Origin of the sequence: Candidatus Defluviilinea gracilis (assembly GCA_016716235.1) — a bacterium.
Lineage (GTDB): Bacteria > Chloroflexota > Anaerolineae > Anaerolineales > Villigracilaceae > Defluviilinea > Defluviilinea gracilis.
The window spans coordinates 1-115,343 of the sequence record JADJWS010000001.1 but is presented as its reverse complement, the minus strand read 5'-3'; the positions used below and the strand labels follow the sequence as shown (position 1 = coordinate 115,343).

The 115,343-nt window shown below is 53.8% G+C and carries 105 protein-coding genes, 3 tRNA genes and 2 pseudogenes (1 of these 110 running past the window's edge); 42 read left to right on the top strand and 68 right to left on the bottom strand.

The genetic code is table 11. From position 1 onward, the window contains the following. The 5 genes in view from IPM31_00550 to IPM31_00530 are tightly spaced (at most 13 nt apart) and all read left to right on the top strand, a layout consistent with a single transcriptional unit that may run on beyond the window. Nucleotides 1-604, top strand: partial view of a thiamine diphosphokinase gene (locus tag IPM31_00550; GenBank protein ID MBK9005462.1) — the 3' portion only. Its footprint begins 68 nt before the window's first position; 604 of the gene's 672 nt are visible here — the last part of the coding sequence; the start codon falls outside the window, past its left edge; the stop codon is at nucleotides 602-604. Nucleotides 605-607: 3 nt separating this feature from the next. Next, the gene (locus IPM31_00545; protein ID MBK9005461.1) at nucleotides 608-1,642 is read left to right on the top strand and encodes a thiamine ABC transporter substrate-binding protein; all 1,035 of its coding nucleotides are present in this window, start codon (nucleotides 608-610) and stop codon (nucleotides 1,640-1,642) included. A 1-nt stretch (nucleotide 1,643) separates the two neighbouring features. Then, complete coding sequence (locus IPM31_00540) at nucleotides 1,644-3,368, top strand: iron ABC transporter permease (protein MBK9005460.1); 1,725 nt, start codon at nucleotides 1,644-1,646, stop codon at nucleotides 3,366-3,368. 13 nt (nucleotides 3,369-3,381) lie between these two features. Beyond that, on the top strand, nucleotides 3,382-4,377 hold the full coding sequence (locus IPM31_00535) for an ABC transporter ATP-binding protein (GenBank protein ID MBK9005459.1): 996 nt from the start codon (nucleotides 3,382-3,384) through the stop codon (nucleotides 4,375-4,377). Beyond that, complete coding sequence (locus IPM31_00530) at nucleotides 4,374-4,850, top strand: DUF402 domain-containing protein (GenBank protein ID MBK9005458.1); 477 nt, start codon at nucleotides 4,374-4,376, stop codon at nucleotides 4,848-4,850. The genes IPM31_00535 and IPM31_00530 overlap by 4 nt, the downstream gene beginning before the upstream one ends. 30 nt (nucleotides 4,851-4,880) lie before the next feature. On the opposite strand, the gene IPM31_00525 is transcribed toward IPM31_00530, so the two are convergent. From IPM31_00525 to IPM31_00515, 3 genes are all read right to left on the bottom strand, one after another. Beyond that, the gene (locus IPM31_00525; protein MBK9005457.1) at nucleotides 4,881-5,021 is read right to left on the bottom strand and encodes a hypothetical protein; all 141 of its coding nucleotides are present in this window, start codon (nucleotides 5,019-5,021) and stop codon (nucleotides 4,881-4,883) included. 38 nt (nucleotides 5,022-5,059) lie between these two features. Beyond that, nucleotides 5,060-5,626 (bottom strand): DUF4126 domain-containing protein, encoded by a 567-nt coding sequence (locus IPM31_00520; protein ID MBK9005456.1) that lies wholly within the window; start codon nucleotides 5,624-5,626, stop codon nucleotides 5,060-5,062. A 68-nt stretch (nucleotides 5,627-5,694) separates the two neighbouring features. After that, on the bottom strand, nucleotides 5,695-6,531 hold the full coding sequence (locus IPM31_00515; GenBank protein MBK9005455.1) for a DUF2085 domain-containing protein: 837 nt from the start codon (nucleotides 6,529-6,531) through the stop codon (nucleotides 5,695-5,697). 306 nt (nucleotides 6,532-6,837) lie between these two features. Here IPM31_00515 and IPM31_00510 point away from each other — a divergent pair, with 306 nt between their 5' ends. The 3 genes from IPM31_00510 to IPM31_00500 all read left to right on the top strand — a co-directional run bounded on the left by IPM31_00510 (nucleotide 6,838) and on the right by IPM31_00500 (nucleotide 11,481). Then, nucleotides 6,838-7,920 (top strand): ATP-dependent 6-phosphofructokinase, encoded by a 1,083-nt coding sequence (locus IPM31_00510; GenBank protein ID MBK9005454.1) that lies wholly within the window; start codon nucleotides 6,838-6,840, stop codon nucleotides 7,918-7,920. A gap of 513 nt (nucleotides 7,921-8,433) precedes the next feature. Beyond that, nucleotides 8,434-10,056: a DUF4173 domain-containing protein gene (locus IPM31_00505; GenBank protein ID MBK9005453.1), complete on the top strand. Its 1,623-nt coding sequence runs from the start codon at nucleotides 8,434-8,436 to the stop codon at nucleotides 10,054-10,056. 291 nt (nucleotides 10,057-10,347) lie between these two features. After that, nucleotides 10,348-11,481, top strand: coding sequence for an alpha/beta hydrolase fold domain-containing protein (locus IPM31_00500; protein ID MBK9005452.1), 1,134 nt, complete (start codon nucleotides 10,348-10,350; stop codon nucleotides 11,479-11,481). Here the strand turns inward: IPM31_00500 and IPM31_00495 are convergent. From IPM31_00495 to IPM31_00465, 7 genes are read right to left on the bottom strand one after another with little or no spacing between them, the layout of a single operon-like run. Then, entirely contained in the window at nucleotides 11,474-12,802 is a 1,329-nt protein-coding gene (locus IPM31_00495) for a DUF2029 domain-containing protein (GenBank protein ID MBK9005451.1), read from the bottom strand. The two genes, IPM31_00500 and IPM31_00495, sit on opposite strands and share 8 nt — an antisense overlap. 7 nt (nucleotides 12,803-12,809) lie before the next feature. Next, nucleotides 12,810-13,184, bottom strand: coding sequence for a response regulator (locus IPM31_00490; protein ID MBK9005450.1), 375 nt, complete (start codon nucleotides 13,182-13,184; stop codon nucleotides 12,810-12,812). Further along, nucleotides 13,181-14,878, bottom strand: coding sequence for a PAS domain-containing protein (locus tag IPM31_00485; protein ID MBK9005449.1), 1,698 nt, complete (start codon nucleotides 14,876-14,878; stop codon nucleotides 13,181-13,183). The genes IPM31_00490 and IPM31_00485 overlap by 4 nt, the downstream gene beginning before the upstream one ends. Before the next feature lie 4 nt (nucleotides 14,879-14,882). Further along, nucleotides 14,883-16,352 carry a cyclase gene (locus IPM31_00480; GenBank protein ID MBK9005448.1) on the bottom strand — a complete coding sequence of 490 codons (1,470 nt, stop codon included), beginning with the start codon at nucleotides 16,350-16,352 and terminating at the stop codon, nucleotides 14,883-14,885. Between the two features lie 11 nt (nucleotides 16,353-16,363). Next, entirely contained in the window at nucleotides 16,364-17,257 is an 894-nt protein-coding gene (locus IPM31_00475) for a diterpene synthase (GenBank protein ID MBK9005447.1), read from the bottom strand. Beyond that, a complete protein-coding gene (locus IPM31_00470; GenBank protein MBK9005446.1) occupies nucleotides 17,257-17,841 on the bottom strand; it encodes an isoprenylcysteine carboxylmethyltransferase family protein in 585 nt (194 codons plus the stop codon). Before IPM31_00470 ends, IPM31_00475 begins: the two co-directional genes overlap by 1 nt. A 5-nt stretch (nucleotides 17,842-17,846) precedes the next feature. Then, nucleotides 17,847-18,866 carry a GNAT family N-acetyltransferase gene (locus tag IPM31_00465; GenBank protein ID MBK9005445.1) on the bottom strand — a complete coding sequence of 340 codons (1,020 nt, stop codon included), beginning with the start codon at nucleotides 18,864-18,866 and terminating at the stop codon, nucleotides 17,847-17,849. 115 nt (nucleotides 18,867-18,981) lie between these two features. Between IPM31_00465 and IPM31_00460 the strand changes: the two genes are divergently transcribed. Next, on the top strand, nucleotides 18,982-19,428 hold the full coding sequence (locus IPM31_00460) for a DNA-binding protein (GenBank protein MBK9005444.1): 447 nt from the start codon (nucleotides 18,982-18,984) through the stop codon (nucleotides 19,426-19,428). 254 nt (nucleotides 19,429-19,682) lie between these two features. On the opposite strand, the gene IPM31_00455 is transcribed toward IPM31_00460, so the two are convergent. The 12 genes from IPM31_00455 to IPM31_00400 all read right to left on the bottom strand — a co-directional run bounded on the left by IPM31_00455 (nucleotide 19,683) and on the right by IPM31_00400 (nucleotide 29,943). Then, nucleotides 19,683-20,450 carry an ABC transporter ATP-binding protein gene (locus IPM31_00455; protein ID MBK9005443.1) on the bottom strand — a complete coding sequence of 256 codons (768 nt, stop codon included), beginning with the start codon at nucleotides 20,448-20,450 and terminating at the stop codon, nucleotides 19,683-19,685. Between the two features lie 51 nt (nucleotides 20,451-20,501). After that, nucleotides 20,502-21,344: an ABC transporter ATP-binding protein gene (locus IPM31_00450; GenBank protein MBK9005442.1), complete on the bottom strand. Its 843-nt coding sequence runs from the start codon at nucleotides 21,342-21,344 to the stop codon at nucleotides 20,502-20,504. Then, nucleotides 21,332-22,099 carry an energy-coupling factor transporter transmembrane protein EcfT gene (locus IPM31_00445; protein ID MBK9005441.1) on the bottom strand — a complete coding sequence of 256 codons (768 nt, stop codon included), beginning with the start codon at nucleotides 22,097-22,099 and terminating at the stop codon, nucleotides 21,332-21,334. The genes IPM31_00450 and IPM31_00445 overlap by 13 nt, the downstream gene beginning before the upstream one ends. A gap of 28 nt (nucleotides 22,100-22,127) precedes the next feature. Further along, nucleotides 22,128-22,907, bottom strand: coding sequence for an ECF transporter S component (locus IPM31_00440; GenBank protein ID MBK9005440.1), 780 nt, complete (start codon nucleotides 22,905-22,907; stop codon nucleotides 22,128-22,130). A 62-nt stretch (nucleotides 22,908-22,969) separates the two neighbouring features. Beyond that, nucleotides 22,970-23,494, bottom strand: coding sequence for an ECF transporter S component (locus IPM31_00435; GenBank protein MBK9005439.1), 525 nt, complete (start codon nucleotides 23,492-23,494; stop codon nucleotides 22,970-22,972). After that, the gene (locus IPM31_00430) at nucleotides 23,487-24,449 is read right to left on the bottom strand and encodes a nucleoside hydrolase (GenBank protein ID MBK9005438.1); all 963 of its coding nucleotides are present in this window, start codon (nucleotides 24,447-24,449) and stop codon (nucleotides 23,487-23,489) included. Before IPM31_00430 ends, IPM31_00435 begins: the two co-directional genes overlap by 8 nt. A 93-nt stretch (nucleotides 24,450-24,542) precedes the next feature. After that, on the bottom strand, nucleotides 24,543-25,487 hold the full coding sequence (locus IPM31_00425; protein ID MBK9005437.1) for a nucleoside hydrolase: 945 nt from the start codon (nucleotides 25,485-25,487) through the stop codon (nucleotides 24,543-24,545). Nucleotides 25,488-25,570: 83 nt separating this feature from the next. Further along, on the bottom strand, nucleotides 25,571-26,506 hold the full coding sequence (rbsK, locus tag IPM31_00420; GenBank protein ID MBK9005436.1) for a ribokinase: 936 nt from the start codon (nucleotides 26,504-26,506) through the stop codon (nucleotides 25,571-25,573). 86 nt (nucleotides 26,507-26,592) lie between these two features. Then, a tRNA-Glu gene (locus IPM31_00415) sits at nucleotides 26,593-26,665 on the bottom strand. Between the two features lie 40 nt (nucleotides 26,666-26,705). After that, the gene (locus IPM31_00410; protein ID MBK9005435.1) at nucleotides 26,706-28,730 is read right to left on the bottom strand and encodes an LUD domain-containing protein; all 2,025 of its coding nucleotides are present in this window, start codon (nucleotides 28,728-28,730) and stop codon (nucleotides 26,706-26,708) included. Further along, nucleotides 28,667-29,221, bottom strand: a complete 555-nt coding sequence (locus tag IPM31_00405; GenBank protein ID MBK9005434.1) for a tyrosine-protein phosphatase — start codon at nucleotides 29,219-29,221, stop codon at nucleotides 28,667-28,669. Before IPM31_00405 ends, IPM31_00410 begins: the two co-directional genes overlap by 64 nt. Continuing rightward, nucleotides 29,218-29,943 carry a (Fe-S)-binding protein gene (locus IPM31_00400; protein MBK9005433.1) on the bottom strand — a complete coding sequence of 242 codons (726 nt, stop codon included), beginning with the start codon at nucleotides 29,941-29,943 and terminating at the stop codon, nucleotides 29,218-29,220. The genes IPM31_00405 and IPM31_00400 overlap by 4 nt, the downstream gene beginning before the upstream one ends. Before the next feature lie 151 nt (nucleotides 29,944-30,094). Between IPM31_00400 and glgP the strand changes: the two genes are divergently transcribed. Together glgP and IPM31_00390 are read left to right on the top strand one after the other, a co-directional pair. Continuing rightward, nucleotides 30,095-32,236 carry an alpha-glucan family phosphorylase gene (gene glgP / locus IPM31_00395; protein MBK9005432.1) on the top strand — a complete coding sequence of 714 codons (2,142 nt, stop codon included), beginning with the start codon at nucleotides 30,095-30,097 and terminating at the stop codon, nucleotides 32,234-32,236. Between the two features lie 186 nt (nucleotides 32,237-32,422). Then, nucleotides 32,423-32,767, top strand: coding sequence for a hypothetical protein (locus tag IPM31_00390; GenBank protein ID MBK9005431.1), 345 nt, complete (start codon nucleotides 32,423-32,425; stop codon nucleotides 32,765-32,767). A 73-nt stretch (nucleotides 32,768-32,840) separates the two neighbouring features. On the opposite strand, the gene IPM31_00385 is transcribed toward IPM31_00390, so the two are convergent. After that, nucleotides 32,841-33,965, bottom strand: a complete 1,125-nt coding sequence (locus tag IPM31_00385; GenBank protein ID MBK9005430.1) for an aminopeptidase — start codon at nucleotides 33,963-33,965, stop codon at nucleotides 32,841-32,843. Nucleotides 33,966-34,165: 200 nt separating this feature from the next. Between IPM31_00385 and IPM31_00380 the strand changes: the two genes are divergently transcribed. The 6 genes from IPM31_00380 (at nucleotide 34,166) to IPM31_00355 (ending at nucleotide 39,672) form a co-directional block, all read left to right on the top strand. Beyond that, complete coding sequence (locus IPM31_00380; protein ID MBK9005429.1) at nucleotides 34,166-36,307, top strand: bi-domain-containing oxidoreductase; 2,142 nt, start codon at nucleotides 34,166-34,168, stop codon at nucleotides 36,305-36,307. Nucleotides 36,308-36,413: 106 nt separating this feature from the next. After that, a complete protein-coding gene (locus tag IPM31_00375; GenBank protein ID MBK9005428.1) occupies nucleotides 36,414-36,950 on the top strand; it encodes an NUDIX hydrolase in 537 nt (178 codons plus the stop codon). Between the two features lie 369 nt (nucleotides 36,951-37,319). Next, nucleotides 37,320-37,622: a hypothetical protein gene (locus IPM31_00370; protein ID MBK9005427.1), complete on the top strand. Its 303-nt coding sequence runs from the start codon at nucleotides 37,320-37,322 to the stop codon at nucleotides 37,620-37,622. Beyond that, entirely contained in the window at nucleotides 37,619-38,032 is a 414-nt protein-coding gene (locus tag IPM31_00365) for a type II toxin-antitoxin system VapC family toxin (protein ID MBK9005426.1), read from the top strand. Before IPM31_00370 ends, IPM31_00365 begins: the two co-directional genes overlap by 4 nt. 5 nt (nucleotides 38,033-38,037) lie before the next feature. Then, the gene (locus IPM31_00360; protein MBK9005425.1) at nucleotides 38,038-38,493 is read left to right on the top strand and encodes an NUDIX domain-containing protein; all 456 of its coding nucleotides are present in this window, start codon (nucleotides 38,038-38,040) and stop codon (nucleotides 38,491-38,493) included. A gap of 171 nt (nucleotides 38,494-38,664) precedes the next feature. Continuing rightward, a complete protein-coding gene (locus IPM31_00355) occupies nucleotides 38,665-39,672 on the top strand; it encodes a DUF4349 domain-containing protein (protein ID MBK9005424.1) in 1,008 nt (335 codons plus the stop codon). A gap of 111 nt (nucleotides 39,673-39,783) precedes the next feature. Here the strand turns inward: IPM31_00355 and IPM31_00350 are convergent, their stop codons facing one another. From IPM31_00350 to speE, 12 genes are all read right to left on the bottom strand, one after another. After that, a complete protein-coding gene (locus IPM31_00350) occupies nucleotides 39,784-41,205 on the bottom strand; it encodes a PD40 domain-containing protein (protein ID MBK9005423.1) in 1,422 nt (473 codons plus the stop codon). Between the two features lie 26 nt (nucleotides 41,206-41,231). Further along, complete coding sequence (locus tag IPM31_00345; protein MBK9005422.1) at nucleotides 41,232-42,035, bottom strand: DUF92 domain-containing protein; 804 nt, start codon at nucleotides 42,033-42,035, stop codon at nucleotides 41,232-41,234. A 76-nt stretch (nucleotides 42,036-42,111) separates the two neighbouring features. Then, complete coding sequence (locus IPM31_00340) at nucleotides 42,112-43,029, bottom strand: hypothetical protein (GenBank protein MBK9005421.1); 918 nt, start codon at nucleotides 43,027-43,029, stop codon at nucleotides 42,112-42,114. Between the two features lie 114 nt (nucleotides 43,030-43,143). Further along, nucleotides 43,144-44,322 carry a hypothetical protein gene (locus IPM31_00335; protein MBK9005420.1) on the bottom strand — a complete coding sequence of 393 codons (1,179 nt, stop codon included), beginning with the start codon at nucleotides 44,320-44,322 and terminating at the stop codon, nucleotides 43,144-43,146. A gap of 30 nt (nucleotides 44,323-44,352) precedes the next feature. Further along, the gene (locus IPM31_00330; protein ID MBK9005419.1) at nucleotides 44,353-44,799 is read right to left on the bottom strand and encodes an IS110 family transposase; all 447 of its coding nucleotides are present in this window, start codon (nucleotides 44,797-44,799) and stop codon (nucleotides 44,353-44,355) included. Then, entirely contained in the window at nucleotides 44,796-45,377 is a 582-nt protein-coding gene (locus IPM31_00325; protein MBK9005418.1) for a transposase, read from the bottom strand. Before IPM31_00325 ends, IPM31_00330 begins: the two co-directional genes overlap by 4 nt. Nucleotides 45,378-45,790: 413 nt before the next feature. After that, entirely contained in the window at nucleotides 45,791-46,306 is a 516-nt protein-coding gene (locus IPM31_00320) for a polymer-forming cytoskeletal protein (protein ID MBK9005417.1), read from the bottom strand. Between the two features lie 150 nt (nucleotides 46,307-46,456). Further along, the gene (locus IPM31_00315; protein ID MBK9005416.1) at nucleotides 46,457-47,263 is read right to left on the bottom strand and encodes an enoyl-ACP reductase; all 807 of its coding nucleotides are present in this window, start codon (nucleotides 47,261-47,263) and stop codon (nucleotides 46,457-46,459) included. A gap of 35 nt (nucleotides 47,264-47,298) precedes the next feature. Then, on the bottom strand, nucleotides 47,299-47,883 hold the full coding sequence (locus IPM31_00310) for a DNA-3-methyladenine glycosylase (protein ID MBK9005415.1): 585 nt from the start codon (nucleotides 47,881-47,883) through the stop codon (nucleotides 47,299-47,301). Between the two features lie 101 nt (nucleotides 47,884-47,984). Further along, a complete protein-coding gene (locus IPM31_00305; protein MBK9005414.1) occupies nucleotides 47,985-48,908 on the bottom strand; it encodes an NAD-dependent epimerase/dehydratase family protein in 924 nt (307 codons plus the stop codon). A 94-nt stretch (nucleotides 48,909-49,002) separates the two neighbouring features. Next, entirely contained in the window at nucleotides 49,003-52,317 is a 3,315-nt protein-coding gene (locus IPM31_00300; GenBank protein MBK9005413.1) for a PD40 domain-containing protein, read from the bottom strand. A gap of 440 nt (nucleotides 52,318-52,757) precedes the next feature. Continuing rightward, complete coding sequence (speE, locus tag IPM31_00295) at nucleotides 52,758-53,588, bottom strand: polyamine aminopropyltransferase (protein MBK9005412.1); 831 nt, start codon at nucleotides 53,586-53,588, stop codon at nucleotides 52,758-52,760. A 121-nt stretch (nucleotides 53,589-53,709) separates the two neighbouring features. Between speE and IPM31_00290 the strand changes: the two genes are divergently transcribed. Further along, a complete protein-coding gene (locus tag IPM31_00290; GenBank protein MBK9005411.1) occupies nucleotides 53,710-54,861 on the top strand; it encodes an MFS transporter in 1,152 nt (383 codons plus the stop codon). A 10-nt stretch (nucleotides 54,862-54,871) separates the two neighbouring features. On the opposite strand, the gene IPM31_00285 is transcribed toward IPM31_00290, so the two are convergent. Continuing rightward, entirely contained in the window at nucleotides 54,872-56,845 is a 1,974-nt protein-coding gene (locus tag IPM31_00285) for a hypothetical protein (protein MBK9005410.1), read from the bottom strand. A 102-nt stretch (nucleotides 56,846-56,947) separates the two neighbouring features. Here IPM31_00285 and IPM31_00280 point away from each other — a divergent pair, with 102 nt between their 5' ends. From IPM31_00280 to IPM31_00250, 7 genes are all read left to right on the top strand, one after another. Next, a complete protein-coding gene (locus IPM31_00280) occupies nucleotides 56,948-57,400 on the top strand; it encodes a GNAT family N-acetyltransferase (protein ID MBK9005409.1) in 453 nt (150 codons plus the stop codon). Next, nucleotides 57,397-57,630: a TfoX/Sxy family protein gene (locus IPM31_00275; GenBank protein ID MBK9005408.1), complete on the top strand. Its 234-nt coding sequence runs from the start codon at nucleotides 57,397-57,399 to the stop codon at nucleotides 57,628-57,630. Before IPM31_00280 ends, IPM31_00275 begins: the two co-directional genes overlap by 4 nt. A gap of 93 nt (nucleotides 57,631-57,723) precedes the next feature. Then, complete coding sequence (locus tag IPM31_00270) at nucleotides 57,724-57,924, top strand: hypothetical protein (protein ID MBK9005407.1); 201 nt, start codon at nucleotides 57,724-57,726, stop codon at nucleotides 57,922-57,924. Between the two features lie 13 nt (nucleotides 57,925-57,937). Then, nucleotides 57,938-58,489, top strand: a complete 552-nt coding sequence (locus tag IPM31_00265) for a DNA-3-methyladenine glycosylase I (protein ID MBK9005406.1) — start codon at nucleotides 57,938-57,940, stop codon at nucleotides 58,487-58,489. Between the two features lie 140 nt (nucleotides 58,490-58,629). Continuing rightward, nucleotides 58,630-59,409 carry an alpha/beta fold hydrolase gene (locus IPM31_00260; GenBank protein MBK9005405.1) on the top strand — a complete coding sequence of 260 codons (780 nt, stop codon included), beginning with the start codon at nucleotides 58,630-58,632 and terminating at the stop codon, nucleotides 59,407-59,409. Next, nucleotides 59,406-60,527 (top strand): MFS transporter, encoded by a 1,122-nt coding sequence (locus tag IPM31_00255; GenBank protein MBK9005404.1) that lies wholly within the window; start codon nucleotides 59,406-59,408, stop codon nucleotides 60,525-60,527. Before IPM31_00260 ends, IPM31_00255 begins: the two co-directional genes overlap by 4 nt. Continuing rightward, nucleotides 60,520-61,200 (top strand): MBL fold metallo-hydrolase, encoded by a 681-nt coding sequence (locus IPM31_00250; protein ID MBK9005403.1) that lies wholly within the window; start codon nucleotides 60,520-60,522, stop codon nucleotides 61,198-61,200. Before IPM31_00255 ends, IPM31_00250 begins: the two co-directional genes overlap by 8 nt. Before the next feature lie 144 nt (nucleotides 61,201-61,344). Here the strand turns inward: IPM31_00250 and IPM31_00245 are convergent, their stop codons facing one another. From IPM31_00245 to IPM31_00175, 15 genes are all read right to left on the bottom strand, one after another. Beyond that, nucleotides 61,345-62,520, bottom strand: coding sequence for a threonine synthase (locus IPM31_00245; GenBank protein MBK9005402.1), 1,176 nt, complete (start codon nucleotides 62,518-62,520; stop codon nucleotides 61,345-61,347). A 4-nt stretch (nucleotides 62,521-62,524) separates the two neighbouring features. Further along, nucleotides 62,525-62,908 (bottom strand): response regulator, encoded by a 384-nt coding sequence (locus IPM31_00240; protein MBK9005401.1) that lies wholly within the window; start codon nucleotides 62,906-62,908, stop codon nucleotides 62,525-62,527. After that, nucleotides 62,905-63,303 carry a response regulator gene (locus tag IPM31_00235; protein ID MBK9005400.1) on the bottom strand — a complete coding sequence of 133 codons (399 nt, stop codon included), beginning with the start codon at nucleotides 63,301-63,303 and terminating at the stop codon, nucleotides 62,905-62,907. The genes IPM31_00240 and IPM31_00235 overlap by 4 nt, the downstream gene beginning before the upstream one ends. Then, on the bottom strand, nucleotides 63,300-64,958 hold the full coding sequence (locus IPM31_00230; GenBank protein MBK9005399.1) for a pyridoxal-phosphate dependent enzyme: 1,659 nt from the start codon (nucleotides 64,956-64,958) through the stop codon (nucleotides 63,300-63,302). The genes IPM31_00235 and IPM31_00230 overlap by 4 nt, the downstream gene beginning before the upstream one ends. A gap of 1 nt (nucleotide 64,959) precedes the next feature. Beyond that, nucleotides 64,960-66,855, bottom strand: a complete 1,896-nt coding sequence (locus IPM31_00225) for a hypothetical protein (protein MBK9005398.1) — start codon at nucleotides 66,853-66,855, stop codon at nucleotides 64,960-64,962. A 28-nt stretch (nucleotides 66,856-66,883) separates the two neighbouring features. Continuing rightward, nucleotides 66,884-70,660: a GAF domain-containing protein gene (locus IPM31_00220; protein ID MBK9005397.1), complete on the bottom strand. Its 3,777-nt coding sequence runs from the start codon at nucleotides 70,658-70,660 to the stop codon at nucleotides 66,884-66,886. A 20-nt stretch (nucleotides 70,661-70,680) separates the two neighbouring features. Beyond that, on the bottom strand, nucleotides 70,681-73,116 hold the full coding sequence (locus IPM31_00215; protein MBK9005396.1) for a GAF domain-containing protein: 2,436 nt from the start codon (nucleotides 73,114-73,116) through the stop codon (nucleotides 70,681-70,683). A 58-nt stretch (nucleotides 73,117-73,174) separates the two neighbouring features. Then, nucleotides 73,175-75,322, bottom strand: coding sequence for a GAF domain-containing protein (locus tag IPM31_00210; protein MBK9005395.1), 2,148 nt, complete (start codon nucleotides 75,320-75,322; stop codon nucleotides 73,175-73,177). A 260-nt stretch (nucleotides 75,323-75,582) separates the two neighbouring features. Next, nucleotides 75,583-76,554, bottom strand: a complete 972-nt coding sequence (locus IPM31_00205) for an ABC transporter substrate-binding protein (GenBank protein ID MBK9005394.1) — start codon at nucleotides 76,552-76,554, stop codon at nucleotides 75,583-75,585. A gap of 101 nt (nucleotides 76,555-76,655) precedes the next feature. Then, entirely contained in the window at nucleotides 76,656-78,980 is a 2,325-nt protein-coding gene (locus IPM31_00200) for a response regulator (protein MBK9005393.1), read from the bottom strand. Between the two features lie 144 nt (nucleotides 78,981-79,124). Further along, nucleotides 79,125-79,931, bottom strand: coding sequence for a response regulator transcription factor (locus IPM31_00195; GenBank protein MBK9005392.1), 807 nt, complete (start codon nucleotides 79,929-79,931; stop codon nucleotides 79,125-79,127). After that, nucleotides 79,928-82,219 (bottom strand): GAF domain-containing protein, encoded by a 2,292-nt coding sequence (locus IPM31_00190; protein ID MBK9005391.1) that lies wholly within the window; start codon nucleotides 82,217-82,219, stop codon nucleotides 79,928-79,930. Before IPM31_00190 ends, IPM31_00195 begins: the two co-directional genes overlap by 4 nt. A 70-nt stretch (nucleotides 82,220-82,289) precedes the next feature. Continuing rightward, nucleotides 82,290-83,816, bottom strand: a complete 1,527-nt coding sequence (gene rny / locus IPM31_00185) for a ribonuclease Y (GenBank protein MBK9005390.1) — start codon at nucleotides 83,814-83,816, stop codon at nucleotides 82,290-82,292. After that, nucleotides 83,813-84,469: a RecX family transcriptional regulator gene (locus tag IPM31_00180; protein MBK9005389.1), complete on the bottom strand. Its 657-nt coding sequence runs from the start codon at nucleotides 84,467-84,469 to the stop codon at nucleotides 83,813-83,815. The genes rny and IPM31_00180 overlap by 4 nt, the downstream gene beginning before the upstream one ends. Before the next feature lie 360 nt (nucleotides 84,470-84,829). Then, complete coding sequence (locus tag IPM31_00175) at nucleotides 84,830-85,111, bottom strand: hypothetical protein (GenBank protein MBK9005388.1); 282 nt, start codon at nucleotides 85,109-85,111, stop codon at nucleotides 84,830-84,832. A gap of 273 nt (nucleotides 85,112-85,384) precedes the next feature. On the opposite strand from IPM31_00175, the gene IPM31_00170 reads away from it, so the two are divergent. From IPM31_00170 to IPM31_00135, 8 genes are read left to right on the top strand one after another with little or no spacing between them, the layout of a single operon-like run. Further along, nucleotides 85,385-85,984: a cytochrome c3 family protein gene (locus IPM31_00170; protein ID MBK9005387.1), complete on the top strand. Its 600-nt coding sequence runs from the start codon at nucleotides 85,385-85,387 to the stop codon at nucleotides 85,982-85,984. A gap of 22 nt (nucleotides 85,985-86,006) precedes the next feature. Next, the gene (locus IPM31_00165; GenBank protein MBK9005386.1) at nucleotides 86,007-86,321 is read left to right on the top strand and encodes a twin-arginine translocation signal domain-containing protein; all 315 of its coding nucleotides are present in this window, start codon (nucleotides 86,007-86,009) and stop codon (nucleotides 86,319-86,321) included. Next, nucleotides 86,305-88,263, top strand: coding sequence for a molybdopterin-dependent oxidoreductase (locus IPM31_00160; protein MBK9005385.1), 1,959 nt, complete (start codon nucleotides 86,305-86,307; stop codon nucleotides 88,261-88,263). The genes IPM31_00165 and IPM31_00160 overlap by 17 nt, the downstream gene beginning before the upstream one ends. A gap of 2 nt (nucleotides 88,264-88,265) precedes the next feature. Further along, on the top strand, nucleotides 88,266-89,042 hold the full coding sequence (locus tag IPM31_00155; protein MBK9005384.1) for a 4Fe-4S dicluster domain-containing protein: 777 nt from the start codon (nucleotides 88,266-88,268) through the stop codon (nucleotides 89,040-89,042). 3 nt (nucleotides 89,043-89,045) lie between these two features. Then, on the top strand, nucleotides 89,046-90,488 hold the full coding sequence (gene nrfD / locus IPM31_00150; protein MBK9005383.1) for a polysulfide reductase NrfD: 1,443 nt from the start codon (nucleotides 89,046-89,048) through the stop codon (nucleotides 90,486-90,488). A gap of 12 nt (nucleotides 90,489-90,500) precedes the next feature. Next, nucleotides 90,501-91,022, top strand: a complete 522-nt coding sequence (locus IPM31_00145; protein ID MBK9005382.1) for a DUF3341 domain-containing protein — start codon at nucleotides 90,501-90,503, stop codon at nucleotides 91,020-91,022. Next, entirely contained in the window at nucleotides 91,019-91,531 is a 513-nt protein-coding gene (locus IPM31_00140) for a cytochrome c (GenBank protein ID MBK9005381.1), read from the top strand. Before IPM31_00145 ends, IPM31_00140 begins: the two co-directional genes overlap by 4 nt. Before the next feature lie 11 nt (nucleotides 91,532-91,542). Next, nucleotides 91,543-92,196 (top strand): hypothetical protein, encoded by a 654-nt coding sequence (locus IPM31_00135; GenBank protein MBK9005380.1) that lies wholly within the window; start codon nucleotides 91,543-91,545, stop codon nucleotides 92,194-92,196. 55 nt (nucleotides 92,197-92,251) lie between these two features. Here IPM31_00135 and IPM31_00130 read toward each other — a convergent pair. The 4 genes from IPM31_00130 to IPM31_00115 form a co-directional block, all read right to left on the bottom strand. After that, nucleotides 92,252-92,338: transfer RNA gene (locus tag IPM31_00130), tRNA-Ser, on the bottom strand. Between the two features lie 36 nt (nucleotides 92,339-92,374). Further along, entirely contained in the window at nucleotides 92,375-92,869 is a 495-nt protein-coding gene (locus IPM31_00125) for a hypothetical protein (GenBank protein MBK9005379.1), read from the bottom strand. Nucleotides 92,870-92,876: 7 nt separating this feature from the next. Next, complete coding sequence (locus tag IPM31_00120) at nucleotides 92,877-93,314, bottom strand: hypothetical protein (GenBank protein ID MBK9005378.1); 438 nt, start codon at nucleotides 93,312-93,314, stop codon at nucleotides 92,877-92,879. Between the two features lie 149 nt (nucleotides 93,315-93,463). Further along, the gene (locus IPM31_00115) at nucleotides 93,464-94,552 is read right to left on the bottom strand and encodes a hypothetical protein (GenBank protein ID MBK9005377.1); all 1,089 of its coding nucleotides are present in this window, start codon (nucleotides 94,550-94,552) and stop codon (nucleotides 93,464-93,466) included. A 166-nt stretch (nucleotides 94,553-94,718) separates the two neighbouring features. Here IPM31_00115 and IPM31_00110 point away from each other — a divergent pair, with 166 nt between their 5' ends. Continuing rightward, nucleotides 94,719-95,726 carry a rod shape-determining protein gene (locus tag IPM31_00110; protein ID MBK9005376.1) on the top strand — a complete coding sequence of 336 codons (1,008 nt, stop codon included), beginning with the start codon at nucleotides 94,719-94,721 and terminating at the stop codon, nucleotides 95,724-95,726. Nucleotides 95,727-95,984: 258 nt separating this feature from the next. Here IPM31_00110 and IPM31_00105 read toward each other — a convergent pair whose 3' ends face one another. The 10 genes from IPM31_00105 to IPM31_00060 form a co-directional block, all read right to left on the bottom strand. Further along, nucleotides 95,985-96,608, bottom strand: coding sequence for a hypothetical protein (locus tag IPM31_00105; GenBank protein ID MBK9005375.1), 624 nt, complete (start codon nucleotides 96,606-96,608; stop codon nucleotides 95,985-95,987). Nucleotides 96,609-96,739: 131 nt separating this feature from the next. After that, nucleotides 96,740-97,558, bottom strand: coding sequence for a CPBP family intramembrane metalloprotease (locus IPM31_00100; protein ID MBK9005374.1), 819 nt, complete (start codon nucleotides 97,556-97,558; stop codon nucleotides 96,740-96,742). 47 nt (nucleotides 97,559-97,605) lie between these two features. After that, complete coding sequence (locus tag IPM31_00095) at nucleotides 97,606-98,223, bottom strand: redox-sensing transcriptional repressor Rex (protein MBK9005373.1); 618 nt, start codon at nucleotides 98,221-98,223, stop codon at nucleotides 97,606-97,608. A 198-nt stretch (nucleotides 98,224-98,421) separates the two neighbouring features. Further along, on the bottom strand, nucleotides 98,422-99,588 hold the full coding sequence (locus tag IPM31_00090) for an SH3 domain-containing protein (GenBank protein MBK9005372.1): 1,167 nt from the start codon (nucleotides 99,586-99,588) through the stop codon (nucleotides 98,422-98,424). Between the two features lie 240 nt (nucleotides 99,589-99,828). Then, the gene (locus IPM31_00085; protein MBK9005371.1) at nucleotides 99,829-100,290 is read right to left on the bottom strand and encodes a hypothetical protein; all 462 of its coding nucleotides are present in this window, start codon (nucleotides 100,288-100,290) and stop codon (nucleotides 99,829-99,831) included. A gap of 82 nt (nucleotides 100,291-100,372) precedes the next feature. Continuing rightward, nucleotides 100,373-100,444, bottom strand: a tRNA-Arg gene (locus IPM31_00080). Between the two features lie 69 nt (nucleotides 100,445-100,513). Continuing rightward, nucleotides 100,514-101,500 carry a PrsW family intramembrane metalloprotease gene (locus IPM31_00075; GenBank protein ID MBK9005370.1) on the bottom strand — a complete coding sequence of 329 codons (987 nt, stop codon included), beginning with the start codon at nucleotides 101,498-101,500 and terminating at the stop codon, nucleotides 100,514-100,516. Between the two features lie 80 nt (nucleotides 101,501-101,580). Further along, nucleotides 101,581-102,207 (bottom strand): DUF2344 domain-containing protein, encoded by a 627-nt coding sequence (locus IPM31_00070; GenBank protein ID MBK9005369.1) that lies wholly within the window; start codon nucleotides 102,205-102,207, stop codon nucleotides 101,581-101,583. A gap of 18 nt (nucleotides 102,208-102,225) precedes the next feature. Beyond that, nucleotides 102,226-102,747 carry a ClbS/DfsB family four-helix bundle protein gene (locus tag IPM31_00065; protein MBK9005368.1) on the bottom strand — a complete coding sequence of 174 codons (522 nt, stop codon included), beginning with the start codon at nucleotides 102,745-102,747 and terminating at the stop codon, nucleotides 102,226-102,228. A gap of 16 nt (nucleotides 102,748-102,763) precedes the next feature. Further along, nucleotides 102,764-104,755, bottom strand: a complete 1,992-nt coding sequence (locus IPM31_00060) for a TIGR03960 family B12-binding radical SAM protein (protein MBK9005367.1) — start codon at nucleotides 104,753-104,755, stop codon at nucleotides 102,764-102,766. 132 nt (nucleotides 104,756-104,887) lie between these two features. Between IPM31_00060 and IPM31_00055 the strand changes: the two genes are divergently transcribed. Beyond that, nucleotides 104,888-105,538 (top strand): hypothetical protein, encoded by a 651-nt coding sequence (locus IPM31_00055; protein MBK9005366.1) that lies wholly within the window; start codon nucleotides 104,888-104,890, stop codon nucleotides 105,536-105,538. A 93-nt stretch (nucleotides 105,539-105,631) separates the two neighbouring features. On the opposite strand, the pseudogene IPM31_00050 reads toward IPM31_00055, so the two are convergent. The 3 genes and pseudogenes from IPM31_00050 to IPM31_00040 form a co-directional block, all read right to left on the bottom strand. Then, nucleotides 105,632-105,934 (bottom strand): annotated as a pseudogene (locus IPM31_00050) (YjbQ family protein). A gap of 127 nt (nucleotides 105,935-106,061) precedes the next feature. Further along, nucleotides 106,062-106,481, bottom strand: coding sequence for a YjbQ family protein (locus IPM31_00045; protein MBK9005365.1), 420 nt, complete (start codon nucleotides 106,479-106,481; stop codon nucleotides 106,062-106,064). A 615-nt stretch (nucleotides 106,482-107,096) separates the two neighbouring features. After that, nucleotides 107,097-108,238: pseudogene (locus IPM31_00040) on the bottom strand (ISAs1 family transposase). A gap of 163 nt (nucleotides 108,239-108,401) precedes the next feature. Between IPM31_00040 and IPM31_00035 the strand changes: the two are divergent. The 7 genes from IPM31_00035 (at nucleotide 108,402) to IPM31_00005 (ending at nucleotide 115,193) form a co-directional block, all read left to right on the top strand. Next, the gene (locus IPM31_00035; protein MBK9005364.1) at nucleotides 108,402-109,349 is read left to right on the top strand and encodes a DMT family transporter; all 948 of its coding nucleotides are present in this window, start codon (nucleotides 108,402-108,404) and stop codon (nucleotides 109,347-109,349) included. 113 nt (nucleotides 109,350-109,462) lie between these two features. Beyond that, nucleotides 109,463-110,362, top strand: coding sequence for a diacylglycerol kinase family lipid kinase (locus IPM31_00030; protein MBK9005363.1), 900 nt, complete (start codon nucleotides 109,463-109,465; stop codon nucleotides 110,360-110,362). 76 nt (nucleotides 110,363-110,438) lie between these two features. Beyond that, the gene (locus IPM31_00025) at nucleotides 110,439-111,002 is read left to right on the top strand and encodes a GNAT family N-acetyltransferase (GenBank protein ID MBK9005362.1); all 564 of its coding nucleotides are present in this window, start codon (nucleotides 110,439-110,441) and stop codon (nucleotides 111,000-111,002) included. Between the two features lie 277 nt (nucleotides 111,003-111,279). Then, complete coding sequence (locus tag IPM31_00020) at nucleotides 111,280-112,545, top strand: hypothetical protein (GenBank protein ID MBK9005361.1); 1,266 nt, start codon at nucleotides 111,280-111,282, stop codon at nucleotides 112,543-112,545. Beyond that, on the top strand, nucleotides 112,542-113,717 hold the full coding sequence (locus IPM31_00015; GenBank protein ID MBK9005360.1) for a hypothetical protein: 1,176 nt from the start codon (nucleotides 112,542-112,544) through the stop codon (nucleotides 113,715-113,717). Before IPM31_00020 ends, IPM31_00015 begins: the two co-directional genes overlap by 4 nt. Before the next feature lie 20 nt (nucleotides 113,718-113,737). Further along, nucleotides 113,738-114,103 (top strand): hypothetical protein, encoded by a 366-nt coding sequence (locus IPM31_00010; GenBank protein ID MBK9005359.1) that lies wholly within the window; start codon nucleotides 113,738-113,740, stop codon nucleotides 114,101-114,103. Then, nucleotides 114,066-115,193 carry a hypothetical protein gene (locus IPM31_00005; protein ID MBK9005358.1) on the top strand — a complete coding sequence of 376 codons (1,128 nt, stop codon included), beginning with the start codon at nucleotides 114,066-114,068 and terminating at the stop codon, nucleotides 115,191-115,193. The genes IPM31_00010 and IPM31_00005 overlap by 38 nt, the downstream gene beginning before the upstream one ends. Nucleotides 115,194-115,343: the final 150 nt, after the last annotated feature.

The window sequence follows — 115,343 nt, the reverse complement described above, 5'->3', positions numbered from 1 at the left end:
CCCCGACGACTTCATCCTCTGCGCAGACGGCGGCACGCGTCACGCGCTTGCGCTGAACCTCGAGCCTAACCTTATCATCGGCGATATGGATTCCATTGACCGCGCCGAATGGAAAACACTTGAAGAAAAAAATATCCCCATCGAACTCTTCCCGCGCGACAAAAACGAAACCGACCTCGAACTCGCCCTCCACAAAGCCATCGAACTGAATCCCGAAGAGATCATCATCGTTACCGCATTAGGCGGTCGCATGGATCACACCCTAGCCAACATCGTTCTCGTCTCCGACCTTCGACTTTCGACCTTCAACCTTCAACTGGATGACGGCACCGAACACCTCCAATTTTGCCGCACCCAAGCCGAAGTCCGCGGAAGAAGCGGAGACATCGTCTCGTTGATTCCGTGGGGCAGTCCCGTTCACGGAGTCCAAACCGAAAACCTGAAATGGCAACTCAAGGACGAAACTTTATTTCCCGAAAAAACACGCGGCATCAGCAACGAAATGACCGCCGACACCGCCTCCATCAAAATCGAATCAGGCTTGCTCCTCATCATCCACCATCGCCAATCTCTAGTTTCCAATCCTCCAATTCTCAAAGGTTAACCTATGAAACATCTCCACTTTCTACTTTCCTCTTTCCTCTTTCTCCTCGCGTCATGCACTCCTCCATCCCCCGCCACCCTCACCATCATGACCCACGACTCCTTCGCCGTGAGCGAAGATGTAGTCAAAGCATTTGAAGACGCCAACAATGTGAAAATTATTTTCCTCCCCAGCGGCGACGCAGGCTCGATGCTCAACAAAGCCATCCTCACCAAAGACGCGCCGCTTGCCGACGTGATGTTTGGTGTGGACAACACCTTCCTCTCGCGCGCGCTCGATGAAGATATTTTTGAACCGTACGTCTCGCCTGAATTGCAAAACGTCACCGACGAATTCAAACTCGACTCCTCGAACCGCGCCACTCCTGTGGATTATGGCGATGTCTGCATAAATTACGACAAAAAATATTTTGCCGAAAATAATTTGGCAGTGCCGCAAAGCCTCGAAGAGTTGACTAAGCCCGAATACAACGGTTTGCTCGTTGTTGAAAATCCCGCCACCTCGTCAACGGGACTCGCCTTCCTGCTTGCCACCGTTGCCCACTACGGCGACTCGTTCACCGACTATTGGCAGGCGCTGAAAGATAACGGCGTGGTTGTCGTGGACGGTTGGGAGACCGCCTACTACACCAACTTCAGCGGCTCCTCTGGCAAGGGACCGCAACCGATGGTCGTTTCGTACGCCTCCTCGCCCGCCGCGGAAGTGGTCTATGCCGAGACTCCACTGGACGATGCCCCCACCGCCTCCGTGGTCGGACCAGACACCTGCTTCCGCCAGATCGAATTTGTCGGCATCCTCACAGGGACGAAGAACCGCGATCTCGCCGAAAAATTTGTAGACTTCATGTTGAGCCAACAATTTCAAGAAGACATGCCGCTTCAAATGTTCGTCTATCCCGTGAATCCAAATGCAGTTCTTCCCGAAGCGTTCCTCAAGTATGCGCAACAACCGACACAACCCGCCACGCTATCTCCCGCCGGTATCGCCGCCAACCGCGACGCATGGATTCAAGCGTGGACGAATGTGGTGTTGAAATAATATGTACGCACGTAGACAAGTAGACACGTACACAAGTAAACAGGGCTTCCTTGTTTACCTGTATACGTGTTTCCGTGTATACCTGTCTACCTTACCCCTCTGGCTCCTCCCGCTCACTTTCCTCGCCCTCGCCTTCTTCTTTCCTCTCTCCAAAATCCTCGCACTCACATTCTCCCCTTCAACATTCACCCCCGAAAACCTACGCAACACGCAACACGTAGTACTCTTCACCTTCTACCAAGCAAGCCTCTCCACCCTCCTCACGCTCCTCCTTGGCGTCCCCTCCGCCATCCTCTTTGCCCGCTTCAACTTCCGCGGCAAGACTCTCCTTCGCGCTCTCACCGCCGTTCCCTTTCTCCTCCCAACTGTCGTAGTCGCCGCCTCCTTCAACTCCCTCCTCGGTTCGCGCGGACTACTCAACACAATTCTCCAATCCTCTAATTCTCTCTTTCATCCTTCATCCTTCCTCCTTCATCCTTTCATAGCCATCCTCCTCGCCCACCTCTTTTACAACACCACCATCGTCATCCGCATTGTCGGCGCCGCGCTCTCCAACCTCAACCCCAAACTTGACCAAGCCGCCCGCACCCTCGGCGCCGACTCGCTCCGCGTGTGGCTCAACGTGACTCTTCCCCTTCTTCGTCCCTCCATCCTCGCCGCCTCGCTCCTCGTCTTTCTCTTTGACTTCACATCCTTCGGCGTGATTCTCCTCCTGGGCAACTCGCGACTCTCCACCCTCGAAACGGAGATCTACTTCCAAGCCGTCAGACAATTCAACCTGCCCCTCGCCGCGCTCCTCTCCATCATCCAACTCCTCTGCACCCTCACCGTCTCCATCCTCTACTCCAAATACGCAATACGCAATACGCAATACAACCCACACCCCACACCTCCCCTCAAACCAAAATCCCTCAAACAAAAACTCTACGTCGTCCCCCTCTGCTCACTGCTCACTGTTTACTTTGCACTCCCTCTCGCCTCCCTCCCATTCCGTTCCCTCACCCGCCTCGAAGCGGACCGTGGTCAACGCGGCGAAGTCCAATACGGATTCACCACCGACTATTACAAAGAACTTTTCATCAACCGTCGCGGCTCCGTATTTTATGTTCCCCCGTTTCAAGCGATCCTCAATTCCCTCACGTATGCCCTTGCGACAACAATTCTCTCAATTCTCCTAGGTTTTCCCGCCGCATTCGCGCTCGCGCATCCCACGCGCCTCGAAAAGATCCTCGATCCCCTCATCATGCTCCCTCTTGGATCATCCGCCGTGATGCTCGGGCTGGGATTCATCATCACGTACGGCAGATGGCTTGCCTCGCCGTGGCTTGTCCCGTTCGCGCACACACTTGTCGCGTTGCCGTTTGTCATCCGCACACTGCAACCCGCGATCGCCTCCATCCCGCAGAGATTACGTCAAGCCGCCTCAACTCTAGGCGCGTCGCCCCTCGACGTGTGGAAAAATATTGACCTCCCGATTCTCCGCCGCGCAACCCTCGCCGCCGCCACGTTCGCGTTCACCATTTCCCTCGGCGAGTTCGGCGCGACCCTTCTAATCACGCGCCCCGAGTACCCAACCATCCCCGTCGCCATCGAACGTTTCCTCTCGCAACCTGGCGGTCTGAATTACGGTCAAGCCATGGCGATGGCGACCATCCTCATGGCGCTCACCACCGTCAGCATTCTGATCATCGAAAAATTCCGCCTCCCATACACAAGTGATTTCTAAATACGAAGTACCCATGCTCACCCTCACCTCCATCACCAAATCCTACAACAACAAACCCCTCCTCCAAAACATCACCTTCACCGTCGCGGAGGGGGAGACGGTCTGCCTCCTCGGCGCGTCGGGGAGCGGCAAGTCCACACTCTTGCGGATGATCGCTGGACTCGAATCGCCCGACTCGGGATTCATCTCCTTCGGCGGACTCGACCTCGCCTCGACTCCGCCTCATCTCCGCGACTTCGGCTTGGTCTTCCAAGATTACGCCTTGTTCCCACACCTCAACGTCAACGACAATGTCGCCTTCGGGTTGAAAATGCGCCGCATGGGACAGGATGAAATCACCCAACGCGTAGCCAATTCGTTGGAGTTGGTCAATCTCAAAGGTTTCGGGGGACGAAGCGTAAACGATCTCTCTGGCGGAGAACAACAACGCGTCGCCCTCGCGCGCGCGCTGGCGATTCGTCCGCGCTTGTTGATGTTCGATGAACCCCTCGGCGCATTGGACAGGACTCTGCGTAAAGGATTGTTGAACGAGTTGCAGACGATTTTACAAAAAACAAAAGTCCCCGCGATCTACGTCACGCACGATCAAGAGGAAGCCTTTGCCATCGCCGACCGCGTCTTGATTTTGCATGAAGGCAACATCATCCGCGCAGGGACTCCCGCCGACGTGTGGGCGAATCCGCAGTCCGCGTATGTGGCAGAATTTTTGGGGTTGGGGAATGTGATTGAGGGAAAAGAAAGTGGAAAATGGAAAGTGGAAAGTGGGGTGGGCGAGTTTGTTGTTGAGTGCAAGCACAAACATTCAAAGGGAGAAAAAGTTTCGTTATTGGCGAGACCGTTCGAGGTCAGGAGTGAAGCGAATGTTTTGACAGGCATTGTCGCGGATGTCGTCTTCCAACAAGATAAATACAAAGTCACGCTCGATAACGGACTGTACGTCTACATGCAAGATGCGCCGAAAGTCGGGAAGAAAGTCTCGGTGAGAGTTAAGGTAGAATGTCTCGGATGAGAACAAGCGAAGCAGTCCTGCGGATCAAAGTACAGAAAAAGAATCCAGCAGGCGAGGTGGTGTATGAATACGAAGGTGACGAATTGCGCCGCGACGACACATCCATTGTGCTTGAGGCGTTATTCGACCGCGCCGATATGCCGTTCCAAGATGTGATCTTCAAACAAGGCGACCGCTTCGTGGAATATTATTACACCGACCGTTGGTACAACATCTTCGCCATCTACGGCGGGGATGATGGGCAGATCAAAGGCTGGTATTGCAACATCGGCAAACCCGCTGTGATCGAAGATGGAGTTGTCTCGTACGTTGATCTGGCGTTGGACCTGTGGGTTTCTGCGAACGGGAGGCAAACCGTTTTGGATGAAGATGAATTTGACGCGCTTGCCTTGACCGATGATCTAAGAAAGAACGCGCTGATCGGATTGGGCGAGTTGAAGCAAGTGTTCTTAAACGACAAACCTCCGCTGTGATGCGGAGGTTTGTCATTTGGTGGAAGCAGTCTAGAATGTGCCGAAGATTTGGTCGCCGTATTGGTATAGTAAACCAACGGTGATACAACAACAGCACAAAAGCACAACGACAACTGCGGCGATGATGATTGTGGTGTTATTTTTCTTCGGCTCGACGGGCATTTGGTCCATGATGGCGTCTCCTGATTGGGAAGATTTCCTGCATTATATCAGGTCGTGACGCGGTTCGCGCGGCGGTATAGCCAATAGATGATGAACGCGCCGACCACGATGATCAGCGTGCCGATGAGGATCGGCAGGATGATGGCGACAATGGACAGCACGGTGGAGATGATATCCTCCGCAATAGACACAGGGACGTTCCCCGCGCCGCCGGTGGTTGCTGTCACTGCTGGGCGGAGCGCGCCTGCCTTGGCGACGTGCACCGTCCCTGCCACGAGCAGACCCGCCGCCAATGCCAGCACGGGACTGACATCCGTCACCACGTTTGCGCTCGCGGCGAAGGCGATCGCCCCCGCAGTAGGGCGGATGAAGGTTTGAATCACGTCGTTGATGTGGTTGACCGCCGGCACTTTATCTGCCAGCATTTCGATGATGACCAAGACGCAAAGCATGAGGATGATCCATGGATTGGACAGCGTGTCCCATGGTTGACTCAGGTTGAGCAGATTCGTATAACGCGCCACCAGCCCGACGATGAGCAGGGGAATGTAGGCGTTCAATCCTGCGCTTGCCGAAAGCCCAAAAGCAGTGAAGATTCCAGTTAGTAGTTCCATAAATTTCTCCTATTCCATGTGCGTAGCAGAGCGCTCTCCAGCGCTCGTTGGTCAGCCAAAAGCGTAGATCAACCCAAAGGGATGCCTCCCCAGGTCCCCGTCAGGTTGAAGCGGAGCAGGTCAATTGCCGAGATCATCAAAAGGGCGAGAGTCAGCCCGGCGAGGAAGGGCATCCACATTTCGTTGAGTCGGTGGAACGCGTTTTCCTGCCGCATGATCATCAGCCATGTCATGGTGAAGACGATGGTGAGCAGGGTGAGGACGCCGAGCGCGCTGAGGATGGCGACAGGATAAAGAACGAGCGGGCTGTCGGTGAGGATGAGCAGATCGACCAACAAGATAATGCCGACCAGCATGGCGAGTTTTTTCCAATCGAGCGCGCGTTCGGGGCTTGTGGTTTTCCAAACGGTTTGATTGAAGGCGGGGAAGAGGATCGAAGCGAGCGCGATGCCCATGCCGCTGCCGGTGAGGAGCCGCAGTGTGGCGTTCGGGATATACAGGTTGGGAATATTTTTGAAGGCGTCGGGGGAGGTCTGTTTGAGCAAATACAGATAGGAGTTCGATCCGTCCAGCCCAAAGGCGAGGAAGAAAAGGATGAGCGGCGCGCCAAGCCTCCAACCGGGAAATCCGCTTTTCTTCCCGCTGGCAAACGCGAAGAAGATGAGCGAGATCGCCGCGGCGTTGAATTCACCGGTGCAGCGCGCGCACAATGGAAGTTGACGGTCGCCGATGTGGAAGGAGCGCTCGCTGATGCGATGACAGACCGCGTACCCGATGCCGTCCGCCTTGCCGAGCAGACCGGGAGGCGCGATAAAGAACCACGCCGCGAAGGCAAACATTGCCGCGATGGGAAGCATCCAGCGCAGAAGATTTTGAAATTTGGGTTGAGTCGTTACCTGTTCCATGGCGTTCATTATATGGGGATATACGTCTGCTTGCAAGAAGGGTTGCCCGGTTTTGCATGGCTTGCGCAAAGTTGGAATATTCTTAACGCGAATGCCGCAAATGAGCGAATTGCGCGAATTGTATTCGGAGTCACGTAAAGCGGTTTGCCGTAGTAACGACTTCAGTCGTTTTTTGCGGGAGAAGGGACTGAAGTTGCCGGTAGGATGCCGGCAATCATGGTCACCCGGAACAATAACCTTTTTACGCAATTCGCGTTCAGTTCGTATTGAACTCTGGAGTATCATTGGCGTTATAGGAGACAATCAATGAAGCGAATCGGAATCCTCACAGGCGGCGGCGACGCGCCAGGGCTTAACGCGGTCATCCGCGCGGCGGTGAAGACCGCTATTTATGAATACGACAGCGAAGTGTTGGGAATTCGCAACGGCTACGATGGGTTTATCGAAGCGGACGGGATCGTCCCGCTCAGTATCGATTCGGTGCGCGGACTGCTCCCGCGCGGCGGCACGATCCTCGGCGCGGCGAATCGCGGCAACCCGTACGCGCGCAAGGTGATCCGCGATGGCAAAGAGGTGATGATCGACGTTTCAGACGAGATTATCAAGGGAATCAAACGCCTCGAAATGGACGCCCTGCTTGTCCTCGGCGGCGATGGGACTTTGCACATCGCGCATGAACTCTGCAAGAAAGGCGCGCCGGTTATCGGTGTTCCCAAAACCATAGACAACGACATCAGCGGCACAGAGTTGACCTTTGGTTTCGACACGGCGGTGAACACCGCCACCGAAGCCATTGATAAACTGCACACCACCGCCGAAGCGCATCACCGCGTGATGGTGCTTGAACTGATGGGGCGCGACGCGGGTTTCATCGCTTTACACGCGGGCGTGGCGGGCGGCGCGGACGTGATTCTGATTCCAGAGATTCCCTTCACATTTGAATCCATTCTCGCCCAGGTGCGTCAGCGCGTGCAGGATGGATACTTGTTCAGCATCATCGTTGTTTCAGAGGGAGCGAAACCGCAAGGCGGGGAACAGGTCTTTTCGCGCGGCGGCGATGAAATTTACGTTCCGCGCCTCGGCGGGATTGGTCTGCGCGTGGGCGATTACATCGAAAAGCACGGATACGAATCGCGCGTCACTGTGCTTGGTCATTTACAACGCGGCGGCTCGCCGACTCCGTTCGACCGCTGGCTTGCCACCCGCTTCGGCGCGGCGGCAGTCCGTTTGGCGGCGCAGGGAAAATTCGACCGCATGGTCGCGTTACGCGCCGGGAAGATCATAGATGTTTCGTTGGAGGAAGTCAACGCAACCGCAAAACGAGTGGACGTCAACGACGACGCCATCCTTACGGCGCGCGGCATGGGCGTTTCATTTGGCGACGAATAGCCCCTCCCGCCGCTACGCGGCACCCTCCCCAAATACGACATGAAATAATTTGTATGCAAACAAAATTATATTGTCGTATTTGGGGAGGGCTAGGGAGGGGTACCACAACGCCGCCCTTTCGGACGGCGTTGGTGGGGCGCTGTGGCTCCTTGACTTACTTGAGGAGGGATGCCACAGCGCTGGGTTTGTTACTACTATCCATGTTAGACATCACCTCCTCCTTTCTATAGGATGGCGATTAATTTGTGTGTTCCCCTGAATGAATGTCAGCAGTATGTCACACTTCAAAAGTAATGTCAATGGGCGAAAACTGCCTCTTACCAAGTTGTAATTTTCCAAACCGATGTCATTCTGAGCCGCGCTCTTGTTCTTTGCGGCGAAGAATCTCTCTCATGGAAAGCGAGACCCTTCGCTAACGCTCAGGGTGACATGTTTGCCAAATTCTGATAGTAATTGAGAGCCTCCGCAAGCGCGGCAAGGCTATGCTTGGCAAAATTTTTCTGGAGGCTGCGCATGAAAACAAATCCAAATCGATTCTGGTTACTCGTCATCCTGCTTGGCTGGGCGTTCGATTTTCTTTTTTGGGAAAAGCCCGCGGGTATCAACTTCATCTTGTGGGTGACTCTTTGTCTTGCGACGGGAATCTACCTTTTGCAGACGGACGGGCTTCGCCTCTCTCGCAGGGGAGGTCTGCTTCTGCTCCCCGTCCTTTTTCTTTCACTGACAGTTTTTCTCCGCCGCGAACCGCTGACGGTCTTCCTCTCCGTTGCAATGACTCTCTTCCTCATGGGCGTTTTCGCGCTCACCTACCTCGGCGGCAACTGGACGCGCTACCGCATCTTCGATTACCTCTTCGGGTATTTGACTCTTCTCGCGAGCATGATCGCCCGTCCGCTTGGGTTCAATGCCGAAGTAAAGCGCGACCAGCCGTCCCTGAGTGAGAAGCGGACTTCTCCGCTTTGGTCCATCCTGCGCGGAGTGGTCATCGCGTTGCCCGTCATTGCCATCTTCGGCGCGTTGTTGTCCTCGGCTGACCTTGTCTTTGCAAAACGATTTGAAGAATTCATTGACCTGTTCAACATCGAGAACCTGCCTGAATATATTTTTCGGCTGGTGTACATTTTGATTTTCGCGTATACCATCGCGGGCGCATTCTTGCACGCCGCGCAAAAATCGGACGACAAGGTGGAGGAGAAGAATCTCGTCCCGCCGTTTCTCGGTTTCACCGAGTCTGCCATCGTGCTGGGAAGTTTGACCATCCTGTTTGCCGCCTTTGTCGCGATCCAGTTTCAATATTTTTTTGGCGGGCAGGCGAATATCAACATCGAGGGTTATACCTATTCGGAATACGCGCGGCGCGGATTTGGCGAACTCGTGGCGGTGGCGTTCTTCAGTCTGTTGATGTTGCTCGGCTTGGGAAGTATCACCAAACGCGAATCGGAAACCCGGCGGCGAGTCTTTTCGACGTTCGGCATTGTGCTGGTCGGCTTGGTGATCGTGATGCAGGTGTCGGCGTTCCAACGGCTTGTGTTGTATGAAAACGCCTATGGCTTCTCGCGCCTGCGGACGTACACGCACGTGTTCATGCTCTGGCTGGCGGCGTTGTTGATCGTGGTCGCCGCGCTGGAACTGCTGAAAAAGGAACGCGCCATCGGGTTTGCCATGGTCATGGCGTCGCTGGGATTTATCGTCTCGTTGAGTCTGCTCAACGTGGATGCGTTTATTGTCAAGCACAATATCCAACGCGAGATCAACGGATATGCTGAAACGCCTGGCGAGGGAAGCGAAGTGGAAAACACGCGCGGGGGTCGTGTCGAATTAGATACGCAATACTTTCTTGAGTTGTCCGATGATGCGGTTCCTGCGCTGGCGGGTGGTTTTCAAAATAAGGCGTTGCCTCTCATGACACGCGAAGAGATCGGCGCGGCGCTGGCTTGCCAGAGGTATGATCGTAATCAAGATGCGGAGACGACCCCGTGGCAGGGAATTAATCTCTCGACCATTAATGCCGACCGCGCCTTTGAAACGATCGAAGCCGATTTATCTACCTACAAGGTCATAGACTCTGATTCGCCGCCAATGGTGAAAACCCCCAGCGGCGAGGAAATATCCTGCTGGGGATACTACAGCGATTAACCTGTGAAGTTTTTTCTTCAAGGTCAAACAGTCCCTGCATACGCAATATGTGGGGACTGTTTGTTTACAAGAATTTTACCTCCGCATGAAATTCCTACAACGTGCCTATCTTAGAATAAACGAAATTCATCCAAAGAAAGGATTGTTATTATGTTTACGATGATACGACGTCTGTTGATTGGTATTTTTGCGCTTATCTTTGTTGTAAGTAGTTTTGGGTGTTCTTCTCCCTCGGCTACGGAAAGCCCCTCGGCTATAACGCCGCCTGCGAACACCGCAGTTGCCGCGACAATGGCTCCTCCGATCTCAACGCCAAATACGAGCGGCGAAACCTATTCGTACATTGTCAATGGGAACAACAAGCTTCCTAAACTAAAACGTCTCTTCGGTGAAAATACGATATTGACTCTGGTCGTGTACGATCTTATGGGAAATGAACTTTTCCGCATCGAAGATGTTTATCATACTTCGACGAATCTCAACGAACTTCTTGCTCCGGGCGAGTACAAGTTAGACTTTTATGATGAACACGGAACGCTTCTTGTGCCGAGTCAAGAAGTGGATGATGTGGTGACCATCAAGGCAGGTAAAGAGACCGATTCGAGTTCGCCGTCCAGCCAAAATGGTTCGCAATCCGCTGGCGGTTACACGTCAACAATAGTTACCTATGCCAATGAAAGTTCTACTGAGCTAAAGTTCAATCTTATCAAGCCAGAGACCGGTGAGAATTTCCCGGTGATTGTATGGATACATGGCGGCGGGTTTGGTCCCGGGGGGTTGAACTCTGCCGAAGGGTTTGAAGACGATTTCACTTCCGAGGGCTACGCAATTGCGGCGGTCGAATACCGAAGTATGTTGGATGGGTATTTCCCCGCTCAAGTTGAGGACTTGAAAGGCGCAATCCGTTACCTGCGCGCGAATGCTTCGCAATTGAATATTGACCCCGATAGGATTTTTATCTTGGGCACATCCTCCGGCGGATTGCTTGCATCGTTGGTGGGCGTTACGACAGACCTTCCCGAATTCGAGGGAACAACTGGAGGCAACACAAATGTTTCAAGCCAGGTTGCAGGAGTGATCGATCTCTTCGGCTCCGTCACAACCGCGCAGATTGACAGTCTCTCCCCCGACATACTCCCCCTCACCTATGAATTATTCGGTTGCTCGCCTTACAGCGATTGCCCAGATCGCGCCAAATTACCGGTTGATAATTACATCACCGCTAACGACCCGCCGTTTCTAATCATCCATGGCACCGACGATCAAACCGTTCCGTATCAAGAATCTGTTGAGTTATCGAATCTTCTTGCCGCTGCTGGCGTCCCAACGACATTCGTAACCGCGGAAGGATTTGGCCACGACAAGGATGGCATTATCACAGCGTATTTCGACGCCATCATTTCGTTTCTTGAAGGGATTAATTAGGCTTCGCTAAGCGCTGTTGCAAGTCGTTTGCGAGGTATCGAATCAGCAACCCATAAAACACGATGATGAGAACCAAGATCCATGGAACATACAGGATCGGGTCGGTGAGGATGTACACGCGTTCGTAGATCACGCCGTATCCCAACACCAGTACGCTCGCCAGTCTCCAGACGTCCAATATGGCGTAGGGAAGAAAGAGCGCCCATAGAGCGGCGCGGACCCATGATTGTTTGACGACTGTGAGAAGGTAAACGAAAATTGGCAACGCCAGTGAAATCTCCCATACCATATTCAGCCAGATGAAGGCGCCGAGGTAGAGCGCGAATCCGAGCGCGAGCGCGGTTTCGGGCGTTTCGCGTCCGCTTTTTTGGATGGGGTTCCTAAGAAATTTCAACGCGACCAACCCAAGCGGGATAAGTAAGATGGCTTTTACAACCAAAGCGAGCTTCATGTTGAAGGAGTTCACGCCGAGATAATACAGGATCGTCTGCAACACCGAGTGATTGTAGCCGAAGAATGGTTTGTCTGGTCCCCACCATGGAAAATCTGGAGTAAGTCGGGAGAGGAAAGCGATGTAATCCTGATATTGCCGCGCCACGTACTCCGCGCCACCTCCCAGGATGGTGATTCCCGTCACGGCGAGATAGGCGAGGAGGGTACCCAGCATCAATCGAAGGAAGAAGCGATATTGTCCAAGTAGGAGGGGAATTCCGAGCGCGAATCCCCAGTGCGGCTTGATGGGGATGATCACTGCGCCGATCCAAAAAGAAGCCCATGGCAGGTTTTCTTCCAGCACCGCCTCAAGCCCAAAGGTGGCGAACAACGCGATGATCAGATAGATGTTGAGGATGGCGAGATCGTCCCAGAAAACGGTGAACAGGAGGAATAGCGGGAGGAGTTGCGCCCAAAGTTTTTCAGCGCCCTGTAGGTTGTATCGTTGGTACAGGCGCGCCCAGCGGTTGTAAAGCAATCCATAGGCGACCAGGTGGATGACGGTGAGCAGGGGTATCTGAATATTGAGCGGCGCGAGGAGGATAGGACTCCAAAAAAAAGCGAATACGGGCGTGTAGAGATAGTGAGTTTCGAGAACCTCGAGCGAGCCTTTGAGGTAGAGGTCTTCCCGGTCTCTGAAATGTTCTGCGGCGGGGATGTAGGCAAATTGCAGATCTGCCGCGGCGAAGGTGTCTTGCGCCAAAGCCTGCGGTGTAAGCGCCTGCGCAAAAAAGTATGCCTGCGCGCCGAAGCGAACAATGGCGTAAACGACGGCAAAGATCAATGCGGCGCGATACCGCTTTGACTCAGCCCAGCATTGGTTGATCATGGGCGTGTTAGATTTCGTCTTTAGGTTTTAACCGCGCGGCGAGGTCGCGCAATTGCCCGAATAGAATCGGTTTGATCATGGCAAAATCCACCTGGTCGCGGAGTTCCTCGGCGAGGCGGGCATCAGCAGTCGTGATCATGATCCAACTGGTGTTAAAGCGCTCGTCTTTTTTCATCACATTCAACAGTAAATCCTTGCCCGAGATATGCGGCAGGTGCATATCCAGCAGGATGAGGAAGGGCGTTGCTCCATGGATTAATCGTTCCCGCGCGGCTTTGCCGTCGAGGGCGTTTTCCACTTCGAACCCGATCCCGCGCAGCGCCTCGGCAAAGATGCTCGCCAGGTCTCTGTCGTCTTCAATGATCAATGCCAGTTTACTCATGAACTTCTCCATGCTGTTGGGTATTCCTTTGGGGCGAGGAGCGGAAAGCGGATGAGAAACACGCTTCCCTCGCCCAGTTGGCTGGTTACACTGATCTCGCCGTTCATTAACCCGACGAGTTGTTTGACGATGGATAATCCCAGCCCGAAACCGCCATGTTCGCGGGTGGCGGCTCCGTCCACTTGACGGAACGTTTCGAAAATATGCGGGATCTCGAACTCCGGGATGCCCTGCCCAGAGTCTGTCACTTCAATGCCCCAGCGTTCATCCTGGCGGAGCAATTTGACATGGACAAACCCGCGATGCGTGAATTTGACAGAGTTCCCCACCAGGTTCACAAGGATTTGTTGCAGTCGCGCCGGGTCGCCGACCAGCCTTTCGGGAAAATCGTCTTCGATCTCGCTGGTGAGTTTCAAGTTTTTATCCGCGGCGGGTTTGTCCATCAGGCTGTGCATGGTTTCGAGCAACTCGGCGGGTCTGATCGTTTGGTTGCTGATGGTGAGCTTGCCCGCTTCGATTTGCGCCTGATCGAGCAGGTCATTGATCAACGCCAGCAGGCGTTGCGTGTTCTTCATGATTCGGTCTGCCATGTTCACTTGTTTTTCATTGACGGGACCGTACACCGCCTCCTTGAACATTTCGGCATAGCCGAGGATCGCATTCAGGGGCGTGCGTAATTCATGCGACACGATCCCAACGAACGTGCTTTTGAGCCGCTCCACTTCCGCCTCGCGCGTAAAATCGCGGAAGACGATGACGGTGCCGGTATCTTCCCGCCGTTGGTCGTAGATCTGAGCCGCGCTGACCGAGAGGGTCTTATCGCCCCATTCGACGCGAAACCCGATGGGCTGGGTGCCATGTTCGATCATGGAGCCGAGGAGCGCGCGGCTGTTAGGAGCGAGGCGGGGATGTTCCACCAGTTCACGGAAGTTTTTGTTGATGATCAACTGCAAAGGAATATCGAGCATACTTTTGATGGCGGGATTCGCCATGGTGGCGTTCCACCTTTTGTCGAAAACGATCACGCCGTCCGCAATCGAGTTCAAGATCGCCTGGTTGCGTCCCGCCTCGATCTTTTCTCTGGCAAGCGATTCCGCGAGAGCCTCTGTCCGCTCTGCCACCACGCGGTCCAGGTTCAAATTGATGGAGCGCAGTTCGCTCAACGCCTGTTCGAGACTGCGAGCCGATAACCATGAGACGAAAGCGATCAGGAAAAACCCGAAGACCCCGGGAATATTGGGAGTAATTTCCAACGATACAGCCAGATACAAAACCACTGCGCCGCTTATTCCCGCAAAAATGAAACTGGAAGCCGGTGTGAGGAGAATGCTCGCCATGAAGATCGGGATGGTGAACGCGAAAAGCGTTCGTCCGCCCACGATCTGGTCGGGAGTATCGCTAAAGAGAAAAATGACGTATAAAAAAATTAGGAATAAAACAGCCGCGGCTCTACCCGATCCAAAATAGTTCACCGCGTACACGATTATCACCAGGATGAACGTGAGCGCGCTGCCCCATAAGAGAAGATAAAATTCGGCGGGGTCTACTGTGGCGGCGAAATAGATGAACGATAACATGCCGAGCAACGCTACTCCCGCCGTGCCTGCCAGCAATATGCCAAGGATCCGCCTTTTACGGGTGTCTTCAGGGTCCGATGTGGAAAAGGTAAATAAGCGTTCGATGAAGTTTTTCATAGCATCAACCAGCCAAAGCCAATGCGCTGATCACCGCGGATCGAATTACCAGGTTGGGGCTATATAAGCACTTACCGATCCATAGCGGCGGATAAGGCTTATCCATATTTTCCGACAGCCAGCGCGCGGCTCGCGTCATGGCGGTTTTAGGCACTCTCGCCGCTTTTTGGTTCCACACCCAAAGCGCCTGCGCGGCATAAGCGGTTTCTTCCGCGGTTTTTAGGTAGGCTCCCCAGGATCCATCCTTATTTTGGGCGCTCAGGATCCAATCCACCGATTCAGCGACCAGGTCATTGGCAATACCGGCGCACGCGATAATGGCATGTGATGTGGCGTAATAAGGCGATGCGTGCCACTTGTCTGCCCAGAACGGATTCGTCCCTCGCGCTTTGTGAAGAAAACGCGCAACTTTTTGCACCGACGAGTTTTTCATATCCAGCCCTGCCTGCCCGAGGGCGCCCAGCACGTGAATATTTGCGCTAATCGAAGGGTTGGCTTCCAAATCGAAACAGCGGAAGTGATCCTTCTCTTCATACGAGAGCACACTGCCCAAGTCCTTTTCGATCCCATACCTAAGCAAGGTATCGAATACCAAACTTGTATCATCGCTGTCTTTGACCGTGTACCCTGCGGCAAATCCCACGCCGCGTTTTGGAACCCAGGCATTGGCAAGAAAGTCTAAATGCGGCTTGAGTTTGGCGTGTTGCTTCAGGCCGGGGATCAGGCTCAGATTCCACAACGACCACCCGATCTCGAAGACATCGAATGGGGCAACGTTTGGAAAACTGCCATCTGGTTTCATGATGTCGCGCAAATAGGCAAGCGCGGCTTTGTCGCCTTTTTTGATGTAGGTTGCAAAATAGGCGGTGGCAGACGGGCTGACTCCCACAGAGCCGTTGCTCTCTTGCAAGTTGTCCACATCGAGCATGTGTTTGCCGTCCACGCCCGCCATCTCAGCCGAAAACGCCATGGTGACATGACGGCTGATCATGTTGTCTTTCAGGTAGGCGAGTTTCACCGCGCGTTGTTTGGATATTCTGCCCAGGATGCGGTTCGCCTGATTTTTGATTAAACCCAGTTTTTCGGCTTCTGCCACCAGGGTGGGAGCGATCATTTCGAAGCCGACAGTTGCCCCGTTTGGGTCGGAGGATAGCCCCCCCGTCGCTTCGCTCACGATTCGTTCAAGGGCGAGTTTGCCTTTGACGATCTGTGCCTTGTCCGCTTCGCGGTGGCCGCGCCGTTCCAGCGCGATCATGGCGGCGAGCGTGCAAACCACGCGGTCGTGGTAGTACATTGGCGCTGGCGCGCCCCAGGTGCCGTCGGGTAATTGATTTTTTGTCAGCCAGGTTAGGGCGTGGGCGCTGATGGATGGATCGATCTCGTCCAGACGGGCCGCCCATGCTGTGTCATAGGCCGTGCTTGCCATATGACCGGGTCCGATTTCGTTGATGAGTGTCGTGATGATGTCTGTCATGAGGTTGGTATCTATTCTGGAAACCATATGCCGAATTTCAGTTTTCCGACGCCGAACACAGAATCTTTATAGCGGCGGTAGTATTCGCGAAGTTCGTTGAGCGCGTCAGGCGTAAGTTTGGCGTAGTCGGGTTCGGGCGCGCGGCGGGTATACAGGTGATCGTACAAAATAGATCGAAGTTGATGAGCCGTCATATATGGTGATGGACTGCGCGAGAAATACAAGTCTTCTTCGCCGGTGGCAAGCAGGGGCATGTCGAACGCGCTGAATTTGTCGAAGCCGATGAATAGGCTCACCGGGGGAAGTTCTTCTCCGTAATATTTTTTTACCAGCGCGGTCTTGTCGGGTATCGCGCCTTCCGCGCGGTAATGCTCAATGGCAAGGCGGGCTATGGTTGCTGAAGCCTCGTCGGCGAAAACGCCGAAGTAGAGACGAAATGCCGAGTTGGATTTTGTCGCTTCGACCACATCCTCCATGGATTGAAGCGCGCCCGCATGGGGTGTCGCTGTCAACGCCGCGCGAAAATCTCCGTAAAACCGAACCTTCACGTTGTAGCGTTCGAAGAATTTGCGATAATTTGCGTCGGTGGCGGTGCGGATGAGTCCATCGATGCCGACGCGCTGGGTGTATTCGTCGCCGCGGCTCAAGAGTTCGCGCCCAAAGACCGGAGCCAGAATGGTTTCGATCCCATGATCGAACAGCAGCGCGCAGAGTTCGATATGATTTTGGATCGACAAATCCATGTATGTTTGAAAAAAATCGTTTTGAATCTTGCCGGCATGTTCAAGCATGAACCAACGCCGCGTGCCGTTGATGGGGAATACGCAGACTTTTGCGCCGCTCGCTTTGACGAGGACGGCAACCTCTTCGGTGGGGAGTTGGAGGAATTCCTCGAACGTGGGCATCAAAGCATCCACAGCCGGGGCAGGAATCGGGGGGTGCGACGCGCGTAGTCGCCGTAGCCGGGGAGCGTCTGCGTGAGCAGTTCCTCTTCCTGTTTGGCGGCGCGCGTGAAATCCCAGATGGCGTAGATCAGGGCGGCGAGCGTGGCGAACGAGGGGTTAACAAAAAACAGCCCCGCCGCAATTCCAAAAAAGGATGTGATGACCGGGTGTCGCATGAGTTTGTAGGGACCGGTGTCGATCACTTTGTGATCGGGTTGAACTTCGACGCGCTCGGCATAGAATTTTCCGAGATGGGCGCGCGACCAGGCGTGTAGCGCGAGCGCCTTCAGGATCAATAGGATGCCGAGGAGTTGCGCGAAGAATCCCCAGGCGGCAGTGGTGCGAAAACTCAATTGCGGGAGCAACACCGGTTGCAGGATCAGAACAGCGACGAGGGTAAAGATGAACAAGGTAAAATCCCAGGCGCGGCCTGTGCCGCTGGCGGCGCGTTGTTTGTCGTAGCGGCGGATGAGGAGGAAATCCATAGCGTAAAAAAGAAGGATGGCGAGGAACGTGAGCGCCGCTTGAATCGTTGCCGGGAACATGGGGTTCAACTTTTTGCCGCGCGCGCGAGGAACCCCGCCATGGTCACCATGGCGTGATTGGTATCTTCCAAATGGAAACCGAGCCTGCGTTTTACATCGTACGCGCCGGCGCCGAAGCGCACGAGGCGAACTTTGTGTTCGAACGCTTCCCGCAAAGCGGCGTGGAGCAGGTAGAAATATCCGCCTGGCACATCGTCTTCCAACCCAAGCGCGGTGGCGAGTTGGAAGTTGTTGTCGCGCACCACAGCGCCGCATCCGACGAGTTTGCCGTCTTTGCGCAGTTCGAGCCAGTCGCCGTCGATCATCGAGAAGTTTTCGAGTAAGCCGCGCATCCATGGGTTGGGCGCGGAGCCGTGCCAGATGGACACATGCTTGATGAGGGTGAGCGCGGTTTCCACGTCTGAAACCGACCGGTGTTTGGAGAGGACGAGTCCCGCTTCCTCCGCTTCTTTCACGCTTTTCTTGTATTGTTGGCGGTCTTTTTTGTTGCCCGATTCGAGATAGGCTTCGAAGTTGTCCCACTCCATCGGCATGAAGGTGCCGGGTTCTGAAACGGTGACGGGTTCGTAGCCATGGGGCCACGCATAGCGCAGTTGTTCGGTCAGCAGGTAATCGAAGACCAGGAATGAGCAACGTTGTTTTTTGAATTCCTCCTGCGCCGCTTGCGCGAGGGCGGCAAGCGCTTCATCGTGGAGTTCTCCGCCGGGAAGCAATAGCGCGGATGTGTCGGCGAGCGGGGAACGGCATACCAATAGCGGGCGGTGCTTTAAAATAGACGCCATGAAGTTGCGGGCAATGCTTGGGAGGGGAAGCGGTTCGTTTGTGACGCGGAACAATGCCGCGCCTCCGACCGGCGTTTTGCCATCCCAGGCGATCAAATAGGTGGCGGGGCTGTCTGCCATGGCGTGTTCGCCGAACACGTACCACGCATGGCTCTGAAAGCCGCGCCCGGCGGCGATGCGGTTCCAAATGTCTGGTTTGATGTCGTGGATGCTGTGAAAAACTTCAACTTTTAACTTTGTCATATTCGCTCCCGTGCTTTTCCATTGTACATGAGCCTATGGATTTTATCGCTGGTATTTGCCTTGCAAAAGTGAAAACCGAGAAGCATGACCGTATAATTGCGCTGGAGGTTCGTCCATGCAAAATTATACCTTTCGATTGAAATCTGGGCAGGATTTGTTCGACAGTATTCAGGACTTTGTGAACGAAAAGCAGATTCAGGCAGGGTGTGTGATCGCATCGGTGGGGAGCCTGCGCCGCGCGGTGTTGCGCTTTGCGAACAGGAATTCCTTCTCGGAGTTTGATGAATTTTTCGAGATCGCGTCCATCACTGGCACGGTGTCTGTTCACGGGTCGCATTTGCATATTTCGATTTCCGACGCGGAGGGAAAAACCATCGGCGGGCATATGGAATCGGGCTGTATGATTTACACAACAGCGGAGGTTGTGCTTCTGGCGTTCGATGAGTCGGCGTACCAGCGCGAGTTTGCGGAGGATTCGGGGTATGAGGAGTTGGTGGTTTACCACTTTGCAAACACAAAAGGCGCGACGGTCACAAAGAAAAAACGGCTCTCCCGTTTCTGACGGGATTACGACTCGCAGGAAGATTCTTTGCCACGAATTTACACGGATGTTCACGAATGTTTTAAACAATCCGTGTGAATTTGTGAAATCCGTGGCTAAGGTTTTTGGGCTTTCCCGTTAATAACGATAGAGCCGAAAAAACACAAGGAAATTGGGCGCTTTTTCCCTTTGTATACTTTGTGTCCTTCGTGGTGAGGCGGTTTTCCGTTAATTCTGGAGACCCTTATTTTTTCAGCCCCGCTAGAAATTCTTCCTCATTTCGCACTGTCTCTTTGAAAGCCCAGCCTTTTGCCCAGCCGTGTGAGTTGAGGAGGGTCAACGTAGGTTGTGGCAAGAATATCTTCCTGCCCAAGCGCATCGTTGGCTTTGCCGTCGAGCAGGATGCGTCCCTGCGACATGGCGATGACGCGCTCGAAATTTTCGGCGCAAAAATCAATGTCGTGCGTGATGGTGATGATGGTTTTGCCGCGTTCTCGTAAGATTTTGATCACGTTGGCGATGCGCGCGATGTTTGCCGCGTCCTGTCCTGTTGTTGGCTCGTCGAAGATGACGATGTCTGTGTCCATGGCAATCACGGATGCGAGCGCGACCATCTTGCGCCATGTTGCGGATAGGTCGTACGGATTCGTCTCCGTTTTATCGGATAACTCGACCATTGCCAACGCCTCTTTTACCCGACGTTGAACCTGCTCCCCGCTCATCCCTAAATTTTTCGGCCCGAAAGCGACTTCGATCCCCACATTCTTAGAGAACAATTGCTCGTCGGGGTTTTGAAACACATAACCGACCCGCCGCGCCATCTTTGCTACCGAATGTTCGCGCGTGTCCCAATCGCCAATTTTTACCGAGCCAGAGGTGGGTTGAAGCAATCCATTCAGATGTTTGACCAATGTCGTTTTCCCCGCGCCGTTCTGTCCGACAATCGCAACTTGCTCACCCGATTGAATCGTGAGCGAGAGTCCACGCAAGGCTTGCACACCGGTTGGATAGGAGAACGTTAGGTTGTGGATTTCGATGTTCATGTTGATTTTGCGCAGCGGACGTTCTCTAACGTCCGCATTAGAGAATGCGGGTTACGCATTTTTGAACCCCTCCACCGCCTCATCTAATGTGACCGGCAATTTATCTTTCTTCCACAACCCGAGCTCTTTCGCCTTTCTCGCCACAGATGTGTAGCGCGAGATGCCGAATCCTTTTTCTGTCAGCAGGTCGGAGGTGAGAACGTCGCTTGGTTTTCCATCTGCAATGATCTCTCCTTCGCGTAAAGCGATCACCCGGTTTGCGAAGTTGGCGATCCATTCCACTTTGTGTTCCGCCATGATGACGGTCATGCCGCGTTCTGCCAACGCGCGGATCACGCCGAAGACTTCGCGCGTGCCGATGGGGTCCATCTGCGAGGTTGGCTCATCGAGGATGAGAACCTTGGGGCGCATGACCAGGATGGAGGTCAGCGCGACGCGTTGTTGTTGTCCGCCGGAGAGGGAGTAGGGGGAGCGATCCGCCAATTCAGAGATGCCGGTCAACTTCATCGCATCGTTCACGCGTGGGATCATTTCCTCGCGCGGCACGCCGATATTTTCCAGCCCAAAAGCGATCTCTTCGAAGACAGTGTACTTGGCGCCGCTGATCTGGTTGAACGGGTTCTGGAACGCCAGCCCAACATTCAACACCCACTCACGCAGATTCGATTTGCTTGATTCCGCGCCGGCAACTTCCACTGTGCCAGCGATCTCGCCTTTGAAAAAATGCGGAACGAATCCCGCCACTGTGTAGCACAGCGTGGACTTGCCCGCGCCGTTCGGTCCGATGACCGCGACGAACTCGCCCTCGTCCACCTGCAGGTTGATATTCTTCAATACGGGCGCGTCGGTGAGTGGATATTTGTAGGTGACGTTTTGCAGGTTTACGATAGCCACACAAATCTCCCCGCGATCAGCAGAATAGTTACGGCGATCATCCCGACCCTTGCGGTTTGCTGGGTTCGAGAATCTGGGATTTCGAGAATACTTGTTTCAACACGACTGGAGTTGAATGCGCGCGCCTCGATAGCAATTGCGCGTTCCTCAACTTCTAAAAGACTGCCGATCACCAGCGGAAGAACCAAAGGCATTAGCGCGCGAGCGCGCGTAACGATGTTGCCTTGCGTTTCCAGACCGCGCGATCGTTGCGCATCCAAAATGATATTTGCTTTGGCGACATATTGAGGAACGAGTTGAAGTGTTGACACAATGATATATGCCAGTCCGCCGGGTAGCCCTGCCTGTTTGAGCGAGATCATCAAAGTGTCTGGACGGGTGGTTAGAGAGAACAGAATAAAATTTGCCATAATATATAAAATTCTGCCAGAACTTTTGAATGCGAAGAGAGCTCCTTCCAATTTTGGCGAGAGGGGTCCAAGTTCAAACAATGGTGTCCCGCTACCCCAAAACAAGGGCTGGATGAGAAAAACAGATACGATCAGGGGCCAACTGATATTGAAAACCAATCGATACATTCTCATTGTGACCTTTCCCCAAATGGAAAGAGGCGTGATGATCGCGATCAAGATCAGATAACCCGATGCGGCGCTTGAAAACGCAAACCCGCCCAACAGAATGCAGAGCGTAAGGACGAATTTGGTAAGAGGGTTTAGTTTATGCAGCCCGCTTGCGCGGGCTGCATAAATACTCAACGAATTCATATCACCATGCGCAGATCGATTAGCGCGCTTTGAATCGCGTGGGGAGGGCGCGGAGTATGAAGAGGACGACCATGAACGATAACATTTTATCGAATGGATCAGATACGCTTCCCTGCGCAAGGACGGAAGCCCAAATATTTCCGCCGCTAGCCCTGAATGCCGCGACCAACAAATCTGTGCCTCCGCCTGTAACACCTCCGAAGACAACAGCGGCGGTGGGGGCAGAAATAATCGCCGCGACCACGCCCGTCACCAGCCCCGCTAACCCAACGTAGCCGCCATTTTGCAGTAGGAAGTAGCCGATAGCCGCTCCAATCGCAATCGCCAGCACAAAGACCACTGCATATTGCGAAACGAGGTCTCTCATGCTGGGGAAGATGGCGAAGCCTTCGCTGGTGTCAATATTGATGAAGGCGAGAACGAACATGGCGAGCGCAAAGAAGAAGACTGCGCCGATCAATACAGAAATCCAACGCGGCGATTCTTTCTCAAACACCCCACGCTTTCCGAAAAAGCCAGCCAACAAACCGATGACAACCGCAACATAGAAGAAAGGCACGGAAAACGTATTTTGAAGGGGAGGAGGAACAACCCCCCAAAGAATATTCGATAAACCACCCGTAACGGCGGCCGCCCAAGGACCGACGAGCGCGCCGACCAATACCGTGCCGATACTATCGAGATAGATCGGCAATTTCAAGTAGAACACTAATTGTCCGATGACGATATTGATCGCAATTGCGATCGCAATGAGCGCCAACGTTCTGGTGCTGAACTCTTTCTTGATATTTTCTACCATGTCATTTCTCCTTTTTTGATTTGACGATTACAACACCCATGATCGTTTTTTGTTTCACCTATTTAATCCACATTTTCGTGGCGAGGGAAAAGCGATACGAATCGTTTTGGGAGGAATTTAAGAACGAAATATACGATGAGCGTCGTAATGACTTTATCCACAGGCTCTTTTACTAGAAAATACGAAAGGTCGAATGTGAAGTTTCCAAACACCAGCGCCGCGATCAGCGATGACATAACCGCCGCAAGAATGGCAATGATCAAGCCTGCCGCGATTACTTTCCACCAGCGTTTGAACCAGCCAGCGTTGGCGAGAAATCCGGTAACGAAACCGATCAACAACGGAACGGACCAATATGGCGCATAGCTCGGCGATACGAACCCGAGGATCACGTTGGTCAACAAACCCGTCAACGCTCCAGCCCATGGACCCGCCACAACCGCGACGAACACCGTCCCGATGGAATCAAGATAAAGGGGAAGACTCGTTTTCGATACTGCCAACGCGCTTGCTCCATTGAGGACGATCCCCAGCGCCATCAATAGCCAGGTGATTCCTTTGAAGTCGTGTTTTATTTTTTCAAGCATCGTTTCCTCCGAGAGAATCTTTCCTTGACAATTTCTCCATGCGCTCCAAAAATAATTCAATGAAATCGCGCGGATGCACGCCCAGCGCAACTTTCATGTTCGCAGGCTTTTGATTGTAATTGTAAAAATCGCCGATGGTCTTGCCGAGCGAAACGCCGCCCGAGATGTCCACATCGACGGGCAAGTCTTGATACTCGCACAATTCAGGCGCAAAGGTCAGCGCGAGCGCGAGTGGGTCGTTGATCACGCAACCCTGCACGCCTTGATATTCATCGTGAAATTCCATGTAGAAGCGCGTCGCGTCGGCGATGAAACGCGTCAGGGGCGAATCGAGTCGCAGAAGGCGATCCACATCCCCCTGAGTCAGAACGCATTGATACGTCACATCCAGCGGCACAAGCGTGGTGGGAATCCCGGCGTGATAGACGATGTGCGCGGCGTGCGGGTCGGCATACGTGTTGAATTCCGCCAGCGCGGTGGTGTTGCCCTCATGGCGGATCGCGCCGCCCATGATGATCAACTCTTTGAGCGATTGCGCGATGCGCGGCTCGTGCCGAATTGCCAATGCGACGTTCGTCAGCGGACCGATCGCCACGAGTGTGACTTCGCCCGGCGCGGACATGATTTGCTCGATGAGGAAATCGCATCCATGCCGACGGGTCGGCTGGGTTCGCGGTTCTGACAGCTTTGCGTAGCCCAAGCCTGTGTTGCCGTGCGTCTCGGGCGCGAGCAGGGAGGGTTGCACAAGCGGCAGTTCGCACCCAACCGCAACAGGGATGTGAGTCGCGTTCGCAAGTTCCAAAATTGAAAGCGCGTTTATTGTCGCTTGTTCGAGCGAGCAATTGCCGTGGACGATGCTCAACCCTTCGAGAGAAATTTCAGGCGAAGCCAACGCCAGCAAAATGGCGAGCGAGTCGTCTATGCCGGGGTCGGTGTCGAGGAGGATGCGTTTCATAAAAGAGTACTTGGTGATTGGTAATTTGTACTTCGCCGTAGGGGTACAGCGAAACGAGCGTTAGTCAAAATCATCTCGCAACTCGCTGTGCCCCTACGAAATGGATCTTGCCAGGGCTTCCATACGCTGAAGGAACAGTTCGATGAACTCCTCGCCGCGCACTTGAAGCGCGACTTTCATGTTGGCGGGCTTGCCAGTTTTGCCAAGGAAATCACCGAAAGCATTGCCCATCGAAACTCCGGTGGAATAATCCACGTCCACGTACAACTCTTTGAACGTTAGTAACTCGGGCGCGATGATGGTTGCCAGCGTGAGCGGATCGTGCATGGCGCAACCCTCGCCGCCGTATGATTTGGAATGCGCGAAGCAGGTTTCCACCGCCTGCGTGATGAAACGGGTGATCGGCGATTTGGTCTCGAGCAGGCGGTCGATGTGTGTTTGCTTGAGCAGGCATTTGTGAGTCACGTCCAGCGGGATCAAGGTGATCGGAATCCCTGAATGAAAAACGATATGCGCGGCGTGCGGATCTGCCCAGATGTTGAACTCCGCTTGCGGAGTGACGTTCCCATGTTCGAGTACCGCGCCGCCCATGATGACCAGTTCCTTCACGGCTTTGGCAAACTTCGGTTCCTTGCGGATCGCCATGGCAATGTTCGTCAGCGGACCGATGGGGAAGATGCTCAACTCGCCCGGCTCTGCAAGCACGCGCTGAATCAAATAATCCACCGCGTGTCCTTCGAGCGGTTTGCTTTTCGGCGCGGGGAGTTTTGAGTTGCCAATTCCGCTTTCGCCGTGGACGTGAGCCGAAGCGCGCAGGGGTTGCACGAGAGGCACTGCGCTTCCCGCCGCGACAGGAATATGACTCGCGTTTGCCAGTTCCAGCACAGCGAGCGCGTTGCGCGTGGCGGTTTCGATGGTGACGTTGCCTTGAGTCGTGGTCAGCGCTTCGAGTTGGATCTCAGGCGAGGCGAGCGCGAGCAGGAAGGCGAGGGCATCGTCGATGCCGGGGTCGGTGTCTATGATGATTCGTTTGGGCATATGAATTATTGGTAATTGGTAATTTGTAATTGATGGTTGAGTAAACGAGGTAGACTCGTCGCGTCAAAACCAGAGACTGGAGACTAGAGACTTGTCCTGAGCGAAGCCGAAGAGGTAGAGATTATTTTTTCGACTTCCTCTTTCATCGGCAACGATGGTTGCGCGCCGAATTTTGTGGTTGCTAACGCGCCGCATGCGCAACCAAAACGGACAGCCTCTTCGAGCGATTTGTTTTCCAGCAGGGATGTTGCAAAACCTCCAATGAATGCGTCGCCAGCGGCGGTGGTATCCACTACTTCCACTTTGAACGTGTGTATCTGCTTGCTTGCTTCCGAGTTCACCAACAACGCGCCTTTGCTTCCCAGGGTCACGATCACGTTCCTCGCGCCGCGTCTCAGCAAGTCTCTGGCGGCAGATTCGGCGGAGGGGATGTCTTCGATCTTCTGACTTGTCAACAATGACAATTCCGTTTCGTTGGGGATGATATAGTCGGCGAGGGCGATCAATTCATCGGGCAATTGTTGCGCAGGCGCGGGGTTCAAAATCACGCGGACGTTATTTTCCTTGGCGCGTTGCGCGGCGCGAAGAACAGCAGGGAGGGGGATTTCGAGTTGGAGCAACAGTAATTGGTAATTGGTAAATGGACTATTGTCTACATCGGCGATTGAAACGTTGCCGTTCGCTCCTGCGGATAACACAATGCTGTTCTGTCCATTGGAGTCTACAATGATGATCGCTGTTCCAGTCGAAGAATCATCGCGTTGGACCAGGCTCGAATCCACTCTGTTTTGCTTGAGATTCTCAAGAAGAAAATCACCGAAGTTATCGTTGCCCACGCGCCCCAGTATCGAAACGTTCGCTCCAAGTCTCGCCGCCGCGACGGCTTGATTCGCTCCCTTGCCGCCGGGGATCACGCGCAGGTCTTCGCCGCTGATCGTCTCGCCGGGTTGAGGAAAGCGCGGCGCGCGCGCGACAAGGTCTGCATTGAGCGAGCCGACAACGAGGATTTGATTCATAATCAAATTATACAGTTATTCAAAATAAAAAGAACCATCTCGCGGATGATTCTTTTATGCCCCATAAACTTATTAGGTCATGGGAAGAGTGCCCCCACGGGAATTCGAATCCCGGTTTAAGCCTTGAGAGGGCTTCGTCCTGGGCCACTAGACGATGGGGGCAAAACTTGAATTAAGCGGCGAGATTGTATCATCCCGAATATCAATCGTCAACGAGAAAGGCGCGCACTTCGCCTGGTCCATGCACGCCGATGGTGTGGACGCTTTCGATGTCGCCCGTGGCGGAGGGTCCCGTGATGAAGACTGACGATTTTGTGTTTTTCACAAGATAGATCGCGTCTTCCAATGATGGATAGATGTGCGACGTGCGCAACACCGCAAGATGGATTTCGGGAAGTAGCGACGCGTGCAATGATTTCCCCTCGCCATCCGCTTCAAGCATGGACCCTGTGTCTGCCACGCCGCATTGAGCCTTTGTCACCCCCGCGCGGATTGCGGGATCGGGTTCGCGGGTGAAGGTGATGCCTGCTTGTGTGAGCATGTCTTCATTCAAAACATTTGGCTCAAGTTGAATTCGATTGATGTCCCGTGATTGCAAAAACTGAATAATGGATTGCGTTGGGTCTTCGGTGTGATGGACATGTCCATGCACGGCGGTTAGTTCTTGTGTGAAGCGTTCCATTATGTCACCCTGAGCGGAGCGAAGGGTCTCCTCTTTTTTTAGAAGTTCATTCGCGTACGTGTTTACTTGTCTACTTGTTTCCGTGTTTACCTTTGTCTCGTTCCATCTCTCCCGAAATGATTTCCCCGCAAAACGCGGCAAATCCTTGCTGTAGCCCCAGCCTGTGAACGCGGGCAAACGAATCCATTGCGAGAAAAGCGACAGGAGCGGACTCGTCAGCGCCGCAAATTTTTGGGCGAGGGTAAACAGGCGCGGGCGGCGGGCGAAGCGGCTGTACATCCGAAGAGAGAAAGTGGAGAGTGGAGTTAATCCATGAGGGTTAGAAGACTTGAGACTTGAGACTTGAGACTGATCTGCTCTCACGCGCACCAGCAACTTCGGCAGGTCAATGTCCACAGGGCAGGCGTCTTTGCATGCGCCGCATAGCGTGGACGCTTGCGCGAGCGGGACGAATTCGCTTCCGAAGAGTCCCGCCGAGATGACCGAGCCGATGGGTCCCGAGTATGGACTTTTGTATGCGTGCCCGCCGATCTCGCGGAAGACGGGGCAGGCGTTGAGACATGAGCCGCATCGGATGCAATAGAGAGATTCTTTGAGAGGCGAGTTGCGCAGGCGCGAACGTCCGTTATCGAGGAGGATGAAGTGACGTTGTTGATTCGGTAGCGGGCTGTGGACGATCTGCGTGTATGAGGTGAGTTTTTGCCCAGTGGCTGAACGCGGAAGCAGAGACAGCATCAGCGCGAGGTCGTCGAGTGTGCGGACGATGCGTTCCATGCCGACGAGCGCGATGTGGATCGGAGGGAGAGTTGTGACCATGCGTCCGTTGCCCTCGTTGGTGACGAGGCAGATCGCGCCTTCTTCAGAGACTGCGAAGTTCGCGCCTGTGATGCCCACGTCTGCTGTGAGGAACACTTCGCGCAAAACTTTCCGCGCGGTATTGGTCAACGTGGGAATGTCTTCGGTGTAGGGGATGTCGAGCTTTTCGTGAAAGAGTTGACCCACATCCTGCCGTTTCAAATGCAACGCGGGCGTGATAATGTGAGCGGGCTTCTCGCCGCGCAGTTGCACGATGAACTCGCCGAGATCGGTTTCAACGACGCGAATCCCCTCCGCTTCAAGCGCATGGTTGAGGTTGACTTCCTCGGTGACCATGCTCTTCGATTTTGCGACAAGAGCTTTTTTACCACGAAGGTCACGAAGGGGCACTAAGGATTTTTCTTTTTCACTTTGTGTACTTTGTGTCCTTAGTGGTAAAGATTTTACGATTTCCAACACGATCTTCACCGCCTCCGCCGCGTCTTTTGCGCGATGGACGATGACTCCATTCGCTTGCGCGTTGGCTGTGAATTGATCGAGATACGAATCGAGATTCTCGATCACCTCCGCGCGGACGGCGTGGGCGCGTTGACGTCTCTCGCGCCAATCGGGCAAGGTCTCCAGCGCGTTGATCCTGCGCGTCACGCGCCGCTCGGCGTTGAGGTCTAACGCGTTTTGAAGATGCTGGTTCGCAAGCGATGTGCGAATTCTTTGACGGAATTGATCCATGTTGTTTCTTTCGCTGGTGATTGAGGAGGGAATTTGTCGCCCCAGCGTTTTCGTTTTTCCATCATTCCTTCGGCGGTTTCATTGCGCGTTTGCGCGATGATCTGCATTGCCTGTTCGCTTTCGATTCCTCGCCAACGGAGCAACGCGTACGCAACCAATCCCGTCCGATGGACGCCTGCCGAGCAATGAATGAGTATGGCATTGTTATTGTCGAGCAATTGCGCGAGTTTTGGCATGACTTCAATGAGGCGGTCATGCGCTTCGCCTTCTGGAAAATTTCCATTAGGAAGCGGCGCCCAAACCCACTCAATGTTTGCCGCGCGAGCCATGTCGCCGTACCGTTGCGCTCCTTCGCTTTCTTTGAGCAAGGTGATAATGTGCGTGCATCCCATCTGACGCAAAAGCGGAAAATCGATGCGGCGGGGACGATGATACACGGCAAATCTTCCTTTGCCGACGGGGACAAATTTGACGTTTAGCGAATCGGTCATGTTGCGTTCAACACTTCCGCAATATGAACTACTCGTTGATGTTTCTTCTGCCTGTGCAGTCCGCCTGCGATGTGCATTCGGCACCCCGCTTCGAGCAAAACTAAAGTGGGGGATTCGGAGGATTCTAGATTCGAGATTTTCCGTTTGAGTAGTTCTGCGGAAAGTTCAGGATGTTCCACCGAAAAGATTCCGCCGAAGCCGCAACAATCTTCCGCGGCGGGCAACTCGACGATGGTCGCGCCTTTCACGTTGGCGAGCAGGGCGCGCGGTTGGCGGTCTATCATCATTCCGCGTAATGCGTGGCAGGTTGGATGATACGTGAGGACTCCGTCCCGGCGCGCGCCGACATCGGTGACGCCGAGTCTGTCCACGAGGTATTCGGTGAATTCAAAGACGCGATTCGCCAACGTCTGCGCGCGCGGAAGCCAAACAGGGTCAGCGCGGAATAATTCGATGTAGTTATGTTTCATCATGTGGGCACATGAGCCAGAAGGCAGGACGATGTCGCCTGTCGTTTTCTCGAACACTTCGATGGTATGTTGCGCCATCGGACGCGCCTCCGCGTGCAAGCCCGCGCTGAAGGGAGGTTGTCCGCAACAAGTTTGGTCGCGGGCGAAGTCCACGTCAATGCCGAGGCGGCGGAGAATGCTCACCATCGCCTCACCAGTTTGAGGGTAGAAAGAATCAACGAGACACGTCACGAAGAGTTGGATGCGGGGCATTTGTTTATTGTATCCCAATACAAAATGTCGTTGCGAGGAGAGCCGTAGGCTCGACGAAGCAATCTCCTGTTACATTCAAAGTGCCAGGAGATTGCTTCATCATTGCTTCGCAATTCCTCGCAACGACATGCGCATGGTATGATTATTCACTATGACATCATTCAAAACACAACTTCCAAAACCCGTTGACCTGCCGAAACAAATTTCGCGCTTGCATGAACTTTCATACAACCTGTGGTGGACGTGGCATCCCGAAGCGGCGCGGCTGTTTGGGCGGCTCGATTATGAATTGTGGGAGCGGCTTGGACACAACCCGATTCGACTCTTGCGCGAGATCGAGCGCGCGCGATTGAAACAAGCCGTGAACGATAAGGATTATCAAAAATTATACAAAACAGTTTTTGCGGATTTCGATTCGTATTTTTCGGACTCAAAAACGTGGACGCATCAAACGCATCCCGAATTTGATTCGCGTCCCATCGCGTATTTCTCGATGGAGTTCGGTCTGCATGAAACGCTCCCCATCTATTCGGGCGGACTCGGCGTGCTGGCGGGCGATCATTTGAAAGAAGCGAGCGATCTTGGTTTGCCGCTCACTGCGGTCGGCTTCATGTACGCGCAGGGATATTTTTCGCAACGCATCAGCGAAGACGGCTGGCAGGAAGCGTTGAACAACATGCTCGTGTTGGAAGACCTGCCCGTTCTGCCCGTGATGGATAAAGACGGCAAGCGCGTCACGCTTGAAGTAGAACTCACCGATCGAAGCATCGCGTTGCAAATTTGGGAAGCGCGTGTTGGGCGCGTGCCGTTGTATCTGCTCGATTCGAATGTCGAAGATAATTCAGAATTGGATCGCTTGCTCACCGCGCGTTTGTATTGGTCCGATCTGGATCGCCGCGTGATGCAGGAAGTGTTGTTGGGCATCGGCGGCGTGCGCGCGTTGCGGACTCTGGGATACAACCCCGCGGTCTGGCACATGAACGAAGGGCACGCGGCATTCCTGACCTTGGAGCGGGCGCGCGAACTTGTGGCGGGCGGCGCGTCTTTTGAAGACGCCATCGCAAAGACGCGCGGACAAAACGTCTTCACCACGCATACGCCCGTCCCTGCGGGGAACGATGAATTCCCGTTGTGGTTGATCGAAAAATATCTTGGCGGAATCTATTCTCAACTGAATCTCACGCGCGAACAATTCTTCGACATTGCCAAACATCCAAAGGGACACAGCGAAGCCTTCAGCATGGGCATCCTTGCCTTGCGAAATTCAGACGGGCGCAACGCGGTCTCTGAGTTGCATGGCGAGGTCTCGCGCAAGATGTGGAATTTCTTGTGGGCAGATAAAGCGGAGAAGGATGTCCCGATCACCTACGTGACCAACGGGGTCCACACCGCGAATTGGATGGCGCGGCGTTTGACGAATCTTTTCATCAAGCATCTCGGCTCCGATTGGTACGATCATCTCGACCAGCCCGAGTTTTGGTCACAAATCGACGAGATCCCCGACGCGGAGTTGTGGGCGGTCCGCTTGCATCTCAAACGCAAACTTTCTTTTTACTTGCGAGAGCGCGTCCGTGAACGCTGGACGGGCGGAGGATTCCACCCCGTGCAAGTTGTCTCGTCTGGCGTGTTGATCAACCCCTACGCGCTGACGATCGGATTCGCCCGTCGGTTTGCCACGTACAAGCGGGCGAGTCTCGTCATGCGCGACGTGGAGCGGTTGCTGAACATCGTCAACAAGCCGAACATGCCTGTGCAAATTTTGTTCGCTGGCAAAGCGCATCCCGCCGACGAGCCAGGCAAGCAATTGATCCAGCAAGTGTATCGAACCGTGAAAAAAGCGGAGACGGGCGGTCGCATCGTCTTCATCGAAGACTACGACATGAACCTTGCGCGTTACCTCGTCCAAGGCGTGGATGTGTGGATGAACACGCCGCGTCGTCCGCTGGAGGCGAGCGGCACGTCTGGAATGAAAGCCGCTCTCAACGGCGCGTTGAACTTCTCCGTGCTGGATGGTTGGTGGCGTGAAGCGTATAACGGCAAGAACGGCTGGTCCATTGGGCGCGATGAACAGATTGATAACTCCGACGAGCAGGATGCCGAAGACGCCGAGAGTTTGTACAGCACGCTCGAGAACGAGATCATCCCGCTGTATTACGACCGCGACCCGAAAGAAATTTCCCACGAATGGATCGCGCGCGTGAAAGATAATTTGAAGACGAACATCCCCCAATTCTCCACGCGCCGCATGGTCAAACAATATGTGGAGAATTTATACGTGAAGGCGTTGAAATAGATTTTAAACACAAAGGGCACGAAGAACACAAAGTTATGTTGAGTGATGATCGTGGTATTGGCTTTCGACTCAACTCCCGAAAATGCGTGAAAGAAAGTCTACGGAAATTCACTGTGTTGCGCCACGAAACCAAAACCTTAGTGACCTTAGTGTCCTTCGTGGTAAAAAGAATTTAATGGAGCAACTATGATTCCTGAAATCACCACCACCGACCTCGCCGCGAAACTCAACTCCGATGAGCAATTCATTCTCCTCGACGTGCGCGAACTCGAAGAGTTGACCTACGCCAAATTGACTGACAGCAGGCTGGAGGTCGCGCCGATGAGCCGACTGGCAGAGGAGGGATTGAACGCGTTGTCCGAATCCGCAAGATCACAAGACGTGACGATTTACGTCATGTGTCATCACGGCAACCGCAGTGGGCAGGTCACCGCGTGGCTGTCTCAACAAGGTTGGAAAAATGTCTTCAACGTATCAGGCGGGATTGACGATTACGCGCGGAGGGTGGATTCGTCGGTGGGGCGGTATTGAAATTGTAGGGGCGAGGTACTCTCGCCCCTTTTGATTGATAAAAATATTGGGCGGGGAAACCCCGCCCTACGTGTTACTTCCCAAACACAAACTCTCCGTTCTTATAAAACAACTCCCCATCCACTGTAATTTCAGAATCGGTTCGCAAATCGCAGATCATGTCCCAATGGATCGCGGACTTGTTCTTCGATCCCGTTTCGGGGTAGCCCGCGCCGAGCGCCATGTGGAAGGTGCCGCCGATCTTTTCGTCGAACAAAATATTGCCCGTGAATTTGTTGATGTCGAAATTCGTGCCGATGGCAAACTCGCCGACGTGACGCGAGCCCTCATCCGACTCGAGCATCTTGATGAGATACGCTTCGTTCTTCTCCGCCGTCGCGCGTTGGACTCGTCCGCGATTGAACGTGAGTTCCGCGCCTTCGACAGCCACGCCGCCGTAAATGGCGGGGTAGGTGTATTTGACCCAGCCATTCAATGAGTCTTCAACGGGTCCCGTGTAAATTTCACCGTCGGGCATGTTGTATCTGCCAGTCGAATTCATAAACGTGCGACCTTTGATTGAGAGAGTTAAATCCACGTTCGGACCGCGCAAAGTGACGACATCCTTCCCCGCGAGGAAGTCAATCGCTTTTTGTTGTCCTGCCGCTGTGCTGTTCCAGTACGCGATTGGGTCATCTTCGTGCGCGTGAACTGCCCCAAAAACAAAATCCTCGTAGTCTTTCAAACTCATGCCCGCGTCTTGCGCGTACGCGTCGGTGGGGTAGAGGGTGGTGACCCATTTGAACTTGCCCTCGCCGCCGCGCCTCATCTGCGCTTCTGTGATTCCGCTGATGGCTTTGCCGCGTCGCTGCGCTTTGACGGGGTCAAGGTTCGTCGTGCCGCGCGTGTTCGTCGAAGAGTGGATGCGGATGCGGCTCTCGAATTCGTCGTACGCCAGTTTGTAAAACGTTGGAACGAAATCGAGTTGCGAGTCGTTGGCGTACGTGAGATAAAACTCGTCCTGGCTGAACGGCATCATCCCAGGCAGGGAAACCATCGGGTGCGGATGACCGCCCTTCTCCATGATCTGGATGAACAATTCGCGCACAAGCGGCTCGGCGGCGGTCGTCGCTTCGATCAGCACGCGGTCGCCAGGCACAATGCGCGCGGAATGTTCCACCAAAACTTTAGCAAATTTTTGAACTCGTGAATCAGCCACGGCAATTCTCCTGTTTTATGTCATCAGGCATGTCACCCTGAGCGTCAGCGAAGGGTCTCTATGATGGCGAAAGAGATTCTTCGCTCCGCTCAGAACGACATTCTGTACGTTAAGTTACGCAAATTATAACACTCGCTCATAGGGTATACTTTCCATCGCAACGAATCACCAATCTCTAATCCTCCAATTCTCTGATCTTCATGAAACAACTCCTCCAAAACATCAAAACAGGCAAAGCCTCCATCGAAGACGTGCCGATGCCGACTCCGCGCGAGGGGCAGGCGCTCGTCCAAGTGGCAACCAGCCTCGTGTCCGCGGGAACCGAGCGCATGGTCGTCGAGTTTGCCGAAAAGAGTCTCGTCGGCAAGGCGCGCTCGCGTCCCGATCTCGTCAAACAAGTCCTCGACAAAGCGCGGCGCGAAGGCGTGGTCAACACGATGCAAGCCGCGTTCAATCGCCTCGACCAGCCGATGGCGCTCGGCTATTCGTCCGCTGGCACGATCATCGCACTCGGCAAAAGCATGACGGGCTTCAAAGTGGGTCAGCGCGTGGCGTGCGCGGGCGGCGGATACGCTGTCCATGCCGAATACAATGTTGTGCCGCGCAATCTCTTAACGCCTCTTCCAAAAAATGTTGATTTTGAATCTGCCGCGTTCACCACGCTCGGCGCGATCGCCCTGCACGGATTTCGCCTCGCGGAGCCGCAACTCGGCGAGAACGTCGCGGTGATCGGTTTGGGTCTGCTGGGATTATTGACGATTCAAATCGCATCCGCCGCTGGATGTAACGTCTTGGGCATTGACCTCGACCCCAAGCGGATAGCCCTCGCTTCTTCTCTCGGACTTGATGCTGTCTCGCGCCAACGAGCGGAATCTACCTCCCAGCTTTTTACCGCCAACCGCGGCTTCGATGTGGTTCTCATCTGCGCCGACACTCCTTCAAATGATCCCGTTGAACTTGCAGGTATCATCGCTCGTGACCGTGCGCGCGTCGTTGCAACAGGCGCGGTTGGTTTGACTCTCCCTAGAAAAATTTACTACGAAAAAGAACTCTCCTTTATCAACTCGCGTTCGTACGGACCAGGTCGTTACGATTCCAATTACGAAGAGAATGGACAAGACTATCCCCTCGGCTACATCCGCTGGACGGAGGGTCGCAACTTTGAAGCAGTCGTTGACTTGATGCAAAGTGGAAAGTTGAAAGTGAAACCGCTTATTTCTCATCGGTTTCCAATTGAAAAGGCAACGCAAGCCTATGATGTGATTACGGGAAAGAAGAAAGATACGTTTTTAGGTGTTCTGCTTACGTATCCAGCAGGAAAGACGAAAGAAGAAAGAAAAGTAGTCTTCCCCTCAATCGTAAATCGTAAATCTGAAATCGTAAATCTGGGTGTCTTAGGCGCTGGTCTCTTCGCCAACTCAGTTCTACTTCCCTCCATCAAAAAAGTGGACGGCATTCAACTCGTAGGCATCGCCTCCTCAGGCGGACTCCACGCGCAACACGCGGGCAAAAAGTTTGGCTTCAAATACGCCACTTCGAGTGACGATGAAATCATCAACGATCCAAACATCAACACTATCGCCATCCTCACGCGCCATGATTCACATGCAGAATTAGTCGTCAAAGCCTTGAAAGCAGGCAAGCATGTCTTCGTCGAAAAACCACTGGCGATAAATAGTGAACAGTTATCTGTGATAAGTAAGCAGTTGGCGAAAACTGATAACTGTTTACTGCTCACTGGTTTCAACCGAAGATTTGCCCCTCTTGCAGAAAGTCTCAAGTCTCAAGTCTCAGGTCTCAGGTCGCCCCTCCACGCCCACTACCGCATCAACGCAGGCTACCTCCCTCCCAATCACTGGACTCAAGACCCCAACATCGGCGGCGGACGAATCGTCGGCGAAGCCTGTCACTTCATTGACTTCATTACCTTCCTCGTTGGCGCGGCTCCCGTCTCTGTGACAGCACACGCCTTGTCCAATGAAGGCAAGTACAGCGAAGATAACGTCTCGATGACGTTCACCTTCCCCGATGGCTCCATTGGCGTCGTAGATTATCTTGCCAACGGCGACAAATCCTTCCCGAAAGAGCGCATGGAAGTTTTTTGCAGCGGCATGGTCGCGGTGTTGGATGATTTTGTGTCGTTGCAAATTACTCGAGAAGGAAAGATGAAAGAGGAAAGAGGGGCGCAAGATAAAGGCTGGGTGAATGAGTGGAGAGCGTTCGTGAAAGCGATTCAAGAGGGAGGCGAACCGCCGATCCCGTATGAACAATTGATCGACGTGACCAAGTCCACATTTGCGGTGGTGGAGTCGTTGCGGACGATGCAAACCATCAAGTTCTAAATGAATCCTGTGTGTAGCGGACGTTCTCTAACGTCCGCTCCTACGAGAGTGAAAATCTCAGCCCCTGCAAGAATCCTGATAACAGACAAATGAGGAGAAATCATCCATGACCATCACACCGTGGAAAGTGCTGGGATCGCGGCACATCCATCCGCGTTTTCGAATTGACGATTGCGAACTCCCTAATGGAAATCATCTAGATGCCATTATCTTTGAGTTCCGTTCGTGGGGAAATGTTCTGGCGGTTACGAAAGATAATCAAGGGGTGTTGATTCGACAGTACCGTCACGGTGTGCGGGATGTGATGTGGGAAATCCCTGGCGGGGTGGTGGATGATGATGAGGATCCGATGGAAGGCGTGATGCGGGAATTGCTTGAGGAGACGGGCTACACGTCATCCAATGTAATTCCACTTGGGAAGTTTCTTCCCAACCCCGCCTTGCAGACCAATTCGATGTTCTGTTATCTAGCCCTGGATGCCGAGAGGGTGGCTGACCAGCACCTCGACGGCGCGGAGGAGATCGAAATCCATCTCGTGCCGCTGGATGACATCCTGCCGATGATCCAAAACGGACAGATCGTCCACGCGCTCCAAGTCGCCGCGTTGTATCGAGCGTTTGATTATCTCAAGCAGAATAAATAATCAGTATTTTACGGAAGTTCAGGCGGACAGTTTGATCGGCTTTGCAAATCGTGTCGCCTGTCTTGACGCAGTTGCATGCGTCAAGAACCTGTAAGCGGAGACCCCGAAGGGGTCAAATGATTATAGAAATGATGGATGTTCGTGTCTAACCCTGAAGGGGTGTCAGATGTAACAAAAATAGGCCATCTGTCGCCACGGCGCCACGCGACGCCTTCGGGATTGCCATGCGTGTTAGACAAATAATTTATTTTGTTGGTCGGTCGCCATGGTCGAAGTTAACAAGGTTGCGCTAGTTAAATTCTGTCGCGTCTCAGAGCAAATCCTGGTGTATAATTTTGGTGCAAACGAACAGTGCAAAGGATTGACACCATGCGAGCCGTAAAAGAACGAATGAATTTGTACATCACCAAATCCCTGATGGACGACTTGCGGAAAGCCGTCCCTGCCCGCGAGCGCACGCGCTTCGTGGAGGATATTTTGGCGCGCGAGTTGCGGCGTTATAAACTGAAAGATGCGCTCAAAAAGTCGTTCGGCGCGTGGAAGGATGAAGATCACCCTGACATGTTGACTGGCGAAGATATTGATCGCTGGATCGAGGAAGGACGGAAAGGCTTGCATCGTGACTTCTCCAAAGAGTGGGACCGCAAACCCACCAAGAAAAAGAAGCGATGACCGATTTTCTTCTCGATACCAATATTCTGATTCGTTATCTTCGTAAATCGCAAGGATACGACACCTTGCTTTCCACTTTGTCAGATAGTGATTGGTTGTGTATATCCGTTATCACGCGATTTGAAATCCTACGCGGATTGCGCGAGCATGAAAGGGAGGATACGTTTAGCCTGCTGAACTCACTGGAATCGTTGATCGTAAACTCTGAAATTGCGGATTCGGCGGGGGAACTTGTTCGTTCCTATCGCGCGAGAGGGATTACCCTCAGTGAAGCAGATTCGCTCATTGCGGCAACCGCGCTTCATCATCAACTTTCATTGGTCACGACCAATTCCAAACATTTTCCCATGAGCGATTTGGTCGTGTATCAGGTAGATGATCTTGGAAAAATGGCGTTGCGGGAATCGTAGACTTCATGCGAACCCGCGCGGGCATCGTTCTCATCGAAGATAACAAAGTCGCGCTGATCGAACGTCACCGCGCGGGGTTGGATTATTTCGTCTTCCCTGGCGGGGGCGTGGACGAGGGCGAGACGCCTGAGCAGGCGGCTGTCCGCGAGGCGATGGAGGAGTTGGGGGTTGAGGTTGCGATCAAGCAAAAAGTGGTGGAGATTCAAATCGAAACAAGCAGGCAGGTTTATTTTTTGGTGGAGCGCGTCGCTGGCGAGTTTGGGACGGGGACAGGCGAGGAGTTCACAGACTCGGACCCGAGAGATCCGTCGGAGGGGATTTATGTTCCAGTTTGGATGCCGATTGAGGAATTGTCACAGCGCCAGAAGATTTATCCCACAGCATTGGCACAATTGGTTTTGTACTCTGAAACGAACGGTTGGGGAAATGAAGCAGTCGTGATTAGCGAAAAGACAACTTGACCATGTCATTCTGAGGAGCGGAGCGACGAAGAATCTCTGACACGATACGCGGAGACCCTTCGTCGCAAACAACGCTCCTCAGGGTGACATGTAACAATTGGGGAACAAAACAATTTCTCCCTCGTCAACAATTTAACGCCGTAAGAAAAATCTATTCACTCGGAGGAAGAAATGAAATCTCGCTCTGTTCTATTCACGTTGCTTGTTGTTGGATTGATTGTGCTCGCCGCGTGTGCGCCTGCCGCTCCTGCCGCGACGGAGGCTCCTGCTACCGAAGCGCCAGCCGCCACCGAAGCGCCCGCGTTCGCGTACGACGAGGCTGTCGCTCAAGATGCGGCAAAGGTTGGGGAGGGCGAACCAGCCGTCCCTGGGGTTGAAGCGTTGCCGCTTCCAACGAATGCCGCGTATGAGATCGCGAATCCATCTGGCGATCTCACGGTGCTGGAACGATCCAATCGGATGATCGTCAAGAATGCGAATATCCGCTTGATGGTGGAGGATACCAACGTTGCGATTGACCGCGCCCTGCAAGTGGTGGGCGACGCGGGCGGATACATCGTCAGTTCGCAGGTGTGGTATCAGGATTATTATGGCAACAGTTTGAAGTACGCGTCGGTGACGATCGGCGTGCCTGTGGTGGAGTTCGAAAATGTGATGCGCCGCCTGCGCGGACTCGCGGTGGATGTGTTGGACGAAAGCGCGACGGGCGAAGATGTGACCGACCAGTATGTTGACCTGCAATCGCAGTTGACGAATCTCGAAGCGACGCGCGCCCGCATCCAGGAATTTTTGAAGGATGCGAAGACGGTGGACGAGGCGTTGCGCGTCAATCAGGAATTGGCGAACATCGAGGCGCAGATCGAACAGATCAAGGGACGCATGAACTATCTCAACGACCGCTCGGCGTACTCGACGATCACTGTCAACTTTGAGCCTGAGTTTCCGATCCTGACGCCGACTCCCACTTCGACTCCGAAGCCGACCGCGACGCCGATCCCGTGGCAACCTGCGGATACGTTCAATGATGCCAAAGGCACGGTGACGGTTGTGTATCAGGGAATCGCAAACTTCCTCATCTGGCTGGTCGTGGTGATCCTGCCGATTGTGTTACCGCCTGCGTTGATTTTGTGGGCGATGTGGAAGTTGTTGACGAGGAAGGCGAAGGGCAGTGAGAAGTGATCGGTGAGCAGTGGGGAGTAATTGGTAAGTGGAGATTGGAGACTAGAGATTAGAGACTGTTGAATTGAGACAGGGACGGCGAGGGAGGCGCTGTCTCTGTTTTGCATGTTTTCATTTCTGTCCCAAAGGGGCAGCTTCGATGTTGAATTCGTAATAGGCTGTCTCGCCGCCAAAAGGACCGATATAGATGCTTGGTTTGCCGATTTGCCCTAAATACAACTCGCGCGATCCAATCGATAGATCAAGCCAGCCCTCGGCGTAGAGAAAGCGGCTGGAATCAACCCACTGTATCTGTGTCGCGGGCGTATTGGTGTTGTCAAGTAAGGGGATGGCTTCGCCGCATACACTTCCTAGGAACGGACGAAAAACATTCCATTGTTCATAAACGAAGTGATATGAGTCTGGATGCCAATGCAGAAAATCAACATTCGACATGGCGGTATAAATTGTATCTTTTGTGCCATCGAATGTTGCCAGATGCAACTGGAAATCATTGCTCATGAGTTGGACGCGCTTTTTGTATACAATGTAGTCCCGATTTGGTGAAAGATAAATCCAATAATACGGTGTTGAGAAAGTGTGTAACTCCTGAGCAGATGAACCATCCAATGGAATGTGCCAGGTAGTGGTAGTAGATTCGGCAGAATATAAGTCTCCATTGAATGTAATCGCCAGCAGGGATTGAGAATCAGTTGCCCACTCAATGCGTGGGTAAATTACCCCACCACCTTCGAGAGAAAGTGCGGTCTTGAATTGAAAAACATTCGTTCGTAGATTCGTTCCATCGGCATTCATAAGATCAACCGACGAGTCGTTGATAACGGCGATCTGGCTACCGTCTGGAGAGGGCATAGCATTCCGTGTTTCCACGAGTTCTGGCGGGGGAGACCATGCAGATATTTCTCCTGTATCAACATCTATTTGCCAATAGCCTCCCGATTCACAGCAACCGCCAATAGCTTGATAACCACGGCTGATTTCGAAACCTAACTTGTGCGTTTCATCAATCCATTCCAAGTAAATAACTTCATCTAGGTAAGGATGTTCAGTAGTAGATGGTTCGCCTGCCAATGTATGTAGTTGGTCTTCGGAAATCAGGGGTTGAAGATTCGTGCCATCACGATGGATACCCCACAGTTCGATCTGTCTATATTGTATTCCGCGTGTAAACGCAATCACTTTCCCGTCTGGAGAGAAACTAAAGGATTGAGCGTCGCGCGTATCGCTTATTTGTTGGGCAACTCCGATCTTCTCTTCCCAAACCCATAGATTCCCGTCGCTGATGAGGCGCACCTCCAACGGCGTTTGGCGCGACGGCAACACGCGCGGCTTCGCATCTTCACTCAGACAAACGATGGGTGTAACGGTAGGTGATGGGGAAATCGTTGTGGGAGTCTCTGTTGGAGCAGAGGATGTCGGGGTCTTGGCAACAAGGGGTGTTGCCTCGGGCTGGAAAGGTGAGGCGGTGCATGAAACTGAACCCAAAATCAATAAGACAAGAATCGACTTTGTGAGTCTTATTTCAGTTTTCATTTCTTTCAAAAAGAATAGCACACTTATCACCTGAATACAATCGCTACTACCACCCCAAACACCCCACACGCAAAATTGACCCAATCATTAGACAGCCACTTCCAGCCGCGGAGGTGAATTGTCTCCGTGCCGCAGGTGTGGAGAGGGTGTTTCTCGGTTTCCTTGTTATCTTTCGGGCAGAAATACATCGCTTGGACCGTCGCGCCGAGAAACGAGTCGAAGAGGGAGCCAGCCAGCCCTGCGAGGGTGATCGGTATGAAGAGTGACCAGTGATCAGTGATCAGTGAATCAGTGGGGACAAGCAGTGACGCGAGTGCGGCGATCAGCGCGGAACCTGCCAGGGAGGCGAGGGTGCCGACGAGGGAGACTCCGCCCGAGGTCCCTTTTTCGACGCGCTTGCGGATGTCCGTGATCATGCGCGGAGGGGAAGGGTTCAAGACGCCGAGTTCCGTCGCCCACGTGTCCGCGTTGACGGCGGCGAGCGAGGCGGCGAATCCGATCCAGCCGATGTTTGAGTCGGGATAAAAATAATGGAACAACACGAACGCCGCCGCCAGCCCGCCGTTGCCGAACACCTGACCCGCGTCGCGCTGGTTGCCTTTGGAATATTTTTCGTTCAATCCCTGCTTGCGTTTTTTGAAGGCGCGGCTCAACGCGGACGATGTGAAAAAGAATGTCAGCAATAACACCGCCCACGGAATCCCTCCCAGCCCGAAGATGATCGTGCCTAAGATGATCGCCGCGAATGCGCCGCTTTTGCTGAGCGAGTGCGCGCGATACGCGAGCGAGGCGATGAGGATTGCGAGGAGGAAGCCGTAGAGGGGGAGCATGGGTTGAAAGTTGAAAGTCGAAGGTCAAAGGTCGCGTAAATGACTTTCGACCTTTGACCTTCAACCTGTGACCGATTTACACAGGCGTCGTCACCAAAAACAACACCGCCATTAAAAACAACAACGCGCTGACCGCGCTCGAGATCCACAGGATCACCGCCAGCGGGCGCGTTTTGTCCCAACGATAATAATACAGCCCCGCGATCACTCCGCCGATGAACAGCAACATGCTGAGAAGCGGAAGCAGGATGAGACGACTCGACGCGGTTGGATCGTTGGGCGCGCCGAACGCGTCGAACCCAAAGGGAATTTGACTCAGCGACGGGATCAGAATCCCAACCCAGACGATCAAGCCGATGTTGAGGATGAGTCCGCTGACCCAGAGAAAGCGAGCGATGGGAGTCTGCCATGCTTGAGTCACGATGAACGATGGATACACTGACACAGGCGCGGCAGGAGAGATGCTTCCCATCTCGGTGGCGCGCGCAAACGTGCGGACGAGCAACGCCGCGTCGTTTGGCGAAATAGCGAACACGCGCTTCGATGTCGCGATGAGGATGATGTTTCGCGTGTTGGAGGCGATGAACTCGACCAATCCCAAATCGGGATGGCGACGCGTTCCCAGCACCGCGCCAGGCAAACGGAAGCGCGGCAGGATCAACGGATGAGTCAGATCGGTTGCGGGTCGCACCCATTCGATGTCAGTGAGCGGAACGTCTTCCACTCGCAAGCCCCACAACATGGCGAGACTGTCGCGGTCAATGTAATAGTCCGCTTTGTAGAGCGAGTAGGCGCGATACCCAAAGAACGGAATCGGCGCGAAGGCGATCAACCCCACGAGAAGAAAGTTGACGAACGTCGGTCCCACCGCCGCACGCGTGAGATTCCAAAATCCCCACGCCGACGCGCCAGCCAGCGCAAGGATGATGAGCGCGTGCACAATCAAGCCGAGTCGCTTGGCGGGAGGGAAATGTCCGATCTTGAGGTTGTTCATATTCCAAATCTTTTGGACGCTGATGAACGCAGAAAACGCAGATTTTCTCTTTTTGAATCAGCGTGAGTCAGCGTTTATCTGCGTCCCAGCCTTTTTTCGATGGAGCCTACGATTTCAAAACCGTTTTATCTTTTCAACAATTTCATCAACTTTCACAAGTTGATTCTCTTTTTCTTTACGCGATTTCAATTCTACCATTCCCTCTTTCAATCCCTTTTCTCCCATCGTCACGCGGATGGGACAGCCGATCAAGTCCGCGTCGTTGAATTTGACTCCTACGCGTTCGTCGCGGTCATCGAACAAAACCGAAACGCCCGCATCCTGCAACGAGTTGTAAATCTCTTCGGCTTTGGCGCGGGTATCCAACTCCTTGCCGCCGATGTGCATGAGATACACGTCAAACGGCGCGGCGGGATGGGGGAGAGTCAAACCTTTGTCGTCGTGGTGGGTTTCAGCGAGGGCAAGCAAAACATTTTCAAACTTATCGTTCAATTGAATCGCCCTCAAAAACGAAAGCGGATTTCCGCAATTGACGCACGCGTCTCCGTCTTGTGCCTGAACCAAATCCGCGACGATTTCTGCGGAATAGTCGCGCCCATAATTTGTATTTTTCAGATGAAAACCCGCCTCATTCGCCCCTGCAACCAGATTCGGACTCTGTGGAATCAAATCGTCCACGACGATCACCGCGTCCCTCAACCCTATTGCTGACGCGTACCCCGCAACCGCTCCCACGCTGACAATTTCCTCTGCCCTCGCCGCGCGGATATCGCCCACCTGCGCTTTCAACTTCGCCTCGCTCAATTGCATGTCCCCGCGCACGGCGACGAAGATGAACTTTCCATCACTGACGCGGGTGTACATCAATGCTTTGGCTGTCTGTTCTTTTTGAATCCCCAGAAAATTTGCAAGGGATTCGATGGTGTTGCAATCGGGCGTTGAAACTTTTTCAATTGGCGCAGGCTGTTCGGTTGGTGATGGAATTTTCTTGAATCGCGCGAACTCGATTCGCTCTGCGTATTTGCATGATGAACAATGAGCAACTTCAATGTCGCCCGACGCAATGGGAAAGAAAGTTTCGTTTTGGTTGCCAATGGTGGATAAAGAAAGATGAAAGAGGAAAGATGAGTCGTCTGATAGGCTGCGAAGATGATTCACAACATATTCGCCCAACATCGTCAACACATTCTCGCGCGTCAAATATCCTGCACGGACGAGGAACGAGAATCCCTCCGTCCGCGCGTTGTTGGGCGCTTCGCGTTGAGTTTGGATTTGTAAGTCGCGGTATTTCATAGCCCACCTTTAGCTATGTCATTCTGAATACTATGAAGCCGTCAAGGTTTTTTGAAAAACCAGGGGATTGACAGCAACATAGTTGGGAAGGTAGGGTTGTTGCGAGCGGACGACAGCACAAGCAATCTTGAGGATCTTGTTTTGGATGTTGTTGAGGGCCAGTTTTTGTGCTTGCCATCCGCGACTTTGCGGTAAAAGTATGCTGAAACTGCTTTTTGTGCGTACGCACGGAGCAGGCCGCCAGATAAAGGAGTTTGCGTAACTTTGGAGTCCAAAGTGTCGTGAAGTTGGAGCCGAGTAGACGGAAGAGCCACTTTCATGCTTGATCGGGCAGATGCCGATGAAAGCCGCCAAACTTCTTGGATCGAGTGTTTCCTGCATGAGGATCAGTAAGTGAGCGGCGAGTTGCAGCCCGATGCCAGGCACCGTCATGAGCAAGAGCAGGGTCTGTTTGAAGGTTGGATCGCTTTCAATCAAACGACGGATTTCCTTATCGATCTTTTGATGGACTTGGTAATCTGCTCGATCATGTTCTGGTGAGAGTGCTTGGCAAGTTCAGACGAGACCTTCTTGCGGTGGATCGCGTGCAAGGCGTTCTTATGTCCCGTCAACTGTACCGAAAAGTGCTGGCGCGTGGTCAACAGTAGCTTGACTTGCTCCAAAATCTCGGCTCTCGGTTTCCACAAGGAGAGTTTGTCCGCATAGCGGCAGGCATACTCGGCGATATACTGGCAGTCCAGTTCATCGGTTTTGGAAGCGTTCACAGGAAACTTGCGCTGGATGTTCAACGGCGGTTCGACCGCCACCGAATAACCACTGGCATATAGGAAGTATGCCAAGCCTTCACTATAGACGCCTGTCGCTTCCATACACACCACGGTGCTTTCGGTCTTCAGGTTGTGTTCCTGCAACCAGCCGAGAAAGGAGACGAAACCATTTTCGTCATTCTCGAATTTCGTTGGTTTGACCGTGACTTTCCCAGGCTGTGTTCCAACACTGGCCATGAAAGAAGCGGATGCAATATCGACACCTACAAAGGATACAAATGTTGTCATTCTGAACCTCTTTTGGACTTGGGTATTGGGTTGCCAACTTGTGAACGTGCATTCTCCATTACTAGCCTTTCAGGCTTGAATACTGATCAGCATAGTTCACAACAAGGGCTGGGTCTGCTTCAGAATTTGAGTTTGACTCGGCGTTTGCCTCGTGAGCGGCTCTAGACTTGTTCAGCCCTTGTTTGGCAACTCCAATACTACTTCAAGTCTAATGGAGCGGAGCGAAGAATCTCCGTCATCGTGTAAGAGACCCTTCGCTGTCGCTCAGGGTGACATACTTAATAGTTTGAAAATAGATAACTGCAGACAGTGAGTTCATAAATAAATATTTACTACGAATAACGCGAAGGTCACAAAGAAAAAACAAAATCTTCGCGCTCTTAGCGCACTTCGCGGTTCAATAGCAGTTTATGTTATTCCGTTGTCTTTTTCTTCTTGCGAATCGTTTGCGTCTTCTCGGCTTCGGGGATGACAATCGGCATCGCCGCAATGGACTCGGCTTGGGCGGCTTCCGAAGGCGTCGTTTCGGGAGCAGGCTCAAGGTCGAGTTCGACCGTTTCTTCCATGCGGATCTGTCCGCGCAGGAACGCGCCTTCCTCCGTCACGAACGCGGTGGTGACCACGTCTCCCCACACGCGACCGCTTCCGCGAATCTCCAACTTTTGAGTCGTGATGTTGCCGCGCACCGCGCCAGCGACAATGACCGCGTTTGCGCGCACGTTCTGGCAAGTGACGCGTCCCGTCTCGCCGACGACGAGCATTCCGCGCAAAGCGATCTCGCCCTCGAACGCGCCCTCGATGCGCACGCCGCCTGAACCGTTGATGCTCCCGTGCCAAATGACTCCCGACCCAAGCACCGATGTGATGCGCTCGACCGCTCCTACGGCGGGTTGTTGTGTTTCTGCTGGTGTTGCGTTGCGTTTGAACATGGGTTGATTTTACCGTAAACACGTACACACGGAAACACGTAGACAAGTACACACGGAAACAAGCACGCAAGTAAAAAGACACGCGAGTCTTGCAACTCACGTGTCTACCTGTGTACGTGTTTACCTGTCTACTTATCCACTTTCCACTTTCTACTGCCCCTCACCCTTCTCTTCCTTATTCGGCATCTGCACGCCCATGATATTGAACCCCGAATCGATGTACAACACCTCGCCCGTAATTCGCGCGGACAGATCCGACGCAAGGAACACTGCCGTGTTGCCCACATCTTCAATCGTGACGTTCTCGCGTAACGGCGACAGATCTGCGAAATGCTTGTACATGTCGCGGAAGCCGCCCACGCCCGCCGCCGCCAATGTGCGGATCGGTCCCGCCGAGATCGCGTTGACGCGAATCTTTTGCGGACCCAGATCATACGCCAGATAGCGTGTCGAAGATTCCAGCGCGGCTTTTGCCACGCCCATCACGTTGTAATGCGGCGCAACCTTCGTCGCGCCCGAGCCGTACGTGAGGCACATCACCGACGCGCCCGAATTCAAATGAGGCAGGAAGGCATTCGTCAACGCGACGAACGAGAACACGGAAATATCCAGCGCGTTCTTGAATCCCTCGCGCGACGTTTGATAATACGGTCGGCTCAACTCGTCGCGTCCCGCAAACGCGATCGAGTGAACAAGCACATCGATCTTCCCAAAATGTTTCGCGGCTTTTTCCGCCACCGCCGCGATCTGATCGTCTTTCGTCACGTCACATTCTTCGAGCCATTGGCACCCCACTTGTTCCGCCAGCGGCTTGACGCGCCGTTCGAGCATCTCGCCCGCGTAACTGATCCCGATGTTCGCGCCCTCGCGATGAAACGCCTGCGTGATTCCCCACGCGATAGATTTGTCATTCGCCAACCCAAACACCAATGCGTTCTTGCCTTCGAGTAATCCCATGCTGTCTCCTTATTTGCATCCGCAGATTTCGCAGATTACACAGATTTATTTTCGATCTTCCAGTCCTTGACTTTAAACCTCCACGGCTTCGACAGCCATGGCTCTGGTGTATTGTTTAAACCCACACGCGGACTTTTCGTCACGAGCGAATTCGGGACTTGGACTCCCGCTTCGATTCTCAACGGGGAGGCTGGTTCAGTCAAGTCGACCGTATTTTCCCTTCGAGTGATCCCCATCGCCTGCGTCAACTTCCCTGGACCAAACGTGTCGCGCCCCTCGCGCCTCTTCGACATGATCTCGCTTCCCTCGATCGGCTGAATCGCGCGGATCAACACCGCCGCAGGGAAATCCACCCGTTCCGTTACCACGTTGAACATCCAGTGATTCCCATACGTGAAATAGACGTACGCATGACCCGCCTCGCCATACATGACTTGCGTACGCGGAGTCCGCCCCGCTTTGCAGTGACACGCCAAATCCTTCTCGCTGATATATGCCTCCGTCTCCACGATCAACCCAACCAGTTTCTTACCGTTGAGAATCCGCACCAACCGCGCGCCGATCAGTTCGCGGGCGACGGTCAATGTGGGGCGATCATAAAAATCTCGTGAATGAATCATTTTTTACCACGAAGGCTTGCACTGAGTTCATCGAAGTGACACAAAGGTCACGAAGGTTCAATGCCTTTAAACTTTGTGTACTTCGTGTCCTTTGTGGTGAATCACTTAAATCTCTCATCCCGTTTCAACGTCAACCGTAACCCCTCCGCCAGCGACAGCGACGGGCGATAATTCAATTTCTGATTTGCCAGCGAGAGGTCTGCTCTCATACGCGAGACGCCGCCTGATGTCTTCGCGTTGTAGATGACCTCCGCTTTGCTGTTCGTTGTGTCAAGCACCTGCTGGATCAAATCTTTGATGCTGGTCTCCGTCCCCGAACCGACATTGATGACCAATCCATTGATGTTCGGCGCGGTTGCAGAGGCGACCAACGCGCTGACCACGTCATCTACATAAACGTAATCGCGGGTTTGCGAGCCGTCTCCGTGCGCGACCAATGTCCCGCCGCGTAATGCCTGCCTCAAATAATGCGGCACCACGGGCGGATGTGACGCGGGCAAATGTTGACCAGGTCCGTAAGCGTTGAAGATGCGCAGGCTGACTGTTTCGATTCCCCACAATCCGCCGATCGTGCGGACGTAGTATTCCGCTGAAAGTTTGGAGACGGCATACGGTGAACGCGGCGCGGGGGTGAAGGACTCTGTCAGCGGCTGATCGGCTAAATCGCCGTACACAGCCCCACTGGAGGCGAGAACGACGCGGCGTACGCCGACATCCCGCATCGCCTCCATCAGCGCGACCGTCCCGCCGACGTTGACGTTGTTGTAATCGCGCGGATACAAAACCGACTCAGGCACCGAAACGCGCGCCGCGAGATGATAGACGACATCCACCTCTTGAAGCAGAGTCCACAACTTGGGGCGGTCGCTCACATCGCCGCGCGTGAAGTGGACATCAGGCGAGAGTGATTTGGGATCGCCCGTAGAAAGATCATCCAGCCCGCGGACTTGATGTCCCTCGCGGGCGAGCTGGTTGGCAAGCGAAGAGCCGAGGAATCCCGCGGCTCCTGTGATGAGGAAGTTCATAGGCAAAGATTATAAACGTGGAAACGGGAATTGATTCAATCAAAAAGGACACCGGTCGGTGTCCTTTTTGATTGAAACCATGGGATGTGACGACTTATTTTGGAATGTAGTACTTGACAACCAACTGAGGGCGATTGGAAAGCGTACTGTCATTGCCGCTGAAGAACGTGATGTAATCATCGCTCAAGTCGTCGTTATCGTCCAACTGGAAGGCGAGGCGTAGTTGGGTCATGCCCGTCGGGTTGATAAACGGATTTGCGGCGCTGTTCAATGTGGATATATACCAACCACTGATCGGGTTATTCGAGATCAAGCCTGCCGCACTCAGGCTGGCGGGGTTTTGGAAATCTGATCCTTGCAGGGCTTTGATGCCAAATGGTCCCAGGTTGCCGAACACGCCTTTGCGAATGTCAATGGATATGCCCAGATGAGTGGTGAATGGGTCTGTCCCAACAACGCCTTGACCTCGAATCAACAAGGTTACTTCGGTCACCACGGCGTTGTCCGGCAGATAATAAGTGGGGAAATGTAGGATCGCTCGATATTGGCGGTCCAGCGAATCGTCGCCAAGCCTGAAGATGGTATCGTTGGCGTTCTTTGCGCCGCCTTGATTGCTGTCTTCGCTGGTTTCGAGTATCCAGCCGTCGTTCGTGCCATTCGAGCTGAATATCTGGGAGAGGATCACCGTGGGAGTCTTGTTGATGGAATATTCCTCGCCAACTGTGAAGTTTCCGTTTCCCGCGCCGAGTCCGCCCAAGGGGAGGCTGGACGCGTCCACAATGGAGTCGTTGTCCGCGAGGTCGAGGCGGATCGTTCCGCTGCCTGTGCCTGTTCCAATCGTCACTGTGTATAGATTGCCGAATCCGTTCGCTTCTTTTACGGATGTGCCGGTAATATTTCCCGTTGTGAAGAGGGTAAAGTCGCTGATGTCTACTCCACTGACAACCTCGGAGAAGGTGACAGTGAAGCGAATATTCTCGGCAGTGGATGGGTTTGCGTCGGCGCGTATGATCGAGGTCACAGTGGGAGCCGCGCGATTGAGATTGTATTCTTCGCCCGTTGTGAAATTCCCGTTGCCCGCTCCGCTTCCGCCCAATGGGACGTTGGAACTATCCATGATGCTGTCGTTGTCGAGCAGGTCGAGGCGGAGGGTTCCATCACCGGAGCCGGTGTTTACGGTGGCGATGTACGATGTTCCCGTCCCGGTGATGTCCGCGAGAGTTGCGCCGGCGATATTGCCTGTGGTCGCCACAGCGAAATCGCTTATATCCACGCCAAAGACCGGTTCAGAGAAATTGATCGTGAAGCGGACTTGACTCGCCGAAGTGGGATTCGCATCTGCGCGAACGATTCCGGTAACAGCAGGGATGCTATTGCCAATGATATACGCCTCTCCTGTGTTGAAGTTACCGTTGCCCGCGCCTGCGCCTCCTAATGGATTATCTCTCCAGTCGCGGATGCTGTCATCGTCATTCAAGTCCAGGCGCAGGGCGCCTTCACCGGAACCGGTATTTACCGTGACGGTGTACGTTGATGTCGTTTGGAATTCATCTACCCTCGGTGAAATCTCTATAATGCTGGCGCCCGAAAGGCTACCCGTAGTGGACAGGGCAAAAACGTTTAGATTGACGGGCCAGACTCCTTCTGAGAAGGTCACCGTGAAGCGCGCGGTTCCGACCGGGGCTGGGTTGGGATCGGCGCGCGTAATGGAGGCGACAACGGGATTGTTCTTGTCGATCCAAAACAGATGACCGGTGGTGAAATCCCCGTTGCCTATACCGGCGCCCCCCAGTGGGTTGAGGGCGGTATCTTGGATGCTATCATTGTCAACAAGTTTCAAGCGTAGTTTGCCCTCGCCTGTACCGGTATCAACGGTGACAAAGTATTCACTGCCGAATCCGCTTACCCCTGTGATGGAAGCGCCGGTGATGCCGTCGAGCGCCTCCAGGGAAAAATCATCCGCGCTAACGCCAGAGACTTGCTCTGAGAAGATCACGATAAACGAAACGCTGGACGGAGTTGGATAGGGGCACTGAGAGTTAATCTGCCCGCACTGAGGAGTAACCGAAACCACCGTTGGGTTGCGGTCTGGACCATAGGCGACCTCGCTGGAAAAGATATCCGAGACTCCATTGGTATCCCCGCTGACCAGATTCGAGGCGCTGGACCAGAAGGCAACGATGCCTCCATTCGCCGAAAGCGATGGACTGAAGGATGAGTCGTTGCCGTACTTCACTCGAACGGATTCGCCTCTCTGAAGATCGCGCGTCCAAATATTCGCGATCCCATTATTGTCGCCTTTGTCGACGAAGGCGAAAGCCACGTATCGCCCATTGTAGGAAATAACTGGCTGGTCTAACAAACCCACGGTCATCACACTACCATCTGAGAATACTGAGACAAGGATGGTTTGTCCCATCTGGCGATCGTGTACGTAGACAAGATCCTTGCCGTTCGCCACCTCATCGGTTTCCGGCGCGAGATTCTCTGACTCGGATAAGAATACAACGAATCGGCCGTCCCCTGAAATCGCCGGACTGCCTCCGCCTTTGTCTGCCTGTTCGCCGCTCGAATTGACCGAGACCCGCGTTGTCGTGTTGGCTGACCGGTCGCGCACGAAAACATCCGCGCTGTTGTTCGTATCCCCGCTGACCAGATTATCGCCGCTGGAAGTGAACGTCACGAATTGCCCGTTGGCTGAAATGGATGGGTGGTACGAGGAAGAGTTTGATTGAGTCCCATCGCTGGCAATGGAGACGCGCTCGGTCGCGCCGGTCTGGTTGTCATGCACAAACACGTCGGTCGCTTCATTTGTGTCGTTGGCGACCAGATTGGTTGCATCGGAATTGAAAGCGACGAAACGCCCGTCACTGGAAATCGCCAAAGGGAAATCGGAAAGATCGTTCGCCTGTTCGCCGCTCGAACTGACCGAGATGCGGATCGTTGTCCCCAATTGCCGATCGCGCAGGAAAACATCCGTGGTGTTGTTCGTGTCGTTGGCGACGAGGTTGCTCGCATCGGAGACGAACGCCACGTAACGCCCATCGCCTGAGATCGCCGCGCCGCCGGAGCCTTCGTTTGCCTGCGCGCCGCTCGAATCGACGGAGACGCGCGTCACCTCGCCGGTCTGCCGGTCTTTGACGAAGATATCCGTAGCGGCATTCGTATCGTTAGGGACGAGGTTGTTCGCGTCCGACTCGAAGGCAATGAAGCGCCCGTCGCTTGAAATGGACGGCCGCTTGGACGCCTCGTTCGCCTGTGCGCCGACCGCGTCCACCGAGACTCTGGTCGTATCCCCCGGCGCCGCCCGAACAGATCTGGGCGCGGCGAATATTGTGCTGGAAAGTAAAACCGCTATCGTCAGAAGCGCAACTGCTTTGGAGACACTTTTCAAGGTTCCGTAATACATTTTCTCTCTTTTCTGGCGCGGCTCCTCTTGCGCTCGCTCGGTACCTCGAACGCAAACCGCATTCTCAGTATAGGCAGTTTGGCAAACGGAATCCGTAATTAAATCAATGCAGATTTCCACCGTGGACGAGCCACATTGAGAGGCAGGTTGAAATAGACAACTAATCTCCGAGTAATTTACTCGGAGATTAGTTCAGCCGTTTGATTACCTCAGGACTTACGCAGTTGGCGGGCAGTTGTACTGCCGCCGCCGCAGTGCAACTACGGCGCAACAGGTTCAACTGCGTCAGTCCTATACCTTACACTTTCAAACTCGGGACGCAGACTCGCGCAGAAAAAGCGGATTTCCTTACTTTTGAATCAGCGAAATCGGCGTTTTCACCTGCCCTTGCGGGCGGTGCAAGGGTCTGCGTCCAAAGGGCATTCTGTAAGCTACTCAGTTCAGCCGTACAGTTCCTTTCTGAAAAATTCGGGCAGGGCGAACGCCGCTTTGTGAATTTCAGGGTTGAGGTAATTATTTTTTCCAGACGGGTAGGGGGTTTTCAACCCGTTTTCCCAGGGCGTATCGGAAATGTACATGAATCCGATCCCGCCGCCGGGGTAGGTGGGGATGTTGGCGTAGTAGTACGCGGGATGTTTGACTTTCTCTTGCGCCGATTGATAGATCTGCTTGATCAACTCGGTATCGAAAAACGGTTGCTCGCATTGAGTCGCCGCCGCGCCGCCGGGGACGAGCGCGCGGACGACGAGTTTTTGGAATTCATCCGAGAAGAGTCGTTCCGCCATGCCGATGGGGTCGGTGGTGTCGGAGATGATCACATCGAATTGACCGGGATTCTCCTCGAGGTACGCAAAGGCGTCCCGCACGATCAGCCGCGCGCGCGAGTCAGCCCAAGGGTCCCCGAAAGAAGCGGCGAAGTGTTCGCGCGACAAGTCCACCACGCGCTGATCCAATTCGCAGACGACCGCCTCTTCCACCGAGTCGTATCGCAAGACCTGTTGCAACGACCCGCCGTCGCCGCCGCCGACGATGAGCGCGCGTTTCGGCTTGCCCACCGCGAGCATCGGAACGTGGACGATCATTTCGTGATAGCCCATGTTGTCGCGTTCGGTGAGTTGGATGATGCCGTCGAGGATCATGGCATTGCCGAAAAATTCAGTTTCGACCACTTGCAGATGTTGGTATTGCGTTTGCTCGTCGGCAAGGATGCGTTTGACGCGAATCCCTTTGCGGTAATAGGGATGGAGTTCTTCAGTAAACCAGATGCTCATGTCGCCTCTTTTTTGCGGCAGTTATACTACGATGCGCAAGAACGTCAATCTTTTTGAGGAGCAAATTGTCTCAGCCCTGTCTTCCCAATTCATCCTTCACCCCTCATAATTCAGCCTTCTCATGATCTACCTCCTCATCGAATTCCTCGACGAACTCGTCTTCGGCGTTGGCGAAGTGGCGTTGCCCCTCATCCGCGACGAACTGCGCCTCACCTACACACAAATTGGATTGCTCCTCAGCGCGCCGGGCATCCTCGCCGCGTTCATCGAACCGTTCATCGGCATCCTCGGCGACGTGTGGCGACGCCGCGCGCTCATCCTCGCTGGCGGATTGCTGTTCACCGTTTCCCTCTTTCTAACCTCCGCAAGTTATTCCTTCATCCTTCTGATTTCATCCTTCATCCTTTTTAACCCCTCCTCCGGCGCGTTTGTAAATCTTTCGCAAGCGAACCTGATGGACTCCGACTCGAATCGCCACGAACAAAACATGGCGCGCTGGACGTTCGCCGGGTCGCTCGGAGTTTTGACCGGTCCGATCCTCCTCGGACTTTTTGTGTACCTCGGCCTTGGATGGCGCGGGACGTACGCCCTGCTCGCTTCTTTCTCGACGTTCTGCCTGCTCGCCGCGTGGCGGCTTTTACCGCCCGATAAAGATTCCTCTCCCTCGTTCCCCTCGTTCAACGTTGTCTTCGACGGATTCCGCGCCGCGTTTGCCGCATTGAAACGGAAGGAAGTCTGGCGTTGGCTCATCCTGCTCGAATTCGCCGACTTGATGCTCGACGTGCTGTTCAGTTTCCTCGCCTTGTATTTCGTGGATGTGGGCCGTGTCACCCAAACCCAAGCAGGGATCGCCGTCACGGTTTGGCTTGCGATGGGACTCATCACCGACTTTCTGTTCATCCCATTTGTTGATCGCCAAAAAGACACGATTCAATTTCTGCGCCGCACCGCCCTCGTTGAGTTGTTCGCTTTTGCAGGGTTCTTGCTCGTCCCCGGCTTCATCCCCAAATTGATTTTCGTCATCCTCGTCAACCTATTCAACACGGGCTGGTACTCCATCTTGCAGGGACGACTCTATTCCAGCCTGCCGGGTCAATCCGCCAGCATCATGGCAATCGGCGCGGTGACAGATCCGCTGGTGAAACTTCTTCCGCTCTTGCTCGGCTTCCTCGCCGACCAGTTCGGTCTCGGCGTTGCGATGTGGCTGTTGATTCTGGGACCCGTTGCTTTGCTTGTCGGGCTTCCGCGAGATTCCTCGGGACATTCTGCGTAAGGCGAGTTCTCTAATTGCAGGTGATTTGGTGTAACTCGATTAGATTGTCTTTGAATATTGATTTTCCACATGCGGGAAGAAAAATAGTTTCAAAATACTCCAGGGCATTTCTGTGGAGACGCCTTGGATCATGCAGGCTGATGAACCAATAGGCATCGGGCTTCCCTAGAAGAAGATGCGTCACACCGCTCGATTTTAGTTCGTGAGCCAGTGTTTGTGGGTTGGGGGAATCCGTGCTTAGAAGAATCGCCCTGGTCTGTTCATCGTCGGGAAGGCACCGGGAATCGCAGTAATATCCCTGCCCTGACCAGAGAAACAGGACGCGATCTGTCTTGCCTATGTTTTCGAGGATGAACTCTGTTGCCTTGTAGTCATATACATTTTCTTCAAGAAATTCGGCGGTTGTGATCTTTCCGAATAGGTATCGAAGCGTGCCCGTGCTGGAAATTTCGCCGATTTGGTAAGCGATTGTGATCAGCATAAAGCCCGCAATGAAGAGGATGGATGTAATGCGTTTGACGGAACTGGGAAAAGCGGACATGACCCAAGCCGCCAGTAAGGCGAGACAGCCTGAAAGGGGGAGCAGGAATCGAATCACATCCATGCTGAGACTCCAAACGATAAATCCGGTTAGTGAATAAATAACAAGAATCGCATGATTCTTCCACCCTTCCTTAATGAAGAAGATGCCGAAGCCCAGCCAAAGCAACGGATGGATTATTTCAAGGGATAACGTTGCAAATCGAGGCTGTGCCAGATAAAGATTGATCGGGATCATTATGAAATCCATAATGCCTTGACCGGTTCCAAAACTACCCATGTAATCGTTGAAAAGTTCTTGCTGAAGCGCGCCCCACCCGGGTCCGCCAAAAACGAGAGGGTAAAACGGATTGCCTGCCCATGCCAAATTTTTGATGTACCACGGCGACGCAATCATTGCCGCTATGAGACCGAATATTGCCAGATTCTTCAACGGAGACCATTTTGTATCGTCTTTAAATTTCACGGAAAATCCCAAAACGAGAAGTCCCGCGATGCCAATAAAAGGAATGGATAAATATTTTGTTCCCGCCGCCAACCCTGCCATACTACCGGCGAGGATGAGAAATTTATTCCTTTGTGTCCGATCGCTTATCGAAGCCCAAATTGAGAGGGTCAATATGTACAAGAAGTCATAACATGCCCATGAAAAATCGTTACCCGGGGAGGTTGCGTAGGTTGGAAAAGCCGGGTTTCCTGCCAAGATACAAACCGCGAGGATTCCGATGGACGGGTTGAAGAATCGCCTTCCATAAGCATACACGCTAAGAAAAAACAGGATGGTATACGTTAGACCGATCCATTGAGAGAAGATGTCGACCTGAAAAGCGATGCCGACGAGAAATAGCATTTCGGTCAGGGCGGGATAGGAGAGGCGATAGAATTCAGAGTCGAAATAATAGCCTCCATGTTCCAAAATGAGGCGCGGGATCTGAAGATGGTACATGAGAGCGTCGTAATCCCGAACCGGCGTCAATATCATGGGTATTAACGCAAACATGGCTACGCAAAAGATTAGCAGAAATATTCTTTCCAACCCTTTTTGGCTTGTGTAAAATTTCCAAAGAGGAAGCCGTCCCTGTTTGGCAAGCGTTGCGAATATATCTTTCCACTGGAACGAAGCGACAAAACCGCACATTGCCAGCCAAATGTAAACTGCAAGGACGGTCAATTGCCCGACTAAACCCAGGATCAATACGCCAATAGAGATTACCCCAAGACCAAGAGCCAGCGCAATTAGGGCTTGCTCCAGAATAGTAGAGTCGATAAGTTTGACGGTCAGTTTTTTTCCTGTCCCCCATGCCGTGATGATGGTGAAAAAATATAGTATGATCGTGAATGAGATTTGCGTCCAAGTTTGGGCATCATCCTGGATGAGACGAGGCGAAATCACCCTCAACCCAATAACGATAATCCATATAAACCAAACGACTTGGTAAAACACTTCAAACCTCCTGCAAGACCCGTCAATGGAATCATTATACTTCAATGGATTCGGCTGGTTGTTTTGCAATTAGGTTTGCCGCAAATAAAATTTGGACCTGCGATGCTGATACGAGAAGTTCGCGCAGACGAATATGGACTCCTTTCGGAGCTTGCCGTCTCTGCCAAACGTCACTGGGGCTACCCCGAACGGTGGATGGAGATTTGGACTCCGCAATTAACCTTTGCCTATGATTATTTTGAAGAACATGAAGGCTGGGCGGCTATTGACGACGAGAAGCCCATTGCGTTTTACACATTAGAAGACAACAACGGAATCGCGTGGCTCGAAAATCTCTGGGTCTTGCCCGAATACATCGGGAGGAGTGTAGGCAAGGAATTGTTTCATCATGCAACGGCTCTCGCGCGAGGACGCGGTTACAAGTCTCTGCAACTCGAAGCGGATCCGAACGCGTTGGGATTTTATGAGAGAATGGGAATGAAGAAGATCGGCGAACGACATTCCGATGTGGATGGCACGCCGCGTATCCTTCCGATCATGGAAATTGCATTGTGAAAAATCTCGGTCCGAAAAGTAGTGAATGGCTGGCATCGGTTGGCGTGCATAACCTCGATGATGTCGCGCGGCTGGGTGTCGTTGAGACGTACAAGCGCGTCAAAGCCGCGTATCCTGAAAAGGTGACGCTCAACATGTTGTGGGGACTTCAAGCCGCGTTGTTGGGTATCCCTTGGAATGAATTGCCTGACGATATAAAAGAAGACTTACGAAGACAGGTTGAAGAGTAAAATTACCATTCTGATTGCTTTGATTTACCATTTGCTGGAAGAGTACGATATGAAAATTGTGTACTCGGACAACTAGGAGAGATTATGCCGAGAATGAACTACCCCGATATAAATATTTCAAAGATTGGCAAAGTCAAGCGTCGCCGTTCTCGCAAAAAGTTAACATTGAGAGAAATCGAATTAACGCGCGAAGTTTTTGGCATGTGGTCAGATCGTAAAGATATTACTGACAATTGGCTTGATAAGGGGCGTGCGAAATGGAAAAGTGATTTTTCCGCAGATCAATCATCCTAACTGGAATACCTACATGACCACCTATTGCGATTACGTCAATTCACATCCTGAAGACTTATTCAACAAGATTTACCACGACACCCAATACGGATTCCCGCTCGATGACGACAACCTGCTCTTTGAGCGATTGATCCTTGAGATCAATCAGGCGGGGCTTTCGTGGATTCTGATTCTGAAGCGGGCGGAGAACTTCCGCAAAGCCTATCGTGGATTTGACATTGCAAAGGTGGCGAAGTTTGGCGAGAAAGACCGCGCCCGCCTCCTCGCCGACGCGGGGATCATCCGCAACCGCCTGAAAGTGGACGCGGCGATCGAGAACGCCAAGCGGATTCGCAAACTGCAAAAAGAATTCGGCTCGTTCAAAGGCTGGCTCGACGCGCATCATCCGTGTTCAAAGGACGAGTGGACGAAACTGTTCAAGAAGACATTTGTGTTCACCGGCGGCGAGATCGTGAACGAGTTCCTCATGTCAACGGGGTATTTGCAAGGCGCGCATCAAAAAAATTGTCCGACGTTTAAGAAGGTGGCAAGTCTCCGCCCCGCGTGGATGCGTGGTAAATCGTAGATAAATCGTGCTGTCTGCCTTGTCGCAGTGCAACTGCGACAAGATCTAATGTGTGACAAGATCTAATGCCCGACAAGATCTAATGCGCGACAAGAACCTGTTTTGTATCGATGCGCCTCAGATAGTCTATAATTCCAACTATGTCTCAAATCATTCAAACGGCTGAGCCGTTTTTCTTTCTTGGCGACTCGACCAAACCCGCCTGCCTGCTCGTTCACGGATTCACCGGGGCTCCCAAAGAGATGCGATTGCTGGGGGAATTTTTGAATCAGCATGGCTATACCTGCCTCGGTGTTCGGCTCACCGGTCATGCCACCACGCCGGAAGATATGGTTCGCTCGCGTTACACGGATTGGATGGCTTCCGTCGAAGATGGTTATCATCTGTTGCGCGGCGTTTCGCAAAACATCATTTTGATCGGGCTTTCGATGGGCGGCGTGCTTTCGCTGTTGATGTCTATAAAGTTGAAGGTGATGGGAGTTGTGGCAATGTCTACGCCGTTTACGTTGCCGCGTGATTATCCGATCTGGATGCTGAAACTCGTCAGCGTTTTCAAAAAATATAACCCCAAGGGAAAAGGCAAACCCGGTAGCGGATGGTTCGACAAGGACGCATATCGTGAGCAGGTTTCGTATCCGCAAAACCCCATCCGCTCGACGGCGGAGTTGAAAAAATTGATTCTGGAAATGCGCGCCGCTCTGCCGAATGTCCACGCGCCTGTGTTGCTCATGCACTCGAAGGACGATGCGTATGTGTTGCCCGAAAACATGGAAAGGATCTACGCCGAGTTGGTCAACGCAGAAGGGCGGACAAAACTGTCCATTGGCGGATCAGGCCACGTCGTCACGAAAGACGCGGCTCGTCAGCAGGTATTTGAGTCGGCGCTGGAATTTATCCAGCGTATCGGAGGAAAGGTTTGAATCGTAATCTTGTATTTATCGCACTCGCTCTGCTCACATGGGGATTCGGCGAAGGGTTGTTTTTTAATTTCCAGCCCATCTATCTCAAAGAGTTGGGGAGCAGTGAAGCGGAGATCGGACTCATCCTCGGCGCGTTCGGCGCGGCGATGGCGATCACGCATATTCCCGCAGGCAGACTCGCGGATCGCATCGGTCGCCGACCTCTGCTTGTCATCGCATGGCTGACGGGATTGTTCTCGACGATTGTCATGGCATTCGCGCGCGACCTGCCGATGTTTCTCGTCGGCATGATGTGTTATGCCTTGACGGCGTTCGTCTCTTCGCCGCTCAGTAGTTATGTCACCGCCGCGCGCGGGGAGTGGTCGGTTAGCGCCGCGCTTTCGATGACGACTGCCACGTTCAGCATGGGCATGGCGCTGGGTCCTATCACCGGCGGTTGGATCGGCGAGCGTTTCGGCTTACATTCGGTATATTCTGTCGCGGCGGGAATCTTTGTGATTTCATCGCTTCTGATTCTTTTGATTCAAAACCAGCCGATTGATCAGCACGACCCTGAAGCGCCTCCGCTTAATCTATCGGACAACACGCGCCTGAAATATTTTTTTGGGGTAATTGGGTTCGCCGTTTTTGCCATGTACATCGCCCAGCCGCTCACGCCGAATTTTTTAGAAGACGCGCGCGGACTCTCGCTGTCAAACATCGGATTTGTGTTTGGGTTGGGCGCGTTGGGCAATTCGCTCATGGCGATCATGCTGAGCCGCGTCGAGCCGCATCGCGGATACGTCATCGCGCAGGTGATGGTCGCCGCGTTCGCGTTCATCCTTTGGCGCGGAACGGGGACGCCGATTCTCGCTCTCGGATATTTTTTGCTCGGCGGTTTTCGCGCGTCGCGTCCGTTGGCGGCGGCGCAGGCGCGTTCGCTTGTTCATCCATCGCAAATGGGATTAACTTACGGCGTGATCGAAACAATCAACTCGATCATCTATATTCTTGTCCCGCCTCTTGTAGGGTTGATCTATGAGAGCAATCCATTTTCGATCTATCCGCTCGCGCTTGTGTTGATCGGCGTTTCCATTATCATCAGTATGATCGTCCCTCGGAGATTGGTCTATGCTTGAGATCGTTTCGTTCACTCTTGGTCCCGCGCAAACCAATGCCTATCTCGTCGCGGATTCGCAAACGAAAGAAGCCGCGGTCATTGATCCCGCCTGGGATGGGCAAATCATTTTGGATGCCGCGCAACAACGCGGCTGGCGCATCGGTCACCTGTGGTACACGCACGCGCACTTCGATCATATCGGCGGCGCGGCGGTGATTGCCGATGCGTTGAACCCTCTGCCGCTCGTGGCGTTGCATCCGAACGACCATGTGTTGTGGCGAGCAGGCGGTGGCGGCGCGTATTTTGGATTCGACATTGACCCGGGTCCTGAACCGACGATTGATTTTGTACACGGGATGAAATTGCGGCTCGGCTCGGTGGATTTTGAAATCCGCTTCACGCCGGGACATACAACTGGTCACTGCGCCTTATACGTTCCCGCCTCCAATCCTCGCGCTGAGCGGAGTGACCCGACAGGGGAGCGCAGTCGAAGCGTCTGCTTCTGCGGCGACCTCATCTTCTCTGGCTCCGTCGGCCGCACCGACCTCCCCGGCGGCGATTGGGAAACTCTTGTGAAAAGTATCCGCGAGCAGATATTTACGACGCCCGATGATACGCGTTTGCTTTCTGGTCACGGTCCCGAAACGACGGTGGGGGAGGAGAAGAGGAGTAATCCGTTTGTGGGGTTTTAAGTACCGCAAGATTCTTGCTCTGAGCCTGTCGAAGAGTATCTTGCGATTCACGGATTCTTTGCAACCTGAGATAAACGCGATCATGCCGCAGTTCAACTGCGGCATGAATTTAATTTCGCAAAGTGAACTTTGCGGTACGCGCCGCTAGTTTTTGCGATCTAAATACTTCAATCCCGACCCTGTGTTGAACAAAACAATTTTTTCGTCTTTCTGAACCCAGCCGTGGGCGATCAAATCTTTGAGGGCGGCTAGTGTTGCCGCGCCTTCGGGGGCGGCGAAGATTCCTTCGGCGCGAGCCAGCTGTCCCTGCGCTTCGAGAAGCGCTTCGTCGCTCACCGCGACGGCGGTCCCGGCGCTGTCGTAAATGTCTTGCATGATGAGATGATCGGCGAAACTCTTCGGCACGCGCAAGCCCGAAGCGACTGTCTGCGCATTCGTCCAGAAGTCGCAGAACTCCGCTTTGGCTTGGAAGGCTTTGACCACCGGCGCGCATCCCTCGGCTTGCACCGAGACCATGCGCGGACGTTTTGTATTTTCGAGCCAGCCCAGTTCCTCGAGTTCGGCGAAGGCTTTCCACATGCCCACGAGACCCGTGCCGCCGCCGGTGGGATAAACGATCACGTCGGGCAACGTCCAATCGAAGGCTTCGGCGAGTTCGTAGCCCATCACTTTTTTCCCCTCCACGCGATATGGCTCTTTGAACGTGGAGACGTCGAACCAACCTTCTTCGCGCGCTTTGATGCCCGCCATGCCCGCCGCGTCGCTGATGAGGCCGTCCACGAGGATGACTTCCGCGCCGGTCATGCGGCTCTCTTCGATGTTGGCGATCGGCGTGTCTTTGGGCATGAAGATGTGCGCCCTTAAGCCTGCGCGCGCCGCGTATGCCGCCATCGCGCCGCCCGCATTGCCCGCGGTGGGAATGATTACTTTTTCGACGCCGAGTTCTTTGGCTTTGGAGACCGCCGCGGCTAACCCGCGCGCTTTGAACGAACCGGTCGGGTTACTGCTTTCATCTTTCACAAAAAGATTCGTCAGCCCCAATTCTTGTTGGAGACGAGGCAGGGCTAATAAAGGAGTATCGCCTTCGCCAAGAAAGATCTGATTTTCGCGGTGGAGCACCGGGAGGAATTCCTCCCAGCGCCACATGCCTCGTGTGCGGCGAGTGATCTCATCGCGGTCTACGTGGCCGCGCGCTTTTTCCAAATCGTACACAGAGAGAAGCGGCGACTGGCATGTAGGGCAAAACGTATGAAGATCTTCATGCGAATACTTCTCGCCGCATCCCGAACAGAGTAGATGAGATAAATGAGAGGCGGTCATTATTTTACGGGGTCGGAACGAACGCTTCCACACGCGCCCACAATTCGCGGATGTTGATCGGCTTGGACATGTACACGTCGCAACCGGCTTCCAGCGCTTTTTCGGCGTCGCCTTTCAAGGCGTTGGCGGTAATGGCGATGATCGGCACCGAACTCAGTTCGCGTTTCGCGCTGGCGCGCAACCGCCGCGCCACTTCGTACCCGTCAATATCCGGCAGGTTGATATCTAATAGGATGAGGCTCACATCCTCCGCTTCCGCTTTTGCAACGCCGTCTATGCCAGTCGGCGCATGTAACAATTTGTACCCGCGCGCTTCCAAAGCGCGTTTGACGAGCATGGTGTTATCCGGGTTGTCTTCCACATAGAGAATATTATGTATTTCTGTCATGACCTAACTCCTCGGGCTTCCAACTGAATTAATCCTTCCACGGTGTCTATAAGCTCCTGAATGTTAATCGGTTTCGATAGATAAAAATTACAGCCCGACTCGAGAATCTTGGCATCGTCGCCTCTCATTGCATTGGCGGTAACGGCAACAATGGGTATCTCAGCCAGCCTGGTTTTTTTGCTGGCGCGTAATCGACGGGCAACTTCATAGCCGTCAATATCGGGCAGATTGACGTCCAGCAAGATCAAATCCACCTCTTCGGTTTCTGCAAGGAGGATTCCCTGTAAGCCGGTGCAGGCTTCGATCAACGTATAATTTTCCGATTGCAGCACCCGCCGAACGAGAGTCATGTTGTCCGGGTGGTCTTCGATGTATAGAACGATAGGCGCTGTCATGTTTGCTCTCCTGTCGGTTCGCTGGATTCTTCGATGACATGGATCACCTGGTCCACAAATTTTTTGGTGGAAAGCGAGCCTTTTTGATACACCGCTTGAATGTGACCGTTCAAGCGTTTTCGTTCTTCGGTTGTGATGTCTTTTGCGCTGACCACGACGATGGGAATATCTTTTGTGCGCGGGTCGAGTTTCAGTTCTTCAACGAACCCGAACCCGTCTATGCCGGGCATGGTGAGGTCCGAGACGATCAGGTCGGGTAATTTTTGGCGAGCCATTGCGAGACCTTCCCAGCCGTCTTTGGCATGATAGACGCGATAGGATTTGTGCCCTTCGAGCAAACGGCGGATGAGCAAGGCGTCGTCGGCGTTATCGTCCACGAGCAAGACAGTGGTTGCCTTTTCATCCAGATTTTCCAGCGCGGCTTGCAGACCTTCGCGCGGGGCGGGAGATTGATCTTTGCTCAAGTGTACATCCACTGCCCATTGATCGCCAAGCACATGTTTTTCAACGGGGAACGTGTGACCGGTGCAATTGACGACAACTTTCTCGTCGGTTCCAATTGTGCCGGTACGGATCAACTTCTCGAGTCCCGCGAAGGCGACGGCGGTTGCCGGTTCGACCGCCATGCCCTCGCTTTTGGCAAGCGCGCGCATCGCGTCGAACGCTTCGGCATCGGTCACCGATTCCATCACGCCGCCGAACTGCTGGGTGAGATTCCATAAATAAGTATAGGCTTTGCCGGGATCGCCGGTGGATAAAATGATGATGCTCGTTTCGGGAATCACCGCCTCGGCGGAATCTTTGCCGGCTTTGAAAGCATTCACCATCGGGGCGCAACCTGCGGCTTGGATAATTCCCAGTTTGGGAATGCGGTCAATGAGACCCATGTTGAATAATTCTTTGAAGCCCTGATACACGCCCAGCGGTCCCAACCCGCCGCTGACTGCCTGGATGTACCAATCGGGCGCGTGCCAATTGAGTTGCTCGACGATTTCATACGCGATGGTCTTCATCGCTTCACGCGCAGAGATGGAAGATGCGCCACGATCGAGCAGGAGTTGACGCCGTTGCGCGAATTGCGCGGCGATCTGTTTGGTCTGGTCGTAATTGCCGCTGACGCGAATCACCTCCGCGCCGAATAACGCCGCCTCGCGCAGTTTTTCCTGCGGCACGAGGCTGGTCATAAAGACCCAGAGTTTGATTCCCGCGCGCGCGCATGCGGCGGCATAGGCGACAGCGGCATTGCCTGTGGAGGCGATGACCGCTTCTTTGATTCCTTTTTCCGCCATCGCCGCCACGGCTCCCGCCGCCTGACGATCTTTGAAGGAGGAGGTCGGCCCGTAGCGTTCATCCTTGATGTAAACTGAAGCATGCCCAAGGTCCGGAGCGAAGCGCTGCGACAGCCAGAGGGGAGTCCCGCCGGCGGGGTAAAGATCCAACGAGGCGGGGTCGTTCAGCGGGAGGACATCCTGATAACGCCACATGTTCGAGGGGCGGTTTGGGAGGCCGCGTAAAATTTCGCGCTTGAACGCGTTGTAATCGTAGCGCGCCTCCAGCCATTGCGAATCGCAATTTTTGCAGACTGCGGGAACGAGGGGTTCGTACGGCTGTTGGTTGCCGCAGAGATTACATTCAAGATACTTGGGCGTTGCCATATTATTTTTCTCGTTTTTCTACCACTTCTGTAACGCGCGCTTCGAGAGGCATTTCGACAAAGAAGGTCGAGCCTTCGCCGTGGATGCCGGCGCTCTCAGCCCACAAGCGCCCGCCGTGCATTTCAACGAGACGGCGGCTGATCGGCAGACCCAAACCCGTTCCGCCCGCTTTGCGCGTGGTGGATACGTCCACTTGTGTGAATTCCTGAAACACCGATTCAAGATCGTTCTGCGGAATGCCGATGCCGGTATCTTTGACCGAGATCAAGATTCTCGCTCCGGCGACGGGCTTTGCGCAGATCGTAACCTTGCCCGCCTCGGTAAATTTGATGGCGTTGTTCACAAGGTTGATCATCACTTGCCGCAAGCGCGTGTTGTCGGCATAGACTTCAATGGTTTGATCCGACGCGTCGTCAATGACGAGCGAGAGTTTCTTGTCAGCCGCCAGCGTCGAGGTAATGCTCACCACGTCATCCAGCAGGGCGTGCGCTCTGAACTTCTCAAGGTTCAAGTTCATCTTGCCCGATTCGATCTTTGCCATATCCAACACATCGTTGATGAGGTGTAAGAGGTGCTGTCCGTTCTTTTGGATGAGACGCAGGTCGTTGTCCATGTTTTCCGTCAGCGGGCCGTCCAAGCCTTCGAGCATCACATCTGTGAAACCGAGGATCGAGTTCATCGGCGTGCGCAACTCATGCGACATGTTGGCGAGGAACGCGGACTTAAGGCGGTCGAGTTCCTTCAACTCCTGGGCGCGTTTTTGCAACTCTTCGGTCAGGCGCAAGGTTTCGAGATGGATGCTTGTTTGCTTGGCAATGGATGCCGCAAGTTCTTTGGCTTCCTCCGAAACATTTGTTAAGCCCGAGACGGAAAGTTGTCCGATCGGTTCGCCGCGCACCATCAAAGGTTGTTGCAGGTCAACAGCCGCCGCGATCGTTTCATTTGCCATCGGCGATACCTTGATCGAGTCGTACACGAAGCCCGTTGCGGCTCCTTCTTGCTGGGCGTAACTATCCCAGTTCTGGCGCGTGAGGCGACGCGTGGCTTCTTCCGCTTCGGCGCGGGCGCGCGAGGCATCCGCCAATAAGCGGATATTCTCAACCTGTTGCCCGACCTGTTTGGCTATCGCTTGGACGAGCGTTTTATCCTCTTCTGTAAATGTTCCGTTGCCTTTGACGAAGAGTCTGCCGACCTGCTGGTCTAGCACTTGCATGATCTCTTCATGGTCGTATTGTGTGGGCGCGGGTTGAGTAAACGGTTCCACGGCCGCCTGGTCGTAGGCGTAACCGATGCGTTCGCTGTTATGAATGGCGTCGAGGAAGTTCGCCCAATTCCGATGCGTGAATTGATGAGTCGCATCTTCGGCTTCGGCGCGCGCGCGTTCGGCGGCGGCGAGCAGGCGGAGGTTCTCGATCTGAAGCGACGCTTGTTGCGCGACCGTGTTCGCCAGTTTGATATCGTCTTGCGTCAACGGGCGTTCGGGCGATTGAGCGACCTGCACTTCGCCGATCGTCTTTCCGCTAAAGGTTAGAGGACTCTTGACCACATTCGCTTCATTCCGGACCTCGGGCTGGTCGCCTCGAACCGGCAGGACTTGATCGCCCATGTAAGCGAAACCAACCTCTTCCTTTTCGTACAGAAGCGGCGCCGAAGAGATTTGCGATTCGTTCTCTTTGAGGCGCGATTCCAATTCGAGGATGCGCGCCTTGAGCGCTTCCACTTCTTTTTCATTCGGCGAAACGGGAGCGGGTTTGTTGGATTGCGAACCTCCGCCATTTGCAGGCGCGGTCACTACGGGTTCGCCGTGCCCATTCCTCTTCGGCGATTCCGAAGAGTCTGGTCGTTCCATCCCTGCGAACAACTTTTCTACCCGTTGTTTGGCTTTGTTGTCGGTCATCGGTCTCTCTCCTGCAAGTAGATTCCTGCTAAGAGGCTTTATCCTTCAAACTTAATTGGGCGACCGTCATCGGCGCGCCGAGCGCGGTTCCCAATTCGCGAGCCGCAATTTGTAACACGGCTTCCACGCTGGTGGCGCTCTGGATCTTTTGGTTGATCACGTTCAACATGGCTTCGCGTTCGGCTTGCTTGCGGACTTGGTCAAAGAGGTTAATGCGTTGCATGACGGTGGCGAGTTGGGTCGCAATCGCTTGCAACATGCGTTCTTCGCGTTCGCCGAGATCTGCCATGCTCCGATGTCGCGTTACGGCAATCACGCCCAGCAATTCCTGCCCAGCCATGATGGGCATGGAAAGCGCCTTGCCCACTCTTGCCAGGACCTCCGGCGGTATGCCTCCCATCCGCTCGTCTTTTTCGGGGTTGTTCACCATCACCATGTGGCGCATTTTTGCCGCCAGCGTGGCAGGCGTGGCTTCGTTTATGGACAGGCTGGCTGTGATTCTCTCTGCCGGCATGTTTTCACCTGCCACGCCTCGTAACGTCTCGCTTGCGGGGTCGTATACCGCGATCCACGATCCCGTAAATCCCAGCTCGTCGCAGGATAATTTTGCCACGGTTTGATAGATCACGTCGAGTTCTGTTGCGCCGCCGATGGCTTCGTTGATGCGGTAAAGCGTTTGCGTTTCTGCCAGAGACGCCTGCGTCTGTTCGAACTGACGCTGGTTTTCCAGCATGGTGGCGATCTGCGGACCTAACGCCACAAACAGGCGTTTTTCCTCTTCGGTGAAGTTGTGCGGCTCTTCGCCTTCCAACATTAGCACGCCGAGTTGTTTCGACCCAACGTGCAGGGGCAGAATAGCCACCGCGCGCAGGTTCAAGCGTTGCGCCAGTTGCATGGTGACGGGATCAACGCGCTCATCGTCGAAGCCGTCGTCGAAGAACAAAGGCGTCGGACTGAGAAATAACTTCATCATGCGCACGACCTCGATGGAATAATGGGCGCCAACCTCCGTGGCCTCGTGCCCCGTTCCGTTCCACCAGTTGGCGATAACATCCAGACTCTCCACCTCGCCTTCCGCGTTTAAATTTGTGCTCCCCATGATCGCGCGGTTGATGACCGGGATGTTGATCGCCTCGACGGCGACCGCGGTCAGTTCCTGTAAGTCTGCGGCTTGCGTAATGCGGCGGCTGGCTTCGAACAACTTTTCCGATTGCGCCAACGCGGATTGCGTCTGGTCGTATTGGCGCAGACCCTCAATGTGCGCGCTGAGGCGCTCCGCGACGGCGCTGGCAAGTTCAATCGATTCCGCATCGCTTGAATCCAAGCCTTGAACGGCAAGTTTGCCCACCACTTCGTCGCGCACCTTCAGTGGCAGAGCCGCGCCCGCCTCTTCGAACGACGAGCCGTTGAGCGGAAGGACTTCTTTGAGATTGTACACATAGCCCAGGCTTCCGCTGGCTTTTTCGGCGTAGGTTTGCCAGCCTTCGCGGGTTAGGCGGCGGGCGGCTTCTTCCGCCTCGGCGCGATACCGCTCGGCGTTTTCGAGCAGGCGCAGGTTCTCGATCTGTTGCGCCACCTGGCGGGCAACTGCGCTGGCTAATTCATTCGTATGCTCGCGGCGGTCATCGTCGTTCAGTTCGACCACCAGGGACCCAAGCGCTTCACCCGCTAATGCGATCGGGGCTACAACGGCTTGCGCGCCCTCTGCCGGTTGGGTTTCATCCGCTTCTGAAAGCGGCGTCACAGTGTCGTGGCTGAATACGAAGCCGAATTGTTCCGGCTCGTGGATGGCATCCAGATGCTCAGCCCACCTCTCACGGATGAGATGCCGGGCTTGCGCTTCCACTTGAAGGCGGGCTTGTTCCGTTTCTTCCAACAGGTTGGCGTTTTGAATGGCAATCGCTAACTGACCCGCCAGCGCTTCGAAAGCGGGCAATATTTCTTCCGTCAATACGCCCGGGGCGCGCGACTGCATGTCGAGCGCTCCCACCACCTTGCCTGCGACGATCAGCGGCACCGATATTTCGCCGCGCGTTTCCGGCAGTAATGCGTTAGGACGGAATGTGGCGCTTTGGAGGGTGTCGGATATCACCACCGAACGTTTTTCGGTTGCCGCGCGCCCGTTGATCGAGTTGATGTTGATGGGCAGGCTATGACCTTGTTCAACCAGTTGAGCGCCAACGACGCCGGTGCCCGCTTCCAGTATGAGAGTGGAACCGCTGGTGTCGGTTAGGTAGACCTGTACGTAGTACAGATTGAATTCTTTCAAGATGAGGTCGCAAGCGTTTCTCAGCATCACATCGAGTTCATGCACCTGAGAGACGGCGCGCCCCACTTCTGCCGCTAATTCCAAGTTGCGGGTGCGATCAGCGACGCGCTGTTCCAGGGTGGCGAAACTTTCGCTCAATTGAGCCGACATAGAGTTGAACGCAGCCGCCAGAGAGCCGGTTTCATCGTTCGATTCGACCTTGGCGCGAGCGGAAAGGTCTCCCGCTGAGACTTGTTCCACCGTTTGTGTCAGGCGGACAAGCGGCGCGGCGATAAATTGACCGGTGATAAAACTTAAGGCGGTGGCGACGATCAAGAGACCGAGGAGAATGAATGCCGCGATCCATAAAGAGGCCTTTGTCTCGTTTTGAACTTCCTGGCGAGAACTTGCGATGGCTGTATTTAATTCGCTGACCGGCGCGATGATTCCCAAACTGTAGCCTGCCGTTTGCAGCGGCGTGAACGCCATGTATGATTCCACGCCGTTGATCGTCACGATAGACAGCCCGGACTTGCCGTCTGTCATTTGAGTTGTGAGGGCTTGCAGTTCTTCTGAGCCGCGATCGAGAACGGTTTGCGTTGGCGTTTCTCCGAGCGGCACTTCTTCGGGTTGTAAACCAAAGAGGGGGTAGCCCTCCGGCGGCATGACGAGAATGTGCCCCGTGTCGTCCACGAGGAAGGCGAAACCGGTGTCGCCGACTTTAATTTGGGAGATATTCTGCGCAATGCGCCCCAGGTGCAAGTCGATGCTCATCACGCCTTGGAAAACGCCTCTTTCATTGTATACAGGCGCGGATGCGGTTACGATCAATCCGGTACCTGCCTGATCTTGATACGGTTCGGTCCAGCGGACGCTCCGGTCAGGGTCGTTCTGTGGGGTGACGATGGTGTAGAGAGGCTCCGTGCGAACATCATAGTCTGCAGGAACGAAGGATGCCAGATCAAGGTTGGGGTAGTAGGCGCTGTACCCAAGCGCGCCAATGTAATAAACAGCCACCGCTTCCGGCTGATCTTCCAGGATTTTTGGGGCTGCAAAATCAAGATACGCGGAAATATTAATATCGTCATATATCGCGTCATTCACCTGCACGGTACTTGGGATCAGCACGGTGCCCGGATCGTTTCGTGAGTTCGTGTATTGACCGCCGGGCAACAGAACAACTTCTTGCCGAGAGTCCCAATACGCGCCTTGACTCAAAACGGGTCCTTGCGACGCCAATTGCGCCCGGTAGTCTGCCAATTTAATCAAATTGTGTTGGGTCAAGGAGAAAATCTGGTCGGCGTTAGACGCCTCCGTATTAATCAGGTTGGTTAATTGCGTATCGGTCTGGGCTTCGACGCTGTTCTCATACCTGTCGGAAATGGAAGTTATGATCTTTGACGCTCTCGTAAGAGCAAAAAAAGTTAGCGCGCTGATGGATAGGATTTCAATCGCCAAGAGGGCGAGAATGATCTTGGCTCGCAACCGGAGATTGCGCCAGCGCCCGAGAGCGATCTTATTCTTGATTCCGTTGATTGTTTGATTCATTTGAGACATGAGGGTTCTCCGCGGCTGGGTCATGATTGGTTCCGACCGTCGTGATTGTTGCCAGCTTCCAGCCGCTTGGCGAGGCTTGCGCTAACCCGCGAAACGCCGGCTGCCTTCCCCAGTTCGCGGATGGCGGTCTGCAGGGTTTCTTCGATGGATGAGGCGCTTTGGATGCGGCTGCCGATCAGGTTGACTTGCGCTTCGAACTCAGCCTGCTTCTTGGATTGCTCGAACGAGCGCGCGTTCTGAATGGAAGTTGCCAATTGCGCGGCAAGCGTGGTCTGAATGTTCACATCCGAATCTGTAAAGCGCCCAACTTGATCGGACTGAATATCGAACACGCCGATCAATTTATTGCCGACGATCATCGGCGCCGCCAATTCGGAGCGCGTATCGGGTAGCAGGGGGTTGGGGAAAAAATCGGGCGCCAGAGTCACATCGTTCACGGTAACGCCTTTTTGTTCGCGAGCGGCGCGGGCGACGAGCGACTGTTCGCGGTCTAGCGGGATCGAGCGCTTTTCTGCCGCCATGATGCGCCCCGGTTCTCCCGCCCCGGCGGCAAGCATGAGATTTTTGCCTTCATCGTCGAGCAGGTAAATGTGAGAGTGATAGAGATGGAAGCGTTCTTTGGTCAGGTCTACCACTTCCTGTAATAACCTTTGAGGTTCCAGAATGGAAGAGGTGGCGGCACTCACTTCAGCCACGACCGCGAGGTCTTTTGTGCGGGCTGTCACGCGCTGTTCCAGTTCGCCGAGGATATTTTTGAGTTGAGACGTCATCGTATTGAACGTCGTGCTGAGTATGCCGATCTCGTCTTTCGAATCGATGACCGTCTGGGCAGAAAGGTCTCCGGTTGCCGCTCTCTCTGCCGCGGCGGTGAGACGCGCAAGCGGGTTGGAAATAAATTGAGCGATACCCATTGTGACCGCCGTCATGACGACCACAATGATGATCGCCACGACCATATTGGCGTTTTTGGTCGTCGTGATGGGTAACTGGGCTTCCTGAAGGTTTTGATGCGCCACGACGAGCCAGCCGAGCCGGCCAATGTATTCCTTGTACGGCGACAGCGGAGCGACAACAGGTCTTTTACTTACCAAACTTGGCGCGCCTTCGTATTCCACCTGCGCGTACCCCCCTGATAGCGCGTCAAGGATAGACGCCGTTTGCGCGTCCATCGTCCCTAAGGTCGTTTCTCCATGTTCCAATAGTTGATTATTTTGAAAGATAATTTCCACTTTGCCGGTGTTGCCGAATTGATTGGCGGAAACAAGCGCCGCCAATTCGTTGATGTCGATTGTGGCGCGTAAGACCCCGATCGGTTTGCCCGCCGTGTTGCGCGAGGCGACAGGGATCGCCATTTGAATGGCAAGCGTATTGGTGCTCTCGTCAAATGCCGGCTCGCCGATGTAGACGCCGCCCTTGCCGTCGTTCCATGCCGCCTGCCACCAGTCCTCATCCGCTTGATAGTAATCGGACGTGCGGTCGCTGGACGATATGATTGCGCCGTATTGATCTGTGACAAAAACTTCGACGAACTGCGGAAAGACGGATTGAATATTTCTGAACTCCGCCGATAGATCGTCGGCGATCACGTTTTGGATCAGCGGATCGCTGTCGAGCGCGCGCCCCCAGCGCGCATCGAGGCTTTGGAATTCGCCGCTATCCGGCGACCGAACGGGATTCTCTTGCGCTACGGATTCCTGGAGAAATTTATTGAGCGCTAGCGCGTTAAGCGAGTCGAGGTTGCTGTCGATGGCGTTAGTCACATCGCGAACGCTTGAATCAGCCAGGGCGTTGATGTTACGTTCCACTTGCGTGTTAATCAGCGTGGCTGTAATGCTGTTCGAAACGATCGAGAAGATCACGATGGACGCTACTGTGGCGGAGACGATGGACGAGATCAGTTTAACCCGCAGGGAGTAATTGCGGAACTGACGGAAAATGATAAAAGCCAACAGCGCGATCGGCACAGGGACAATAAAGGTGATCAGCGCTTGAATCCCTGCGGCGCTAATGCGCTCCCACGGAAGAAACGCGTCCATCAAGATGAAGAGCAAGCCCGCCGCAATGCCTGTGACGATCATCGCTGTCTGGCGGGTCTGCAACGTTTCGATGGCGACTATGGCGCAGAGAAACACCGAGCCTATTAGGAATATCACGCCCAGACCGGAGATGGAAGCGATAACGCCGACTGCTCCCAGAAGCGAAACCGCCACCGTGAGCCAGGTTCCCGCCTCAATGCGGCCCCGCCAGATCATATACAAGGAGACGACCCACGCCATAGACATGGCAAGCATCGTGGTCGTTGCGACTTTGATCTGCCAGGAAGGGTCTTGAGAAAACTGAAGCAGTAGATATCCGCTTACGATGACGCTGGCGAACAGATAGAGACCGGTCGCAATGAGGGCATTGCGTCTTCGCCTCAGGGTATCTTCGGAAAAGGCGGGTGTTGAATAGTTCATTTCATGACTCCTTGCGCGTTCGGGAAGAAGAAGTGGAACATGGCTCCAGTGAATGTCATCATTGCCTGTTTTCCGTAACTTTTTGAGCGTCGCCGGCTGGCACGGGCTGATCGAGGGAAACCAGGGTGGGCTTCATGCCCAGCGCATGACCTAACTCGCGGGCTGTGATCTTCATCGCCGCTTCGATCGATGTTGCGCCTTGAATCTTTTGTGTGATCAAGTTAAGCATCGCCTCGCGTTTTGCCTGTTCTTGCGCCCGTTCAAACTGGCGGCGGTTCTCCAAAATGGCGGCAAATTGGGGGCTTAGAGAGGCGAGCAGACGGGTTTCGGCTTGCGTGAAACTGTGCGGTTGCTGTCCTTCCAGCAAGACAATGGCGTCGCGACGCGATCCAATATAGATGGGGAGAGCCGCAACACTGCGATAATTTACCTTTTGGGCGATGGCTCTGGTCGCCTCGTCCACGCGCTCGTCGTTCCATACGTCGCTAAAAAACAGCGGTTCCAGGCTTGTGAACATAGACAGGGAACTTAACATGTCTTTCGAATAATGCGTGTCAATGGGAGAGGCTGGCAGTTCGGCGCTCTTCGACCAGTTTGCAATAATGGTCATGCCATCCAGTTCATCCCTGTCGTTATACGCCAGGCTTCCCAAGATAGCCCGGTCGATCGCGCGAATCCCCAGCGACTCTACGATGAATTTGATCAATTCCTGTAAATTGGTCGCTTGCGACAAACGATCGCTTGCGTTGAACAACTTTTCAGACTGCGCTAACGCCGCTCTGGTTTCCTCGTATTGATTGGCATTTTGCACGGCAACGGCAACTTGCGAACTGAGCGTGGTTTGAACGGCGATATCCGCGTCTGTAAAGCGACCGATTGCCTCCGATTGCACGTCGAACACGCCAATGATGTTTTCGCCCACGATCATCGGCACAGCCATCTCGGAGCGCGTGTCGGGCAACAGCGGGTTAGGCAGAAAGTCCGGCGCTTGCGTCACGTCGTTGACCGTGACGCCTTTTCGTTCGCGGGCGGCGCGAGCCACCAATGACTGTTCGCGGTCGAGTGGAATGGAACGACCTTCGGCGACCATCTGCCTGCCCGCCGCGCCCGCGCCCGAAGCAAGCACAAGCGTGTCGCCGGCTTCGTTCAAGAGATAAATATGGGCGTGATACAAATTGAAGCGCTCCTTGGTGAGGTCAACCACCTGTTGCAACAATTCGTCTGTCTCTAAAATCGTGGAAGCGGCGATGCCTACTTCCGCCACAGAGGAAAGCGCCTTTGTGCGTTCAGCCACGCGTTGTTCCAAAGAACCGATCAAGTCGCGCAGTTGGGATGTCATGCGGTTGAACGCCGTAGCCAGCGCGCCGATTTCATCCTGATTACTCACATGAGTCGTCCGGGTTAAATCGCCTTCGCTGACCAATTGCGCCGTTGCGGCTAATTCAGTGATCGGAGTGGTGATCTGGCGGGCGGCAAGCACGCCTAAGAAACCGGCGACGACGATCGCGATCAAAGTTGTGATGATCGTCAGAATGATGTTTTTGGAAGCCAGCGATAACGCTTCAGAAGCGGGCTGTTCGGCGAGAACATAAAAGGTTTGATCGCCAAACGTAATCTTTTCGACTGCCAAAGCGGCGGAAGCCCCGCTTAAGCCGGTGGTAAATGAATTTTCTGCTGGAGGAGTGATTTGCGCTCTTTTCAAAACGAAGGAAGGATTGGCATGGGCAACCACGAAACCGTTATTATCTGTCATGTATACTGCGCTCTCGCCAGTTACGCCCGCCTGCGCCATGAGGTCCCACACCGATTTGAAACGAATCTTGGCGATCAGCACATAATCGAGCCTGCCGCTCCGAAGGTCGAGCATTGGAACGGAAACGACCATATACGGCTCGCCCGTGACTTCGTTGAAAAAGACAGGGCTAAAATAGGTTGCGTTCGTTTCTTTCGGCTTATCAAATTCTTCGGAACCAGCCCTATTGCTAAATTCCCCGGGTGTAACCACCTTCGAGCGGGAGAGGAAGATCAATTCCCTGCCTTGGCCGTTCGTCAGAACCAGTTCCTCGTAGACCGTCTGGTCTGAAAACAGATTGGAAAGCAGGACGGTTTGTTCTTCCCGTGTAGCATTCGAAAAATCATTGATAGCAGTCAATGAACGCAGTTCGGTTTCGCGTCCCTCGATGAAGTTTTCGACCTGTTCAGCCACGCGTTTTGCGAGCTGCCCCTGAGATTCCAGAGCGTGGGGAACCTCGCCACTGTAGGTTTGCCAGGCGCCTATGGCTCCAACGATTAACAAAGGAATCAACACTAGCGCAATAAAGTAGACTGTCAATCGTGTTTGTAGGCTTTTTCTCATAGAGGGTCTCCGACTAGAACTTTCGATCGCGTACCATTGGACGTATTCTGTGAATGATATTTTGCAGACCCCAAGAGACAGAAGCCGTTGGGGTCTGCAAAACGTTTACCTTAGCGGATGATCGTGTTTGCCTGCTTGATGATCTCGTCTGAAATCGTAACGCCATACGCTTGAGCGGCATTTAAGTTGATGAACAAAAAGCTATCGGCGGTTTCCACCGGCGTTTCAGCGGGGCTGGCGCCTTTCAATATCCGGTTCACCATGGCGGCGCCTTGTTCCGCCTCCCCCGCGAAGGTCACTGTATAGTCGGAAATCAGATAGAGCGCGCTTCCGCCTCTGTTACTGCCAAATACCGGAACTCCTTGTTTCTTAGCCACCTCGCTCAGTTGTTCCAGCCCCGGCTCCAGGCTTGAGAGAGGCGAAGGCAAGAAGATGATGGTATCTTCCGGCAAAGTTTCAACAGCCGCCAACATCTCATCAATACTGTTTACCTCGCTGCCGGGCGCCAACTCCACCTTGAATTGAGGCAGGCTGTCGGTTATGCCCTGCAAGACCATCGTCGTAATAGTATCGGCGGGATTGTGAGGAATATAAACATACTTTGTATCGGGCGCGATCTTCAGCGCCCACTCCAGCGCTTTGGCAGAACGGTCTACGATTTGCACGCCGGTCACATTGCCGCCCGGGTTGGCAATGCTCGCCACTACGCCTTCTTCAACGGGATTGATGACCGGGGTGAACACCACTGGGATGTCTGTGCCTTCCACCGCTTTCTTTGCGGCTTTCGTGGTCAGGGTGCCGACCGTAAAGAAGATATCCACCTTTTGTTCCATCAGCCGTTGCGCTTCGGCGTCGAATGCCGCCTGGTCGGGTCCCACTTCGGGGTTATAGAGATAGGTGATATTTTCACCTTCCACATACCCCAATTCGGTCATTGTGGTTTTAAAGTGATCGACAATTGGGCTTAACCAACTGATCTCCACAATGACCCCAACGGTATACGATTGGGGCTTCGACGCGCCACAGCTTGACAGGATCAAACTAAGAGCGAAAAACAAAACGAATAATTTTTTAGTCGACATGATTGGCTCCTTTGAGAAAACGATCTCGGTAGTCATATTTTGCATGAATTCATCGCAACGACCGATGGAATTCGTGTAGAAAAGTTGGGAAAAGTTGGTCCTTATGCCTCGGCGACCAGCGGCAGGGTCAGGCTAAAGCAGGTTCCTTCGCCTTGCGCGCTCTCCACCGCCACGCTTCCGCCGTGTTCTTCGGCGATCATTTTTACAATTGCCAGCCCCAGCCCATTGCCTTTTACATCGTCATGCCCGTTATTTCGCACCCGGTAGAAACGGTCAAAGATGTGAGGCAGGTCAGAGGCGGGGATTCCGTAGCCGTTATCCCGAATGTGGAGACACACCTGCCCAGGCTGGTTTTCAGATGAAAGCGAAATTCTGCCGCCCTCCGGCGTGTATTTGACGGCGTTGCCGATCAAATTTCTTAAAGCCTGACGGATCTGCAACGCGTCTCCTCTCACATGTGAGCTGGTCCCGGTTTTCCCCAGCGTGAGCCACAGCCCCTTCGCTTCTGCCTGCGGTTTAAATTCATCCGCGATGTCCGTTAAGAGGCGAGTGGCATCCAGAATTTCAAACGCGGGTTCCTCGCCCAAATCCATTTTTGCCAGATCGAGCAGGTTCTCCACGAGTTCGCTCATAGTCTCTGTGGAGTTCTGAATGCGTTCCACAAATTCAGTCTGGTTGTCGTTGAGCGGTCCCGCTTGTTTGATGAGGTGACCGAAGCCTTTGATGGACGTGATCGGGTTTCGCAGATCGTGAGACGCGATCGCGATGAACTCATCTTTCACGCGCTCCAGTTCCTTGAAGCGCGTCACATCGTGCAGGATAACCACGCACCCGCCCTGCTCGAGGGGAGTGGCGGAGGCGGAGAAAACGCGCTGGTCGGGCCAAACAACCTCCCCTGCGAAAGAAGCGTTCGTATCCTGAGTCTGGTTGAGGAGCGCGAGGAAGGAATCGTATCCGGCGCCCGCCTCCAAAGTTTGCCCAAGGTTTGTCTCGTAATCGGTAAATAACTTTTGAGCGGCTGGGTTTACGAGAGTCAGCCGGTATTCGGCATCGAACACAAGAATTGCGTCTGCCGCGTTTTGCAGCACGGCGGCTAATTGTTGCTGTTCCCGCGACACGATGTTGTATAACTGGGCGTTTTCCAACGCGATGCTTGCCTGGCTGGTAATGGCTTGCAGTAACAGCAAATGATCGAGGGTGAAGTATTTGGTTTGCTCGTTTGTGAGCACCAGGATCCCCAGCAGGCTGTGCCTGCCGAACATGGGGACAACGACCGCGGAGCCGGCGAATGCCTCTTTTTCATCCCGCCAGAGCGGGTCGGTTTGCGTGTCGTCTACAATGAACCCCTGGCGAGACTCATTGACGATTTCAAACAACCCCTGCGGTAGCGTAAAGTCGGAGGAGGATGATTCGAGACGGAATGTTTTTTCATACGTTCCCGTTGGATTGAGGATCAGGATATGACCAAACATTGCCCCAAGGGTTTCCACCGTGCGTTTGAGCAACACGGTTGTCAGTTCATCGATGTTAAGCCGCGCGCTCAACTCCTTGCCGATTTCAGGCAACAGGTTAAGTTCGCGGTTCCGCCGTCGGATCACATCCTCCGCCTGCTTAACGCGCAACTTTGTGCGGATGCGGGCGAGTAATTCGCGGCGGTCGAAAGGCTTGGTCACATAATCGTCCGCGCCCATGTTCAACCCAGATTGGATGTCGGCGAGGTCGAGTTTCGCCGCGGTGAGGATGATGACCGGGATGTGTTGGATGGCGGGGTCGGCGCGAATTTCCTCCAAAACGGCAAAGCCGTCTTTGCGCGGCATGTTGACGTCCAGCAGGACCAGGTCGGGCATGTCGCTTCGAACAAGCGTCAACGTCTCGACGCCGTCTTTGGCTTTGATGTGTTTGTAGCCCTCGTTGCTTAGATAACGGGCGAGTAATGTGAGGTTATCGGGCTGGTCGTCGGCGATCAAAATCGTGAAGGATTTCTGGGGGATTGGCTCTTTGTGAACGGTCTTCGCCTGATGCATTTCATCCATGGCGCGCGCGACGATCTGGCAGATCCGCTCGGGATGAACCGGCTTGACAATGACTTCCTTCACCTTGAGGCGGTTCGCGCTGACTTTCAACCCCGGCACGTCGTACGCGGTGATCAAGAACGAAAACGCCGGTCGCCCCGCCGGGTTGCTGTTCAACTGCTCGATCAATTCCAACCCGGTCATCTCCGGCATCACCATGTCGGTAATTAGAATATCCACAACGTCGTTGCCCGCGTGGCGCAGCGCCTCACTGGCGCTGGTGGCTGAAGCAACTTTTACCTGAGGACCTAATTGCGAAATGGCGCGCGCTAACATCGTCGCCGTATTGGGGTGATCGTCCACCACAAGGATTTTGACCGGCGTGTCTACCATGGGAAGGGAAGGTCGGTTCATCGCCTCCTTATTTTCTCTGATCTTCCCCGCCGCACCGTTTGAATTAATTGGATAAAGTTGGCAAAAGTTTGTATCCCCTTGTTGCGCGCCCGGGTTGATGAGACGCCTCGCGCAGGCGCACAGGAAACTGCGCGCCACGAACTCTCAGCCTAAGACAAGCCGATACCCCGTGCCTCGCACATTAATCACATGAACCGGGTTGCGCGGATCTGGCTCGATCGCCTGGCGGATGTGATGGATGTGCCATTTTGTTAATTCTTGCGCCTCGCGCACATCGGCATCATAGCCCTGCGCTTCGGAGACAAGCGTTTGATAATCCACCACGTTTGGAGTGTGACGCGCCAACGACAATAAATAATCGAATGAAGTTGGCGGAAGATTGATGACGCGCTCATTCATCGCGACGCGGCGAGTGTGCAGGTCGAGTGTGAGCGCGCCGCGTTTGAGAAAGCGGTCATCCGCCGTGGCTGCCTGCTCAGCCTTCGATTCGGCCGGTTCGCCCCTTGGGGTTTCCAACTCGTTCAATTCGGCTTGCAAAGAATCAATTTGCCTTTGCAGTTCGCGCTTGCGCCGTTCTTTGTGTTGGTTTGCCAAAACAGAATTCGTGCGGTCGACCACAGCCTGAGGCTTGAGCGGCTTCAAGAGATAATCGGTTGCCCCGCTTCTCAACGCCTCCACCGCCGAATTCAGGTCGGGTTGGGCGGTGAACAAAATGACCGGCAGGTCCGGGTACTTCGCGTGGATCGACTTGAGCAGTTCCAGCCCGCTCACATCCGGCATACGAATATCGAGATAGACCATGTCAAACAGGTGCTGTGAAACGAGAGAAAATCCTTCTGTCCCGTTGATGGCGGTGGTGACTTCAAACCCCGCGCGTTGAAGAATACGCGCTAAAGTTTGGCGCAGGCTGGCTTCATCGTCAATGATCAGAATGTGACCGCTGGCGCTCATTCAAAGCCCTCCTCGTGAATTGGCAGCCAAATGGTGAAGGTCGCCCCGCCTTGCGGGTCGTTCGCCGCTTCAATGCGCCCATGATGTTGTTGGATGATGTCGTGTGTGATGGTCAGCCCAAGCCCGGTGCCTGTATGTTTGCTGGTGATAAACGCATCGAAAACCCTGGGGAGCATTTCAGGGTCGATGCCAGGACCCGTATCTTTGACGGTGAAGAGGATTTCGTTTTGTGAGACCAACCCTTGGGTCTGAACGATGAGGCGCCCGCCGGGTTTCATCACCTCGACCGCGTTCAGGAACAGATTCAATACCACCTGTCGAATCTGATCCGATACGCCTGAAATAGCTGGCAGGTTGGCGTCTGGGAAAAATTCAAAAGCGATTTCTTTTTGACGCATATGCGTGGAGATCAGGGCGTGGACGTCCTCGATCAACCCGTTGAGTTCCACGGGTTGAAAATCCATCATGCGCATGGGGCGGTAGGCGCTGCGCAGACGCTCGATCAACGCCGCCATCCGTTCTGCTTCCGCTAGAATCACATCCAGGTCCTGTTTTGCCTGGCTGGAAAGATCCGCCTCCTCTTTCAGAAGGAACAGAGCGTTTTGAATCGCTTGCAGTGGGTTATTCAGTTCATGGGAAACAGAAGCAAGCAATCGCCCGACAAGCGCGAGACGCTCGTTTTGGATCAATTGCGAGCGAACCGTTTGTTCCTGGCGTAAAGCCGTTTGCAGAGTATTATATAAATTGGCTTTTTGTAACACCACGGTCAACTGGTCCGCAACGGCGACCATGAGTTGCAGGTCGCTATCCGTGAGGCGGTGCGGCGGCGTTTGTTGAATATCCAGCACGCCCACCACTCGATCCTCGATCTTGATCGGCACGGCAATTTCGGATTGTGTTTCGGGCAGTAAAGGACTGCGCTTGAAGAAAACCACGCGATCGACATTGTTGGAGATAAACGACTCACCGGTTTCCGCCACATGACCGGCGATCCCCTCGCCGGGAGGGATATAGTGTCCCTGTTGCACAAGCGTGTCGCCAATATATCCGCTACCGTGGCGTATCACAAGGTTTCTACTATCCGGTTCGATCAGATAAATCTGCACATGATAATAGCCGAAATTTTGGTGAAGAAGTTTTACAACTTCCTTGATGAGTTCGTCCGTATCCAGCGACGCCGCCAACCCCCGGCTGGTTCGGTAGAGCGCGCCCACCTCTTTTAATCGTTGTTGCGTGTTCTCGAACAAGTTGGAGTTTTCGATGGCAATGGCGGCTTGCACGCCCAGCGCGTTGAGCAACTCGGCGTCTTTCATGGAAAAAGCGTTTGCCAGGGCGCTTTGAACGCTGATCGTGCCAATTTGTTGGTCGCCGCTTTGCACCGGCGCAACCAGCAAGGAGCGAAATTCAGGCAACGACTCGCCGCGAATGAAATCCGGATGGGTCCGTATATCTCCGATGTTGATCGTAACCCCCTCGCGGATCACCTGCCCTGCCACGCCTTCGCCCAAACGCATCCGTACCCGCTCAATTTTTTTTTCACCCTCGTCGAAGCCGGAAACAGCGCGGGCAAATAAAGCCTGTTCGTCTGCTTCTAACAGATGAATAACGCTTTTTTCAACTTGCGGAATGAGTTCGCGGGCAGAATCAACGATCAGTTGTAAGACTCCGCTGGTGCCCACGCGCTCGGTTTCACTAAGGGCGCGCCCGATCTTCGCCAGGGCATGGCTCTCTTTGAGGCGATGTTGGATCTCCGCGCTTTGTTGGAAGTTCCAGAGCGCCAGCGCGATCTGGTTGCCCGCCTCTTCCGCTCGTTCGGTTTCCTCCGCCGTAAATTGATGAGGCTCGTTAAAAGCAATGATTGCCGCGCCCAATTTCCGCTCTCTTGCGATGAGCGGAACGCCTAATGCCGAGCGCGCTGGGTAGCGCTTTGCAATCTCGATACTGATATAGGGGGAGTTGAATACATCCTCTATGGCAAGCGCGCGCTCGGCTCGTAATACAGAGGCGGTGAGAGAATGAACCTCGGGGTTCTTTTCAGCATCCCGCGAATACTGGAATGGGAGTTTTGCCGTGGTCGCAGTGGGGATGGTTAACTGTCGTTCCGCGTCCCACCGCGTGATATAACAATCGTCCGCGCCGATGAGCCTTGCCATATCGATCGCCAAAGCGTGTAGAGTGGCGTCAAAATCCTCGGAGAGCAGGATGGCATGTGTCATCTCATTGAGAAGCGCGAGGTATTCCTCTCGTGAAGACACAGCCGTCCCGTGTTGCGATCGAGCGGCTTTCACAGATTGTTTTTTCTCTTGTGTTGCTCTGCTTGTTTCAGGCTGAGCCATTTTGAGCCTAAACGGATTTGGATTATTTTGCGATCTCGGTCGATCGTGTCTCGCGGATGACCGTTACCTTAATCTGTCCGGGGTATTGCATGGTCTCTTCGATTTTCTTTGCCACATCGCGAGCCAAACGAGTCGAGGCGAGATCGTCAATTGCGTCTGGCTTAACAATGATACGCACTTCGCGCCCGGCTTGTATTGCAAAAGCCTGTTGAACTCCATCGAACGACATCGACATTTCTTCGAGCGAGCGGATGCGCTTGATGTATGCCTCAAGGTCCTCGCGCCGCGCGCCGGGTCTCGCGCCGGAGATGGCGTCTGCCGATTCGGTGATGACCGCTTCCACGGTGAGTTGATCCACCTCATGGTGGTGCGATTCGATGGCATTCACCACGATCGAGTTGACGCCATAACGCTTGCAATATTCCGCGCCGAGTTTTGCGTGCGTGCCATCCTGGTTGTGATCCATCGCTTTGCCGATATCGTGCAAGAAGCCTCCCAGTTTGGATAGCTCGACGTTCGCCCCGATCTCCGCCGCCAGGATACCAGCCAGTTTGGAAACTTCGACCGCATGCGCCAGCTGGTTCTGACCATACGAAGTGCGGAATTTGAGACGCCCCATCATTCGTAGGATTTCCGGATGCAAGCCCGAGACGTTTGCCTCATAGGCGGCTTGCTCGCCCGCTTCGTTGATGATCTTTTCCACCGCGCGTGTTTCGTCTTCCACGATCTTTTCGATGTGCGCGGGGTGAATCCGTCCATCGAGGATTAACTTCGCCAACGCCCGCCGGCCAATTTCACGGCGGACTGAGTCGAAACACGAGACGGTCACAGAGTCCGGCGTATCGTCCACGATCACATCCACGCCCGCGGCTTGCTCGAAGGCTTTGATGTTGCGTCCATTGCGACCAACGATGCGCCCCTTCATCTCTTCGCTGGGGAGGGTGACAACCGCGCGCGTCACCTCCGCCACGTGTTCGCTTGCCACGCGCTGGATGGCGTCCGCGATCAACTTGCGGGCGCGTTTCTCGCCTTCTTCGCGCGCTTCCGCCTCGATCTGGCGGATGATGCGCGCCATATCGCCGCGCGCCTCTTTATCCACAGCCGCGAACAATTCTTTCTTCGCATCCTCTGGCGAAAGCTGGGCAATTTGTTCGAGTTTTTTGACCTGCTCCTCGTGCAGTTTATCGATCTCGTTGCCGCGCCGGTCCACCTGCGACTGGCGCTTATTGATCTGTTGCTCGCGTTGTTCAAGGCGGTCGCTTCGGCTGTCCACCTCCGAGCGGCGTTTGTCCAATCGTTCGGTCTCTTTGTTGAGTTCGATGCGCCGTTCTTTCATTTCCGCTTCGGCGGCTTGCACAATTTTGGTCGCGTTCTCGCGCGCCTGGCTTTCGATCAACCGTGCTTGTTCATTGGCGACCTTTAGGATGTTATCTGCCTTGTCTTGCTGGTTTTTCAACGCGCGTTCCGCCTGATACCGGTGAAGGAAGTATCCCGCCGCCAGACCAACGCCTAATACCAGTATGTCAACGATCAAAATAATCGGATTCATGGTGTATCCTCATTTTCTTCGAAAGATTTTTCTTCTTGATGCGTTTCGTTCCAGATTCTTCTCACTACGGGCGCAATAGTCGAATAGGAAAAACCGCGCCTGGCAAGGAACTCTGAAAGTTTTCTTCTGTATTCCTGCCAGTCCAACTCTTTGAAACGGCTTGATTTTTTTCGCGCCGCTTCATATGCCAGCGCGTCATCATCCACAGATTGGAGGGCGGCTGAGGTCGTTTCGTCGTCGATGCCTTTTTGTCGCATTTCCATCGCCAACATGCGGCGACTGCGCGGGCGGAAGGCGCTTCGGTTTTCGACCCATGCGCGGGCAAACTGATCGTCACTGGCAAGCCCATCTTGCCGCAACCGTTCGAGCGTTTGCTCGATCACATCTTCCGGGGTCTCATGTTTGCGCAGGTTCTTGCAGATCTCCGCTTCGGACCTTGCCCGGTAACTCAAAAACAATAGCGCCTGCTGGATGGCTCGTTCTTTCGCGTCCTCAGCCTGAAGCCGCTGAATTTTTTCATCATCCAACCCGTCGCCGACTTTGAGCCATGCGGCGGTAATGCGCGCCAGCCCGAAGGCGAATTCCCCATCGAGGTGCACATTGACTCGATTCGGGTTTCGCTTTTGCGCTTCGAGGGCAGTGATCTTTTTCATTTAAAATAAAACAACCGAAGCGCCGCCTGTCGGTTTCGGCTGTCGAAGACCCCGCGTCAACGGAGAAAAATGTCTGGGAATGTGGAGCAAACCCAACGTCCCGGGTGAAGCGCGCCGGGGTGGGTCAAACCGCGTGACGATGATCAGGTCACAGACGGCGAACGTGTTGTGGGGGTGAAGTCAGTTTCTTTTTCATACATAGTTTGTTTGACTTCTTCAAATAACTCCCAAAACGGGGAGGTTCTTGCTCGTAATATCCAGAGAGTGTACAGCCGAGCCGCAATGCGGCAGAAATAGACTTGTTCAGCGCCTTACTATGCCTCATTATAATGGATTTTAAGGTTTGTTAATGTGTCAAAATTATTGCGAAGGCTGATTCGCCCAGCGTTTTCGACGCGCCAGAATGGGGATAATGATAATGAGGGAGATCACGCCTCCCATGACGATGATGCCATCGGTCGATCCGACTTCAGATTGATCTTTCGGTTCGGGGGTGGTGGTGGCTTGGAAGAAGAACGAGGCTTCAGCGTCTGCTTGTGTGAAGGTTGCCCGGCTTGCCAGCGATTGCGTGAAAGCGGTTAGAGCCATCGCCAAGACCGACGCCAGAATAATGATGATGATGACCCGGGTTGTTCTTTTCATGCCGGGCAAGTATATCACGCGCCTATTGTGTCTTTTATGTACTTGCCTGTCCTTTTGAAGTATAATTTCGGCGCGCTTTCAGGGTGAATGATTACCCTGAATGACGATGTTAATTTTTGGTCGATTCACTTGTTCGATAAAAACTCAAATGACGCGCATGGCATTCATGACGATGGCTGACAATTCGTTATGCAAACTCATGTTTACAAATTTGGTTCAATTAGGTAAAATCGTGCAATATTTCACGAATAAATCTTCGTTCCAGGAGAATGCATGATCCGAAAATTTTTTGAATGGGTCTTAAGCCCGATGGGGCGGATAGCAGTGGTGATCACCGTAATGTCGCTGTTCAGCCTTGCCGCCTATGGGGTTTATCAAACTCAACAGCCTCCCGAACAACCGATTCAATTCACTCATAAGTTACACGTAGGGCTGGGCATTCAATGTTTGTATTGCCATCCCGGCGCTTTGCGCGGACCGTCTCCCGGTTTGCCGACCATCAACAAATGCTGGGGATGCCATCAGCAAATTGCAAAAACACAAACCAGTCCGCTTCTCAAGCCCATGGTCGACGCAATGAACGCCGGCGTGGGTTTCACGTGGGTTCCGGTGGCGCAAGTGCCGGACTTTGTGCATTTCACACATCGTCCGCATGTGGCGGCGGGTCTCAACTGCGAAAATTGTCACGGCGACATGACTAAAGTGACCATCGCCGAGAACCCGCAGGTGATGAACATGGGGTGGTGTCTTAACTGCCACAAGTCGCGCACCGAGGATAACGTCCAAAATAACCCCACGGGCGACGCCGGCGTATCTGCCCAGTTGGAGAAGAAGCGCACGAAACTCACCGATTGCGGCACATGTCATTATTAATCCGGGCACAGAGGAATATTCTATGAGTCAAAAAATTTCCCGGCGTGATTTTCTCAAATTAGCCACTGCAGGCGCGGCAACCACCGCGGTATTAACCGGTTGCGGTCCCGCTTCGCGTTACGTGACGCGCGAACCGTATACCAAAATGCCGGAGTACACCTACAATGGTTTGAGCGCCTATTACGCCACCACCTGCCGCGAATGTGCGGCTGGTTGCGGGCTGATCGTCCGCACCATGCAAGGGCGCGCCATCAAAGTGGAAGGCAACCCTGCGAACCCGATCAACCTCGGCAAGACCTGCGGCGCGCGGGCAGGCAACCTTGCACGGCTTGTATAACCCCGATCGTGTTGAATTCCCCGTGAAGCAGGCGCGCGGCGCGGCATTGGCAACCACTGCCATGAATTGGGACGAAGCGCTTCAAGTTGTTTCGGATGCTTTGAGCAAATCGAACGCTTCCGAAGTTGCCTTCCTGCTAGGAACCGCGTCGGATCACCTTTACGATTTGGTCACCGATCTCACCCAGGCAATCGGCGCGCCTGCCCCGATCCGTTTTGGCGCGTTGAGCATGTTCGAATCTCGCGCCACCTTGAGCAAGGCGGCTGAGAACCTCCTGGGAGAGGCTGGCTTGCCGTTCTTTGACATGGCAAATGCCGATCTCGTCGTTTCATTTGGATCAAACTTCCTCGAAACGTGGCTTTCGCCAGTGGCTTACACGCGCGGCTTTGCAAAAATGCGCCGCGGTAATAAGCAAAAGCGCGGATACCTCATCCAGTTTGAATCGCAGATGTCGCAGACTGCCGCCAAAGCAGACGAATGGATTCCGCTTCTTCCCGGGACGGAAGGCTTGGTTACCCTTGCCCTCGGCCGGCTCGTGGCGGAAGCAAAAGGCGGAACAACCCCTCGCGCGTTTGCATCTGTCGACATCGAAGAGGTATCCGCGAAATCTGGCGTTTCGCTGGAACAACTGGAGCATATCGCCAGTTTGATCGCCCAGGCGCAAGCCCCGCTTGCCATCCCCGGCGGGCAGGCATTAGGGCAGAGCAACGGGCTGTTCACAGCAGAAGCGGCGCTTGCATTAAACGCGTTAGTTGAAAACTACGGCAAACCCGGCGGCGTGTTCATCTCTCCGCTGTCACCGAACGAAGATGTTTACCATCGCCCTGCCAGCGCGAAAGAAATGGCAGACTTCATCACAACGCTGAAGAGCGGCGGCGTGAAAACCCTGTTCATTCATGGGGTCAACCCGCTATTTGAATTGCCAAAATCGCTAGGTTTTGCCGAGGCGTTAGCATCTATTCCTACTGTGATCTCGTTCGCAACATTCCCCGACGAAACCGCTCTCGCCTCCGACTATATCTTCCCCGATCATCAAGGTCTCGAAGCGTGGGGGTACCAGCGTTCTGCGACCGGCGCCATGCAATCGGTGCTGTCAGGCGCGCAACCGGTGGTTTCGCCGATGGGCGATACGCGCTCCACAGCCGACGTGTTGATCGAAGCGGCGCGGTTGGCTGGCGGAAAATTTTCCGAAGCATTGCCCTTCACCGACGAAGTTGCCTTCATTCGAAACAAAATTTCCACCCTCATCCCTCGCGCCGATGGTTCATTCGTTGCGCCAGAGATCAACACCTTCGCTTCTTACTTTCAGCAACATGGCGGCTGGTGGTCTGCGGCGGGAGTTTCTACTTCATCATCTTCCGCAAGCGCGCTCAGCAAGGCGATTGCCGTCAAAGAGACAGAATTTGCCGGCGACGGCGAGTTCTTCTTTATCCCATTCGTTTCGCCGACGTTGGGCGAGGCTGGCGCCAACAAGCCATGGTTGCAAGAGTTGCCCGACCCGATGACCACTGTCATGTGGAATTCGTGGGTGGCGATCAACCCTGAAACCGCTCATCATCTCGGTATTGAAAACGACGACGTAGTGAAGATCATCAGCGAAGCCGGGGAGGTAGAAGTGGCAGTGTACGAGTATCCAGCCATCCACCCGGAGGTGGTTGCCATGCCCTTCGGGCAAGGTCATACCGCTTATGGAAGGTTTGCCACAGCCAAAATGCCGCAAGACCGATTTATGGGGCTTGTGCCGCATGGCGGGCTTGTGGGCGATGCCATGCAACGCGGCGCGAATCCAGCCGATGTGCTCGGCGCGCATTTCAATGAAGCCGGTGATCTTGCCTTTGCGGGCATGAAAGTAAAGATTGAAAAGACCGGACGTAAACAATACCTATCCCGCCTCGAAAGCCGCATCGGCGTCTACGGCGAGGGATTTCCCGAGGAGAAATAATCATGACCGTTGATTTAAATCTCGTTGGCGCCAAAGGCGCCATCGCCGAAGCCGCGGCAGGAAAGTGGGGGATGACCATCGACCAGGATATTTGCACCGGCTGTCAGGCATGCGTTGCGGCGTGCGCCATGGAGAACAACCTTGCCTTTGTGGGCGAGGAAGACGCCGGCTATGGGCGAACCCAGCACTGGATCCGGATCGAACGTTTTTGGGATGGGGAATATCCGCACGTGCAGGCGACTCCCTTTCAGCCGATGCTCTGCCAGCAATGCGGTCACGCGCCGTGTGAGCCTGTTTGCCCAGTGTTTGCCACTCCCCACAGCCCGGCGGAAGACCTCAATTTGCAAGTGTATAACCGTTGTGTCGGCACGCGCTATTGCGCCAACAACTGCCCCTATCAGGTGCGTTCGTTTAACTGGCGCGATTACCACACCGTTCCCGAACTTGGAAATATGGTGAACGGGACGCTCGTCTTCCCGCTTCATAATCAACTCAACCCGGATGTAACCGTCCGCCGCCGCGGTGTGATGGAAAAATGCACGTTCTGCATTCAACGCATCCACAAGGCTCAAGATAAAGCCAAGTCTGAAGGGCGCGAGGTTGAAGACGGCGAGTTCACAACCGCTTGCGCGCAAGCCTGCCCGGCAAGCGCGATCACTTTTGGGCGTGTGGATCACCCGGAGAGCCTGGTCAGCCAGCTGGCTCATCAGGAACGCGGTGTGAAGCACCTCGAAGAACTCAATACCCTGCCGCGCGTGACCTACCTCAAGGAAGGTTAACTCATGACCGCTACTTCCAAATATTTATCCGGTGCGCATGAAGCGCACGACTCTCACCACGAAGAAGATCCGAAACAGTATTTGATGTACGATCCCAAGCCGCGCGGCGAGATGAACGCGATGGTGATGGAATCCATGCACACGACCTCGTGGAAGTTCTGGGCAGTGTTGGGCGTGCTGGCGTTTCTGGTTGTTACCTGTTTCTTCTTTGCCTGGGGATATATGATCAATGAAGGCTTGTATGTTGGCGGGGTGATGCGACCAGCCTATTGGGGCATCTTCCTCGTCAACACCGTGTTTTGGATCGGTATTAGCCATGCGGGAACCTTTATCTCCGCGATCCTGCGCGTGTTCAAGGCGGAGTTCCGCCGTCCGTTTACCCGCGCCGCCGAGCTAATGACCACCTTCGGCTTGATCCAGGCGGGCGCGAGCATCTTCATGCACATGGGTCGTGTGTGGCTTTCGTATTGGATGTTTCCCATCCCGAACGCGCGGCAGTTGTGGCCCAACTTTCACTCGCCCTTGATGTGGGATTTGCTCGCCATTTCCACCTATGTTCTTGGCAGTACCATGTACCTGTTCCTGCCGCTCATCCCTGATCTTGCCATGGCGCGCGATCGTTCCACCGGCTGGCGCAAGACGTTCTACAAAATCCTCGCGCTCGGTTTCCGCGGCACAGAGGGCGAGTGGCGGCATCTCACGGTCGCCATGAACTTCTTCGCCTTTGCCATCATCCCTGTGATGTTCTCTGTGCATACCATCGTGTCTTGGGACTTTGCCATGGCGATGCGCCCGGGCTGGTCTTCCAGCGTGTTCGGTCCGTATTTCGTGCTCGGCGCTTTGCATTCGGGTATGGGCGCGGTGGCGATGGTGCTGTTTGTGATGCGCGCCACCATGAAGCACATGGACTATTTCATCCGCAAAGAGCACTTCGATGCGCTCGGCAAGTTGATGCTGATGGTCACCTTCGCTTACACATACTTCTTCTTCAACGACTATATCGTGCAATGGTACGGCGGCGACAAGGCAACCGATGATCTTTTGCACTGGTTGGAAGAAGGTCCCATGGCATGGATGTTCATTCAGTTCGTGTTTTTCAACATCGTCATTCCGCCGCTGTTGCTGTGGAGTAAGAAAGTGCGTGAAACCCCCTGGTTGCTTGCCTTGATCGGTCTGATGATCAACGTTGGCATGTATTGGGAGCGTTATTTGATCATTCCGGTCATGCTCACCATCAACCGTATGCCGTTCACGTGGAAATTATTTGAACCGCGTCTCGAGATCTTCCTCACCATTGGAACATTCTCCATGTTCCTCCTGTTCTATATGATCGTTTCCCGCCTCATCCCTTTGATCCCGGTCTGGGAGGTGCAAGAAGGGCAGATGACTCACTCGCTTCGCAAAGTGGGTAAGGCGAAACTCCCAACGATCAGCGAATTCGAATAAACGGAGCGAACCATGTCTGAAGCAACTTTACTTGCTGTCTTCGAAGACCTAGACCCCGCCGCGAGCGCCATCGAAAAATTGCACGAGATGGGCGTGGGCGATGAAAACATCAATGTGATTTCCGGCGTGCCGGTGGCGCATAAAATTTTGGGGCGCCCGCATCCATGGACGAACGTATCGAAACTTTCGATGGGCGGCGCGGCGGCGGGCTTTCTGTTTGGCATCTTCCTCAATTTTGGAACGCCCCATCTCTATGGCATTCAAGTAGGCGGGCAGTACGTTACCCCGATTCCGCCTGGCGCAATTGTGACCTTCGAAATGACCATGCTGTTTGCGCTCCTTGCCACCTTCCTCGGCGTCTTTTTGGATAGTTACTTCCCGAATTATCGCCCGCTGGAATATGTCGACGAGGTGAGCGATGGAAAGATCGCCGTCTTCTTTCGGGTTGCGGAAGACGACGCCAAAAAATTTACCGACGCCATGAATACGCTCGGCGCTGAATCTGTCAAACCCGCGGAGGCGCGGCAACTATGAGACTTTTGAAACAACTATTCTGGGTTTTCCTCACCCTCGGTATCCTTTTCGGAATTCTCGAACTCTTCATGTTCGATATCATCAAGATCGACTGGGTCAGCTTCATGGAGATCCAGCCATCCTATCGCGCGATGGAAGACCCGCTTCCTCCGCCCAGTCAATCTGTTCCAATAGAAGGGGCGATCGTCATCCCCGGCATGGGCGCGCCCGAAAACCCCACCATAGCGGATGACGCCTCCCTGGCGCGCGGCGCGGAATTGTTCGCGATCAACTGCCAAATGTGTCACGGCGCGGATGGCGCCGGGAGCGGACCGGTTGCCCCATTTCTTATCCAATTCAAGCCTGCCGACCTGACCTCCGCTATTGCGCAATCCAAGAGCGACGGTTCGATGTTCCTGACCATCTCCAATGGCGTGGATGGACGCATGCCCGCTCTGAACGAAAACCTGACCGTGTCTGAGCGCTGGGATGTGGTTAACTTCCTGCGCACATTACAACCTGCAGAATAGGGATTTCGATTATGAATGATGTTAGAAAATTAATTTACACCACGATCATCGCCTTTCTTGCAACGCTGGTGGTCTGGATCACCGCCCTGTTGTTTTGGTCTTGCGGGTTTTCCTTCGAGTGCGCGCGCGCGAGCCAAATTGTGGAACGCACTCCGGTCCCCACCTTGATTCCCGCCAGCCATGTCGATTCTTCCATGGGCGGCGCGGCGGACGAGTTTGATAAATGCCAGGTCTCCGCGACTGAGTTGATCGGCGCGTGGGTTTCGGCAGGCGCCCCTGAAAGTGAAGCCTTTCCATTCACCGATATGAACGGGAAAGACTGCGAAGCGACGTATCGGGATATTCAACCGCTGTTTGTGGAAAACGGGCAATGGTATGCCAATGCGATTGGGTGTGTCTCGTGTCATAACTCGGCGCTCACAGCGCGTAGCGGCGGGTTGGACCTGTCCAGCTACGATGCCATGCAGTTGGGCTCACAGCGCGCGGATGCAACTGCCACCGGCAACAACATTTTTGGCAACGGCAATTGGGAAGACTCTACGTTGTTCGCGGTTTTGACAACGCAAGGCATGGTTCCCACCGGTCACTCGGCAGATGTTTCGCCAAATAATTTTGCGTTCTACGTCGGGTCTGCGGTGGAAGTTACCGCAACGCCAACGCCGTAATACGGATTTGAATAAAAAAATCTCCCGAGTACTCGGGAGATTTTTTTATTACCAGCGGAGAGGGCGGGATTCGAACCCGCGAACCTTTGTGGGTTACACGCTTTCCAAGCGTGCGCGCTAAGCCAGACTACGCGACCTCTCCATTGGGTGGAAGCGGGCAGATTATACCATGCGCAAACTAGTTGTCCAACGCTCCCTGGTTGATCCAATCGACGATGAGTTGCACTTGTGGGGGCGTCAACTTCGGTCCGCGTTTGGGCATTTCTTGTGTAATCACCTGTTCAGCCAGCAGGCTGTTGTCGGCGTCGCCGGGGGTGAGGATGAGTCCATTTTCGGAGCCAGCCATGAGTGCCGCATAGGTGGTGAGGTTTAATCCCTCTTTGGTTTCGCGTCCGCCGTGACAGTTCTTACAGCGGCTATCGAGAATGGGGAGGATTTCATTGGAAAAACTCACTGTGGCGGTCTGGTTCTCCGCCTCGGTTGGCGGCGTGGTGGGGATGATAACAGTCGGGATGGCGGTATCGGTTGGGGGCGCGGAGGTGTCGGTAGGGGAAAGCGCCTCAGTTGCCGGGGCAGGCTGACTCGTCGGCGGTGAAGCGGGCGCGTCCGTGGGCTGGCCCCCACAGGCGGCGAGGATTCCCGTCAAAACGATTGTGAGCAAAACTTTTTTCATTGTTCTCCTAGAAACCATATAAGATGACGCCGCCCAGAAACGCCAGCGTGAAAGCGATGAGAAAACTTAAGCCGTAAGCCGCTGTGTAGAGGACGCGGTTGCCGGCGCTGAAAATTTGCGGGTTGCGATAACGAACAATGCTGATGCCGGTGGTGAGAGCAAGCAAAATCAGGGCAAGCATTACCTTGACGCTCGCGTTTGGCGCGTCGCCTTCGTAGTTTTTGATGTTATCCATCATGCCAGTGACGCCTGCCGCGATGGTGCTGACAGCGGCAAGGGCGATGTTCGCAAAGGCGGCGAGTTCCAGCGCTGGGTTCTTTCTCCACCAGGCGAGCAGGATGAAGAGGAAGGCGGCGCCGGTCAGCGCGATGGGGAAGTGCACGACCATCGGATGGGTGGGATGGATCTGTGTAACGGCGGCGATGAAGCGGTTGATGAAATCCATTGTTTCTCCTCGGTGAACTCCTTGTCTACCAGATTGCGGGATGATACCTATTATTACGCAAGTGTGGCTAAGAAAATTTTCATTTTTGCGGAAACAAAACATCGGACAGTTCGCAACCTGTCCGATGTTTTGTTTGGAATTTTGTGTTGTCAGTTTTTTGCGGGAAGCGGCAGTTCGCGCGGAGCCACCATGCCCCAGCGCGATGCGCCGAGGTACAAAATATCGAGGATGAGATCCTCGTAGCGAATCCCCTCCGCTTTGGCTTGCAGGCACAAGTCGCTATAATCGGGCGTGAGGCCGGGCAGGGTGTTGATCTCGAGCAGGCGCGGGTTGCCCTCATCGTCGAGTCGGATGTCGGTGCGCGAGATATCCAGCGCGCCGAGCAGTTGATGCGCGCGCAGGGCGAAATAGCGAAGTTTCTTTTCCAGTTCGGGTTCCACCACCGCCGGGCAAAAATAACCGGGCGCGCCTTCTTCGCCCACTTCTTTCGACTTGGACGCGTTGCTGTATACCTTCGGCGTAACGGAGCGCGTCATATCCAGTTCGAGGATGGGGAAGCGGTGGAAGCCGTCTTTTTCATACCATTCGGGGTTGCGCGAGTAGAGTTTCGCGTCGGCGCGCCCGAGGATGCCGACCGTGAATTCGCGCCCCGGTAGAAAGACCTCCACCAGCGCGGGTTGCTGGTAGGTGTTGATGATGTATTGCGCCCGTTCGCGTAATTCCTTCTCTTTGGTAACGATGGCTTTTGTATCCACGCCCATGCCGGTGCCTTCGCGCGCTGGTTTAACAAAGAGCGGATATTTCAATTCGGGTCGAAGCGGTTCGTCGCCGACGATGAACTCTTGAAACGGCGCCACGGGCAACCGTCGGTCGCGCCAGATGCGTTTGGTCAGCGTTTTATCGAGCGAGATGCCGTTGGTTAGCACGCGCGAGCCGGTATAGGGGATGCTCAGCATTTCAAGCAGGGCTGGCACTTGCGCCTCGCGCGCGTCGCCGCCGAGTCCTTCGGCGATATTGAAGCAGATATCCGGCTGGTGATCGCGCAACGCGAAGGGCAGGTCCCTGTCGGCTTGGAGGAAGACCGTTTTGTGCCCGTCAGTTTCAATGGCGGCGCGAAGCGAATCAATCGTTTCGATGTGGTCGAAGTCCGAGAAGGCATCCGGCGGGACGCCCTCCGGCTTGGGTTGTGAATCGTCCTTGATGTTGGCGAGAACGGCGACCTTCCAATAGCGCTTCATGAGGATTTGAATCTCCTTTTGTTTGATTCAAAATTTTTCGAGACAATGATAGCGCAATGCTGTCAGATGACAAGGTTTTTAAGTTTAAAACATTCTGCTAGACAATGAATTGTCTTTCAGGTATCATCGGTTCACTTCCAACGAAACGGGAAAGAGAAAAACACGAATGGCAATGTTTTCAAAAGACCTGGGCATCGACCTGGGAACGATGTTCACCCGCCTGGCGGATGCGACTCAGGTGCTGGCTCAGGAGCCGACCATCGTTGCGATCGAGGCGATCGAGCAAAAGATGGTGGCGGTGGGGCAGGAGGCGCGCGATATGTACGGCCGCGTGCCGGAGAGCATCGAAGTGGCGCGCCCGTTGAAGAACGGCGTGATCGCTGATTATGAAATTACCGAGACGCTTCTCTCGTACCTGCTTTCACGCGCCAGCGGAAGCATGCGCATCTTTCGCCCGCGCGTCATGATCTCCGTCCCCAACGGCGTCACCAGCGTGGAGCGGCGCGCAGTATACGAAGCAGTGCTGGAGGCGGGAAGCCGCGAGGCGTTCCTCATCCAACAGCCGCTTGCGGCGGCGATCGGGGTGGACCTTCCGATTGGTTCGCCTTCGGGCAATATGGTGATCTGTCTCGGCGGCGGTTGCACTGAGGCGGCTGTGTTGGCGATGTATGGCATTGTCTCTGCGGAGACTCTGCGCTCCGGCGGCATGGACTTCGATGACGCCATTGTTAATTATGTGCGCAGGAAATATGGCGTGGTGATCGGGCAGGTGACTGCCGAACAACTCAAAACAAGGATCGGCGCGGCGGTTCCACAAGATACCGAGAACAGCATGGAAGTGCAGGGACAGGATCAAGTGACCGGCTTGCCGCGCCCGGTCACATTGACGACCGGCGAGATCGTCGAAGCCTTACAAGACCCGCTCAAGGCGGTCGTCGAGACCGGTCGCCGCGTGTTGGAAAAAACTCCCCCCGAATTGGTCGCGGACATCATTGACCGAGGCGTGGCGTTATGTGGCGGCGGGGCGCTCTTGCGCGGCATTGATAAGTTGTTGACGAAATCCTTGGGCATCCCCGCGTATTTGGTGGATACGCCGATGACGTGCGTGGTAGAGGGCACGGTGAAGGCGATCCCAATGTATAACATTTTGCGGCGTAGTTTGCCGCAGGTTTGATATGCGGGCTTTATTCAGGTTAACCTGATCCCCTACAAGATGTCACACTGATCGGTAGCGCAGGGCCTCTGTTTGAGTCGTGGAGATGTTTCGTTGCGCTCAGCTTCATAATATTCAGCATGACATAGTCTACAGTTCGCCCATTAAGGTTAATCAGAATACGAGAATAAATTTTGGGACGCGAAAAACGCCGATGTTTGCTGAGTCAAGCAAACATCGGCGTTTTTGATTCGAGTAGATTGCGCTTTATCCTTCAGGTTATTGGTCGGATGAAAACACCAGGTTGATGAAGTAATCACGCTCCCCGATAAACCCGTTGAGATCGATCTGTTGCCCCACTGCAACGTCGGAAGATTGGAAGCCGTATTGTCCCACGCTGAAACCGTCCATGGAGGCTTCGTCGATGTTGAGGGGTATTGCGCCGTTCGGGGTATCCTGCCAATGGGCAAAGATGTCATTGGTTTGGACGGTCAATGGTGACGGCAGTTTTACTACGGTGGTCCCAGTTTGGGCGGGGGGTGAGTCGTCGGATACGCGGATGCGATAGACGACCTTCCAACCATCATCGTTGGGACGCAGGATCAGCAAGTCGAATTGTTCAACGGCTTTGTCGCTGTCGTTGAGATACATGATCCCATTAATAAACCCATCCGATGGCATGGCATATTCGTGCAGGAAGAGGTGACGCCTGGCGGATGAATCGCCTTTTGGCGCGGAGGGAACCTGCCCTGAAAAATCAAAGCCGATTTGCCGAGTCTGTAAAACAGGTTGAGGCGTGGGGGAGTTGTTATCGTTGGCTAGCGAAATGCTGGAACACGCGAGGGACAAAACGATGAGGAAAATAAAAAAGAGAATAGGCGCTTGTCTTGCCGGTCGATTCATGCATTAAACCTTTTTGTTGATTGCCTTACACATTCAAAATCGGAGCGCTGATTCACGCTGATAACGCAGATTTTTCTTTATGAATCAGCGCGCTTTGCGATCTGCGTCGCCAAAATCGTTGTGTAAGATGATCAGACCTTTTTACCACTTGAGAATCTGTATTGCGATAAAGTTTGCGGTCCCCACAAGAAAATAACTACGACGGCGGCGATCACAACCAGCGCATAGCCAACTGCGGCATTGCCCAACTCAAAGGCTGTACGTCCGCCCGGGAAAATGCTTCTCGCGGTATTGCCAATGGCGTGTAAGAGAATCGCCACGAAGACGCTTTTTCCAGCATTGTTATATACCCAGACGATCAGAATTCGTATCCCGACTGTAAACAGAGTGCCCCATGCCATCAACGGTAGAGTTTGACCGAGTTCAATCATGGATGGGTAATGCCAGATTGCGTGGATCGCGCCCATCAGTAAGCCGGCTTTCAACGCTCCCCAGCGCTCTTGCATGGGGTCAATGGCGTATCCCATATAACCTAATTCTTCGCCTGCCGCGGCAAAAAAGAACGCAAGAAAGACAAGCGGCGCGGCAGAGGGAATGTGCCATGAAGCGGGGACAGGCAGACCCGTGACGCGCATCACAAGATACGTTATGGTATCCAGAAACGGCATCAGAAAAATAACAGGGAGGTACCAGACCTTTCGCTTAATGTTCTTGTAATCGAGGGTCTTGCTCAATAACCGTTTGATTCCATCAAAATTCTCTTCTCTATACACGAGGATTAAAGCGGCGATGAGAGGGACGAAGGTCGCTCCAACGTCGGTGATTGGCAGATTATCGGGAAGTCCTTCGGCTTTAATCACCGTGCTAAGAAGCCAAAATGGAAGGGTCAAGACATATACCAGGATAAAAAAAGAGCCTGGAGTTCTTTTTGTGGATACGCTTGTATTCATAAATTTGTGTTCGAGGCGGCAAGCCTCCAGTTTCCAGTTCTGTTCCCCTACAAATAATACGTCATCCTCTGCAAATGCGTGACCGGGTCGATGTACTGCACCTTCACATCCTCCGGCACGTTGATGCTGATGGGGGCATAATTGAGAATGGCTTTAATCCCCGCCCTCACCAGTTGGTCTGCCGCGCCCTGCGCCGACGCGGCGGGCACGCACAACATCGCCACCTTGATCTTGTGGTGCTTGATCTTTTCGATCATGCCTGCCGAATCGAGAACTTGAAAATCGCCCACTGGCTGCCCCACTTTTTTCGGATCGTTATCGAACACCATACTCACGTGAAAGCCGCGATTGGCGAGCTCATTGTAATGAGCCAGCGCGTGACCGATATCGCCCATGCCCACGATGATCACATCCCAAACGCGATCCATCTTGAGGATGCTTCTCAATTTTTCCATCAAGTAAGAGATCGAATACCCCGTCCCTTGTTTGCCGAACTCGCCGAATTGTGAAATATCCTTGCGGATCTGCGCGGCAGAAATGCCCACGATCGCCCCCAAGTCCTGCGACGAAGTGGTTTGAATCCCCTGGTCAGACAGCCGTTGCAACGCCCTCAAATAAATGGGCAACCGCCCGATGATAATATCCGGTATCCTCTCAGTAGCCATGCAGGACATCCCTCGTTGAATGTAAAGTTATCTGACACGAAATGTAGAACACTGACCCGCGCGGAAGAACGCACAGATACGCTTTTTGAATCAACGTGTTCAGTGTCCAAAAAACGGCCTGTATGTTTATTCGATTAACTCTACCATAAAAGGTTTCTTAGTACAAACTGGCACAATCAAAATGCAATAAAACAAAGGTCATGGGATCGCCTCCACCTTCAACGTGTATTTCGTATACTCCAACCCCCCGGTGGGCGACGAAACGAAATGCACCGCGTACACCCCGCTCGGGTCGCTGAGGAACAAAATGATCTTCCCGCACACAAGCGACCCCACCACCGAATAGTTCAACAACAACTCCGCGATATACGAGCCGCTCCCCGCGCACTCCAACTCCAATGTGGTATTCGCCGAAAACGTCTTGAACTGAATCCAATCCTCCGCGTCGCCGATGGGGGAGGAAACATCGCTCGAATAATGGAAGGAGCGCGTCCCTCCCGCAGTCAACGTGATATTCACCGCCGGCGCCACCGCCGAATCATGATCCGGCAAGGCAGGCGCAACCGTTGGCTCAATAGGGACGGCGGTATTCTCCGGCGTGCCGGTGCCGATCACCAGCCCCGCGTCCGTCACGATCGGGAGCGAATCCACGCTGGTTGCCTGAGTGAACGCCGCATTCACCCAACCCAGTCCGTCTGGTCCCGCCGCAAAAACGATCTGCAACCACGCGCCGCTCGCATCCTTACCCGTCAGCGTGACCACATCTCGCGCGTTCAATGTGCCGATGGAATTGAAACTCGTGCCGGGTCCACTGCGCACATTGAGTTGCTGTTGGATGATCGCCACCTGATCGCCGTTCGGATTTACCCCCGCGCCTCCCACCACAGGGACGGCTGGCTCGCCTGTGGTAACGATGAACTCCGCCGTCACCCATCCCACCCCCTGCGCCGCTTGCGGATACTTGATCTGCCACCAATTCCCGCCGGGATCTTTGCCGACGATCTCCACCTCCGTGTTTGCCGGGATGATGCCAACCACCTCGCCCGCTGTGGATGGTTCGCCGCGCACATTCACCCGTGTGGAGGTCGTCCCCGCGGCCGGAGCAACTGTACTCGTGGGAAGAGGCGGAAGCGGAGTCTTGCTGGGCTTCGAGGTCGGCGAGGCCGGTAACGTCGAAGTGACGACTAACGCGGTCGGCGTGTCCGCTTCGATCACATCCACAGAAAAACTACAGCCCGCGCAAAACATTACCAGCCAGCATATCGAAATGAATTTTTTCATCGTATGTGAATTGTAATGCAAAACAAAAACGCCTTCGTGGGGCGGGATGCCATCCCGCCTTTTGCCCAGCGTGCGAGATAACATCTCGCACCACGTAGAAAAAAATAAAACCGCCTCGCGGCGATTAGGCTGACACAACCATGCAGACTCGATAAAAAGATAGATCAAAGACAAATATCAAAGTCAAGGCGTGCAAGCCTTTCCTAAAGGTTTTATTGCTTCATTAACACCACGCAAATCAAATGTTGTGTTATCAGGTGGTGCATTGAATGGTGTAAATTCAAATAACATGGTTTCATGGGTACTGAAGGTATCAACTATGTCTTACAAACTTATTAATGGAAAAAATACAGCCGTACCATCTGTTGAATGACTCAATTGCAATGTCATAGCCTCGTCTTTATCAAAACGCACACGGACGGTTGAATAATCAATATTTGATTCAACTTCGCTCTGCGTACCTGTATAAACGTAAACACTTATTTTATGTTCTTTGCAACGAAAGACGAGCACGGGAAGAAATTTATCAAGCCAGCCTTGGATTTCTTTTTCAGCAGGAAGTTTTAAAGTGACTGTTTGCGAATCATCGATGGGGGAAATTTCTGTTGTGATTTGCCATTTACCTACTGGTGCTACTGCTTGCGTAAGAACATTTGCTTGAACTGCAGTTTGCGCAATTGCTGTTTGAATCAAGTTCGTGTCCATTGTGGGTACTGCGGTAGAAGAGAAACTTCCGCAAGCCAAAATAACAAAGACTATCCCAGAAAGTATTGCAAGCTTACGCATATCCTACGAGCCTCCCGTCTCTCAAATTTTGGAACCTTGATTCGTGTTTTAAGGTGTTTAGATAAACTCCCTTGTTACATTGCGCCCCCGCGCAGACTCGAACTGCGCTCTTCGGCTCCGGAGGCCGACACTCTGTCCACTGAGCTACGGGGGCGGGTGAAAAAATTTTATCACATGCGAAGGATGCCGCCGCAGTTCAACTGCGGCGGCATCGTGTGATTGCTCACACCTTCGCCACCGGCGCGAGCCTCATCAACTCGGCGCGATAGCCCTCGATGATCTTCATATTCCCCGCCTCATCGCCAACCCTGGCGAGCTGTTCCTTTTTATGCGCCAATTCGCCCAACACCTGATAGAACCGTTTCGTGGGACCGAAACTCCCGGAGGTGAGCGCCGAAATATGCGCGTTGAACTGGAAGAACGAGATGGCGGTTTTGTATTGCTGTTGCGAGATCGCGCCGCTGTTCACTTCCTCCACCAACTGCCGCTTCAAGATGTTGCGCTCGTGCATGATCATCCAAATGATGAACACGGTCATAATGAAATAGCCGAAGTAATCGGCGAGGATGCCGAGGAAGAACCCGCCCTCGCCGCCGACGAGCGAACCGAAGGTGTTATGGAACGAGTGGGTGAGCACGGCAACCACATAACCCGCCGGCACCGCGATGATCTTTACCAGCATGTTTCTGCTCATACGCGCCAGGGCGAAGCCGATACCGGTGAACGCGGTAAAGAACGGATGCATCCAGCCAACCAAGACCACCCGGACCACCACCAGAACCCAGAAACCTTCCCAGCCGCCTTGCTGAAAACCGTTGCGGTAAATGTACAACACGTTTTCGATCGCGGCGAAGCCCATGGCGGTGATTGCGCCGTAGACGACGCCATCCAGGATCGAATCGAACTCCTTGCGGAAAAGCAGGAAGACCACGCCCACCGCCAGCCCTTTCAACGCTTCCTCGATGATCGGCGCGACAATGGAGGTGGTGCCGAAATCCGCCGCGCTTTCCGAGCCGGTCAGCACATAGATGCCGATGCCGAATACCGTGTTCAAAATATACGCGCCGCCCCCGGCGATCACCACGCCCCACACGAACGCCGCGCCGAGCAAGAGTTTCGGCTCTTTCTCATACCGATCCAGCCAGTTCACGAATGCCGCGAACACAAACATCGGCACAAAACCAAAGAAAAACGCTCCAAGTAATGCCATATCTCCTCCAAGAGAATTGATAAGTGGTAACGACTTCAGCCGTTCTTAATAGTTAAAGCAGTTGACGACTGAAGTCGTCACTACGATTCATGCGGGACGTTGAATACCAACCGCGTCCGCTCGATCTTCGTCTCCTCGAACGCGATGCCTAACACATCTAACACCTCTTCGGGTCTGCCCGTTGCGCCCTCGCGCGCCGCCAGCAACATCACGATTGTATCATCCGCCGCTTCCAAGGAATGGATCAATGGACGCAGATCATACTTCTTTCCGCGACGTTCACGGAGGATGGATTCGGATGCCATTGCCGACTCGATCCTCCGCTTCAACTCCGACGGGTCAACTGGTTCGGTCAATTCGACCTTGTACCCCGCCTCGACCACCTGCGTCTGCAAGGCGGGCGCGCGCTCGTCCACTTGTTCGATGTGTGTCACGCGGATGCCCGGCGGGAGCGTTTCGTTGAGTTGTTCGCGCAGTCCATCTAAAACGACATCGCGCTCGAGACGCATATCCAATACCTCGCACGTGGACGAAAACCCCAGCGGCAGAGCCGCCGCGAGACTCATCTTCGGCTGTGGGTGAAATCCCTGCGAATACGCCAGCGGAAGTTCGGCGCGGCGGGCGGCGCGTTCCCACAACTTGTGCAAGTCCAGATGCCCCGTGTAGCGAAGCGGTCCCTGTTTGGAGAATGTGATTCGTATCCGCATGAAATTTGTAGGGCAAGATTAATCTTGCCTTACCGCCTGCGTCTTCAGCCACTGACGAATATCCCTCAGATGCTCGCGGTAATGTTTGAATGTGTTGTTGGCGATGCGGTCGAAGAGATTATGCTCATCAATCAATTTTTGCGACATCTTTTCGAGCATGGTCACAATGGACGAAAATGCTTGAATTTCCTGCGCGACGACATCCTCCAGCGAGACGTTTTTATATTTCTCCACCACCCACGCGTTCGGCGAGTCGTCGTCCAGCAGGGGAGAGCCAAAATCGGGATAGCCGAACTCCTCGCGGAAAGCATCCAACGCGGATTGAGTCTTGCAGGGCGTGTACACTTGCCCGTGCAAAATTTCGTTCATGCGATCCACGATATATAGTTCATAGCCAAGGATGTGCGCGAGAATATCCTTGATCGACCATTTCCCGGTAACGCCTTTCAACGTCATGCGTCGCGTGTAGCCAACGCGGTTCAAGGTCAACTCGAACTTGTCGCGCTCGCGCATCAGTTTGTCAATGAATTGTTTTTTCACAGCAGGCATGTAACCGTTAATCCCCAACCACTGATAACCGATTACTTATCACTTGATCACTGATCACTTTCCGCGAAGGCGATTTCACGTCCGGGCACTTCCATCCCTCGCCGGGATTCTCGCGGCGCATCTGCGCAAAGGTTGGCAAGATTCCGCAGGCGAAACAATCCAAGCGGCAGTCCACGCGGATCTGTCCCTCAAGTGATTGACGGAAATCCTGAAAGAGAAAATTCTTGCGGACCGCGGCAGTGATATGTTCCCACGGGAAGACCTCGTCTGTGCGGCGCTGGCGGTGCGTGTAAAACAGCGGGTCGAGTCCGTGTTCTTCAAAGGCGTTCATCCATGCGCTGTAATTTTTCCCCTCCTGCCACGCGTCGAACTTCGAGCCGTTCTTCCATGCAGAATAAACGACATCCGCCATTTTTCTGTCGCCGCGCGAGAGCCATGCTTCCAAAAACGAATCTTCCGCCGTTGCGAAACTTAATTTGATGTTTCGGTCGCGCCCTAATTCGCGGCGAAGCAGAGTCTGTTTGGCGCGGATCTGCTCCGGCGTGTCGCATGAAACCCATTGGAATGGCGTCTGTGATTTTGGAATGAACGTGTTCACGCCCGCGTTCAATTTGACGCGCATCCCCGCCACTTTGCGTCCCTCGGCGATGACGCGCTTGCACAAATCGGCGATGGCTTGCACATCTTCCAGCGTTTCGCTCGGATGCCCGATCATGAAGTACAACTTGATCGTCGTCCAGCCGCGCGAGTAGATTTCGCGCGTGGTGTTGAGGATGTCTTCATCGGGAATATATTTGTTGATGATGCGGCGCATCCGTTCGGTGGCGGCTTCGGGCGCGAGCGTAAATCCGCCGGAGCGTTTGTCCTTCAACTTTTCCATCAGGTCAATCGAAACCGATTCGATTCGCAACGACGGCAATGAAACTTTGAGATGTGTGCCGCCGAATTTTTCCCCAACTTTTGTGACCAACTCCAACACATTGGTGTAATCGGACGACGACAGCGACAACAGCGCGATCTCTTCAAAGCCGCTGGATTTGATCGCCGCCTCGAGCGCCTCGACCACTTCATCTACGGGTCTTTCGCGGACGGGACGCGTGATCATGCCTGCGTGACAGAAGCGGCACCCGCGCGTGCATCCGCGCATGATCTCGACTGACACGCGGTTGTGGACGATGTCAATGTTGGGGACGATGAACTTCGTCGGCGGGGGAGGCAGTTTGGCAACGACACGCTTGGTAACAATTTTTGGAATATCAGGAATTGTAGGCTCGATGTGCGAGATAGTGCCGTCTTCGAGATAGTTGGTTTCGTAGAAAGTGGGAACGTAAACGCCGGGGATGTGAGCAAGTTGTTGTAATACATCTTTGCGGTGGAAAGTGGAAAGTGGATTTCTACTTTCTACTTTCCACGTTTGCACAGCATCAATAATGTCATGGATTACTTCTTCCCCCTCGCCGATCACGAACGCGTCGATGAACGCGTGCATGGGTTCGGGGTTCATGGTGGAATGTCCGCCGGCGATGATGATGGGGTGGGTCTCGTCGCGGTCTGCGGAGCGGACGGGGATGCCGGCTAAGTCGAGGACGTTGAGCGCGTTGGTGTAGAGAGTCTCATAAGGGAGAGTAAAGCCGACGAGGTCGAAGCAGGCTAAAGGTCGTTTTGATTCGAGCGCGTACAGCGGAATCCCATGCTCGCGCATGAGCGCTTCCATATCCAGCCATGGGGCGTAGGCGCGTTCGGCAAGCGCGTCGTCGCGTTGATTCACTTGGTCGTAGAGAATCTTGAGTCCCACATTCGAGACGCCGATGTCGTAAATATCGGGGAAGACGAACGCGACCCGGGTCTGAATCGAGTCCCAATCTTTGATCGTGCTGTTGAGTTCGCCGCCTACATAGCGACCGGGCTTTTGAACCTTCAACAGGATGCGATCCAGTTTGCTTTCGATCTGTTCAGGTGTGAGCATGGCGAAAATTATATCAGAGGCGCATGGGTACATTTGGGGGATGAGTTGTTATGGTGAACACAGACTGAACTATCGAAACTGAAAAGTGGAAATCGAATCGAGCCGTGTACACATACTTGACGCCGGGCTAAGATTGATTAACTATTCAAAAAGGAGCGAAAGAAAATGAAGAGACTATTATTTATCCTGCTGGCGGTCGCTTTGACCGCCTGCGCCGCGCCGGCGACTCCCACTGCCCAGCCGGTGGCGCCCGAGCCTATTGTTGTGACGGTGGTCGTGGAACCGACTCAAGCCCCGCAGGAGCCACAGCAACCGGTCGTTGTCACGGTCGTGGTTGAGGCTTCGCCTGCGCCCGCGCAACCGACTGCCATTCCGCCCACGCAAGCGCCTGTTGTTGTCGCGCCCACCACTGCGGCTACTGGCGGCGCCATTACGGTAGATGATCTGCTGGGCAAAGGCGTGTTCAGCAACATTTCGGTATCGGGCAATGAATTCTCACTGCGTTGCGTAACGCGCGAACTGACCTTTACGGCAACCGCCAAATTGATCGATATCACAGATGCCGAACTCTTCTATCGGATAAGAGATTACCCGCAAGCGCTCTATGATTCTCCATGGAGAACCGCAGGCAAGATGGATGAGGTCAGCCCGGGCGTGTTCTCGATGGTACTCACCGGTGAAATGATCAACCCCGATTCACGGCAAGACCCAGGTTGGTTCGATTTCCAGATCGTCGGCTTGAACAAAGGCGGCGGTAGGGTAGATGCAACCCAAAAGATCGAGCAATTGATCGTCTATCGGATCAACTGCCCGTAGAAAGCAAACGTCCCGAGGGATCCAATCCTTCGGGACGTTTTTTCGCCTCACTTCGACAAATCTCAGTGCGGCGCATTCGCAGGGACGGTTGATTCAGTCTCCAATAATTTTCACCAGCACGCGCTTCCTTCGCCTCCCATCGAACTCCCCGTAGAAGATCTGCTCCCACGGACCAAAATCCAACTTGCCATTGGTGATCGCAACCACCACCTCGCGTCCCATGATCTGGCGTTTGAGGTGAGAGTCGGCGTTGTCTTCGCCCGTGTCGTTGTGGCGGTATTGACTCACAGGTTCGTGCGGCGCGAGTTTCTCGAGCCATTGTTCGTAATCGTGATGCAAGCCCGTTTCGTCGTCATTGATGAAGACCGATGCGGAAATGTGCATGGCGTTCACAAGTCTGTCACACTTACCACTTCAAAATTTCACCAAATCTGGTTCAACTCCTGTCGAAAAAGAGACGTAAGTCTGCTGATTAACTTGAAGGCATCAAATGGAGTCCTCTTGGCAAAGCCAGGAGGATTTTTTATTCGCCAATAATTTTCACCAGTACCCGCTTGCGTCTTCGTCCATCGAACTCACCGTAGAAGATTTGCTCCCAAGGTCCAAAATCAAGTTTACCACCCGTCACAGCGACGACTACTTCACGTCCCATGATCTGGCGCTTCATGTGTGCATCGGCATTGTCTTCGCCTGTGTCGTTATGGCGATACTGGCTGACAGGTTCGTGAGGGGCAAGTTTTTCCAGCCATTTATCATAATCTTGATGCAGGCCTGATTCGTCGTCATTGATGAATGCTGACGCCGTTATATGTATGGCTGAAATCAAAATAAGGCCTTCTTGGATTTCACTTTCATGGAGGCAGGCCTCTACTTGCTGAGTGATGTTTACAAAGCCACGGCGGGTGGGGAGATTAAACCAAAGTTCTTTACGGTAGGTTTTCACAATAATTATCTTTTTAGATTTTTTTCGTCCTCAATTGCGCCCAAGTGTGGATTCGGGAATAAGCGCAAAGGAAGTCTTTTGATTATAAGTTGTACTATGAAAACTCAATTTGTGGCGAGTACTTTAGAAATAAAATAAAACTGAAACCGTGGGTTACCATAATGAAGATTGAGGCGACGGCGTCCCCTAGAAAAGGGAAATCTATGAGTACCTCAGCGATCATAATGAGCGCCCAGCCAATGCTACAAATACAAGACCACGATAAAAGATTATATATGAACCATCTAAGGCTATATTTCGAGTTATTCATCAAATAATTTTGCAACAAAGAAGTAGAGAAGCCAATTATTCCGCCATTTACAACTCCAATAATAAGTCCTTCCAATGACCATAAAAAGCTATTAAAAAAAGGCGGATTGCCACTATATATAGAGCCATTTGGATTAATTATTTCCATGAAAAAATAATATAGCATGCCTCCTGTCAATCCGCCGACAGCGCCGCCTAAACCCGAAATGACCAAAAAAACATACTGCCTGGCTTTAATTTGACCCCTGAATCTCAGAACCTGGATAATTCCCACACCGAGGGAAACCAAGCATAGGGCAATCGCATCTAAATCGGTGAGGCGAGGACTTTGAGGAGGTAATCCTGGTTCCAAGCGGCTTGGAGTTGCTTGGCATGCATACCGCCTTTGGCGGTTTTCTCCTGTTTGAGCAGATTGAGCGCAATGTGGCGAAGGACGGCGAAGTTTTCAGGAGCTTGATCTTTACGCACACGACTATGGTCTTCCCGCAAAGCCACATCCAAGACCCAGTGCAGTTCATTTTCAATCGCCCAGTGTCTGCGCACCAGATGTAACAATCGTTTCGGGTGACTGGGCAGGCTGGAGATATAGTAGCGTACTGTTTTGGTTTCCTTGCCAGCCACGTTCCGCGTGCACACGAGCATGACAATGCTTTGCAGACCAGCCAGTTTTCTTTGTTACGGATCAAGTTTAGATAGGCAGGATCAGAGGTACTCCAGCATTCTCGAATTTCTATGCGCCCATGTCCCTTATTCGCTGTCTTGTCATAGTCCAGGGAAGCATATTTGAAGTTGTGGGCTTGATCGACCGCAAACACGACCGAAATATCTTCAAACAGACGCCCCTGGTTCTCTTTCACACTCAAAACATAATCTGCCTGAGCTGCGACGATGGTTTGGGCAATATTGGTTTGGGTTCCTATGGCATCTATGGTCACAATACAGCCTGCAAGCGCCAGAATCTTGAGTAATTCGGGGATGGCGGTGATCTCGTTCGACTTTTCGTCCACTTTACGCTGTCCCAGAACAATCTCGTTTTCTTCCGCCCAAGCGCTGACCATATAAATGGCTCGTTTGCCCAGTAGCCGATCCTGCGAGCCACCCAAACGCTTCCCATCCATATTGATGATTTGCCCTGGGATGATCTCATTGACTGCCCAGACCCATTCGTAAAACGCCAACTGGAACTGTTGGGCATCCAACTTCGAGAAGACCCGACCAAAAGTGTCATGCGACGGGATACCATTCGGCAATTCAAGAAACGTGCTCAGCCAGACTATCTTGCTATGCCCAAAATGCTCAATGTCCGTCCAGCCTTCCGCTCCACAGATCACCGCACATATGGCGATGCTGATCAAATCTATGAGTTTATGTTCCTTCGTTCGATCCACCCGCGGATCGCTCACTTTGCTAAAATGCTCGGCGATCGCCTCCAATGGCTTCTTTGTCATGGCTACCTCCTTCAAGATAGCCCTTTTTTACCTCAATTTAGATGCAATCGCCCTAGCATGACGAGGGAGCGCTTTGTTTTGCCTTGCTTGTATAATATCCACGTAAAGTATTATAAATCTCCCCCCGCAATCCGACAACAAACCATAGGATTCCTCGCATCTCATGCGCCTCAAAGTAGACCTCCTTCTCTTCATCGTAGCCGTCATCTGGGGGACGGGATTCGTCGCGCAGGGAGTGGCGGCGCAATACCAAGCCGCGTACTTGTTCAATGGCGTGAGTTTCATGCTCGCCGCGCTGATTCTTATTCCGTTCATCCCGAAAGACGTTTTAGCCACAGAGAGCGCAGAGAAAACAGAGAAAAAGAAAAACTCTCAATGGTCTCTGTGGACTCAGTGGCTATCTAAACTACCCAAACAACAATGGAAGTGGATGTTCATCGCGGGAGCGATTCTGTTTTTCGCCACAGCCTTCCAGCAAGTGGGGCTGTTCTACACCAAGGTCGCCAACGCGGGTTTCCTCACCAGTCTCTACGTGGTGTTCACTCCGTTTTTGCTGTGGGTGATGTTCCGCGAAAAACCGCACTGGGTGGATATGCTCGCGGTCGTCCTGGCTGGGGTGGGGGCGTACTTCCTGTCCACGGCGGGCAGGTTCGAGGTCCAAAGAGGCGACACGCTTGAAGTCATCGGCTCCGCGTTTTGGGCGTTACACGTTGTCGTGCTGGGGCGGTTCGCCTCCAAATTTGAATCCGTTTCGTTCGCGGCGGGTCACTTCTTCATTAGCGGATCCCTCAACTTCCTCTGCGGACTCGCCTTCGAAGACGTTTCGCAACTGACGGCGCTTCCGCTCGTCGGCGCGATTCTTTTCCGCGCTTCGATCTCGGTTGGCATCGGGTACACGCTTCAAGTGTGGGGACAAAAACATACGCCTCCCACCGACGCCGCCTTGATTCTCAGCCTTGAGGCAGTCTTCGCCGGTCTCGCAGGTTGGTTCGTGCTGAGTCAGACCCTCCAACCCATTCAGATTCTTGGTTGTATTGTCATCTTCGTTGCAGTTCTGCTCGCGCAAGTCAAAAGTTGGAATTCAAGTAAAATTGAAACTTCTGAGCCATGAAGATCTTCTTTGAACCGCGAAGACTTGCATTGAGCCTGTTGAAATGACGCTAAGCGCGCCAGGAAATCTTTAATACTTGGCGATCTTCGCGCTCTTAGCGGTAGATAAAAAATATGACAGCAAAAGTTATTCTGAATCCTTACTCAAACCGCTGGAACTCACAAAAGCGCTGGCCCGAAGCCGAAGCCGCGCTCAACGCCGCGGGCGTGAAGTTCGAGTTGGTCGTCTCGCAACACAAGGGACAGATCGTCGAACTCGCCGCACAAGCCGCGCGTGAAAATTTTTCACCGATCATCGTTTCGGGCGGCGACGGTTCGTTGGGCGACGCGGTCAATGGACTGATGCAAGCCGCGCCTGCGGAGGAGGCGATTGGTCCGCTGGGAATCATGCCAACGGGCTCCGCGAACGACGTCGCTTTCGCGCTCGGTCTGCCGAAGGGTCTCAACGAAGCCGCGCGTGTCATTGCAAACGGAAAGACTCGCGCGATGGACCTCGGCAGGCTGAACAATCGATATTTCATCAACAATTCGGGCGCGGGGCTTGAGCCATACGTCACCCTCAAGCATGAAAAGATCCAGTGGATCAAAGGCATCGGGCGTTATCTCGTTGCGGCGGTGCGGGGCATCATGGATAAACCCGACTGGACAGGCAGGCTGACATGGGACGATGGCGAATACATCGGAAAATTTTCTCTCATTTCAATCGGCAACGGAAGGCGCACTGGCGGATTCTTCATGACGCCACACGCGAATCCTTTCGATGGGAAGTTGACTCTCGCCTTCGGCTACCGCGCCACGCGACTCGGACTCTTTCAAGCCTTGCCGCGCGCGTTCAATGAAGACAAAGGCAGTTATGTCGAATTGGAAGGCATGCGCGAAGTACATACGACAAAAATTTCCCTTCACCTCGAATCGCCCTCTCCCGCCCACACCGATGGCGAACTGCTCCCTGAATGGATTCAAGATTTTGACTACGAAATTTTGCCGCAAAAACTAAACATACTGACGGCGTAGAATTTGATCACCGCGAGCGCGGAGAGTTTGAGATTTTCTCCGAGAACTCTGTGGTCTCTGCGGCTAGGAATATTTCATGAGCGACCTCTCCTTTCACCCACTTACTCGAAACCTCTGGAATGACTTCGAAGAACTTTTTGGCGCGCATGGCGCGTGTGATGGCTGTTGGTGTATGTATTGGAAACTGCGCGGCAAAGCCTACGACGAAGCAAAAGGCTACGAAGCGCGGCAGTTGCATAAAAATCAATTAAACGAAGGCGTGGTCACAGGTTTGCTTGCATACCTGCATGGCGATGTGGTCGGCTGGGTGGCGGTGGAGCCGCGCGCGGCGTATGAGAAACTGGCGCACTCCAAAATTCTGAAGCCGGTGGACGAACAGGAAGTTTGGTCGGTGCCGTGCTTTTTTGTCGCGAAGAAGTTCCGCAAGCAGGGCATCAACGTCGAGTTGTTGAAAGCCGCGGTTGGGTATGTCAAATCGAAGGGAGGAAGAATCGTCGAAGGTTATCCTGTGGAGGTTGAGAAAACGATCGCGCCTCCGTTCGCGTTCACCGGGTTGGCGTCCGCGTTCGAGCGGGCGGGCTTCAAAGAGGTGGCGCGCAATTCACCCACGCGTCCGATCTTTCGGTTTGTCATTGAGTAATTTTGGCTCTCCCGTTTTTAACGGGAAACCATTTTTCAAACGCAAAGGACACGACGGTCACAAAGGAAAAACACAAGGAATCTAGGCTCTTTTCCCCCCTTTGTGTCGCTTCGACGAACTCAGCGCAAGACTTTGTGTCCTTCGTGGTGAGGCTCTTTCCCGTTGATTACGGGACACCCGTAATTTTTTAACCAGGACCGTGAGGATCGCGAAGTTTCAGAATTCTTAGCGTTCATAGCGGGCTTCGCAGTTCCACGGTTGTTCCACTCGAGAGAATATGGCATTTCAAGATATTCGCAAAATGCGCAAAGGATGGAGTTGGGATGATATTCGCTTCCTTATTTTGTTTTTCCTTGCCCTCGCCGCATTGCTTGCGCTGAACATCTTCCTCGCGCGGTCCCTGCCCGGCGGCGAGTGGTTGTCTTTACGTTGGAATGGCGCGCGCGCCTTTATGTTCGAGGGTGTGGAGCCGTACAGCACAGCCGTTGCCGAGCGCGCGCAGGAATTGGTCTATGGGCGAACCGCATCGGCGAGCGAGTATGGATACGTGCTGAACGATCCGTTTTACATTGTGTTGTTGTACGCGCCGTTGGCGGTCTTCAGCGATTTTTCGATCGCGCGCGGGATTTGGATGCTCTTCGCCGAAGCCGCATTGGTGGGAACCGTTTTGCTTACCTTGCGCCTGCTCGAATGGCAGGCTTCGCGTTGGGCGCTTATCTGCCTTTTTGCTTTTTCGCTATTCGGTTACTACAGCCTTTTGCCCCTGATCTCCGCGTCGCCCGCAATATTCTTCACCTTCATCTACATCTCAGTCCTGCTCGCGCTCCGTTCCTTCAATGATGAACTCGCCGGCGGACTGCTTGGCCTTCTCCTCTATCAGTGGGAAGTCGGCGCGTTATTTTTTCTATTCATCATCGTCCTGGTCGTTGCCAATAAACGCTGGGCGGCGCTGACCGGGTTTGGCATGGCGCTTTTCGTTCTGCTCGCGGTATCTTTTTTAATGAAGCCAGACTGGTTCCTCCCGTACATTCGCGCGACGCTATCAGATGGGTATCGCGGCGCGGCATTGAACCTCAACGCCATGTTGGAATTTTGGTTCCCCGCTTCGAGGTTTCCTATGGGCGGAGCGATTTCTGCCGCTTTGCTGATCATCGTGTTCATCGAAATGCTTCGCGCGGCACAGGAGCATTTTCGCCGCATTACCTGGGTCGCTTGCCTCGCGCTTGCCGCAACGCCCTTGCTTGGCTTTCCGATGTTCCCGTCCAACTATGCGACGTTGTTACCCGCTTTTATTTTGATCCTCCTGCTTGTATCCGAGCGCTGGAATCGCCGCCCGATCATGGCGGGCTTCATCGTGTTCGCGAGCGGCTTGCTGATCCCATTCGGTTTGTACTACGCGTCGTTTGTTTTTGCATCATACCTGTACAAAGATCTACTCGCGACCCTTCCGCCCATGGCGGCGATCCTCGCCCTGTACTGGATGCGCTGGTTTGCCGTCCGTTCGCCGCGCACGTGGTTCGATCAAGTTGGGTTACGCAAATGAACTGGCGTCATTACCTTATTCTCTTCCTCGTTGGCTTGGCTGTCCCAATCGCGGTCTCGCGCTATCAAAACCTGCCGGGCTACATGGACGCCGATTACTATTTTGCCGGCGGCATTCAACTCGCGCAAGGCAAGGGCTTCACCGAACCCTACATTTGGAATTACCTCAGCGATCCGCAAAGACTCCCCAATCCCTCGCACACATATTGGATGCCGCTGGCGTCCATCATCTCTGCGCTGGGGATGTGGATCATGGGACTCACCACCTACGCGGCTGGACGCGCCCCGTTCATCCTCCTTTCAGCCTGCGCGCCCCTCCTCATCGCCGCTCTCGCTTTCGACATTTCTCGCCAAACCCGCCTCGCCATGGCTTCAGGTTTGCTTTCGATCTTCTCGCTATACTACGCGCCGTTCATGCCCGTCCCTGATAACTATGCCATCTTTATGATTCTCGGCGCGACTTTTTTCCTCCTTGCCCCCCGTAACGAAAAATGGATTCCCCTCGCCCTCGGCGCGCTCGCCGGCCTGTTGACTCTTTCGCGCAGTGACGGTTTGCTCTGGCTCGGTCTTGCGGGGTTAATCCCCCTCTTTCGAATGGAGAAGGCAAGTGTGATTGCGAAAGCCCGCTCTACACTTTCTGCCGGCTTGCTCACCCTCCTCGGCTACATCCTGACCATGGGCTTTTGGCATTATCGCACCTATACCTTGTTTCACTCGTTCCTCGCCCCCGGCGGCGGACGTTTGCTCTGGCTTGAGAATTACAACCAAACCTTCATCTACCCGCTCGACGCATTGACTCGCGATGGCTTCCTGCAAGCAGGCTGGAGCGCGGCATTGCAAGACCGGCTTGCCGCGCTCGCATCGAACTTGGGTATCGCATTTGGCGCGCAAGGCGAGATATTTCTTCTTCCTTTCATTGTTGTTGGATTGTGGGGTCTGCGAAAGGAATTGCGGACAAAGGTCGCGGTAATAGGCTGGCTGATCCTTTTTGCTGTGATGACGGTCGTCTTTCCATTCGCAGGGCCCGCGCGGAAGTTTTTTTCCATGCGGGCGCGGCGTTCCAGCCGATGTGGTGGGCTGTCGCGCCCGGTCGGCTGGACGCCGTCCTTGCGTGGGCGCGCGATCGTGGTCAGTTTAAAGACAAAAACGCGCCGTTTGTATTTCAAGGGATGATGATCTTTCTGGCTGTGTTTATGACGTTCTATCTCGTGAATCTTCGCGTGATCTCCGACGGATGGGCGCAGGATGATGCCGTGTATGCGAAAGTGGAGGAAAAATTTCAGGAAAGTGGAATCAGCCCGAAGGATGTGGTGATCGTCCGTAATCCGCCCGGGTACTTCATCTCATCGGGTCGGGCGGCGGTCGCGTTGCCGTTTGGAGACGAAGCGACGATTCTTGCCGTCGCGGAAAAATTTGACGCGCGATATCTTGTCCTTGAGAAGGGTGGCACGTACGACGCGATTCAAGATTTATACGACATCCCGGAAGGGAACTCAAATTTTATTTTTGTAGGAGAAGTCGATGGCGCGCGCCTCTATTTCATCGAAGCCAACCCTTGATTGGCGCGTGATCGTCGCCTGCGCGGCGCTTGTTGCCGTGGGGCTGTATTTGTTGGTCAGCGCTCTGATTGCTCGTGTCGGCTTTCCGCTTGACGACACGTGGATTCACTTGACCTATGCGAGAAATTTTGCCGAGCATGGTGAGTGGGCGTTTCGACTCGGCGAACAATCTGCCGGTTCCACCTCTCCGCTTTGGACGCTACTGCTTTCGATCGGATATGTACTGCGCCTGGCACCCTATGGTTGGACATTTTTTCTCGGATGGTTGATGCTAACCCTGCTCGCCATTTCAGCCGAAGCCAGCGCGCGAAAATTGCTGACGGGGTATCAGCCTCGCGTCCCTTGGGTGGGAATCTTTTTTGCGTTTGCCTGGCATCTCACCTGGTCGGCAACCTCCGGGATGGAAACCCTGCTCCACGCGTTGTTGATCTTTCTTGTTCTAACAGCTCTTAGCGGCGGCGCGAAGCGCTATGCTATGTTGGGTCTGCTTGCCGGTCTCAGTGTGTGGGTTCGTCCCGATGGAGCGACATTGCTGGGTCCGATTTTATTTACGATTGTCTTCAATGAAAAAAATTGGTCCTCGCGCGGTAGATCGGCTGTCTCTGCGTTGATCGGTTTTGGGGTTTTGTTCCTTCTGTATATGTTGTTCAATCTTGCGCTGTCCGGTAACCCGATGCCAAATACGTTCTACGCCAAGCAAGCGGAGTATCAAGCCGCCTGGCTCGACCAACCGCTGAAAGACCGCCTATTCGATGATTTGGGCGCCCATTTTTGCGAGCCTCTTTCATTGCTTTGTTCCTGGCGCAGTAGGGTGGGTGGGCAGGGCACCTGGAATCGAAATTGGGGCGCGTTGGCTGGGGTGATCTGGTTTATTGGATATATCTTGATCATTTCCTGCGGTTGCCTCCTATCAACACGGGCGTTACATCATCCCTGCTTTTCCCATCCTTTACCTGCGGGGATTGTTAGGCATGGCTGGGTTGCGCTGAGTGGCAACATCGAATCTGCGCCTGAAATTTCTGTGGACGACTCTGGTCGCGGTGTTCTCGGTATTGTTTTTCATCCTGGGCGGGTTGCAAAATGCGGATGATGTGCTCTGGGTGGAAAGTGAAATGGTCGCCACTGCCGAATGGGTGAAACAAAATATCCCACCCGACGACACCCTCGCCGTTCATGATATCGGCGCGATGGGATATTTTGTCTCAAATCCGCTTGTTGACCTTGCCGGGTTGGTTGATCC

Excerpts from the sequence above, each read along its gene's own strand:
- IPM31_00510 (MBK9005454.1), top strand. The coding sequence starts at position 6,838 with ATGAAGCGAATCGGAATCCTCACAGGCGGCGGCGACGCGCCAGGGCTT.
- IPM31_00125 (MBK9005379.1), bottom strand. The coding sequence starts at position 92,869 with ATGAAAAAAGTTTTGCTCACAATCGTTTTGACGGGAATCCTCGCCGCC.
- IPM31_00525 (MBK9005457.1), bottom strand. The coding sequence starts at position 5,021 with ATGGACCAAATGCCCGTCGAGCCGAAGAAAAATAACACCACAATCATC.
- IPM31_00485 (MBK9005449.1), bottom strand. The coding sequence starts at position 14,878 with ATGAAAAACTTCATCGAACGCTTATTTACCTTTTCCACATCGGACCCT.
- IPM31_00030 (MBK9005363.1), top strand. The coding sequence starts at position 109,463 with ATGACAGCAAAAGTTATTCTGAATCCTTACTCAAACCGCTGGAACTCA.
- IPM31_00530 (MBK9005458.1), top strand. The coding sequence starts at position 4,374 with ATGAGAACAAGCGAAGCAGTCCTGCGGATCAAAGTACAGAAAAAGAAT.
- IPM31_00495 (MBK9005451.1), bottom strand. The coding sequence starts at position 12,802 with ATGATCAACCAATGCTGGGCTGAGTCAAAGCGGTATCGCGCCGCATTG.
- IPM31_00460 (MBK9005444.1), top strand. The coding sequence starts at position 18,982 with ATGCAAAATTATACCTTTCGATTGAAATCTGGGCAGGATTTGTTCGAC.
- IPM31_00035 (MBK9005364.1), top strand. The coding sequence starts at position 108,402 with ATGCGCCTCAAAGTAGACCTCCTTCTCTTCATCGTAGCCGTCATCTGG.
- IPM31_00020 (MBK9005361.1), top strand. The coding sequence starts at position 111,280 with ATGGCATTTCAAGATATTCGCAAAATGCGCAAAGGATGGAGTTGGGAT.
- speE (MBK9005412.1), bottom strand. The coding sequence starts at position 53,588 with ATGAGCATCTGGTTTACTGAAGAACTCCATCCCTATTACCGCAAAGGG.
- IPM31_00240 (MBK9005401.1), bottom strand. The coding sequence starts at position 62,908 with ATGACAGAAATACATAATATTCTCTATGTGGAAGACAACCCGGATAAC.
- IPM31_00060 (MBK9005367.1), bottom strand. The coding sequence starts at position 104,755 with ATGTACCCATGCGCCTCTGATATAATTTTCGCCATGCTCACACCTGAA.
- IPM31_00010 (MBK9005359.1), top strand. The coding sequence starts at position 113,738 with ATGACGTTCTATCTCGTGAATCTTCGCGTGATCTCCGACGGATGGGCG.
- IPM31_00110 (MBK9005376.1), top strand. The coding sequence starts at position 94,719 with ATGGCAATGTTTTCAAAAGACCTGGGCATCGACCTGGGAACGATGTTC.
- IPM31_00350 (MBK9005423.1), bottom strand. The coding sequence starts at position 41,205 with ATGAAAACTGAAATAAGACTCACAAAGTCGATTCTTGTCTTATTGATT.
- IPM31_00390 (MBK9005431.1), top strand. The coding sequence starts at position 32,423 with ATGATTCCTGAAATCACCACCACCGACCTCGCCGCGAAACTCAACTCC.
- IPM31_00225 (MBK9005398.1), bottom strand. The coding sequence starts at position 66,855 with ATGACCGACAACAAAGCCAAACAACGGGTAGAAAAGTTGTTCGCAGGG.
- IPM31_00345 (MBK9005422.1), bottom strand. The coding sequence starts at position 42,035 with ATGCTCCCCCTCTACGGCTTCCTCCTCGCAATCCTCATCGCCTCGCTC.
- IPM31_00195 (MBK9005392.1), bottom strand. The coding sequence starts at position 79,931 with ATGAGCGCCAGCGGTCACATTCTGATCATTGACGATGAAGCCAGCCTG.
- IPM31_00490 (MBK9005450.1), bottom strand. The coding sequence starts at position 13,184 with ATGAGTAAACTGGCATTGATCATTGAAGACGACAGAGACCTGGCGAGC.
- IPM31_00435 (MBK9005439.1), bottom strand. The coding sequence starts at position 23,494 with ATGCTTGAAAAAATAAAACACGACTTCAAAGGAATCACCTGGCTATTG.
- IPM31_00025 (MBK9005362.1), top strand. The coding sequence starts at position 110,439 with ATGAGCGACCTCTCCTTTCACCCACTTACTCGAAACCTCTGGAATGAC.
- IPM31_00075 (MBK9005370.1), bottom strand. The coding sequence starts at position 101,500 with ATGGCATTACTTGGAGCGTTTTTCTTTGGTTTTGTGCCGATGTTTGTG.
- IPM31_00300 (MBK9005413.1), bottom strand. The coding sequence starts at position 52,317 with ATGTATTACGGAACCTTGAAAAGTGTCTCCAAAGCAGTTGCGCTTCTG.
- IPM31_00230 (MBK9005399.1), bottom strand. The coding sequence starts at position 64,958 with ATGGCAACGCCCAAGTATCTTGAATGTAATCTCTGCGGCAACCAACAG.
- IPM31_00145 (MBK9005382.1), top strand. The coding sequence starts at position 90,501 with ATGTCTGAAGCAACTTTACTTGCTGTCTTCGAAGACCTAGACCCCGCC.
- IPM31_00170 (MBK9005387.1), top strand. The coding sequence starts at position 85,385 with ATGATCCGAAAATTTTTTGAATGGGTCTTAAGCCCGATGGGGCGGATA.
- IPM31_00015 (MBK9005360.1), top strand. The coding sequence starts at position 112,542 with ATGAACTGGCGTCATTACCTTATTCTCTTCCTCGTTGGCTTGGCTGTC.
- IPM31_00090 (MBK9005372.1), bottom strand. The coding sequence starts at position 99,588 with ATGTTATCTCGCACGCTGGGCAAAAGGCGGGATGGCATCCCGCCCCAC.
- IPM31_00400 (MBK9005433.1), bottom strand. The coding sequence starts at position 29,943 with ATGCCCCGCATCCAACTCTTCGTGACGTGTCTCGTTGATTCTTTCTAC.
- IPM31_00470 (MBK9005446.1), bottom strand. The coding sequence starts at position 17,841 with ATGTTCCCGGCAACGATTCAAGCGGCGCTCACGTTCCTCGCCATCCTT.
- IPM31_00475 (MBK9005447.1), bottom strand. The coding sequence starts at position 17,257 with ATGCCCACGTTCGAGGAATTCCTCCAACTCCCCACCGAAGAGGTTGCC.
- IPM31_00085 (MBK9005371.1), bottom strand. The coding sequence starts at position 100,290 with ATGCGTAAGCTTGCAATACTTTCTGGGATAGTCTTTGTTATTTTGGCT.
- IPM31_00320 (MBK9005417.1), bottom strand. The coding sequence starts at position 46,306 with ATGTTCAAACGCAACGCAACACCAGCAGAAACACAACAACCCGCCGTA.
- IPM31_00175 (MBK9005388.1), bottom strand. The coding sequence starts at position 85,111 with ATGAAAAGAACAACCCGGGTCATCATCATCATTATTCTGGCGTCGGTC.
- IPM31_00380 (MBK9005429.1), top strand. The coding sequence starts at position 34,166 with ATGAAACAACTCCTCCAAAACATCAAAACAGGCAAAGCCTCCATCGAA.
- IPM31_00305 (MBK9005414.1), bottom strand. The coding sequence starts at position 48,908 with ATGAACTTCCTCATCACAGGAGCCGCGGGATTCCTCGGCTCTTCGCTT.
- IPM31_00155 (MBK9005384.1), top strand. The coding sequence starts at position 88,266 with ATGACCGTTGATTTAAATCTCGTTGGCGCCAAAGGCGCCATCGCCGAA.
- nrfD (MBK9005383.1), top strand. The coding sequence starts at position 89,046 with ATGACCGCTACTTCCAAATATTTATCCGGTGCGCATGAAGCGCACGAC.
- IPM31_00100 (MBK9005374.1), bottom strand. The coding sequence starts at position 97,558 with ATGAATACAAGCGTATCCACAAAAAGAACTCCAGGCTCTTTTTTTATC.
- glgP (MBK9005432.1), top strand. The coding sequence starts at position 30,095 with ATGACATCATTCAAAACACAACTTCCAAAACCCGTTGACCTGCCGAAA.
- IPM31_00315 (MBK9005416.1), bottom strand. The coding sequence starts at position 47,263 with ATGGGATTACTCGAAGGCAAGAACGCATTGGTGTTTGGGTTGGCGAAT.
- IPM31_00455 (MBK9005443.1), bottom strand. The coding sequence starts at position 20,450 with ATGAACATCGAAATCCACAACCTAACGTTCTCCTATCCAACCGGTGTG.
- IPM31_00405 (MBK9005434.1), bottom strand. The coding sequence starts at position 29,221 with ATGACCGATTCGCTAAACGTCAAATTTGTCCCCGTCGGCAAAGGAAGA.
- IPM31_00520 (MBK9005456.1), bottom strand. The coding sequence starts at position 5,626 with ATGGAACTACTAACTGGAATCTTCACTGCTTTTGGGCTTTCGGCAAGC.
- IPM31_00310 (MBK9005415.1), bottom strand. The coding sequence starts at position 47,883 with ATGATTCATTCACGAGATTTTTATGATCGCCCCACATTGACCGTCGCC.
- IPM31_00425 (MBK9005437.1), bottom strand. The coding sequence starts at position 25,487 with ATGCCCAAACGAATCATCATAGACACCGACCCCGGCATCGACGATGCC.
- IPM31_00480 (MBK9005448.1), bottom strand. The coding sequence starts at position 16,352 with ATGACAGACATCATCACGACACTCATCAACGAAATCGGACCCGGTCAT.
- IPM31_00365 (MBK9005426.1), top strand. The coding sequence starts at position 37,619 with ATGACCGATTTTCTTCTCGATACCAATATTCTGATTCGTTATCTTCGT.
- IPM31_00140 (MBK9005381.1), top strand. The coding sequence starts at position 91,019 with ATGAGACTTTTGAAACAACTATTCTGGGTTTTCCTCACCCTCGGTATC.
- IPM31_00135 (MBK9005380.1), top strand. The coding sequence starts at position 91,543 with ATGAATGATGTTAGAAAATTAATTTACACCACGATCATCGCCTTTCTT.
- IPM31_00205 (MBK9005394.1), bottom strand. The coding sequence starts at position 76,554 with ATGTCGACTAAAAAATTATTCGTTTTGTTTTTCGCTCTTAGTTTGATC.
- rny (MBK9005390.1), bottom strand. The coding sequence starts at position 83,816 with ATGAATCCGATTATTTTGATCGTTGACATACTGGTATTAGGCGTTGGT.
- IPM31_00165 (MBK9005386.1), top strand. The coding sequence starts at position 86,007 with ATGAGTCAAAAAATTTCCCGGCGTGATTTTCTCAAATTAGCCACTGCA.
- IPM31_00055 (MBK9005366.1), top strand. The coding sequence starts at position 104,888 with ATGAAGAGACTATTATTTATCCTGCTGGCGGTCGCTTTGACCGCCTGC.
- IPM31_00505 (MBK9005453.1), top strand. The coding sequence starts at position 8,434 with ATGAAAACAAATCCAAATCGATTCTGGTTACTCGTCATCCTGCTTGGC.
- IPM31_00430 (MBK9005438.1), bottom strand. The coding sequence starts at position 24,449 with ATGAAACGCATCCTCCTCGACACCGACCCCGGCATAGACGACTCGCTC.
- IPM31_00220 (MBK9005397.1), bottom strand. The coding sequence starts at position 70,660 with ATGTCTCAAATGAATCAAACAATCAACGGAATCAAGAATAAGATCGCT.
- IPM31_00105 (MBK9005375.1), bottom strand. The coding sequence starts at position 96,608 with ATGAATCGACCGGCAAGACAAGCGCCTATTCTCTTTTTTATTTTCCTC.
- IPM31_00200 (MBK9005393.1), bottom strand. The coding sequence starts at position 78,980 with ATGAACCGACCTTCCCTTCCCATGGTAGACACGCCGGTCAAAATCCTT.
- IPM31_00270 (MBK9005407.1), top strand. The coding sequence starts at position 57,724 with ATGAACTACCCCGATATAAATATTTCAAAGATTGGCAAAGTCAAGCGT.
- IPM31_00070 (MBK9005369.1), bottom strand. The coding sequence starts at position 102,207 with ATGCGGATACGAATCACATTCTCCAAACAGGGACCGCTTCGCTACACG.
- IPM31_00260 (MBK9005405.1), top strand. The coding sequence starts at position 58,630 with ATGTCTCAAATCATTCAAACGGCTGAGCCGTTTTTCTTTCTTGGCGAC.
- IPM31_00280 (MBK9005409.1), top strand. The coding sequence starts at position 56,948 with ATGCTGATACGAGAAGTTCGCGCAGACGAATATGGACTCCTTTCGGAG.
- IPM31_00515 (MBK9005455.1), bottom strand. The coding sequence starts at position 6,531 with ATGGAACAGGTAACGACTCAACCCAAATTTCAAAATCTTCTGCGCTGG.
- IPM31_00290 (MBK9005411.1), top strand. The coding sequence starts at position 53,710 with ATGATCTACCTCCTCATCGAATTCCTCGACGAACTCGTCTTCGGCGTT.
- IPM31_00540 (MBK9005460.1), top strand. The coding sequence starts at position 1,644 with ATGTACGCACGTAGACAAGTAGACACGTACACAAGTAAACAGGGCTTC.
- IPM31_00375 (MBK9005428.1), top strand. The coding sequence starts at position 36,414 with ATGACCATCACACCGTGGAAAGTGCTGGGATCGCGGCACATCCATCCG.
- IPM31_00440 (MBK9005440.1), bottom strand. The coding sequence starts at position 22,907 with ATGGTAGAAAATATCAAGAAAGAGTTCAGCACCAGAACGTTGGCGCTC.
- IPM31_00250 (MBK9005403.1), top strand. The coding sequence starts at position 60,520 with ATGCTTGAGATCGTTTCGTTCACTCTTGGTCCCGCGCAAACCAATGCC.
- IPM31_00005 (MBK9005358.1), top strand. The coding sequence starts at position 114,066 with ATGGCGCGCGCCTCTATTTCATCGAAGCCAACCCTTGATTGGCGCGTG.
- IPM31_00340 (MBK9005421.1), bottom strand. The coding sequence starts at position 43,029 with ATGAACAACCTCAAGATCGGACATTTCCCTCCCGCCAAGCGACTCGGC.
- IPM31_00325 (MBK9005418.1), bottom strand. The coding sequence starts at position 45,377 with ATGACAACATTTGTATCCTTTGTAGGTGTCGATATTGCATCCGCTTCT.
- IPM31_00360 (MBK9005425.1), top strand. The coding sequence starts at position 38,038 with ATGCGAACCCGCGCGGGCATCGTTCTCATCGAAGATAACAAAGTCGCG.
- IPM31_00465 (MBK9005445.1), bottom strand. The coding sequence starts at position 18,866 with ATGACAAAGTTAAAAGTTGAAGTTTTTCACAGCATCCACGACATCAAA.
- IPM31_00115 (MBK9005377.1), bottom strand. The coding sequence starts at position 94,552 with ATGAAGCGCTATTGGAAGGTCGCCGTTCTCGCCAACATCAAGGACGAT.
- IPM31_00535 (MBK9005459.1), top strand. The coding sequence starts at position 3,382 with ATGCTCACCCTCACCTCCATCACCAAATCCTACAACAACAAACCCCTC.
- IPM31_00180 (MBK9005389.1), bottom strand. The coding sequence starts at position 84,469 with ATGAAAAAGATCACTGCCCTCGAAGCGCAAAAGCGAAACCCGAATCGA.
- IPM31_00215 (MBK9005396.1), bottom strand. The coding sequence starts at position 73,116 with ATGAACTATTCAACACCCGCCTTTTCCGAAGATACCCTGAGGCGAAGA.
- IPM31_00120 (MBK9005378.1), bottom strand. The coding sequence starts at position 93,314 with ATGGATTTCATCAACCGCTTCATCGCCGCCGTTACACAGATCCATCCC.
- IPM31_00355 (MBK9005424.1), top strand. The coding sequence starts at position 38,665 with ATGAAATCTCGCTCTGTTCTATTCACGTTGCTTGTTGTTGGATTGATT.
- IPM31_00245 (MBK9005402.1), bottom strand. The coding sequence starts at position 62,520 with ATGACCGCCTCTCATTTATCTCATCTACTCTGTTCGGGATGCGGCGAG.
- IPM31_00370 (MBK9005427.1), top strand. The coding sequence starts at position 37,320 with ATGCGAGCCGTAAAAGAACGAATGAATTTGTACATCACCAAATCCCTG.
- IPM31_00410 (MBK9005435.1), bottom strand. The coding sequence starts at position 28,730 with ATGGATCAATTCCGTCAAAGAATTCGCACATCGCTTGCGAACCAGCAT.
- IPM31_00500 (MBK9005452.1), top strand. The coding sequence starts at position 10,348 with ATGGCTCCTCCGATCTCAACGCCAAATACGAGCGGCGAAACCTATTCG.
- IPM31_00335 (MBK9005420.1), bottom strand. The coding sequence starts at position 44,322 with ATGAAATACCGCGACTTACAAATCCAAACTCAACGCGAAGCGCCCAAC.
- IPM31_00545 (MBK9005461.1), top strand. The coding sequence starts at position 608 with ATGAAACATCTCCACTTTCTACTTTCCTCTTTCCTCTTTCTCCTCGCG.
- IPM31_00095 (MBK9005373.1), bottom strand. The coding sequence starts at position 98,223 with ATGGCTACTGAGAGGATACCGGATATTATCATCGGGCGGTTGCCCATT.
- IPM31_00235 (MBK9005400.1), bottom strand. The coding sequence starts at position 63,303 with ATGACAGCGCCTATCGTTCTATACATCGAAGACCACCCGGACAACATG.
- IPM31_00265 (MBK9005406.1), top strand. The coding sequence starts at position 57,938 with ATGACCACCTATTGCGATTACGTCAATTCACATCCTGAAGACTTATTC.